Raw genomic sequence first — 115343 nt, forward strand, 5'->3', positions numbered from 1 at the left:
CCAAAATCAACAACCGTTTTACCCGTCAGATCTTGGCTTTCTAACCATTTAAGGCACAAGGCCGTTGTTGCATGTGTGCCCGTGCCAAAAGCAAGGCCAGGGTCTAGCAATACATTTACAGCATCAGGGTCAGGAATATCGCGCCAGCTTGGGCAAATCCATAGTTTTTCGCCAAATTGAATAGGGTGGAAGTTATCCATCCATTCACGTTCCCAGTCTTTATCTTCAAGTTGCTCGATTTTGTATACTAAATTGTCTTTTAGCTCATCATGGCGCTTTAATAACGCAACGACTGCGTTCATATCATGATTAGCTTCGAACAAGCCAATAACCGTGGTATCAGCCCAGAACACAACGGTGCCAATTTTAGGCTCGTAGATAGGGGTGTCTTTTGCGTCAATAAAGGTTACTGAAGCGCTACCCGCTTCCATTAATAGATCGCTTACGGCATCAGCTGTTGCAGCATTGGCATTAATACGAATTTGGATCCAAGCCATGGTTATTTCCTTCAAATAGAAAAAAGGCCGCTATAGCGGCCTTTTTAGTTTATATAGTAGCGCTAAATTATTTAGCGTCTAAAAAGCTTTTCAGTAAATCTGAGCGAGAAGGGTGGCGTAATTTACGCAGCGCTTTCGCTTCTATTTGACGAATACGTTCACGTGTTACGTCAAACTGTTTACCTACTTCTTCTAAGGTGTGGTCGGTATTCATATCAATACCAAAACGCATACGTAGTACTTTAGCTTCACGAGCTGTTAAGCCTGCAAGTACATCGTTAGTTGCGCCACGAAGAGATTCCATTGTTGCCGAATCGATTGGCGAATCAATAGTTGTATCTTCGATAAAGTCACCTAAGTGAGAATCTTCATCATCACCGATTGGTGTTTCCATTGAAATTGGCTCTTTAGCAATCTTAAGTACCTTACGGATTTTATCCTCAGGCATCATCATGCGTTCTGCTAATTCTTCTGGATTTGGCTCACGACCCATTTCTTGTAACATTTGACGAGAGATACGGTTAAGTTTATTAATCGTTTCAATCATATGTACAGGAATACGGATTGTTCTTGCTTGGTCAGCAATAGAGCGTGTGATTGCTTGACGTATCCACCACGTAGCATAAGTAGAGAACTTATAACCACGGCGATATTCAAACTTATCAACCGCTTTCATCAGACCAATGTTACCTTCTTGGATTAAATCTAAGAATTGTAAGCCACGGTTTGTGTATTTTTTAGCAATTGAGATTACAAGACGTAAGTTAGCTTCAACCATTTCTTTTTTCGCACGGCGTGCTTTCGCTTCACCTATGCTCATTCGACGGTTGATGTCTTTAATACGCTCAATGCTTAAACCTGTTGTTTGTTCAATAACAGATAATTTATTAATGCTACGAATGATTTCTGGCTTAACTTCTTCAAGTTTAGCTGAATACTTTTCGTTACCTGAAATTTCTAAATCAACCCAAGAAGCGTCAGTTTCGTTATTAGCAAAATGCTTAACGAATGTTTTCTTTGGTAATTTAGCAATTTGAACAGCTTGCTTCATGATTAGGCGTTCTTGAACACGAACACGATCCATCATTTCACGCATGTTATTTACCATGCGGTCAAACTGTTTAGGTATTAATTTAAATGTTCTGAAAAGCTCACCAATTTCAAAAATGGCTGCTTGTGATTCAGGATGCGAACGACCTTTAGCTTCAAACGTATCACGTGCTTTATTATATAAATCACGTAAATTTTCAAAATGAATACGAGCTTCTTCAGGATCTGGTCCTGTGTCTATCTCTTCTTCATCTTCATCATCGCTATCAGCATCATCTTTGTCATCTTTATCGTCGTCCTCAAGTTGCTTAGCACTTAATTCTGAACCGATGTTAGTTGCTGAAATTGGCGCTGTATCTTCATTAGGATCGATAAAGCCAACGATAATATCGCTTAAACGCATTTCTTCAGCTTCAAACTTATCCCACTGCTCTAGTAGGTAAGTGATTGCTTCAGGGTACTCTGCAACAGAAATCTGTACTTGATTAATGCCTTCTTCAATACGTTTAGCGATTACAATTTCGCCTTCACGTGTAAGAAGTTCAACAGTACCCATTTCACGCATGTACATGCGAACTGGATCCGTTGTACGGCCGATTTCTTTTTCTACAGTCGCAAGGGCTGCTGCGGCAGCTTCAGCTGCGTCTTCGTCTGTCGTTGTTTCTTGCATCATTAATTCATCAGCATCAGGCGCGTTTTCGCTAACCTTGATACCCATGTCATTAATCATGCTTATGATATCTTCTACTTGATCTGAGTCTATAATGTCTTGTGGAAGGTGATCATTTACTTCTGCAAAAGTTAAGTAGCCTTGCTCTTTACCTTTCTGAATCAGAAGTTTTAATTGTGACTGAGGAGTTGGATCCATAGAGATTGTTTCTTCCACTCTGATAAGTTGATACAACAGGCGCCATCATGTAGTTTGCATTAAAGCTAACTAGAATAATGTGACGCAGTGAATAGCACAGTATAACAGTTTAAATCAATTTTGACTAGGGTCTGTTGGTCTTTCAGGATTAAAGTTTGTTCTATCCAAGGGTGGTTTAATCGCGGCGCGAGGTTTGTAACCTAGTAGGCTAAGTAAAAACCGAGCAACAAAGAATAAACCTCCCTTGGGTCGAACCCAAAGGGCAGCGCGTGTTTGGCATTTATGCTGCGTTATCGCCTATTCATGTGGAATAACCACACTACATAGGCTCTGTCTTGTCTAAATACCAAACACACTGCTGTAAACTTAACTTCGAAAGATAAACAGACCCTAACTGTTAGTCGCTTTTAACGCTGTCATTAACAAATGACACTCAAGCCTTTCATCGCTACTAAGGCCTTGTGTCTTGTCCTTTATTAATAGGGTCTCGAGTCGATAATTTAAACACTGATCTTCAATAAACTTGAAAGTATTTTTAAAAACCGTCTCTAAACGTTCTTCATTTATCTCATGTTGCCACGTTGCAAGCTTGATTAATGGCTCGTAATCTTCAGTTCCTCGAAAAAACTCGAGCAGTTGCGCTGTGGTCACATTTTCTTTTTCTAAAGCTTGTTCTTGTAATCGTAATAACAGCCCTATGCCAGCAATGTTCATTTGTGCAAGCTCAGGTAAATACGGCACACTTTTAGCTAAATTAGGGTGCTGGATCAATATACCGATAGCTTGGCGCATAGGTGTTATTTTAAATTTACGTTCAATAGAGTGTTGCTGTTTAGGCGTTTTTAAACGGCTATTCAACTGCTCACGCGTTCTGCCAATTAAGCGTCCTAATTGTTCAAGAATGTTTTCTTGATAAAACTCACTTGGAATTTTTTCAATTAGTGGAAGTGCTGCACTAAGAAGTTTAGCTTTTCCTGAATCGAGTGTTAAATCAACTTCTTGGCTTAATTTATTAAATAATACTTTGGTAAAGTCATCTGCTTGGCTTAGGCGCAATTCGAATTGCTCCTTACCTTCTTTTTGTACAAGCGAGTCAGGGTCTTCGCCATCTGGTAAAAATGCAAATTGTAGTGCTTTACCATCGTTTAAATAAGGGAGTGCATTTTCAAGTGCCCGCCAAGCAGCATCACGGCCAGCCCTGTCGCCATCGTAACAACAGATTACTTTATCAGTAGTTCTAAATAAAGTGTGCATGTGCTCGCTTGTTGTTGCTGTCCCCAGTGATGCAACTGCATATTCAATCCCTTGTTCAGCTAAGGCAACAACATCCATATAACCTTCAACAATCATTACATGATCAAGTTTTTTATGGGCTTGCTTTGCTTCGTAAAGTCCATAAAGCTCAAAGCCTTTATGGAAAATTCGGGTTTCTGGCGAGTTTAAATATTTTGGCCCTTGGTCGGCTTGCATTACACGCCCACCAAATGCAATAACGCGTCCGCGTTTATCGCGAATAGGGAACATTAGGCGATCGCGGAAAAAATCAAATTGTCTGCCTGGTGTTTTTTCTGAAGCGAGCTTTAGCTCAACCAATTGCTCTTTTTGTTCTTTATTACGACCAAGCTGTAGGCATAGCCCATCCCATTCACTGGGAGCGTAGCCAATCATAAATTTTTTAACAGTTTCACCGCTTAAACCACGGCCTTTAACATACTCAATAACAGCAGCAGAATTACTATGGTGTTTTAATTGGTGCTGATAAAAGCGAGCAGTATGAAGCATTAAGTCGTAATCGGAGCGCTTTTGCGCAGCCGTACGCTCTGGTGCTGAGTTTGCGCCTTGTTCTCGAGGTACTTCTAAGTTAAGCATGCTAGCTATTTCTTCAATAGCATCTACAAACTCTAGCTTTTCGTACTCCATTACAAACGAAATTGCATTACCATTAGCGCCACACCCAAAGCAGTGATAAAACTGTTTGTCTTGCGATACAGTAAATGAGGGAGATTTTTCGTTATGAAATGGGCAGCAAGCTTGATAATCCTTACCTGCTTTTTTTAGACCTACTTTTGAGTCTATCAGGTCGACAATATCGGTTCTGGCAAGTAAATCGTCTATAAAGTTACGTGGGATCTTTCCGGCCATTAGTAAAATACAGTCCTGAAATAATAAGAAGAAGAACGAATATGAAATTTACTTTTTTATACTTGCTTGATGCAAAATATAGTGTGCTTTAACTTACCAAAATGACAGCGAAATAAATAGGGAAGCTATAAAAAATTTCATTTTAAAGTAACCTAATCGGTGTACTTTTTATTAAAGTTAAAAACAAAGAAACCGAGCGCTAGGCTCGGTTTACTTCAATCATACTTTAATGTATGTGGGAGTATTAGGCAGTTAATCTTTGCTTAATTAAACCAGAAATCTTACCCATATCGGCTCGACCTTCAGCTTTGCTTTTGATTATACCCATTACTTTACCCATGTCTTGCATACCTGCTGCATTAGTATCAGCAATAGCCGCGTCAATGAGAGCAATTATTTCTTCTTCACTCAATTGTTGAGGTAAAAAAGTTTCAAGCGCTACTATTTCATTGGCTTCAATATCAGCTAAATCATCACGCCCAGCATCTTTGTACTGAGTGTAAGAGTCACGACGTTGTTTAACAAGCTTCACTATAACGGAGGTAATACCTGCGTCGTCTAGCGTTATTTGCTCGTCAATTTCACGTTGCTTGATTGCAGCAAGTACCATACGAATAGGGTTAAGACGTTGCTTGTCTTTAGCTCTCATCGCATCTTTTTGCGCATCTTTTAGCGTTATTAAAAGGCTCATTTATACAAGACCTAATATATTAGTATAATTTAACGCGACGAGCGTTATCACGAGAAAGTTTTTTCATGTGACGTTTAACTGCAGCAGCTTTTTTACGCTTACGCTCAGCTGTTGGTTTTTCATAGTGCTCGCGACGACGAACTTCTGAAAGGATTCCTGCTTTTTCACATGAACGCTTGAAGCGACGAAGTGCTACGTCAAACGGTTCGTTCTCTCTTACTTTAATTACTGGCATTAAAAATTCACCTACCTAAATTATGAGCGTTGCTCAAGTTGATCAAACATTGATCAAGTGGTTCAAAAATGGTGCGGTATTGTAATCCGAAGCAACACCACATGTAAAGGACAATATTAACAGAAACGCATTACGTTAAACAGTATTAATTTGCTTGTCGCTGGTACAGTTGGCAAAGTACTTGCCCCGCCTTTTTTTCTTTAATTAACAACCAGTTGCTTGATGTTTCTAAGGCGGCTAGCTCTGCCTCTACTTCAACATAAATTAATGCGTCGTTGCTTAACCATTGGTTTTTTTCTAATAAATCGCAGGTTGTTTGCGCTAAATCTTTACGAAATGGTGGGTCAACAAATACAAGATTAAAGGCTTCGTTTGTGTTTTTTTGCTCTAAAAAGGAGAGCGAATTGGTATGTTTAACGTATGCGTTGTCGAGCTTTAAAGTGCTAATATTTTGTTCTAATTGCTTAGCAGCTAATGAGTCGAGCTCGATAAATGTAGCGCTTTTAGCAAATCGAGATAGTGCTTCAAATCCCAATCCACCAGAACCTGCAAAACAATCAAGTACATTTGCGTCACGCGTATCTTGCATTAGCCAATTAAATACAGTTTCTTTAATTCGATCGGTAGTAGGTCTCAAGCCTTCTACGTTTTTAACAGGGAGTTTACGGCCTCGAAACTGACCACTAATCACTCTAATAAAGCCATCACTGGGCTTGTTAGTAGCTTTATTTTGCGTTGTTTTTTTTCTCATTTAGCTCACTAAAAAATGGTATATGGTATCTAGCTCAGATAATATTATGGGCGATTACGTGTAGCTTCATTTTTCAACCGCATTAAAAGTGTTACTATTGAACACTTACGTTTTGAATGGTTGTATTTATTAGCAACTATTGCTGGGCATTGCCAAGCTATTTCAAATTTTAGTTTATCAGATTTTTATAAGTGGTTATTAGCAAGTATGACAAAAAAAAGTAAATTCATGTCGTGGCTCGGTTTTGGCAAGTCAGATAAAAAAGAAGCAGAGCAAAAAGCAGCAGCTGATAAACAACAAGTATTAGCGCAAGAAGAGGCGCAGAAGCTAGAGCAAGAAAAACTAGCGCAGCAAGCTGAAGCTGATCGTTTAAAAGCTGAGGCTGAAACAGAGCGCTTAGAGCAAGAGCGTATCGCTGCTGAAAAAATTGAAGCAACACGTTTAGAGCAAGAAAAACTAGCGCAAGAGCAAGCTGAAGCTGAACGGTTAAAAGCAGAGGCTGAAACAGAGCGTTTAGAACAAGAACGCCAGCGTGCTGAAAACGCGGAAAAGATTGCCATTGAGCAGGCCAATGCTGAATTGCTTGCAAAACAGCAAGCAGATGCCGAGGCGCAAAGACAAGAACATGCGCAACGTTTAGCCGATCAAGAAAAAGAGATGCGCTTAGAGCAAGAACGATTAGCGGCAGAAAAAGTAGAGGCTGAGCGACTAGAGCAAATACGCCTTGAAAAACAAGATGAGGCGATCAAAGCCGAAAAGCTTGCAATAGAGCAAGCGAATGCTGAGTTATTAGCAAAAGAACAAGCGGACGCTGAAGCTCAAAGGCAAGAGCAAGCGAAGCGCTTAGCAGAACAAGAAGCGCAGATGCTTTTAGAGCAAGAACGCATTGCGGCTGAAAAAGCAGAAAATGAGCGCTTAGAGCAAGTACGTATTGCAGCTGAAAAAGCAGAGAATGAACGTTTAGAGCAAGAACGCCTTGCAGCTGAAAAAGCAGAGAATGAACGTTTAGAGCAAGAGCGCCTTGCAGCTGAAAAAGCAGAAAATGAGCGCTTAGAGCAAGAACGCCTTGCAGCTGAAAAAGCAGAGAATGAACGTTTAGAGCAAGAACGCCTTGCAGCTGAAAAAGCAGAAAATGAGCGTTTAGAGCAAGTACGTATTGCAGCTGAAGAAGCAGAAAATGAGCGTTTAGAACAAGAACGTATCACAGCAGAACTTGCAATTGAAGAAGCTAAAAAAGCCGAAAAGCCAAAAAAAGAAGGGTTTTTCTCTCGTCTTAAAAAAGGCTTGTTAAAGACTCGCGTTAATATAGGTTCTGGTTTTGCGTCTATTTTTAGTGGAAAAAAAATAGACGACGAATTATTTGAAGATCTTGAAACTCAATTACTCACCGCCGATTTAGGCGTTGATACCACCATGAAGTTGATTGATCGTTTAACTGATGCAGCGAACCGTAAACAGTTAAAAGATGGTGATGCGCTTTATGAGTTAATGAAACAAGAAATGGCTGCGATGCTTAAAACGGCAGAACAGCCTTTAGTCATAAGCGAAGATAAAAAGCCGTTTGTTATTTTAATGGTAGGCGTAAATGGTGTTGGTAAAACAACGACTATTGGTAAAATGGCTAAGCAATTTCAAAACGAAGGTAAGTCGGTTATGCTGGCTGCTGGTGATACGTTTAGAGCGGCAGCTGTTGAGCAGCTTCAGGTTTGGGGTGAACGTAACAGCATTCCCGTTATTGCACAGCATACAGGTGCAGATAGTGCATCAGTTGTGTTTGATGCATTCCAAGCGGCTAAAGCACGTAATATAGACGTGTTAATTGCTGATACAGCTGGACGCTTGCAAAATAAAGATAACTTAATGCAAGAGCTTGAAAAGATAGCTCGTGTAATGAAAAAGATTGATCCTGATGCGCCGCACGAAGTGATGTTAACTATCGATGCAGGCACAGGGCAAAATGCAATTAGCCAAGTAAACCTGTTTAATCAATGTGTTGGTTTAACTGGTATTACGCTTTCAAAACTTGATGGAACTGCAAAGGGTGGTGTTATTTTTGCGGTTGCAGATAAGTTTAATATTCCAATTCGTTACATTGGTGTTGGTGAAGGTATTGATGATTTACGCGCTTTTAAAAGCGATGACTTTATTGATGCGTTATTTAGCCAAGATGAGGACGACGTTTAATTTACCAAAAAAGGGAGCTAGCTCCCTTTTTAATTGCGAGGAATACTAATTTCATTAGTGTGTTAATGGAGTTGGCATAATAAAAAGATGATAAATTTTCAGCAAGTAAGTAAGACCTATCCTGGAGGGCACCGCGCCCTCGAAAAAGTTAATTTTCATATTAAACCGGGTGAACTTGCCTTTTTAACTGGCCACAGTGGTGCGGGTAAAAGTACGTTGCTTAAGTTAATTAGCTTAATGGAACGTCCTTCAGCAGGTAGTGTATTTATCAACGGTGTTGATTTAAACAAAGTAAACTCGCGTCAAATTCCTTATGCTCGTCGTGATATAGGTATTATTTTTCAAAATCATAGGTTATTAGAGCGCTATACTATTTTTGATAACGTGGCATTACCTCTCATTATTGAGGGGACTCACCATAAGCAAATAGCTAAACGGGTCCATGGCGCGCTTGACAAGGTAGGCCTAATTGACAAAGTGAAATGTCATCCTTCAATGCTATCTGGAGGCGAACAACAACGTGTTGGTATTGCTAGAGCTATTGTAAACTCCCCACCAATTTTACTAGCTGATGAACCAACAGGTAATCTTGACCCAGAGCTTTCAATGGAAATACTCAAGTTGTTTGAAGACTTTAATAAACACGGTACCACTGTTCTTATCGCAACGCATGATTTGGGTTTGGTTGCACGTATGAAGTATCGTAGCTTAACCTTAAAAGATGGCCGTATGCTTCAAGACCCGCTTGCTGAGGGGGCACTATGAGTTTACTTTTTAAAGGTCGCCAAAATAGTAACGACAAGCAAAAAAAATCAGTATTAGCTGGCGGTTACTTTTTTATTATTAATATTTTTCGCCAAGGTGTGCATAGCTTAGGTGAAATGTGGCGCACGCCGCTTGCGTCTATGATGACTATCGCTGTACTTGGTTTGAGCCTAACGTTACCTGCAACACTTTACTTAGTCGTTAAAAACGTACAGCAAGTGAGTAGTGGCTTTGAAGAGGCGAGTGAAATATCGTTGTTCGTTAAAGAGAGTATGAACGAGCAAGAAACTCAAACATTAGTAAAGCGTTTAGCACTTTACCCAGAAGTGGAAAGTGTTGAGTTTATTTCAAAACAACAGGCATTAACTGAATTTAAAGATGTATCTGGCTTTGGGCAAGCTTTAGAGTACTTAGATAAAAACCCATTACCGGATGTGGTACTTGTTACTCCTACAAAACGTCACAGACACCCAAATGCCGCTAAAGTACTGCTAACTAAATTAGAAAGTGAACGTGAAGTTGATTTTGGTAAGCTCGATATAGCCTGGTTAGAGCGTTTAAATGCATTACTAGATTTACTCAAAGAAAGTGTAATAACCATTGCATTATTACTACTTACCTCAGTGACACTTATTATTGGTAACACCATTCGTTTGTCGATCATGGATAAAAAAGAAGAAATACAAGTAATGAAGCTAGTAGGCGCAACTAACACCTTTATACATGCCCCATTTTTGTGGACCGGTATTTGGTATGGTGTAATAGGTGGTTTGTTTGCCTTTATATGCGTAGGACTGATGATGTGGTGGCTTTCAAGCGCTGTGAGCAGTGTGGCGGGGGTGTATCAAACAAGTTTTTCGTTAATAGGATTATCGCTTAATGAACTCGGCTTTTTAGTGTTACTTGCAACAAGCTTAGGATTTGTAGGCTCGTACCTTTCTGTAAATCGATATATTAAAGAAATAGAACCCGATAAAGTATAAAAAACCCTGCAAACTATAAGTGAACCAACCCAGCTTGATATGCGTATCGTATCGGACTGGGTTGTACCTCCCGTTATTAAAACTGTCATGTTTGTGTACTATCCTCCCATAAAGTAATGAGTTGTAAATAAGGTGATGCGGTTAGGTTAATTGGCTGCAATCCCTCAATTCATCACTTATTCAGTCGCTTGTAGTAGACTAAACACATACTAAAAACTGCTTGATTTATACTTTTAAAAAGTTTTAAATTGGGGTTAGCACTCTTGGAGAAAGAGTGCTAAGATAGTTTCAAATGTTTATCACCGAGGTGAAAAATGAGTAAAGATTTATACGCAATGGCACTTACAGTCGGACAACAAAGCGCAAGCATGGACGGTTACCTTCAAGCGGTAAGCACTATTCCTATGCTTAAAGTTGAACAAGAGCAAGAACTTGCTAAAAGACTTCAGGAAGAAGGCGATCTTAGTGCTGCCAAGCAACTCATTATGTCGCATTTACGCTTTGTAGCACATATTGCTAAAAGCTACTCGGGATACGGCTTACCACAAGCTGACCTTATTCAAGAAGGTAATATAGGCCTGATGAAAGCGGTTAAACGTTTTGACCCTACAGTGGGTGTACGTTTAGTGTCGTTTGCAGTGCATTGGATTAAAGCCGAAATTCACGAGTTTGTTCTTAAAAACTGGCGCATAGTTAAAGTTGCAACCACTAAAGCGCAACGTAAATTGTTTTTTAATCTTCGTAAAAACAAAAAGCGTTTAGGCTGGTTCAACCAAGCTGAGGTTAGCACTGTTGCTAGCGAGTTAGGTGTGAGTGAAAAAGAAGTACGTGAAATGGAATCGCGCATGAGCGGCCAAGACATGGGCTTTGACCTAACTGGTGACGATAACGACGATGCACCAACAAGTACATACTCTCCAGTACAGTATTTAACAGATGGCGCAGCAGACTTAGCTGACGACGTTGAACAAGAGCAGTGGAAAGAGCAAGCGCATACTCGTTTATTTAGCGCACTTAAAACACTAGATGAACGTTCACAAGATATTGTTAGCGCACGTTGGTTGTCTGATGATAAAGCGACGCTTCAGGAGCTTGCACAAAAGTACAGTGTATCTGCTGAGCGTGTTCGTCAGCTTGAAAAAACAGCGATGAAAAAGTTACAAAGCGCTATGAGCTAATATTGCTCAAGCAGCAAAATTTAAAAAGCCCTGCATGAAAATGCGGGGCTTTTTGCTTTTCAGTAAGCTGGTTTAGCAAAGCGAAATCTAAAAGTACCCTATCAAGTAATACCGATACTCTGCATTATTAAATGGTTATACCAATCCGCAATAATACTTAATGATTTTACGGGGCTAAACGTGTCGCTACCTGCGTTAAAAAATTCTCATTTAGAGCAACTAAATAGCGAATTTTTTTGCCTAGCTATCAACACGTTTTTCCGCCCTCAAAATAGACCACTTAATTAAGCAAATTGGTATTAGTTTATTATTCGGATATAGCATTATTTAAAGCTTATATCACCGAGCACTCACTCTTTTTCCCTCAGCATGCGCTAACTGAATGTACTTACGTTCAACTAATTGCGAAACCGGTACGAGTTCAAAACCTTGCTTAGTTAGCTCTGGTAAGGCATGGCGTAAAAATTCGATGGTTTCAGGGTAAGGATGAGCAATTGCAATGGCAAAGCTATGGGAAATGGCTAATTGTTTTAACTCTTCAAGCCTTAGCTGCAGTTGTTCTGGTGTAGTTATGTTGTCTAAAAACACTTGGCGACTAATATTAGCAACACCCAAAAAGTTAGCGGCATTTTGTGCCTGACTCAAATCGGTTGTGCGACTATCTAAAAAATATAAATGACGCTTTTTAAGTACTTCCATTGTCCACTTCATAGCTTGGCTTTTTTGCGTAAGCGCTGAGCCCATGTGGTTATTAACGCCTTTAACTTGCGGTAAACTAGCGAGAGCGGTTCCAAGAGTTTGCTGAAGCTGCTCTTTATTCATATTTAAAGTAAGCGCACCAGGCCCTAGTTCTTTACCGTTAAGTGCTTGCATAGGTACATGAAGCAATAACTCTTTATTTGATTGACTGGCAAGTGTTGCAAAAATTTGCGAATAAGGGGTATGGGGCAAAATTGAATACGACAATTGCCCAGGTAAGGAAAGGAACTCTAAGTCCCGTTGATGATAGCCTATATCGTCTATCACTATTGCTATTTGCTTGGCGCTAATTGTTGCAGAGCTAAAACAAATAACTAATGTTAGCCATTTTATTATTTTCACGTTTATAGTTTTTATTATCTTTTTAGCTTTGTTTAACAGCTTATACAAGCTATTGCATGCTGAGTAATTGTTTGGCTTTAACCAACTGTAAATCGGTTAGATTACCAGTAAGTAATTGCGCATTATTGTTAGTGTGTTCATTTTTTATTATAACGGCTTTATTACTTTGTGAAAGGTTTGTTTGATTAACCGCCACATCTGGGGTTATTCCTATTCCATCAATCGATTTACCTAACGGTGTGAAGTATTTCGCTGTGGTGAGCTTTAATGCGGTATTGCCATCACCGAGTGGAATGAGTGATTGTACAGAGCCTTTCCCAAAAGATTGGCTGCCAACAATGGTTGCTCGTTTATTATCTTTAAGTGCTGCTGCAAGTATTTCGGCTGCAGAGGCTGAATTTTCGTTTATAAGCACAACTATGGGCGCATTTTTTAGAATATCTCCACGCTTTGCGTAAAATGCTTGGTTGGCATCGTAAAAACGTCCTTTAGTCGTCACTATAGTCCCACTTTGTAAAAATAGGTCTGATACAGCCACTGCGCTTTTTAATGTCCCCCCTGGGTTATCACGTAAATCAATTACTAAGCCTTTAAGTGGGTATCCAAAATGGCTTTGCAGGGCGGCAACTTGTAGTGCAACTTCATGTAATGTGTGGTTAGAGAAGTTATTGATAGCTATGTAGCCAGTTCCAAAATCTAAAAGTTCGCTTGTTACACTTTCGAGGTTTATTTGGCGACGTGTAACATGAAAAGTGAGTGGGTTTTTATTGTTATCGCGATTTACAATTATATCTATATTCGAAAATTCACTGTCTCTTATTAGTGTTGCTACTTCGTCGATAGTACGGTTTTGGGCTGCGTTGTTGTTTACACTTACAATAATATCGCCTGGTAAAATACCTGCCGCTTTTGCGGGCGAATTATTAACCACGTTAACAATAGTCATATTCTCGTCTATGTTCTTAACTTCTATACCAATACCTGTGTAACGACCATTTGTGTTATCAAATAATGAGGCTAATTCATACTCATTTAAGTACTTAGAATAGGAGTCGAGTTTTGAATATAAACGCTCAAACTGCTGGTTGTTATATTTAATATGGTGGCTATTTTGTAAGGTGAGATCTTCAACGTAATAGGTATGAATGTTAAAGAGTATTTCGTCTATTTGTTGTCTTTTAAGATCTTTAATTGAGCTTGCTAGTGCATTACTAGTAAAGGTAATTAGGGTTAGTAATACAAGCAAGTACAGACTTATATAAAAGTCTGCACTTTTTTTATTAACGGTATTTATTGTGTGTTTTTTAGTTGTCATCAGCTGCTCCAGGGCGGTGCAGCGATTTATCTAATTAAATACGTTTGCACCATTTTACAGGATTTACTGCGCGTCCTTTGTGGCGTATTTCAAAGTATAGACCAGAACTTGCCTGTCCGCCGCTTTGGCCTACCAAAGCGAGGGTTTCGCCTTCACGTACCATATCCCCTACATCTCTTAGTAGCGTTTGAGCGTGGCCATATAGGCTCATAAAACCTTCACCATGGTCTACAACAATTACCCACCCATAGCCTTTTAGCCAATCGGCAAATACAACTTGGCCGTTGTGCACGCTATTAATATTAGTACCTTCTTTTGCACCAATTAATACGCCTTTCCAATCAATACCACCATGCTTACGTTGGCCGAATGTGTGCTCTAACTTGCCTTTGCTCGGCCAGTCTAATTTTCCCTTGCTCTTATTTAGGCCAAGTAATTCTATTTTTTGTGTTTTTTCTTTTTCGAGCTCTTTAATCGTTGTTACTAAAGTCTGTTGGTTTTCTTTTAAATAATTTATCGAGCTTTTAGTGCTGTTGAGCTGAGCTTGTAAGTTTTTAAGATTAGCTTGGCGTTCACTTTGTGCATTAAGTAATGCAGTTTGGCGCCTTTTTTGTTCATCAAATAAAAGCTCTAGTTTTTCTTGTGTTTTAACGAGCTCTTCTTGGTTTTGTACTATTTGCTGTTGAAGAACTTTTAGATCTTCGATTTGTTCAATACGGGCTTTATTTAAGTAATTGTAATAGCTAAGTGTGCGCTCAAACTTGGCTGTGTCTTCTTGATTCAACAGCATTTTAGAGTAGTCGTCGCCACCGGCCATATAGGCACTTTTGAGTTGCGCGGCTAAAATTTTCTGAAACTGAGTGTGCTTTTTATCAAGCTCATCGGCTTTACTTTGTAACTCTTTTTGCTGTATTTTGGTCTCTTTTACGGATTGCTCTGCCATGTTAAGTGCTTTAGCATTTTTAGCTATATCGAGTTCATGGCTCTTTAGATTTTTTTGTAGCGACGCTATTTTTTTTCTTTGGGCGTTATATTCAGCTTGGCTTTGCTCAAGTGCATTTTGAACCTCTGATAAGTCTTTTTTAGTACGATCTTCATTAGCAACTGCAGATGCAGCCACTAATGAAGTTAGTATCAAACCGCACTTAATTAACCGGTTAATACGTTTATTCATGTGTTATTTCAACATCATGATAGGCGTACCAGTCATTTCTTTTGGTTGCTCCATACCCATTAAGTGAAGCATTGTTGGGGCTACATCACTTAAGGCTTTACCTTGCATTGGCTCTGCATCGCGACCTACATAAATAAAATGCACCGGTTCGCTAGTGTGGGCAGTATGTGCTTGGCCAGTTTTGAGATCAGCCATTTGCTCAGCATTACCATGATCGGCTGTAATTAGTGCTTCACCACCAAACTCTTCTAGTGCATCAACGACACGTCCGATACAGCTATCTACAGCTTCACAAGCTTTAACAGCGGCTTCAAATACACCTGAGTGACCAACCATATCGCCATTAGGGTAGTTACAAATAATAGCATCGTATTTACCGCTTTTAATTGCTTCTACTAGTTTGTCGGTTAGCATTTCTGAGTTCATTTCAGGTTGTAGGTCGTAGGTTGCTACTTGCGGCGAAGGAATTAGCTCGCGTGTTTCACCTTTAAATTCACTTTCACGTCCGCCACTAAAGAAAAACGTAACGTGTGCGTATTTTTCGGTTTCTGAAATACGAAGCTGTGTTTTATTATTTTTTTCAAACCATTCACCAAGTACGTTTATTAGTGGTGTAGGTCCAAATGCAACAGGTGCGTCTATATCGGCTGCATACTCTGTCATCATTACAAATGCGCTAAGCTCTGGCGTTCTTTTTTTAGTAAAACCATCAAATTCAGGCTCAACAAAAGCGCGGGTAATTTCGCGGGCTCTATCTGCTCTAAAGTTAGCAAAAATAACGGTGTCGCCATCGTTTATTGAAGCCGGAGTGGCACCTGTTGGCGTAATAGTCGTAGCTGCTACAAACTCGTCGTTTTCGTCGCGCTCGTACGCTGCATTAAGTGCTTCAACACCATTATCAAAGTTAAAGTCGCCTTCGGCGAGCGTCATTACGTTGTAAGCTTTTTCTACACGGTTCCAACGGTTGTCTCTGTCCATTGCGTAGTAACGGCCAATAAGTGATGCTAAACGTCCGCACTTAAGTTTACTAAATAACGCTTCAATTCGTTCTATTGATGCTTTTGCGCTACGTGGAGGTGTGTCACGGCCATCTAAAAATGCATGGAAATAGACTTCTTTAGCACCACGTTTTGCCGCCAGCTCAATACTTGCAACTATATGATCTTCATGGCTATGCACACCACCTGGGCTTAAAAGACCCATTATGTGAACCGCTTTACCAGCACTTACTGCTTTGTCTATGTTTTCAACTAAGGCTGGGGTTGAATCAAACTCGCCATCGTTAATTGCCTTGGTGATACGGGTAAAATCTTGATACACAATGCGCCCGGCACCTAAGTTTACATGGCCAACTTCTGAGTTACCCATTTGACCATCAGGAAGACCAACATCTAAACCCGAAGCAGATATTAATGTGTGTGGGCGGGTGGCCCATAAGTTGTCTAATACAGGTGTGTTAGCTGCAAGAATAGCATTACTTTGCGTATCTTCGCGGTGTCCCCAACCGTCTAAAATCATTAATACCAGTGGTTTTTTATGCTCTGTCATAATAGCTCCTGAAAATTAGTATCTGTTGATGGATACTGTGCACCTAAAAAGGTTTATTAGCGTGGTTTTAGCATACCGTGTTTTTAAGCTAGGATCAGCATTGAAAACAAGATATTAAATATTTTTACTTATACCTTATTGACTAACATGAACTCTGCTTGAGATAGATTTATTATCCAGAGTTCTGTTAACTATATATGGGGGGCTTTATCGTTTTTTAAACGTCTCTAAGTGCTCCTAAACTCGCATTTTAGGTTGGTTTGGGTATACTTGCGTGGCTAAAGTACAAAATAATTAAAACATCACGTTTTAAAACATAATTTCATAGTGGAAGTAGAATGGATCAATATATTGAATTTATTACAAATCATCCCATTTTAAGCCTTGCTTGGGTTGGTATTGTTTTCCTTATTGTTAGTGGCTGGATAAAAAGTAAGCTTTCAGCAGTTCGTCAAATAAATCCCCAGCAGCTTACGTTACTTATTAACCGTGATGACGGTCAAGTAATCGATATACGTGCGCAAAAAGAGTTTAATGCAGGGCGTATTTCTGGTGCTGAGCACTTAAGCCCAGAGAATGCGAAAAAATCTGACTTTTCAAGCCTTGAAAAGTACAAGACTAAACCCATTATAGTTGTATGTACTACAGGTATGACTGCCCAAGGTACTGCAGCCGCTATGAGTAAAGCTGGTTTTGAACGAGTTTACTTATTAGCAGGTGGCATGGGTGCGTGGCAATCTGCCAGCTTACCAACTACAACAGGTCGCTAATCAGTTTAGCTAGGCCGATAGAGGATTTATTATGAGTAATGTTGTTTTATACACCAAGGCGTATTGTCCATTTTGTCAGCGTGCTCTTTCGCTTTTAAACAGCAAAGGCGTTGAATACACAAATTATGATATTGGTGTGCAGCCTGAGCTACGCGATGAAATGATTGCCAAAGCAGGTGGTGCAAGCACAGTACCGCAAATTTTTATTAATGATGAACATATCGGTGGCTGCGACGACATGATGGCTATTGAAGCGCAAGGTAAACTTGACGCTAAGCTAAACGCTTAATTTAATTATAATAACGAACAAGTTAGGAATAACAATGAACGAAGAAAATCAAAACGTAGCAGCTGCAGAAGCTGGCGCACAATTTACTATTCAACGCATTTACATTAAAGATGTATCGTTTGAAACGCCAAACTCTCCGGCCATCTTTCAAAAAGAATGGACACCAGAAGTTAAGCTAGACCTAGATACACGCTCAAACAAGTTGGACGAAGGTGTATTTGAAGTTGTTTTAGCGCTAACTGTAACTGCATCTATTGGTGAAGAAACTGCGTTCTTATGTGAAATTCAACAGGCAGGTATTTTTACTATTGCTGAAGTTGAAGAAGTGCAACTTGCGCACATGCTAGGTGCATTTTGTCCTAACGTATTATTTCCATATGCACGTGAAGCTGTTTCAAACCTTGTTAACCGTGGTACTTTCCCACAGCTTAACCTTGCGCCAGTTAATTTTGATGCGTTATTTGCACAATACATGCAACAACGTACTGCGCAAGCTGACCAGGCTTCAGCAGACGCATAACTTATGAGTACAGCAACTACAGCTGTTACTGTATTAGGGGCGGGGTCTTACGGCACCGCCCTTGCTATTTGTTTAGCCCGAAATGGTCACCAGGTGATACTTTGGGGAAGAAATAGCGACGACGTTGCCACGCTTGCAGCTGAGCGGAAAAATCAACGTTACTTACCCGATGCTCCTTTCCCAGATACTCTTACTCTTGAAGCTAACTTACAACATGCCGTTGCTAGCAGTGCTATTGTACTTGTTGTTGTGCCAAGCCATGCTTTTGGCGACACGCTTGCGCAGATAAAACCTGCATTGCAAGACGGTGCTAAAGTAGCGTGGGCAACTAAAGGGCTTGAGCCTAATACTGGACGTTTATTACAAGAAGTTGCTTTGCAAGAATTGGGTGATGACATTCCACTTGCGGTACTTTCGGGTCCTACGTTTGCAAAAGAAATGGCGATGGGGTCGCCTACAGCTATTTCAGTGTCTTCAACGTCACCTGAATTTGCGCAGCAGCTGGCCGATTTACTTCATTGTGGTCGCTCATTCCGTGTGTATAACAATGATGACTTTATTGGTATACAGCTCGGTGGTGCGGTTAAAAATGTAATTGCAATTGGCGCCGGTATTTCGGACGGTGTAGGTTTTGGTGCTAATGCGCGTACCGCGCTCATTACCCGAGGCCTTGCAGAGCTCACTCGTTTAGGTTGCGCTCTGGGTGCTAAGCCAGAAACCTTTATGGGAATGGCAGGCCTTGGTGATTTAATACTAACCTGTACAGATAACCAATCACGTAATCGTCGGTTTGGTTTGGCGTTAGGTAAAGGCGAGAGTGTTGATGCTGCTATTGAGTCTATTGGCCAAGTAGTTGAAGGCTTTAGAAACACTAAAGAAGTGTATTTACTAGCGCAGCGTGCTGGCGTAGAAATGCCAATCACTGAGCAAATTTATAAAGTACTTTATGAAAATAAAGACATGAAAGAAGCCGCTATGGCTCTTTTAGGACGAGAACAACGCGCTGAATAAGCGCTTGAGCTAGGCCTTAACTAAAAAAACCGACATTATGTCGGTTTTTTATTGCCTAACGGATTATATTTACTGGGCGTTAGGGAAGCCCAACTGACGCCACGACTCGTAGACAAACACGGCGACTGCATTTGACAGGTTCATACTACGGCTATTTGCTTGCATAGGAATACGTACACGCTGATCGTTTGGTAATGCTTGAATCATTTCATCAGGCAGGCCGCGTGTTTCAGGACCAAATACCAAACAGTCGCCAGCTTCGTAACTTGCTTCATGATGAAATTGACTGCCTTTAGTTGTACAGGCATACACTTTTTTAGGTTTGCATTTTTCAAGGTAGTCCTCAAATGAGGCATGGCGTTGAACATGGCTAAATTCATGGTAATCAAGGCCCGCACGTTTCACGCGTTTATCGTCCCATTCAAAACCTAATGGCTCAATTAAATGTAATGCGTAGCCAGTATTGGCACATAGGCGAATAATATTACCTGTGTTAGGCGGTATTTCAGGTTGGTATAAAACAATATCCAGCATAATGAGCCTTATAAAATAATCTGTAGTTTGACGAAGGGCAGTATACACGAAACCTTTTAAAAAAATGATATACTCAACACATTCAATACAGTGATTAATGGATACACGCGTGCATAACCGTAGCTACGAATTTTGGGTTAAAACTTCCAGCATTGTTACCATGGTCATGGTTAGCTTAATGATCGGCGCAAAAACATGGGCCTGGCTGGCTTCTGGCTCGGCTTCAATGCTTGGCTCGTTAACTGATTCGTTAATGGATATTACTGCCACCGCTATGAGCTTTTTAGTGTTGGGTTACGCACTGCGCCCAGCAGATGATGACCATAGGTTTGGGCACGGAAAAGCTGAAGCACTTGCAGGACTTGGCCAAGCCGCATTTATTGCAGGCTCAGGTTGCCTACTTGCTTTTCATGGTATTGAGCGATTATTTAACCCTATACAGTTAAGCCATTCTTTATTAGGTGTGTGGGTAAGTATTTTTGCTATTGCGTGTACGCTCGTCATTGTATTTGTACAAAACAAAGTGGTTAAGTATACCGATTCAATTGCTATAAAAGCCGACTCAGTACATTACAAAGGCGATTTAATATTAAACGCTGCTGTGCTGTTAGCTATTTTGTTAGCTTATTATGGCGTGTTGTATGCAGATCCTATTTTTGCAATAGGTGTAGCGGGTTACTTGCTTTATAACAGTTGGGATATAGCTCGCGATAGTGCCGATCACTTAATGGATAAAGAACTTCCTGATGATGAAAAGCAAAGCATATTTGACATTGCCAGAGCCCATGCTGATGTGCATGGCGTGCATGATATTCGTACTCGCCAAGGCGGAAAAGTTAAGTTTATTCAAATGCACTTAGAGCTTGATGATCATTTAAGCTTGATTCGCGCGCACAATGTGGCTGATGAAGTAGAGGCAATGCTCAAAGAACGTTTTGAGTCGGAGGTAGATATACTGATCCACCTCGATCCCTTGTCAGTACTTGTTAAGCCGTCACCGACTCACAAAATTGATAAAAGTTAGTTAATAGCGGCTTTCGAATTTCGTCACGTTCAAAAAGTAGCTCGTGTTTAGCCCCTTCAAAACTCTCAATCGCTGCATGAGCATGCCTTTTTGCAAGACTGTACTGTGCTTCGTTGTTTACCACTGTATCGCTAGCTGCGCTTGCTATAAACAAAGGGATTGGTACGTTTAGGTTATCAACAGACTTTAAAAACGATATTGTAGCTGCTAGCCAGCCAAACGTAACGCCACCTAATTGTATGTTAGGTTCTAATTTATAGGTTTGCCTAAAGTAGGTGTAACGCTTCTCGCTGCTAGTAAGTACGTTTTCGGTAAATGGGATCGGGTTGTAGTTGCCTTGTCCAAATGCATAGCAAGAGTGTAAACCAAGTAAAGTGGCTAATTTAACAATAAACTTCGTTGGTATTTTTGGTACGTCTTTTGTAAAAATATCAAACATAGGAGCAGACAAAAACACGCCTTTATAGCTATTTTCAAATTTTGCTAAATAATCAATAGCAATGGCGCCACCCATTGAATGAGCCAGCATGACTTTTTTACCTTGCCAATGTTTTGAAACTATTTGCTGATCAAAGTTATTTAGGTCACTGCTGTAGTTATTATAATGTTTTACAAAGCCTTTATGTTTATTTTTAAGGTGCCTGTAAGAGCGGCCCTGACCTTGATGATCCATAATAAACACAGCAAAATTATTACAATACAGCTCCCAGAGTAGTTCTTTATATTTTTCGAGGCCTTCAATACGCCCTGTACTTACTACTATTGCGGTTGTCGCGTTTTTAGGGATTGCGTATGCGTAAAATAGCTTTCCTGATGGCGTATCTAAGTAGCTTTTAATTAAATTTTCAGTATAAAAAACATTAATGGCCTCTTGATTGCTCTCAAGCTGGGCTTCTGAACTATAAAACATGCTTTACTCTTTTATTAATGGCAAGGTTATATTAGCACACAAGCCACCTAGTTCTTTATTTGATAATACTAAACTGCCGCCATGCGCAGTAATAGCATTTTTAGCAATCGCCAGCCCTAAACCCGTGCCGCCACTTACGCGATCCCGCGCATCTGATTGCCTAAAAAAGGGCTCACAAAGCTTGCTCAGTTGGTCGTCGGGCACACCAGAGCCATCATCACATATTTCTATATAAATGGCATCTGTGTGCTTTAGAGTAATGCTAATTGTATTGTTTGCGTATTTAATAGCGTTGCGAAGTAGGTTTTCAAGCGCACTGGCAATAAGTGTTTCGTCGCAATTAATATTTACGTCTACAGCGCCCACTATATTTAGCTGCTTATTATTTTGTTTTGCTTCAAACTGCGCATCGTTAATAACGTGATCTACAATTATTTGTAATGATTGTTTTTGCAGTGAAAGCGCTTGGCTTTTTGCTTCTAAGCGAGAAACTTGCAGCACGTCGGCAATCATCTTATCAAGTTGGTTTGCTTCTTTTTCTATGCGTAATAAATACGATTGGCTAGCGTCGTTAGCTTGCATTTGTGCAAGACCGGTAGCCATTTTTAAACGCGTAAGGGGCGAGCGTAACTCATGTGATATGTCGGCTAATAAGCGTTTTTGTGAACTAATTAAAAGCTCTAACTGATTGGCCATACTGTTAAAGTCTCGCCCAAGTATTCCCAGCTCATCTTTTCGGTTTACAGAAATGTCGGCTCTTGCGCTTAGGTTGCCCGCTGATAGTTTAATAGCTGCTTTTTTAAGACTATTTATAGGGGCTATTAAGTTACGGCTAAATACAAAACTTAAAATAAGAGAGGCAACAATTGCGATGACTATTTTCATCCAATTAGGCATAAGCTTAAAGCGCATTAATAGCGGCGGTTGATGGTTAATATCTATTTCATAAAGATAAAAACTCCCTTCAGGCACGTTTATGTTAACAGGGCCGAAGGCTTGATATTTTTCAGTGAAAATAATTTGTGGTGACATATTTTGAGTAAAGTTTAATAAACTTAAGTCGATGCTCTCTGGCACCTCTTTACTGCTAAGAGAGTCTTCGCTTTGAGCTGCGCTTAAGTATAAAAGTTTACGCTTTGATAGGCGAGGGTGTACTAATACATCGCTTAGGCTGCGCTTATGTTTAATAGCAGTGCGCTCAATACTTTTGGCGGTATATATTAGGTTTTTTTTCATAGGGCCATAAAGCGGCTCGTTAGTTACCGCGTTAATAGCGGTAATGTTACTTAAAAATATAAGCGCTGCAACGGTGCCGATTATAGTTAACCAAAACCAAATAAATATTTTAAAAAACAGGTAGTGCCCAGGGTGTTTTAACCAAGCAAAGTAGTTGCTTTTATTCGCCTTGGATAAAGACATAACCCGTACCTCTCATTGTTTTAATTCGCTCACCTGGAATATGCTCTGCTATTTTTTTGCGGATATTACTTACATGCATATCGATAGAGCGATCAAAAGAAGCTAAACGCCTACCTAGTACTTCTTCACTAATTTGCTCTTTACTAACCACTTCACCTGCATTTTTACACAATAGCGTGAGTATTTCGTACTCTGTGCCAGTAAGCGTTAGTGTAGAGCTGTCTATTGAGGCTTCTCGAGCTGCAAGGTTAACAGTAATGCCATTAACGAGTAACTTACTCGTTGTAGCTACATTTAAGCTATTAATGTGCTCAATACGGCGAGTTATCGCTTTTACGCGGGCTAGTAATTCACGATGATTAAAAGGCTTTGGAATGTAATCGTCAGCGCCTAGCTCTAGACCAAAAATACGGTCAAAGTCTTCACCTTTTGCTGTAAGCATTATTACCGGTGTGAGTTTTGTTTGCCTAAGTTGTTTAAGTACTTCAAAACCATCAAGCGTTGGTAACATTACATCTAGCAATATAAGGGCGTAGTCATTTGCTTGTGCTAGTTTAAGGCCTTGTTCACCGTCGTGTACGCTTTGTATTTCAAAGCCTTGGGCAGTTAAATATTCACTTAATAGCTCACAAAGGCCAGTGTCGTCATCAATCATTAATAGTTTCATTTACAAACCCTTAGAGTTATTTATAGCGTTATTTTACCCGCTAAATAGTGCAAAGGTGAATCTTTACACAACCTTTACACTGCTTTGCGTTACTTTGCGTTGAGTTAGGTATAGTTAACTCACTGGCTTAGCAGCCACAACCAACCCAATATTAAGGTAATGATTATGACTAAATTAAACACACTTTCAAAATTAGTACTTATCTGTGGCTTAGCAACAGCAACGCTTGGTGCTGGTAGCGTGTTAGCTAAAGGCGACGGACATAAGCAAGGCCATTCTCAAGCTCGTTTTTTACTTTCTGAGCGCGGCGTTGAAAAATTAAACCTAACAGATGAGCAGCAAACTAAGCTAAAGGCTATTTTTGAAGCGCAAAAAACACAAATGAAAGCACTGCGTGGCGACGATAAAGAAGCCCGTAAAGCGATGCGTGAAGCGCACAAAGCAAAAATGGATGCATTACTTTCGGCTGCAACATTTGACGAAAATGCAGCAAAAGAGCTATTAAATGAACGTCATGAAAAGGGTGAGCAATTTGGTTTAATTAAACTAAAAACGCAGCACCAAGTAATGCAAGTGCTTAACGCTGAGCAAAAAGAGAAGTTTGCTAAAATGCAAAAGCGTATGAATAAAAAGCACCGTAAACAAAAAAGTTAATTTTACTTTTTTTGTAAATACTAAAAAACCAGCGTAATGCTGGTTTTCGTATTTAGGGCATTATGAAGATAAACTATTTAAAAAAGTCATCTTCATTTTTAGCCATCATTGCTTCAATATCTTCAATCATGTCTTGGCTAAACTCTTCAGCCGAGGTGATTGGTGCAGAAATTTTATTATTTTCAAACGACCATTCACCTAAATCAATTAGTTGGCAGCGCTTTGAGCAAAAAGGGCGAAATGGGCTTTGCTCTGACCATTCAACTTTAGTTTTACAGGTTGGGCAGTTTACAACAGTAGGCATAAATTACTCTCTACAAATTTTTGGTGCATATTACATTACTTAGATATGAGTCTCTAGCTATAAGGCTCTGAGCTTAAAGCTTAAAGCCTTATACCTTTTACTGTGGGACTTTAAAAATTGGTTACGCGGTTAATTTCACCAAGGGATGTAAGGCCATCGGCTGCTTTGCGTAAACCCGATAAACGTAAATTATTAAAACCGGCTTTAAGTGATACCTCTGCTATTTCAAGCGAATTACCACCGCGCATAATAATTTGGGCAATTTCAGGAGTAATTTGCATTACTTCGTAAATACCCACACGCCCTTTGTAACCATCAGTACAGCTATCACACCCTTTAGGCATATATAACGTCATTTCTTCAATTTGCTCGGCGCTAAATCCTTGGCGAGCTAGTTCTTCACTCGGAAGTTGTTCTGGCGTTTTACATTTAGGGCACAAGCGACGTGCTAAACGCTGGGCTATTATTAAGCTAATCGAACTTGCTACGTTATAAGCGGGTACACCCATATTTAATAAACGAGTGATTGTTTCCGGCGCTGAGTTTGTATGCAATGTTGATAAAACCAAGTGACCTGTTTGCGCCGCTTTTATTGATATTTCTGCGGTCTCTAAGTCACGTATTTCACCTACCATAACCACATCAGGATCTTGACGTAAAAATGCGCGCAGTGCGTTGGCAAAAGTCATATCGGCTTTAATATTAATTTGTACTTGGTTTACACCTTCAAGGTTAATCTCAACCGGATCTTCCGCAGTACTAATATTACGCTCAGGCTGGTTTAATATATTTAAACCTGTGTATAGCGATACTGTTTTACCAGAACCCGTTGGCCCTGTTACAAGTATCATCCCTTGAGGCTGGGCAAGCGCATCCATGTAGAGCTTTTTCTGCTCAGGCTCATAGCCTAATACATCAATGCCTAACATAGCGCTTGATGAATCAAGAATACGCATTACTATTTTTTCGCCCCACAAGGTAGGCATGGTACTTACACGAAAATCGATACTTTTGCGTTCAGTAATTTTTAGTTTAATACGACCATCTTGTGGTTTGCGTTTTTCGGCAATATCGAGTCTCGACATAACCTTAATACGCGCAGAAAGCTTGGTGGCTAATGTATTGGGTGGGCTTGCCACTTCATGCAAAATGCCATCAATACGAAAGCGAATACGGTACTTGTGCTCATACGGTTCAAAATGTAAATCAGAGGCGCCTTTTTTAATGGCATCCATTAAAATTTTGTTGATATATACGATGATAGGCGCATCATCTTTATCGTCATCTTGTGGTGCTGTATCTCTTTGGCTTTCTGAATCTAAGTCAGCAAATTCTTGAAACTCGTCATCAGTTAGATTTAAGCTGCCAGTGGCATCTAGCAACTGCTCAATTTTGTTATCGAGTTGAATATAATCAACAACAACAATTTCGCATGAAAGACCGGTACTAAACTCAAAGTTTTCGAATGCGCCGTAATCTGTTGGGTCTGATGCTGCTATATAAACTTTTCGATCTTTTTGAACAAGCGGTAAAATGTGATGTTTACGTATGAGTTTTTCTTTTACGAGATCGGCCGGGATTCTTGTAGGATCAAAGTCTTTTAAATCAAAATAAGGTACGCGAAACAAATCAATACATTGTTCAGCTAAATCTTTACTATCGATTTTTCCACATTTAGAAATAAGCTCAGCTGTTGAGGCAAATTCATTTTGTTTGTTTTTAACCGTGTCGGCATCAATGCGGCCAAGGGTTATAAATTTTCTCAATAACGGTGAGTTAATATTCATTGCGCACCTGTTTTATTCCTTCAATAGTAAGCAATTTATCAGAAAAAAGAAGGGGATTACATCACCTTTCATTCTTTGTTGTGATTTTACTAACTAAAATACGAGTTTGTGTGAGTTAGGACAGTGTTAAAGTGAGTTAGTTTTGTTGTGTAATGCATATTGTAGGTACTTTTTATGTAGATCAACAAGTTCTATATGCACTAGGTTTAAACTACGGTCGTTATTTAAAATATCATCCGCTTTTTGCTGTTTATCGGCACGTGACATTTGGGAGGCAATAATACTTTTAACTTGCTCACTACTTGTGTTGTCACGTTTTGCTGTACGCGCTATTTGCACAGAGGTTGGTACGTCAATAAGTAAGGTATGGTCGCAATATTTATCAAGGTTGTTTTCAAACAATAAAGGCGCTACTAAAACAACATAAGGGCTAGTTGCATTATTTAAATCGTTTAGTATTTTTATCCGTATAAGAGGGTGCAATAACGCATTAAGCCATTCTTTGTCATTGTTGTTAGTAAATATTTTTGCGCGCAATTGTGCTCTATTTAATGTGCCATCAGGCAATAAAATATCCTCACCAAAGCGGGCTGTAATCGCTTTTAGCCCTTTGCTATTAGGGAGTACTACTTCGCGCGCAATTATATCGGCATCAACTATTGTAATACCAAGCTCTTCAAACATATTGCTTACGGCTGTTTTACCACAGCCAATACCGCCTGTTAAACCTAATACCCAGCTGTTTACTTTAGTAATTTGCTCACTCATTTTAATAACCAATTAAATTAAAATAAGCGCCTTGAATTTGGTTGCCCCAAAGCATAGTGATCCAGCCTGCTATCGCTAAATAAGGGCCAAAAGGGATAGGGGTCGCTTTGTCTTTACCTTGTATGCTTAACAGTGCAATACCTATAATGGCACCCACTACGCTCGAAAGCAGAATAATAGTAAGTAATGACTGCCAGCCAAGCAAAGCGCCAAATACAGCAAGCAACTTAAAATCGCCATAGCCCATGCCTTCTTTACCGGTTAATAACTTAAATAACCAAAACACGCTCCATAAGCTTAAATAACCGCAAGCCGCGCCAATAATTGCATCGGTTGGTGTTATTGTGTAACCCATTACCGAGGCAATAAGTGCAAGCCATACAAGCGGAAGTGTAAGTTGATCTGGCAGTAACATGTGGTCAATATCAATAAAGGTTAGTGCTACTAAGATCCACGTTACAAAAATATATAAAAGGGCTTGCTCGGTCGCACCAAAGCTATAGGCAACAATTAAACTTAATAGGGCAGTAATTAGCTCTACAGCAGGATAACGGGCCGAAATAGGGTTACTGCAACTTGCGCATTTACCTTTGAGTGCTAACCAACTAATAATAGGAATATTCTGCCAAGGCTTAATGGCAGTTTTACATTTGGGGCAGGTAGAATTGGGTTTTAATAGGTTAAAAGGCTCGCTGATATTGGCTTGTCTAGGTTTATTAGCTGTAAGTTCATCTTCTAACAGTAATCTGCATTCACTTTGCCACTCACGTTGCATCATCAATGGTAAGCGATAAATAACCACATTTAAAAAACTACCAATACATAAACTAATTAAGCCAATTGTGGTTAAATAAAACCACAATTGGCTTTGCATTACTTCAATAATACTTTGCATTATGTTACCTGAAAACTGTTCTAAAAGATTAAGTGTCTAAAAATTAAGTGAAATTATTATCACAAAGAGAAATAAAAGAGAGTAAATGAGAAGACATTAATAGCTATACCTTAGCAAAAAGGTAAGCCTCTCTTTTATTTCCTGTAAATTGTTATTTTTGGCAATTAAATTACAGAACCTAATTGGAAAATAGGTAAATACATCGCGATAATTAAACCACCAACCAGTACACCGAGTACAGCCATAATAAGTGGCTCAAGCAAGCTTGAAAGGCCATCTACTGCATCATCAACTTCTTGCTCGTAAATAGTGGCTACTTTTGCGAGCATGCCGTCTAGCGATCCTGACTCCTCACCAATAGCCACCATTTGTATAACCATATCAGGGAATATTTTAGAGTTACGCATAGCCCAGTTCATCTGATTACCTGAGCTAACCTCGGCTTTTATGTCTAAAATGGCATAACGATAAACAGCATTACCTGAAGCGCCTGCGGCAGAATCAAGTGCATCAACCAGCGGCACACCTGCTGCAAATGTAGTCGAAAGAGTTCGTGCATAGCGAGCAACTGCTGCTTTATTTAAAATCATACCAATGACTGGTAGTTTTAATATGGCTCTATCTGTTGCATCTCTGAGCTTTAAACTTCTAAGCTTGGCTTCTTTAAACGCGTAACCAAACGCAACAATAGTAATTAGTATAATCCACCAATACGCTTGCATAAAGTTAGATATACCAATAACAAATAAAGTGAATGGAGGAAGCTCAGCACCAAAGCCTGCGAATATTTCTTGGAATTGAGGCACCACAAAAATGAGCAAAATAGATGTTACTATTAAAGCAACAACTAACACTGAAATAGGGTAAAACATCGCTTTTTTAATTTTTGATTTGAGCGCTTCAGACTTTTCTTTATATAAAGCCACGCGATCAAATATTCTATCAAGCGCACCTGATTGCTCGCCAGAGGCTACAAGGTCGCAATATAAATCATCAAAATAGCGCGGATGTTTTCTAAGAGCTAGTGATAGTGGTTGGCCCGCTTTAACTTCATCTGCAATGGTTTCCATGAGTTTACCGAGGCTCTTATTTGTTGCACCAGTACCTATCATCTCAATCGATTGTATTAAGGGGACACCGGCCATCAACATGGTAGCAATTTGACGAGTGACTAGGGATATATCTTTAGGAGTGATTTTTTGAACGCTTTGAAGACCGAATAAGGGCTTTGCTTTACGCTTTACTTTTGAAGGCGTAATACCTTGTTTTCGAAGTTGTGCTTTTACTAGTGCGATACTATTCCCGCTAAGCTCTCCTTCAAGACGTTTCCCTCTGGCGCTAACGCCTATCCACTGAAATGTACTTATGTCTTTTTTATCACTTTTTTTAGACATCGTAGAGCCTTAATTAATCGGTGTATGACTTACCTTAATGTACAACCATTAGGTAAATAATCAACTTGGAATGTAGATGGAGCATCATAAATTTGACATTGCCACACTGCACTTAATGGTTCTCTAACTAAACTGATTTTTGAGCCAGAAATATTTTTTCCATCAGCTATGTGTCCTATTATTTCATCTACTCTTAGCTCGTGGTATTTACAGGACTTGGCAGATAGAATATTTAGTTGTGTTAAGTTATCGGATGGTATTATATCTATACTCTCATTTTTTATTACTTCGAAAGCTGAGCGAGCACTCGATATTTCGGCGAAGCAGCTGGTAATAATACTTTTTGAATAAATATTTTGGTAAACCGAAAAGCTTATACTCGCTAGAATAGCGAGTATAAGTACTGAAATCATAAGTTCAACTAGAGTAAACCCATCGCTTTTCATATCGCGCTTAGCTTTGGTAGTTATAGAAGCTGGTAAAAATATAATTTAAACCAGCCGTTATGATTAATTATTCTGTGTCAGTTGAAGTTCTACAAGCCGCAGGTAGAAGGTCAGTTTCAGTTACACCTGAGCTAGTACAAGTCCAAGCCCCTGAGGTTGCATTACGCGTAAGAGTAATAATACCTGAGTCTATTGGGGCACTTCCTTGTAAAGCTGCAGAGATTGATCCTGCTGCAACTGTATGTGATTCACATGCGCTCGGTTCACCTAAACCAATATCAGTTTCTGCAGTAACTGCAGTGCCTTCTAAAGATAAAATTTCAAATTGAGTTTTACCAGGAATAATTTCTTGGTAGCAAGCTGTAGCTTGCGACTTGGCAGTGTAATCTTGATATTGTGGAAGGGCAATTGCAGCAAGAATACCGATGATTGCTACTACAATCATTAATTCAATTAGGGTGAAACCCTGTTGTTTTTGAGTCATTGTTTTCATGTTTCCTCTCCTAAAGGATAGATTTTTGTAACTTAAATCACTTAAGCGGCAAAATGCCTCACTTAATTTAACTGATTTACTTTACAGTTTTACTTAAAATTAATTTTATTACACTTTAGCTTTAGAGTATGAAACACAAAAGCCGTATGTGAATTCATTATGTTTAGTACTAACTATAAAAGTTTACTAAGAGCACTACATGTTGTAGCAATAAATAGTATAGGCATAAAGTAAGTAGTTTAGTTGCTTTAGTTTTTAATTAGTCTTTAAAAACCAAAGGTACTAGTTATTTATGACTACCTTTTAAAATAAAATAGTACCACAGAATTAGTCTACCATTTTATTTTAGTATTTAGCACGTATCTTCTTATAAAAAAGCGATTTTATTTAACAATTTGTTACAAAGTAAGCCTTTTGGGTTATTTAATGCTTTTTTACTTAACTTGTCAATCGATTAGCGGTATTAATTGGCAGTTATTGCTTTAAAATTGTTCAAAACGCATCGATAAATCGATTGATTGTAAGTTTTTTGTTAACGCCCCGCTGGATATAAAATCGACGCCCGCTTGTGAATAAGTTTTGAGCGTTTCTAGGGTCATATTGCCTGAAACCTCTAATTTTGCGCGCTTATTGGTTAAAATTACAGCTTGCTTAATTTGCTCTACGCTAAAGTTGTCTAGCATAATTATGTCGGCGCCAGCTTCAATTGCTTGCTTAAGTTCAGGGAGTGATTCTACTTCTACTTCGACAGGTTTGTTTGGGTGATTTTGTTTAGCTTGAGCTACTGCTTTGTTTATTGTGCCACAAGCCGCTATATGATTTTCTTTTATTAAAAATGCGTCAAATAAACCAATACGGTGATTTGCACCGCCGCCACATTTTACTGCGTATTTTTGAAGTGCGCGCAGGCCTGGTATGGTTTTGCGTGTATCGAGTAGTTGCGTTGTCGTGCCGCTTAGCTCTTTTACATAATGTGCTGTAGTAGTGGCTGTACCCGATAACGTTTGTACAAAGTTAAGTGCAGTACGCTCGGCAGTTAATATTGAACGCGCTGAACCAGTGGCTGTAAATAATGTGTTGTTTGCTTTAACTGCGTCGCCATCATTAATAAGTACATTAACCTTAACGCTTGGGTCTACTTGTTTAAATACTTCAAGGATGATGTCTTTTCCGCAAAAAATACAGTCTTCGCGGGTGATTACTTTGGCGCTTGCTTGCTCATTTTGGGGGATCAATTGCGCGGTAATATCGCCTTCTTGTGCTGTTTGATAATTTAAATCTTCGTCAAGTGCTAGAGTAACAAGCTGAGTAATAAGAGTGTGCGAAATAGACATGGAATGCTCATAAGCGTTAATAAATTAAGCAAATTTTACTATGTTTACAAAAGAAAGAGAAGCGATTGCCTTTTCACCAATATAAAGATAAGCGCGTATAGTAAATTAGTACCTACGTGTGGGTTTGAATTATTTGCAGGTAGGGTTTTATACCTGTTTGTTACTATCATTGTTTTAATAAATCCTTTAGCATCAGTGCTATGTATATCTTGATATTTATATAATAAACGTATCATGAAAATAGATTTAAACGGTGTGTTAAGTACTGTAGCGCAGCGGCCTTGTTCGCATTTTGATGAACGCCCTGATGAGGCTGATATTTCTTTATTGGTTATTCACAATATATCTTTGCCAGCCGGGCAGTTTGGTACCTCTTTTGTTGATGAGTTATTTATGGGTAGCATTGATTGTAATGCTCACTCGAGTTTTAGTGACTTAAAAAATTTACGTGTATCGGCCCATTGCTTTATAAAGCGTACCGGTGAGGTTATACAATACGTGCCTTTTGAAAAGCGTGCTTGGCATGCTGGCCAATCTGAGTTTGAGGGCGTATCTGCTTGTAATAACTTTAGCATTGGCATTGAGCTTGAAGGTACCGACACCACGCCATATTCTTTAGCGCAATATGAAGTATTAACTACACTTAGTAAATCTATAATACAACGCTATCCAAAAATTACTCCTTCGCGTATTGTTGGGCATTGCGATATTGCCCCGGGACGTAAAACCGATCCTGGCAGTAGCTTTAATTGGCCATTGTTTTTTAATATGCTTGAACAACTAAGTTAAGAGAGTTATTCCCATGATTTTAGTTTCTATAATAATTGCATTAATACTGGAGCGTTTAGGGGCTCGGTCTAATTACTGGCAGATAAGCTATTACACAAATGGTTATTTAAATCGCTCTAATAAGCTACTAGGTGACAAAGGCTTATTTAGTTCTGCACTGGGCTTTTTAATTTGGCTTTTACTCCCGGTAATAGCAATAGCGTTTATTTATTGCTTATCTGATTTTGTACTATGGCAGTTAGCTATTAATATTGTTGTGCTTTTGGTTTGCTTTGGTTGTGCCAAGCAGCGTGCTTTATATAAGTCTTACTTAAATGCCTTAACGCGAGATGACGGTACTGCTGCATCTTTATATGCGTTGCAAATAGGTCAAAAGCGTACTGATGATCAAGATGGTGGTGAAACCTTTGGGCAAACATTGGCATGGGTAAACTTTAGATTTTACTGTGCGGTGATTTTTTGGTTTGTTGTTTTAGGCGCGCCGGGCGCAGTTTTATATGCACTGGTACGTACTTTAGCTGATTTAGTACGAGATGATCATAAAGTAATATTTGCTAAGCGTTTTAAACTTATACATAAACTACTGTTCTGGCTTGACTGGTTACCTGCACGCATCACCAGCTTTGGTTATTTAGTAATAGGTAACTTTAATAAAGGCACAAGCTGTTGGCTACGTTACGTACTAAACTTTAAATCTCCAAATCGCGAAGTAGTAACATGTACTGCACTTGCTGCAGAGCAAGTTGAAAAGCGTTATTACGGCTGTACCTACGAAGCCACGTGTATGATTAAACTTGTTAAGCGTAATGTATTATTTTACTTAGTACTTATAGCGTTGCTTACATTATTTGGCGGGCTGTCTTAAGTTGATGCCTTTTTAATAAAGTACCTTATGCAATGTAAGGTTCTTTAATCTCTTCCTGCAGTTTTTAAGTACAACAAAATAGAGCTAATATTCTAATTCATTCTGGTCAGACCAATTGTTTTCATCCCAAATACGTTATAGCAATTTTTGCAAATTGCGCATTGTTTGATCTTCGTTCAAAATGCGTTACGCTACTTTAATTGCTCAAACTACCTGTAAATTGACAGCTAATAGTGTTTTTGATACCGTATTGAAAATTTTTGGTATGACCAATTTACCTTTTGGGTAAATCATACTACTTAAAGCCCCGTTTTATGGGCTCTTGGTATTTATACAACGCGGACGTTGATTCATGTCTTTAAAGATTAAAGCAGCAAAATTATCTGATGTTATTTTACAGCAACTTGAGAATATGATTCTTGAAGGCTCGTTAGCACCAGGTGAAAAGTTGCCACCAGAGCGTGAACTAGCAAAGCAATTTGAAGTGTCTCGCCCGTCACTGCGTGAGGCAATTCAAAAATTAGAAGCGAAAGGTTTAGTTACGCGTCGCCAAGGTGGCGGCACGTTTGTAAAAAATCAGCTCGAAGAAGGGCTTACTGATCCACTTTTTGATTTGATTAGTAAACACCCTGAGTCGCAGTTTGATTTACTTGAATTTCGTCATGCATTAGAAGGGATTGCTGCTTACTACGCAGCACTGCGCGGGACCAGCAACGATTTTAGCAAAGTAAAACAAAGCTTTGATGAAATTGCCTTAGTTAATGATGATTTACAGCAAAAAGCAAAAGCAATTAATGCATTTCACTTTAGCGTGGCAGAAGCCTCGCACAATGTGGTGTTACTGCATTTAGTTAGAGGTATGAAAGCGCTGCTTGAGCAAAATGTATTGCAAAATTTAACTGTTCTATTAAAAAAGTCAGATATTAGCAGTCAGTTAGCCCAACACAGGCGTTTATTAATGGATGCCGTTATTGACGGTAATCCAGAACAAGCCCGTTTAGCAAGTAATGCGCACTTAGCATTTATCGAAGAAGCACTACTTGAAGCAGGCAAAGAACATTCGCGAATTGAACGTAGTTTAAGACGCACTAAACAAAATTAAGTTAGTACATAACTACTTTGAACACACAAATTAAGTAGCTGTGATATTAAATTAACAATATTCGTATTTTAAACATAAGGAAACCTCCATATGTCTGAAGTCAATAAAATTGACGTAGACGCGCTAGAAACACAAGAGTGGTTACAAGCTCTTGAATCAGTTGTGCGCGAAGAAGGTGTTGAACGAGCTCAGTTTTTACTTGAGCAAGTATTAGAGCAAGCCCGTTTAGACGGCGTTGATATGCCAACGGGTATTACCACGAACTACGTTAATACTATTCCTGTAGATCAAGAGCCTGCTTACCCAGGTGATGTAAATCTTGAACGTCGTATTCGTTCAATTATACGTTGGAACGCGATTATGATCGTTCTACGTGCATCTAAAAAAGATCTCGACTTAGGCGGCCATATGGCGTCTTACCAATCATCTGCTGCATTTTATGAAGTGTGTTTTAACCACTTCTTTAAAGCACCAAATGATGTAGACGGTGGTGACTTAGTTTATTACCAAGGTCATATTTCTCCAGGTATTTACGCACGTGCATTTGTTGAAGGTCGTTTATCGGCTGCGCAACTAGATAACTTCCGCCAAGAAGTTGATGGCGAAGGCTTACCATCGTACCCACACCCTAAGTTAATGCCTGAGTTTTGGCAGTTCCCTACGGTATCAATGGGCTTAGGTCCTATTTCATCAATTTATCAAGCACGCTTCTTAAAATACTTAGATGGTCGTGGCTTAAAAGACACTAAAAACCAACGTGTATATGCGTTTTTAGGTGACGGTGAAATGGATGAGCCGGAATCACGTGGTGCTATTTCTTTCGCTGCACGTGAAAAACTAGATAACCTTTGTTATTTAATCAACTGTAACTTACAGCGTTTAGACGGCCCAGTTATGGGTAACGGTAAAATTATTCAAGAGTTAGAAGGCTTGTTTAAAGGCGCTGGCTGGAACGTAATTAAACTAGTGTGGGGCAGCGGTTGGGATATTCTGCTTGCTAAAGACACAACAGGTAAATTACTACAATTGATGAACGAAACAATTGATGGCGATTACCAAACATATAAAGCTAAAGATGGCGCATATGTGCGCGAGCATTTCTTTGGTCGCTACCCTGAAACAGCTGCCCTTGTTGCAGATATGACAGATGATGAAATTTTTGCGCTTAAGCGTGGTGGTCATGAGCCATCAAAACTATTTGCTGCATTTAAAAAAGCAGAAGAGACAAAAGGTCGTCCAACTGTAATTCTTGCTAAAACTGTAAAAGGTTACGGCATGGGTGAAGCAGCTGAAGGTAAAAACATTGCACACCAAGTGAAAAAAATGGACATGTCGCATGTTGCACATTTACGTTCACGCCTTGGTCTTGATGACTTAGTATCTGAAGAGCAATTAAAAGAATTACCATACCTAGAGCTTGAAGAAGGTTCACCTGAGTACAAGTACCTACATGCGCGTCGTGATGAGCTTAAAGGTTACACACCTAAGCGTATTCCACGTTTTAGTGAAAAACTTACGTTGCCAGAAGTAGATGCATTTAAGCCACTACTTGAAGAGCAAAAGCGTGATATATCTACTACTATGGGCTTTGTTCGTGCACTTAATATCTTATTAAAAGATAAAGGCATTGGTAAAAATATCGTACCAATTATTGCAGATGAAGCGCGTACATTTGGTATGGAAGGTTTATTCCGTCAAATCGGTATTTACAACCCGCATGGCCAAAACTACACGCCACAGGATCGTGATATTGTTTCTTACTATAAAGAAGCAACTTCAGGTCAAGTATTGCAAGAAGGTATCAATGAGTTAGGTGCTATGTCGTCATGGGTTGCTGCTGCAACATCATACAGCACTAACGATTTACCAATGATCCCATTCTACATTTACTACTCTATGTTTGGTTTCCAACGTGTTGGCGACATGGCATGGATGGCGGGCGATCAACAAGCACGTGGTTTCTTATTAGGTGCTACAGCGGGTCGTACAACGCTAAATGGTGAAGGCTTACAACACGAAGATGGTCACAGCCACATTCTTGCAAACACGGTTCCTAACTGTGTTTCTTATGACCCAACTTACGCGTTTGAAGTTGCAGTTATTGTACAAGACGGTATTCGTCGTATGTACGGTGACGACCAAGAAAATATTTACTACTACCTAACGCTTATGAACGAAAACTACCATCAGCCAGCTATGCCAGAAGGCGCTGAAGAAGGTATTCGTAAAGGTATTTACAAGCTTGAAAGTTACGAAGGTAAAAAAGCCAACGTACAGCTATTAAGCTCAGGTACTATTATGACTGAAGTGCGCAAAGCTGCTTCAATCTTAAGCGAAGAATATGGTATTGCATCAGATGTTTACTCAGTAACATCTTTCAATGAGCTAACGCGTGATGGTCAAGATGTTGAGCGTTTCAACATGCTTAATCCTGAAAGCGAGCAAAAAACAGCATTTATCACAAGCGTATTAAACGACTCTGTGACTGTTGCAGCAACGGATTACATGAAAAACTACGCAGAACAAGCGCGTTCATTCATTCCAAGCAGCAACTACAAAGTGTTAGGTACAGATGGTTACGGTCGTTCTGATAGCCGTGAAAACCTACGTCGTCACTTTGAAGTTAACGCAAGCTACGTTGTTGTTGCTACGTTATCTGAACTTGCTAAACGCGGTGAAGTTGAGAAGTCAGTAGTTGTTGAAGCACTTAAAAAGTTCAACATCGACACTAACAAACTTAACCCACTGTACGCATAAGAGGTTTGCAATGAGTATTGAAATTAAAGTACCTGATATTGGTGACGACGAAGTAGAAGTAACCGAAATATTAGTAAGCGTTGGCGATAAAGTAGATGTTGACCAATCATTACTAAATGTTGAAGGCGACAAAGCATCAATGGAAATACCTGCTTCTCAAGCGGGGACTGTAAAAGAGATTAAAGTTAACGTTGGCGACACCGTTACAACAGGCTCTTTAGTATTTTTATTTGAAGGCGAGAGTGAAGGCACTGATGAGGAAAATACATCAGCCGCTGCTCCAGCTAAATCTGAAGAGGCAGCACCAGCTGCTTCTACAGGCTCTTCAATTAAAGAAGTAACCGTACCAGATATTGGCGATGATGAAGTTGAAGTAACTGAAATCATGGTTGCTGTTGGTGACACTGTTGAAGAAGAGCAATCTATCTTAAACGTGGAAGGCGACAAGGCAGCAATGGAAGTTCCAGCTCCATTTGCCGGTACAGTTAAAGAAATTAAAGTAGCCGCTGGCGACACAGTTAAAACAGGCTCGTTAGTGTTTGTTTTTGAAGTAGCAGGAAGTGAATCTGCAGCACCGGCTAAAGAGTCGGCTCCTGTAGAAGCGCCAGCTGATAGCTCAACAGCAAGTTCAGCACCAAGCACTAAAGAAGTTAATGTACCTGATATTGGTGGCGATGAAGTTGAAGTAACTGAAATTATGGTTGCCGTTGGCGACGAAGTTTCAGAAGATCAATCAATCTTAAACGTTGAAGGCGACAAAGCTGCAATGGAAGTACCAGCTCCATTTGCAGGTACAGTTAAAGAAATTAAAGTAGCCGCTGGCGATAAAGTATCGACTGGTTCATTAATTTTTGTATTTGAAGTTGCAGGCAGTGCGCCAGCGGCATCTGCACCAGCTGAAAAATCAGCACCTGCAGCAGCGGCTAAAACTGAGTCAGCACCGGCTCAAGCAGCACCTGCAAAAGCAAGTAATGAAAGCTTCACAGAAAACAGCGCGTATGCTCATGCATCACCCGTTGTTCGCCGTTTAGCGCGTGAGTTTGGTATTAACCTAGCTAACGTTAAAGGCACTGGTCGCAAAGCCCGTATAGTTAAAGAAGACGTGCAAAACTACGTTAAAAACCTAGTTAAGCAAGTTGAATCTGGTCAATTATCTGCAGGCAGTAGCGCAGGTGGTAGTGAGCTTGGTCTTATTCCATGGCCTAAAGTAGATTTTGCTAAATTTGGCGAAATTGAAGAGAAAAAACTGTCTCGCATTCAAAAGCTATCAGGTAAAAACTTACACCGTAACTGGGTACAAATCCCACATGTTACACAGTTTGATGAAGCTGATATCACAAGTCTTGAAGTATTCCGTAAAGAGCAAAATGCACTTAGCGAGAAGAAAAAGCTTGGCGTTAAAATCACACCACTTGTGTTTGTGATGAAAGCAGCGGCTAAAGCACTTGCAGACTTCCCAACATTTAATTCTTCACTGTCTAACGACGGCGAAAGTTTAATTCTTAAGAAGTACATTAACATTGGTGTTGCTGTTGATACGCCAAATGGTTTAGTAGTGCCAGTGTTTAAAGATGTTGATAAAAAAGGCATTATTGAATTATCACGTGAACTAATGGAAGTATCTGTTAAAGCACGTGACGGTAAGCTTACATCGTCTGATATGCAAGGTGGCTGTTTTACTATCTCTAGCCTTGGCGGTATCGGCGGTACGGCATTTACGCCGATTGTTAATGCGCCAGAAGTTGCTATTTTAGGTGTATCTAAATCTGAAATGAAACCTAAATGGAATGGCAAAGAGTTTGAACCAAAACTAATGGTTCCGCTGTCTATGTCATACGACCATAGGGTTATTGACGGAGCATTAGCTGCACGCTTTACTGTGACTCTTGCAAGTTACATGAGCGATATTCGCCAGTTGGTGATGTAACCAGTTTAGTAAAATTGGTATACGCAATAAAATAAATAGAATCAAATCCCAGCCAGTTGTTTTTAGCTGGGATTTTTACCATTTGCAATGATACAATCTTTGTACGAATTGCATCACTTTGTGCGCTGCTCACTCTTTCTGCCTTGCAGAAACATGGCAGTTAAATTTTAGGGCAGTGTCCCGTTCAAACAATTAAGGTAAAAGCATGAGCAACGAATTAAAAACTCAAGTTGTTGTACTAGGCGGTGGTCCTGGTGGTTATTCTGCGGCTTTCCGTGCTGCTGACTTGGGCTTAGAAGTTACATTAGTAGAATCTCGCGAAACATTAGGTGGCGTATGTCTTAATGTTGGTTGTATTCCTTCTAAAGCACTTTTACACGTAGCTAAAGTGATTGATGACGCAGCAGAAATGTCATCTCACGGTGTTACTTTTGGCGCACCAAAAATCGATCTTGACCAAGTTCGTACTTGGAAAGATTCTGTAGTTGGCCAGTTAACTGGTGGACTAGAAGGCATGGCCAAAATGCGTAAAGTGAAAGTTGTATCTGGATACGGCAAATTCACTGGCAGCAATACTTTAGTAGTTGAAGGCGCAGACGGCGCTACAACTATCACGTTTGATAACGCGATTATTGCAGCAGGTTCTAAACCAGTTAACTTACCTTTCATCCCAGAAGATGACCGTGTAATTGATTCAACTGGTGCATTAGAACTTAAAGACGTACCAGAAAAACTACTTGTATTGGGTGGTGGTATTATCGGTCTTGAAATGGGTACGGTTTACCGTGCGCTAGGTTCTGCAATTGATGTTGTAGAATTTGCTGATCAATTAGTACCAGCCGCTGATAAAGACATTATCAAAATTTACCAAAAATACGTAAGCAAAAAATTCAACGTAATGCTTTCAACTAAAGTTGTTGGTGTTGAAGCTAAAGAAGACGGCTTATACGTAACGTTTGAAGGTAAAAACGCACCAGCAGAACCAGTACGTTACGACAAAGTACTTGTTGCAGTTGGCCGTACTCCAAACGGTAACTTACTTGATGCTGAAAAAGCAGGCGTAAACGTTGATGAGCGTGGCTTTATTAATGTTGATAAGCAATTACGTACTAACGTAAGCCATATTTTTGCAATTGGTGACTTAGTTGGGCAGCCTATGCTTGCGCATAAAGCGGTTCATGAAGGTCATGTTGCTGCAGAAGTTATTTCTGGTCAGAAGCATTTCTTCGACCCTAAATGTATTCCTTCAATTGCGTACACAGACCCAGAAATCGCTTGGGTAGGTGTTACTGAGAAAGAAGCAAAAGAGCAAGGCTTAAAAGTTGAAACTGCGGTATTCCCGTGGGCAGCATCTGGTCGTGCAATTGCATCTGCTCGTACTGAAGGTTCTACTAAACTTATCTTTGATAAAGAAAGTGGCCGTATAATCGGTGGTGCTATGATCGGTATTAACGCGGGCGAAATGCTTGGCGAAATCGGTTTAGGTATTGAAATGGGTGCTGATGGTGAAGACTTAGCGCTTACAATTCATGCTCACCCAACATTGAACGAATCAATCGGCCTTGCAGCTGAAATCTTTGAAGGTTCAATCACTGATTTACCAAACAAAAAAGCAGCTAAAAAGAAGTAATTTAACTTTTTAGTATTTGCTTGAAAAACCCAACTTCGGTTGGGTTTTTTTATGTCTATTTTTAACTTAGATAAATATAAGATTAAATAACAAGAAGTCGTTACAATGCGCGCTTAATTAATTGAAGGTAAATACAGTGAAAAACTCAGTTCTAGCATTACGCGCTCAACAAATAAGTGAATCTCGTCGAGAGTTTAATGCTCGAGGCGGTAAATTAGATCGCTGTGAACAATGCCTGATTGCTAAGCACTACTGTATTTGTAAAGGTGTTGAGCATGCAGATTGTAAGGCCGCTGTATGCTTACTGATGTATCATAATGAAAGCTTTAAACCTTCTAATACAGGGCGTTTAATTGCTGAAATAGTGCCAGATAACCACGCATTTAGATGGGATAGAACAGATCCTAACCCCGCTCTTTTAGCTTTAATAAATGATTCGCAGTATCAGCCTATGGTCGTCTTTCCCGCAGAAGATGTAGAAGAGGGCAGAGCCATTACAGAAGTGAGTATTGAATCAGGTAAAAAGCCGCTATTTATATTCTTAGATGGTACGTGGCGCGAAGCTAAAAAAATGATTCGCAAAAGCCCTTATTTAGATAACTTGCCTGTACTTTCTGTTACTGCTGATAAACTATCTGATTACCGATTACGTGTAGCCCCTCATGCACATCAACTAGGCACTGCTGAAGTGGCTATTATGGTATTAGCACTTGCGGGCGAAATGGATGCATCGACAAAATTAGAGCAGCATTTTATTAAGTTTCGTGATGCCTATTTATTGGGTAAGCGCAACAAGGGCCGACCGCTAGAAGATTAATTTTACGAAGCTAAGCAAATGCTTGCTGATTTTTTAAGTGAGCAAGTGCTTTATTTTGAATAGCTCTGAAGCCTTCTTCAGATGTTAATTGTAAAACAGTATTATACAATTGACTTATACTATTATGCACTTGAATAAACGAGATACAGTCTTCACCAATCATTTCTTTTGCTTCTTCAACTCGTTTTAAAAAGTAGCAGCTAATGTCTATTTTGCCATTAAATTGAGTCGTTGCAATTGCGTTTGCTATTCTATTAAGTTGATAACTAAACTCATCAGGTCGAGCACCTTCACCCCACTTGCTAATACGAATATCGCGTTCTAACTTAATAATTTCGTTAAGTATATTTTTAAACTCACTCATTGGCATATTTAAAAAGTTATAACCTTTGGGGTTAAATAAAGCTTTATACGGATTTTCGTTGGGAGTTTGGGCACTAAAAACACCAATTGGTTTTGCTGTACTTGCGTCTGATACTTTACATAAAAAGGCATTACTTTGAGATGTTTTAAAATTCATATCCATTGAGTATTTATGATCCTTGCGTTATTTAGTTATCGGCGCAATTAATAAAAAACTTAGCGAAATTTAAAATATAAATAAAGTATTTTAAGGTCTTAGCATTGATTGGCAGGGATGCGATATATTACTCAGTAAAAATTAGTGATAGTTGCTCAGAGCTTTACTCAACCCAAATTTTAGGCAAAGAAAAGCGCGCTCTATCTCTAGGCGCGCTTGCGGAATCTTCTAATTTTCTGCATCCTGCAATTGAACTTAATCAACTCCAATTTTCACTAATCCATGTTTATTACTATATTACTTTTTAGTTCTATGTAATGTAGACCGTCCGGGCCTGTATCCTTAAATTCCTAAACATCCTGTAGGGTAAATACTATTACCAAATCCTTAATTACACTTCCTAGTGTATCCTTGTTTTAACCAATCCCTTGTGTTGCCTTAAAGGCCTGTCCATTTATTCCTTCAACATCCTGTTGAACAACTTAGCCTTGTTGTTATCCTTTTCGCATCTTCCTGACGCTGTCCTTTTTACAACATTGCGTTGTGATACTCATCCTGAGCCTGTCCTAAAATCCGTGTTGTCCTGATAACCTAATCATTGGTTGGTTGAGTAAGCAGTCCGTTTCCTTTTACTCAATAAGCGTCATTGCTTGATTGATGCGTAAATTATAGTGCAATAGAGCAACTAAAATAGAGATAAAACTACGTTCAATTAGTGTTTTTGCAATAGTAATAAAAATAAATTTAATATAATTCATGGGTTTAACTGTTTTTAGGTTGTTTTTTATCTTGTTTTTTACTCATTAGCTGTCACATCCGTAAGACATCTCTTACACCGTATTTCCTTTTTGGGCGTTATTTACATATTTACATTTATTTAAAGTGTGCACTTTTAGAATGAGCACGGTAGAATTCGTTGATAATAACAGTTATTTAGGTGGAATAATGAAGAAAGTATTTGCACTTGTTTTAGGGGTAGTTGCATCGGCACCAGTCTTTGCAAACGATGTTGTTAACATCTACTCTTTTCGTCAACCGTTTTTAATTCAGCCAATTTTAGAAGATTTTACAAAGCAAACAGGCATAAAAACCAATGTTGTTTTTGCTAAAAAAGGGCTAATTGAGCGTGTTAAACGCGAAGGCAAGCACAGTAAAGCTGATTTAGTATTAACCTCTAACTTTAGCGCGCTTATTCAATTAGAAGATTTAAAATTAACACAAACTATAAAAAGTGACAGTGTAAATAATAATGTTCCAGCAGCCTTTCGTGACGGTGATGGCCAATGGGTTGCGCTTACTAAGCGAGTGCGTAATGTGTATTCATCAAAAGAGCGAGTTGGTGAGTTACCTAAGCTCACTTATGAAGATTTAGCAGACTCTAAATACAAAGGACAAATTTGTACGCGCTCTGGCAAACATCCATATAATTTAGGTTTAGTAGCTTCTATGATTGCACACCATGGTGAAGCGCAAACCAAAGAGTGGCTTGAAGGTGTTAAGGCTAATTTAGCACGTAAACCTCAAGGTAACGATCGTGCTCAAGTTAAAGCCGTTAAAGAAGGTTTATGTAACTTGGCATTAGGTAATAGTTACTACCTTGGTAAAATGCTAGAAGATAAAGAACAAAAAGGTTGGGCAGAGGCCGTAAATATTAACTTTCCGAATCAAACTAATCGTGGCTCACACATAAATGTTTCGGGTGCGGTTATTACCAAATATGCTAAAAACCCTGAAAATGCATTAAAGCTCATAGAATATATGACCGACAGCAAAGCACAAAACATGTATGCCTCATTAAATATGGAGTATCCAGTTAAGTCGGGTGTTGAACTATCAAGTTTGGTTGCGTCTTGGGGGAGTTTTAAAGAAGACAGCTTGCCACTTGATGAGATTAGTAAATATCGTCCGTTAGCGCTTAAGCTAATTGATGAGGTGAAGTTCGATCTTTAATGACTAATAAATTTAAGCTGTCTAAATGGCAGCTCTTTGCGTGGTCGACTGGCTTAATTCTATCGGCCCCGTTGTTTTTTCTTCTTTTTGAATCTCTACAAGGTAGCTCTGAGGTGTTTTCTCACCTGTGGGATACCGTGCTTTGGGATTACATAACCAATACCGTATTGTTAGTTTTAGGTGTTTGCGTCCTGAGCTGCGCCATAGCTTTGCCGCTTGGGTGGCTAACGGCTTACTGTAGTTTCCCGGGTAAAAAACAGTTTGAATGGGCACTTATGCTGCCCCTTGCTATGCCTACCTATATTATTGCCTATGTATACACTGATTTATTAGATTATGCGGGCCCGGTGCAAATAGCACTGAGAGAATGGTTTGGCTGGCAATCGCCTAGCGACTATTGGTTTTTTGATATACGTACACTACCCGGCGCCATCGTTATGATTGCCTTGGTGCTTTACCCGTATTTATTTTTAATTTTTAAAACGGCCCTTCGCGAGCAGTCATTCAAATTAGTACAAGCTAGTCAGTTAATGGGGTTATCTCCTTGGCAAAGCTTTTTTAAAGTCAGCTTAGTGCTCTCTCGTGGGGCAATTGTGGCGGCTCTTGCACTTATTAGTATGGAAACCATGGCCGACTTTGCAACAGTGAGTTATTTTGCCGTAAGTACATTAACGACTGCCGTATACGATACGTGGTTTGGTTATTACTCACTTACAGCGGCCGCTAAAATATCGGGTGTGATGTTACTGCTGTTATTTTTAGCATTAATGGCAGAGCGTTTTAGTCGCAGAAACCAAGCGGTATTTGAGCGACAATCAAGTGTAAATAGCGAATCGCTCTATGTATTAAAAGGAAAGTCTGCTTGGCTCGCAACGGCATTTTGTAGCTTTATTTTACTTATCGCTTTTGTAATTCCTATTGCAGTACTTATAAATTACGCCATTACCTACTTTGATAAAGCATGGGATGTAGAGTTTTTTAGTTACGCTTGGCAAAGTTTAAAAGTGGCAGGAGTTGTAAGTGTTATAACCATTACATTGAGTGTTTTTGTGGTTTTTTATCAGCGTGTTGCAAAGCAAACGTATCCGCTTATTCCTGGGCGTTTAGCAAGCACAGGCTATGCGCTGCCAGGAACTGTACTCGCTATTGCGGTTTTGTTACCTCTTACATTGTTAGAGAACACCATTAACACAGCGCTCGAGCCGTATAATTTAGATATTGGCTTACTGCTTACAGGTAGCATTCTTACTATTATTATTGCTTATATTGTTAGGTTTTACGCCATTGCACACGGAGCAATTGAGTCGAGTTTTTTACGTATTAGTCCATCACTTGATATGGCAAGCCAATCAATGGGTAAAAGCCAAGGGCAAACGCTGCGTTTAGTGCATCTACCTTTACTGCGAAGAGGGTTACTCACTGCAGCCCTATTGGTATTTATTGAATGTATGAAAGAGTTGCCAGCTGCGCTATTGCTCAGACCGTTTAATTTTGAAAGCTTAGCTACTCATGTATTTCAGTATGTGAGTGACGAGCAATTAGAGCTCGCTTCAATATCTGCATTATTTATTGTTATTGTTGGGTTTATTCCTTTGTATTTTATTAATCGTTCTATGGAGCAGCGTAGTTAAATGAGTAGTTTAATTTTACAAGGCGTGAGCTATCACTATAACGGCACAAAGGTTATTCACGATTTAGATTTAACAGTAGGTAAAGACGAAATTGTTTGCCTACTCGGGGCGAGTGGATGCGGAAAAACAACCACATTAAAAGCGATTGCAGGTTTAATTGAAGCCAAGCAAGGGTCTATTTTTATAGACGGTAAATTAGTGAGTGATGAGCAATCGTTTGTCTCACCTGAGCATCGTAACATCGGCATGATGTTTCAAGATTATGCGTTGTTTCCGCATTTAACGGTGGCAAATAATATTGCATTTGGGCTTAGTAAAATGAGTAAAGCTCAAAAGCAGCAACGCGTTGATGAAATGCTTAAGCTTGTACATTTAATTGGCTGTGCTGACAGGTTTCCACATCAGTTATCGGGTGGCCAACAGCAACGCGTCGCTATCGCTCGTGCATTAGCTTATAAACCTAGTTTATTACTCCTTGATGAGCCTTTTTCAAACATCGACACACAAGTGCGCTTTGAATTAATTGCCGATATACGTCGAATTATTAAAGCAACTCAAGTGTCTGCTGTGTTTGTTACACATTCAAAAGAAGAGGCGTTTGCCTTTTCAGATACACTTGCCATTATGCATCGCGGTAAAATTGAGCAACAAGGCACGCCCGAGCAGCTTTTTGCAGCTCCATGTTCAAAGGAGGTTGCAGAGTTTCTGGGTCAAGGCATATACTTGAGCGCAGAAGTATTAACAGCAACTGAATACAAAACACCATTTGGTTTAGTCGAATCTTATATTGAGAGTAAGCAAAACGTAAGTGCAGGGCTTATATATGTGCGCCCTCATCAAATAGAATTAGTGGCAGATAACCAAAGTGACAAACTCAGCAAGCGAGCTACAATCATAAGTCGTCGCTTTATTGGTTCGGCGTATGTTTATTCACTTGTTATTGATAAACAAGAAATTGAAGTTGCTGCACAATATGGCCAGTCATTTGAAAATAATGAGCAGGTTATAATAAAAATAAAACCTCACACGGTGAATTTTTTCGAATCGTAATTAATTTGTTATTCGCTGTGTTTTTATCTGTAAAACTAAGGAATAACAATGGCGCAAGCGCAATCAGGGATTTGTGCTGAAGCAAACTTACACGGTTTGCACTTATTTTTTAATGTGTTTGATGGTCAAGATGAATCACTTCGCGCAAAGTTAAAACAAGTAAGCGCTATTGAAGAAGAATTTAGCGATCAATTTTCAGAATCAATGCTCTCTTGTATGGTTGCTATTGGTGCGCAATATTGGCCGCATATCCTCCCTGAATACATCCCAAGCGAATTACAGAGCTTTCCTAATATAAACCATAGCGATCATCAAATGAGCGTACAACCGTGCGATTTATTTGTGCAAATTCGCTCTGACCGTGAAGACGTTAACCATTTATTTGCGCTGCAAATTTTAAAACTATTTGCCCCCGATGTTGAGCTGGTGGAGCAAATTCGTAATTTTCGCTTTTTAGATGGTCGTGATTTTAATGGTTTTATTTATGGTGGCGACACCGCACATGGAAGAAAAAAGCGCGCTACGGCTTTAATTAGTAACCCTGGCAATTTTGAAGATCAGGGGAGTTATATTCATGTACAGCGTTATAAGCATGATTTAACTATGTGGCAGCACTTATCATTGAGCGAGCAAGAACAAATAATGGGGCGTACGCGCCTTGATAACACGCTAATTACCCCCGCGATCGAAACCAGCCATGCTTCGCGAAGTGAGCTAAAAGACGAAGACGGACAACCGCTATTATTAAATCAGAGCATGCCTTATGGCGATGTGTATGAGCAGGGAATGTTATCAATTACATGCGCTTGTACGGGCACCGCATTTGAAAAAGTACTTAATAGTCGTTTAGGGGAAGGGGATTGTTACGACCACTGGCTTGATTTTACTCAAGCCGATATGGGTTCTGCTTTCTTTGCGCCTTCAGTCGGGTTTTTAAAACAAATTTAGTTTGCTATTAAACCGTATCAAATAAAATGCGAACACGTTCAAGTGTTACATCTATTTCAGATATTTTAGCAGGAGCGATAAAAATAGTATCGTCGCCTGCAATTGTTCCTAGTACGCCATCTGCTTTACCTAATGAATCTAATAAACGAGCGATAAGCTGAGCGGCGCCTGGACTGGTACGAATAATGATCATCATTTCGTTGTGCATAATGTCGATTACTAATTGGCGTAATGGGCTTTTAGCCGTAGGTACACCCATTTCAGCTGGTAAGCAGTAAACCATTTCTTGTTTGGCGTTACGTGTGCGTACAGCACCAAATTTACTTAGCATGCGCGATACTTTACTTTGGCTTATATTGTCAAAGCCTTGATCTTTTAATGCATCAACTATTTCGCCTTGAGAGCCAAAATTTTCTTCTTTTAATAGTGATTTAAATGCTTTTACTAGTGCTTCTTGTTTATCTTGTGGTTGCATAGTCTTTATTCGTTTTTGTTATTTATGCCGCAAATTCTACACAAAAATGAATAATTATGCAGCAGTTGTTTAGTTAACTTGCCAGTTTGATGCGTTAAATCACAAAAGTTTACGACTATGGTCGAAAATATACTTGAAATAGACAGGATAAATTTGTTTTTAGTCGCTAATTTCATTATCTTAAGAGCCACAAATGTTTCCTACCTCAAATTACGGAGAATTCCAATGAAAGTTGCTGTATTAGGTGCTGCAGGCGGTATCGGCCAAGCGTTGTCTTTATTATTAAAAACAGGCTTACCAGCTGGCTCTGAATTATCACTTTATGATGTTGCACCAGTAGTACCAGGTGTTGCGGTTGACCTTTCTCACATCCCAACAGATGTTAAAGTAGCAGGCTTTGGCGCAGACGAATTAAACAAAGCGCTTGAAGGCTCTGACATCGTTCTTATCCCAGCGGGTATGCCACGTAAACCAGGTATGGATCGTGCTGATTTATTTAATGTAAATGCTGGTATCATCAAAACTTTAGCAGAAGGCATTGTTGCTAGCTGTCCTAAAGCGTTAGTAGGTATTATTACTAACCCAGTAAATGGCACAGTTCCAATCGTTGCTGAAGTATTCAAAAAAGCAGGTACTTACGACGCTAAACGCGTATTCGGCATTACTACGCTTGACGTTATTCGTTCAGAAGCATTTGTTGCTGAACTTAAAGGCGTAGACGTAGCAACTGTTAAAGTACCAGTAATTGGTGGTCACTCAGGCACAACTATTCTTCCTCTACTTTCTCAAGTTAAAGGTGTTTCTTTCACTGATGAAGAAGTTGCTGCACTTACTCCACGTATCCAAAATGCGGGTACTGAAGTTGTAAATGCTAAAGCAGGCGGTGGTTCAGCTACGCTATCTATGGGTGCTGCTGCAGCTCGTTTTTGTATGTCTTTAGTTAAAGGCCTACAAGGTGAAGAAGTTGTAGATTACGCTTACGTTGCTGTTGAAAATGGCGATGCAGAGTACTTTGCACATCCAGTACGTTTAGGTAAAAACGGCGTAGAAGAAATTCTTTCTTACGGCGAACTAAGCGCATTTGAAACAAAAGCAAAAAATGACATGCTTGAAACTCTGAAAAAAGACATCAAAGAAGGTGTTGATTTCATGGCGTAATAGCCGGTTTAAGCAACAAAAAAGCCTGCATTTGCAGGCTTTTTTATTGCTCAGAATTAATGTCACACTGTGTAACTAGTTAAAACTAGTGGTCGCGGTCAACCGCAATACGGGCAAGGCTTATAAGTGCTTGCTTATAGTCAGACTCAGCTAAAAAGTCTAAACAGGCAATGGCTTTTTCGGCCTCAAGCTCTGCTTTTTGCATTGTAAACTCAAGCGCATTAGTTTGTTTTAGTGCAGTTAAAATTTCTTCTAAATGCTCCATACCATTACTGTGCTCTATTGCATCACGAATGAGCTGCGTTTGCTGCTCGCTACCATGTTGCATAGCATAAATAAGCGGAAGGGTTGGTTTGCCTTCAGCTAAATCATCGCCAATGTTTTTACCTAGCTGCTCAGCATCTGCATTGTAATCGAGTACGTCATCTACGAGTTGAAACGCAGTACCTAAATGCATACCGTATAGGTTTAGTGCATCAAGTGTCGCTTGGTCTTGCTCTGTGATAATGGCAGCAAGGCCTGTAGCTGCTTCAAATAATTTAGCTGTTTTAGAGTAAATAACCTGCATATAGCTGGCTTCAGTCGTATCTGGGTCATTGCAGTTCATCAGCTGCAATACTTCACCTTCAGCAATAATGTTTGTTGCATCGGCAAGTACTTGCATAATCTGCATTTTTCCAAGGCCAACCATAAGCTGAAATGAGCGAGTGTAAATAAAGTCACCAACCAATACGCTAGCAGCATTACCAAATTCAGCATTTGCTGTAGGCGTGCCACGTCGTAAGTTTGATTCATCTACAACATCATCATGCAATAGCGTTGCTGTATGGATAAACTCAACAATTGTTGCAAGTGTTATGTGATCTTTACCCTGATAACCGAGCGCTTTGGCTGCTAAAATAGCCAGCATTGGACGAACGCGTTTGCCGCCACTGCTAACTATATATAAACCAAGCTGATTAACTAACGCCACATCTGAGCGCATTTGCGCATGTATAAGTTGATTGACGTCATTCATATCGCTTTCGATTAACGCCTGGATAGCTTTTATATCCATTGATCTCCGAGCCAATTTTTATGTGTGAACGGCGCAGATTGTACAACAAAAAATGCACTAGCTCGATATTTTGTGACGATTGATTGAAAAAACACTATTAAAGTACTTAATTTAGACTGAATTAGCCAAGATAACTGATTAATTGATAATCAATATACAGTTTATGGTGTGCTTAGATATTGAGCTGTGAGGGTCATATTTGAGTACATTAATTTATTTCGGCTAAGAGTTAAAAAGCGCTTGGCAAAAGGGCCAATTAATATAAAATGGGGTAAATATTGAATTGCTCTCAAAGCAGCTACTTTTTATTCATTTTAATTACAAAATAGGCTTGCTAGTTATTTCGCGTTAGCGTAAACTTCGCGCCCTATCGAAGAATATTTTAGTTGCGCCGATTTGAGGGTGCACAGACGGAGTTAATTATGTACGCGGTTTTCCAAAGTGGTGGTAAACAGCATCGTGTGACTGAAGGTCAAACGATTCGTCTTGAAAAATTAGACGTTGAAACTGGTGCGGCAGTAGAATTTGATTCAGTACTTTTAGTTGCTGATGGTGAGAAAATCGAGATCGGTGTACCGTTCGTAAACGGTGGCAAGATAACAGCTGAGGTTGTTTCACATGGTCGCGGTGAGAAGATTAAGGTTGTTAAATTTAGACGCCGTAAGCATTCTCGTAAGCAAATGGGCCATCGTCAATGGTTCACTGAAGTTAAAATCACTAGCATTAGCGCTTAATTAGAGGTACTTAGAAATGGCACATAAAAAAGCAGCTGGTAGTACTCGTAACGGTCGCGATTCAGAAAGCAAACGCCTAGGTGTTAAGCGTTTTGGTGGCGAATCAGTTCTAGCGGGTAGCATCATTGTTCGTCAGCGTGGAACTCGTTTCCACCCTGGTACTAACGTAGGTATCGGTAAAGACCACACTATCTTCGCAAAAGCAGATGGTAAAGTTCAGTTTGAACAAAAAGGTCCTTTAAACCGTAAATACGTAACTATCGTAACTGAGTAATCAGTAAGGTAGTTAAAAACCCCGCCTTTGCGGGGTTTTTTGTTTTGTAGTCAGCCAATATATACCCAAGCCTGCATTTGTGCTGGCTTGGGTATATAATAGAGTTATTAAACAAGCCAATCCCTAAAGTGAGTAATCATGAAGTTTGTAGATGAAGTAGAAATTCGCGCAGAAGCTGGAGACGGTGGCAGCGGCATCGTGTCTTTCCGTCGTGAAAAATATGTTCCAGATGGTGGACCAGACGGCGGTGACGGTGGAGACGGTGGTAGTGTTTATCTACAAGCTGATGAAAACTTAAATACCTTAATTGATTATCAGTTTGAGCGCTTCCATAGAGCTGAACGTGGTACTAACGGTCGTAGCCGTAACTGTACAGGCCGAAAAGCTGATGACTTATTTGTTATGGTGCCTGTGGGCACGCGCATCATGGATGTTGATACCCAAGAGGGACTTGGCGATTTAACGCAACATGGTCAACGAATTTTGGTTGCAAAAGGTGGTTTCCACGGCTTGGGGAATGCGCGTTTTAAATCAAGTACTAACCGAGCACCTCGTCAAAAAACATTAGGCACACCAGGTGAAGTCCGTAACTTAAAATTAGAGTTACTATTATTAGCTGATGTTGGCTTACTTGGATTGCCAAATGCCGGTAAATCTACGTTTATCCGCAGTGTATCTGCAGCAAGACCAAAAGTAGCTGATTACCCATTCACGACGCTTATTCCTAATTTAGGTGTGGTACGTCCTGAAGCAAATAAATCATTTGTTATAGCCGATATTCCGGGTCTAATTGAAGGTGCATCTGATGGCGCAGGCCTAGGTATTCGCTTTTTGAAACATTTAGAGCGTTGTCGTGTGTTATTACACATCATTGATGTAATGCCGGTAGATGGTTCAAACCCTGTTGATAATGCGTTTTCGATTATTAACGAGCTGCACCAATACAGCCCTAAATTAGCTGAGAAGCCACGCTGGTTAGTATTTAATAAAATAGATTTATTACCAGAGGATGAAGCAAAAGCGTTATGCGAATCGATTGCAGAAGAGCTGGGCGAAACTGAAAATATCTATCACATTTCAGCAATTAATAAACTTAACACTCAACCATTAATCCACAACATAATGACACTACTTGATAGCATGCCTAAAGAGAAGTTTGTACAAGTGGAAGATGAAGAAGTTGAGTTTAAGTGGGATACCTATCATGAAAAAGCCACTAAAGGTAAGGGCAATGATGATGATTGGGATGACTGGGATGAAGATGATTACGACGTAGAAGTTGTCTACGAGCGTTAATTAAATAGAATTTACTAAAAAGGAGCTTATGCTCCTTTTTCTTTGTTTAAGAATAAAGTACTAGGTGTTTATTATGATAATTTCAATGATTGCAGCAATGGCAAATAACCGTGTAATTGGTCTAGATAATAAAATGCCATGGCATTTACCTGCAGATCTTCAGCATTTTAAAAAGGTCACTACGGGTAAGCCTGTGATCATGGGTCGTAAAACTTTTGAGTCTATAGGCCGTCCATTACCTGGGCGCCGTAATATTATTATTACTCGAAACAGCGAATATACTGCACAGGGTATTGAAGTAGTAAGTACGCCAGATGCCGCATTAGAACTCGTTACTACTGCTGAAGAAGTAATGATTATTGGTGGTGGTAATATCTATGAGCAATTTTTACCAAAAGCAGAACGCCTGTATCTAACTTTTATTGATTTAGATGTTAAAGGCGATACACAGTTTCCAGATTACAATAAAGTTGCTAATTGGTACGTGAAAGAAGAGCAAGAAAACCATCCGGATGACAAGAATTTATCTAGTTATAAATTCGTAACTTTATATAAAGAACGTTAACATTATTGCGTAAATTTTGATAGATTGATATAATATTCGATAGTCTATATAAGAACAAAGTATTATAAAGGGTTTGTCATGTTTAAATTACCAAAGCTAGTTGCACTTACTGCCGTTGTAGCTGTTAGTTCGTTTTCGTATACAGCACCTGTAAATGCTGAAGATCAATTAGCAGTATCTATTTGTGAATATATTGCGGCAGACGATAAAAACCGATTACGCAGCAAGCTTAAAAGCTCTCGTGTAAAAATTCGTAATATTTATGATGCAGTACAATGTAATGGTAATAACTTATTACGCCATGCTGTTGCTAGTAATGCAGTAGATACTGGTGAGTATATAGTTAAAAACTTATCAAAAAGTGCGTTAACAGATGGTGCTGACATTGCTTGGGCTGAAGGTAATTTTGCCAGCTCACCGCTTATTGCAGTAATTAAAGATCGTGCAGGTCTTTAATTATAAAAAGGTTTTGTAACGCTACCTTTAGTTAGAAATTTATTGGTCTGGGTTTGTTATTTATAGCAAACCCAGGCTTTTTTCGTTTAGCTAATGTAATCTCACCCCACAACAAAATCATTAATAAGTTCACTATTTACCTATCTATTTTATATTCCTAAAGTGTAGAGTCTTCACTTTAAAAGCAGCTTCAAATTTACTTCTTCAAAAGAGGTAACTTTATTCAGCTGGTATCTATTTTGTATCTGCTAGTTTATTTACAAACTTAATCACTAAGGACAGATATGAAAGCTGTAATTCCAGTAGCTGGCTTAGGGACGAGAATGCTCCCTATGACAAAAGCTATCCCAAAAGAAATGCTCCCAATAGTCGATAAGCCTCTAATTCAATATATTGTCAGCGAATGTGTGTCCGCTGGTATTAAAGATATTGTGTTAGTTACGCATAGCTCTAAAAATGCAATCGAAAACCACTTTGATACAAGTTATGAACTAGAAGCGACTCTTGAGAAGCGTGTTAAACGAGCTTTATTAGATGAAATTCGCTCTATTTGTCCAAATGATGTAACTATTATGAGTGTACGCCAAGGTGAAGCTAAAGGGCTTGGACATGCTATTTTATGCGCTAAACCAATAGTTGGTGATAACAACTTTGTTGTGCTCCTGCCTGATGTGATACTTGATGCCTATACTGCGGATCAAGAAACTGAAAACTTAGCGGCCATGATTAAACGCTTTAAAGAAACTCAAGCAAGCCAAATAATGCTTGAGCCGGTAGCTAAAGAAGACGTTAGTAAATATGGTATTGCTGATATAAACGGTGTTGAGTTAATGCCAGGTAAAAGTGCTGCAATTAAAGCAATGGTTGAAAAACCTGATGCAGATTTAGCGCCTTCTAATCTAGCTGTTGTAGGGCGATATGTACTGAGTAAGAATATTTGGCCTCTACTTGCAAAAACGTCTGTAGGTGCTGGCGGTGAAATACAACTTACAGATTCTATTGACGCATTAATGGCACAAGAAACCGTTGAAGCATTTCATATGAGTGGTCGCTCTCACGATTGTGGAGATAAGTTAGGCTACTTAAAAGCAATTGTTGAGTACAGTCTGCGAGATGAAAAGCTAGGTAATGATTTTTCAAGTTTTATAAATGATTTGAATTTACCTTAATACAGCGCGTATTCTTCGTTCTATGGTAGGCTGTTTTGAGCTACTAAGTTAGCCGTACTTTTTATACATAGTAGTAGGCTACGTAGTACGATTGTTACTTATTCTGTATTAATCTTTTCAAGGAATTACCATGATTGAGCAAGGCCAAGAATTACCAGCAGTGACGTTAACGCAATTAACTGACGACGGTATGCAATCTCTTACAAATAAAGAATTGTTTGAAGGTAAAAAAGTCGTGTTATTTGCAGTACCTGGTGCGTTTACTCCAACGTGTTCAAATGCCCATTTACCTGAGTTTATTACCCTTGCTGATAAAATTAAAGCAAAAGGTGTTGATGCTATTTACTGTGTATCTGTTAATGATGCATTTGTTATGAAAGCATGGGGTGATTCACAAAACGCGCAAGAAATTACAATGCTTGGGGATGGCGATGGAAGTTTCACTAAATCGTTAGGGCTTGATAAAGATACTGCTAGTTTTGGTGGTATACGTTCAACGCGTTACGCTATGATTATTGAAAATGCGCTAGTAACAGGTTTATTTGTAGAACAAGACAAAGAGTTTGTTGTAAGCCGCGCAGAATCAGTACTAGAGAAGCTATAACAGTAATAAAGTGTAGATTTTAGCTTTAACTAATCTGCTAGTTATTATTGAAAAACCGATGTTGGCAACAACATCGGTTTTTTTATTAAAGGCCCAAACTTTAAATTACGGTTGGTATTGCCCGCTAAGCGTTAAACCAGAGAAAGTGCTATAAGCGTTAACGCTTAAGTGCCAAGTACCTGCTTGTGGATTAGTAAATGTACATGTTTCTGCATTGCCATTTTTATAAGGGCGGCAATCGTATGAGCTTGCTGTTGGTTGGCTACCGTATTTTACAAATAAATCAGCATCGCCACTGCCACCCGATGTTGTTACTGTAAACGTACTCATTCCAGCTGGTACATCTAACGTGTAATGTTTCCACTGCCCAGTATTGGCTGACACATCGCTTATAGTGCCGCCGCCTGCTTGTGGAGTACCTGAACCGCCACCCGATGATGAACCACCAGTAATATTACCTACCAAGCTAACAGCTGAATACGCAGAGTAGCCGTTAAGCATTACGTGGTAAGTTCCCGCAGTAGGGTTATCAATAGAACACTCTTCGCTATTACCGCCTTTATATGGACGACAATCATAGGTAGTAGTTGTAGGTTTACTGCCTGCACGTACGTATAAATCAGCATCGCCAGTACCACCACTCATAGTGAATGTTACGTTAGTTGCACCGCTTGGTACTGTCATCGTGTAAAATGCTTGTGCATTTGCAGCCCCACTTAAACCTGTTTTAGCTTCACCATTAATAAGCTCGCTATCGCCACCTGTAGGTGGAGTAGTGCCGCCACTTGCTGCTGCAACAGCTGCGGCAGCATCAACAATACCCGTACCACAGCTAGTACATGTTGCAGGGAACGAACGGGTAGTTGATTTTAAAATACTTTCTATTTCGTCAGGCGTTGCATCTGGTTTTGCTTGCTTAATAAGTGCCGCAACACCTGCTACGTGAGGCGCAGCCATTGATGTACCTTGTGAAAAGCCATAGCTGTCGCTTGAAGGTGTAGACGAACCTGAATTGTATGTTGATAGAACGCCTTCAGAGTCGTTTGCAAAGCTTTGTGCGCCGCCTGGTGCTGCAACATCAATATTGCTACCGTAGTTTGAGTAATAAGCTCTGCCGCCATTACGGCCCACTGAGGCTACATTTACTACACCGTTACAGTTACCTGGGTTGTAGTTTGCTGAGTTATCGTTATCGTTACCTGCAGCAATAACTACCACAGTGCCGTTACTACGTGCTGTGTTAATTGCATTTTGAGTTGTAGAGCTACATGAACCGCTGCCACCTAAACTCATATTAATTACATCAGCAGGGTTTGAGTTAGCAGGAATACCTGAAACACTTCCACCAGATGCCCAAATAATACCATCTGCAATATCTGAGGTTAAACCACCACACTTACCGAGTACACGAACAGGCACTACTTTTGCGTTATAAGCTACGCCTGCAACACCTTCACCGTTATTGGTTACCGCAGCAACTGTGCCGGCTACGTGCGTGCCATGCCAGCTAGAGTTTTGTGCACCGTTAGTGCCACATTCATTCGCAGCAACTGCATCACCAGGATCGCGTGCATCGCTATCGCGACCACCACCGTCATTAGCTACCGAAAGGTTAGAGATCATATCGTAACCCGGTAAAATATTAGCGTTTAAATCAGCATGAGGGCGGTAGCCCGTATCTAGTACAGCTACAACTACACCGCTACCCGTTGCGGTATCCCATGCGGTCGGCAAGTTTAAACCACCGGCTTGCTCGTAGTAGTGCCATTGGTCATCAAAACGTGGATCGTTAGGAGTTGAAAACGGCTTTAGCATTTGATCCACTTCAATGTATTCCACATTGCCAGAATCAACCATTTCTTGCATAAACTCTTGGGCCTCAGCCGCACTTAATTTTTTATCAGCACGCATTACGTGATGATTATTAAGTGCCATTGCACGAACGTATTTTGCTTTTACTTTACCTTTTTTAAAAGCGAAGTTTTTAACAAAGCTTTGTGCGCGCTTTTTCATGCTAGCTGGGCTTGCGTCTGCAGTTGAGAGGCTCGCCATTTCGTTATTATTTTTATATTTAATAATGAACTGAGTTTCGAAACCGCCTTGGCTTTGTAGTTTAGCCGATGTTTCGGCCATTGAACTTGAAACTGATTGAGCCATGCCAGATGTTGCAGCAAAAAGCGTACTAACTGTAATTGCAATTGCGCATCTTTTAAAAGTTTTACTTGTTGTCATAATTATCCCTAGATTTTTATTTATTATTTCGTGATGTAAGATCACGATGCGGGAACAAAAGTAAACGATCTGTTAACTAGGTTAAAATATCAATTTATTATGTACCTCTTTCATTTAGTTATAACTCAGGTTTTTAGCAGTTTACTCGTTGTTTAGTATTTGTCATATAAATTAAAAATAAGTATAAAGGGTTGGTTTGTTGTGCGGGTAATTATTTCCGACTTATTACTGATGCGTTTTTGTTGTGTTATTGCTAATAATTTAAATGCTACGTTGTTAGCTATCAAACTTTGCTATAATCGGAAAAATTTTTTAGTAGGGTAAAATAATGAGTCAAGTAGATGTAATTGTGATAGGTGCGGGAGCAGCAGGATTAATGTGTGCAGCGCAAGCTGGATACCGTGGCCGAAGCGTTACAGTACTTGATATGGGCAAAAAACCAGGTCGTAAAATTTTAATAAGTGGTGGTGGGCGTTGTAATTTTACAAATGAAAACACAACCCCTGATAACTACTTATGCGCAAATGCTCATTTTGTTAAATCATGTTTAAGTCGCTATACACAGCATGACTTTATTGAGCTGGTAGACAGACATGGCTTGGCGTATCACCATAAAACACTAGGTCAGCTTTTTTGCGATAACAATGCACAAGACATTGTTGATATTTTACTGACCGAATGTGAGTGGGCCGGGGTAAATATAAAACTACGCAGTGAAGTGATCAGCGTATCAAAAACCGAAACCGGCTATAGCGTTACCACAGAGCAAGAAACCTTAAGCTGTGAGTCGTTAGTTATAGCATCAGGTGGCTTAACTATGCCAAAACTAGGGGCTACACCAATAGGTTATAAAATTGCAGAGCAGTTTGGCTTAAGCGTGTTACCAACTATGGCTGCACTTGTGCCGTTTACTTTGCATCAGCATGATAAAGAGCGTTTTGAAGGGCTCTCGGGAATTAGTATCCCTTGTGAAGTTTCAAGCGAAGACGGCACCGTATTTAAAGAAAACATCCTCTTTACTCATCGAGGGTTATCGGGCCCAGCAATATTGCAAATAAGCTCATTTTGGCGAGCAGGGCAGGCTGTAACTATAAACTTATTACCTGAAATTGATTTAAGGCAGCAACTTGCTGACTGGCGAGAAACGCAAGCCCAAAAGTCGTTAAAAAATAGCCTTGCAACTATTTTACCTAAACGCTTTATAGAAATACTGCACGAAAGCAAAGCGATACCAGATTGTAATATTAATCAGCTTACCCATGCTCAAATAAATGAGTTAGTAAATTATATTCATGCGTGGCAAATTAAACCCAATGGCACAGAAGGTTATAGAACAGCAGAAGTAACATTGGGCGGTGTAGATACCGACGAGTTGAGCTCAAAAACCTTTGAAGCTAAAAAAGCTAAAGGCCTATACTTTATAGGCGAAGTAACTGACGTAACAGGGTGGCTTGGAGGCTACAACTTCCAATATGCGTGGAGCTGTGGATTTGCTTGTGGGCAGCACGCTTAAGTTTAGGTTATAAACCCATTTAAGTAAGTTGATTGAGCGATAACGGTTGAATCGTTATCGCTAACACATACTTTATTGCGTCCATTATTTTTAGCCTTATATAGCGCTATATCAGCCCGCTCCAGTAGTTTTAGCACTGTATCGTCTTTTTGTATCGTTGCTAATCCAATACTTATAGTAAATGCTACATTTGTAACTGTGTTTTCGGCAATATACTTTCTCAGGTCATCGGCTTTTTTAGCGCTATCATTTAAAGAGGTGTTGGATAAAATAATAGTGAATTCTTCTCCGCCCCATCGCGCAATAAGTGCGTCATTTCCCATACGGCTTTTTAATATTTTTGCAAATTCAGTTAGCACGTTATCACCTACCAAATGCCCGTAGGTATCGTTTATATTTTTGAAGTGATCTATATCGCAAATAAGTAAGCAATGTGGGGTTTTAAAAACGTCATTTTTAGCAATTAACTGTGATAATTCAAAATCAAATTTTTGCCTGTTATAAAGCCCCGTTAACTTATCGGTTTCTGCTAAGTGTTGAATTTCTAAGTTACGGATAGATAATCGAGTGTATGCCGAAAACCGTGTTTTTTCGTAAAATCTAAAAATTAAAATATGAGCAAGGCTTACTTCTATAAGATTAAATAAAGAGCCTAAGCCAATTGTTACAGTTTGCTGTTGTTGTAAATACACAAGATACGCACAAATAGCAAAAGCGACTGTACTAAATAGGCTTCCCCAGTTTCTTCCAACTAAAAAAAAGCTAAAAGGCGGGATCAACGTTGCCCAAAATAAAGAATGCGCATGTCCGCCTACAGAAATCACAAACATCATTATTAAGCTAACAACCATAAGGGCAACGGCCCATGCTGCTGCATTTACGTTGGCTGTTTTATTAAACCAAGTATAGATACCTAGTGATATAGTCAGCCCTAAGGCATCAATTAAAGCAATGTCATAGCTTTCAAAGTAGAAAAGGTTGAGGAGTGTTAAAACTAAAAAATAACTCGTAGTTATTAGTAAAGAGTGGGCTATTAAACGAGTACGCCAAAAGTCCTTATGATCTTTAGGGTATTGCGGAAACTCCTTATACCAAAAACCTAGCATACCAAATAATCCTTGAGTCCATTAATTTAAAGATTATTACCTATATAAGATTTTTATTATAGCTTTTTAACTTTGATTAAAGGAGTATTGCAGGTTGGAAGTGAGTTATTGATATAAAAGCTTAACGGGTTAAACGCTAACCACGCTAAGCTTTATTATAATTCAGGTTAGAGCTGAATAGTTAACTATTTATAGCAGGGCGATAATCACTCTTAACACCTGCGTAATTAGGGCCAAATATAGAAAGTCCTTTTGGTGTTGTAAATTCAACAGGTGCTGGCAAAATAATAACGGATACAGGCATACCTATTTCATAATTTGGATTGGTGATTGGCGTACCCGCTTGTGTGTTTAGGCAACAAATTAAATCAGGGATGGTAACGTGTACTTCTTTATTTAAAAACGCAGCCATATTTTCGTTTTTAACCGTAATTTTATAACTGTTACCAGCAAACTCGCCAGTGCCAGCAAGCATAACTTCGCCTATGGTAAAGCCTTCAAGTGTTTTAAATTCAAACTCACTAACAATTCCTTCAAACGCGACAAATCCATTACCTTGCTCGGCAACTACATTAATAGTGTTTTCATTTGAGTTGTTGGCTTCACGCATGGCTCTTCCAAGCTTTAATGCTTTACTTATCGTGCCGTGAATAACCGCATCTTTCATCTGTTCAATAGGAAGAATATGATCAATGGCCGCGATGTCGTTACGGCTTATTTTGGCAAGGGCACGCACTACGGTTTCAGCGCGTAAGTCATCCATAACGTTTTCACAAATAAAGCATTCGCCAAATTCGTTTGCGGTAATAATTGGTGCTGCGGGTAAATTATTTAAATAATAGGTTGAGTGGGTAATTTCAGGAACTGCTCGTCCAGCAGGGTCGGCATCAATAATATAGCCGTCAAACATAGCCGCTAAATAAAACGATACCGCAGTGTTAGCGCCACCTAGTTCGCAACAAATCGTTCCGTAAATGGACTCTTTATTCATGTACTCAAGGGCGCGATCGTAGGCCGCTAAAATAGAATGCTTACCTGTCCGTGGGAGATTAGCGTAAGCTCGCTCTTCCGTATCTGTTAGTGGCGAGATTGCCCCTAAAATATAAGGTGTGCATACAAGTTCGCCTGCGGGTACTTCATCTGCGCTAATAAGTTTAAACGTTTTACCTAGTGCAAGGGCTTCGTCAATGTAATTTATGCCTTCACTTAGCTCACCGCCACCACCGGTACCTAAAATGGCGCAGCCGTATAAAATATCAATTAGTTGTTCACGATTAAGAATTTGCATGTGTGTATCGCTATTGGTTATCTAAAAAAGAGGCTGCCTTAAGATTGTTTAAAGCAGCTATTTGAGAGTTGAAATTAAAAGTCGTAGCTTAGCTCTACGCCGTAACTACGTGGTTTATTAGGTTGGCGCGCAAGTTCAGTAATTCCATCGCCATATAAAAATATATCTTCAATGGCACGCTCATCAGTGAGGTTGTCTACGTAAACTTGCACTGTCCATTGCTCAGATTTAATGCCAATCCCGGCATTGAGGTAGGTGTAGCGTGATGACTCTACATCTGGAATATCAATGCTGAAGGTTTTAGGCCCTTCTATTAATACCTCAGCGCGGGAAAACAGTGACCACTGGCCGTTTAATTGCGTATTATGATTGGCCGATATGCTGTAGTTGTATTCAGGGACCCAAAACTGTGCTCTGCCAGTAAGCTCAGGGCGCAGTGCAAAGCTTTTTATTTCTGAATCAATAATACCTGCGCTTAGGTTTATGCTTAAATTGCTGGTGGCTGCATAGGCCGCCTCTAGCTCTAAGCCTTTGGTTTGCACTTCATCAATTGATAGATTTTCGAGGGTGTATGTATCTACATTAAATTGCGTAAATTGAGCATCGTCTTGGTCAATAATAAACGCAGCTCCATTAAGGGTTAATTTGCTATCAAACAAAGACGTTTTAAAACCCATTTCGTAGCTATCAGATACTTCTTGATCAAAGGTACGGCTAATTCCTTCTGCAGGCTCATTAAAGCCGCCACTTCTAAATCCGTGCGAATAACCCGTATAAAGTAAAAAGTCATCCGTAACTTGGTATCCTAAAGTTACTTTTGGCTGTAGTTGGCTAAACGACTTTTTAGCGTAAGTATCTGTTTTATTAGTTGGGTCAAACGACTCGCGAGTATCGTGATCGTAACGTAGTGCACCGGTTAGCTCTAACTGCGAGGTAATATCGTAGTTAAATTGCCCCGCAAGAGCCCACGCATCACTGCTGTTATTATCGATAATAGATAAGTAAGGTTCATCGTTTGCAAAGTCTTTACGGGTGAGTATTTGTGCATCCGTAAAGTCATCATAAAAAAGTACCGCAGTGTCGCGGTCGCGCTGTTGATAAAATGCCGACACAGACCATCTAAACTCCTGATCTGACTGAGATATAAAGCGAGATTCAACAGTTAACGATTCAATGTCGTATAACCCTTCAGTTCCAAATGGGGCTCTAAACAAGCCATCTTCATCTATAAATGTTGCATCAGCTGAGTAGTCGCCATCGTAAAAATGTTCATTTTCAGAGTTGCTGTAAGCGGTAACAAATTCAAATTTACCTAAATCGTAATGTTGCGTCAGCTTAGCGCTTAGCTCATATACATCACGCTCATCTTCGTTAATAATATTTTGCGAGGTATTAATAGAGAAGTCTTCAATGGTGTCATCGTTTACGCTTTGATAGTAAGCAAAACCTGCTTCGCTTGACGTGTATTTACCTTTAAGGTTTATTGATGTGTCTTCAGTCAATTCAAATTCTAATTGCGAAAATACAGATTGTTCTTTTAATGGATCGGCTTTATCACCCGTGTAAGTATTTTTAATAAGGCCATCGGTATCTTTTATATAACCACCGGCTCTAAAATAAGCCGTGTTTTCATCATTTAACGACCCTGACACAACTGCATTTAGGTTATAAGTATTACCATTACCAATTGAGCCTTTAACTTTACCTTCAAAGTCTTCAATAGGTTTTTTTGTCGTAACAATGACCGCACCACCAATAGCGCCTCTACCGTACAGTGCGCCTTGCGCGCCACGCATAACTTCAATGCGCTCAATATCTACTAAGTCTTGGTTAATAAACTCTAAATCGGGGGCGGTTACACCATCAACAACAAACGCCAGTGGCGGATCGCCTACTTGCGGTGTAATTAACCCTCGAATAGTTATACGCGCAAGGCCGGGTCTAAAGTTATCAAGTTGCGATAGATTAGGCGTTAAATTAGCAACATCACGAAAGCTGGTAATACGAGATTTTTCAATCGTATCGGCGCTAAAGGCGGTAACAGAGTCTGGCACGTTTTGAATTGACTCAACACGTCCTCGAGAGATAACAGAAATTTTTTCGATAGTGTTGGCTGTATTATTTTGTTCTTGTGCATTAACGTGTGACAAGCACGATAAACTCACCGCCGATGCTAAAAGCGTTTTATGGAATTTTGTTCTATTGTATCTGCTCATGTTATATGTCCTAATGTCACGACTAAGGTAATGTTTTTAACGTACAAACATTGTCGCTTTTTCAGACAAAATAATATTTTGTAAAACCTCAAATGAGCACAAACATATTGTGAAAATATCTAGCAGGCGCTAAGTTTTATGTACATTTTGACAATAGGTTTACAAAATTAATTATTTTTCAATGTGAAACCAGTTATGAAAAAAACGATAAAGATAGACAGATATAACCAAAAAATATTAGCAATAGTGCATCTTACTGCCGATCTCACTAATGTAGAGTTAGCAGAGCGAGTAAACCTTTCTCCCAGCGCTTGTTTTCAACGCGTTAAAGCATTAAAAGAAGCTGGGTATTTTCGTACATTTCATGCCGATATTAATCTTGAACAAATATGTGAGCATGTGTTTGCTTATATGGAATTTACTCTTGAGGACAATAATTTAGCTGCTAGGCGTAAATTTTTAGCTGAAATACACGATATCCCTGAAATAATGGATTGCATGCAGTTAAGTGGTGATATTGATTACATTTCGTTTTGTTGTTTTGCAGATATTCAGGCGCTTAACGCAATGTGCGATAAGTTAACGGGCAGTAGTAATTATACGATTAAAAAATTAACCACACGTATCGTGCTTGAGCGAGCCAAGTTCTTTTTAGGCTACCCGCTTGAAAAGCTAAGATGGCGAGACGAAATGAAAATAGAAGAAGACGAACAAGGCGCTGATTAGCGCCTTGATTAGTTATAAGTGCTTATTAACTGGTTTTGGCTTAATTACCTTTACAAAAAAAGTATAAATAATTGCGGTTAAAATAATAGCATCAATAACGGTAATGCCACTCAATGACACGTTAAATATTGCCCCATTACACACAGCAAATGCCGCACCTACAAACCAAGCTGTAAATGCAGGTATAGAAAAGCGCGCGTTATTGGTAAGCGTACTGGCGTTGTACGCATCAGGCTTTATAAATAATGCATCAACAATAATAACGCCTGCAACGGGCACAAAAATATCTGACAAAAATGCTAAAAAGCTAATAAACATATCTAAAATATTTATAAATGCGGCGCCAATTCCTACTAGTCCTAATAAAACAATAACCCACTTTTTATGCCAATGCGGAAAAGTTGCTTCTACACTGAGTGCGGTACTGTATAAGTTTAGTGAATTTAAAATCCAACTTCCTGCAATCACAATAAAAAAAGCCGAAAATCCTAGGTTGAGCGCAAGCATTAAACTGAGTATTTCGGTTTCTTGCATGGCGGCTGCTGCAAATACAGCTACAAAAATAACGAGCAGTTCAATAATCATATAAGCAATAAAAGAGGTGTATATGCCGCCACGTTTTTGTTTAGAAAAACGGGTTATATCGGGCAAGATAATTGCGCCAATAATAACGCCACCAACAATAGCGGCTACACCATCTTCAAGTGATAAGTCTGCTGACTTTTCTAAATTAATAAAATCAATAAATGGCATGTTATCTAATGCGCCAAATAGCATCATTGCGGTCACAAAAGCTAAAATGGGGATCATAATAGAAGCCAGTACATTAATAGCTTTAAATCCGTATAATGTGGTTATGAGCATGGCGCAGCCAGCAGCTATATCAATTGGCCACTCAGGCATAATAATATTAAATTCAGCGCTCAGTAGGCGTACTACTGCATTCGAAAACAAGTCAATATTTACTCCAAACCAGCCAATTAATGACAAAGCAAAAGCTATATTTACAATGCCAGCACCTGCATTACCAAAGGCTATTTTCACTAACAGATAAGAGCTTAAGCGGCTTTTTACACCTATTGTGCCCATGGCACCGCCAATTACGGTTAAAATGATAGATCCAATGACTAACGCCCAAAGTGTATTACTCACACTTGAACTTTGATGAATTTCTAAGCCGGTTATAAACGTGGGTAATGAAAAGCTTAGCATTGCAGCAATTGCGGCAATACGTGGCCAAGCAACTTGTTCGCTTGTGCATATGGCGTGGGGATATTTCTCGTTGGGCATTACCTGTTCTCTTATTTTTATATCTTTAATATTACTATACGCTGCTGGCGTGCAAAATTTTCTATTATTGGTGTGGTATTCAAAAGATTAGGTTTAAAAAAATGGCTGTAAAAAAATATTATTTTGTTAAGTTGATAGCCCTTTTTGAGGTGAATTAAATCCAGCGCAAAAAAAACCGCCAAACTGGCGGTTAAAAGGTCTACACAACACTGTAAAAGTTATGACTACATAGTTACTTTAATAGCTCGATCACATCAAAACAGGCACCCATTGTATGGTAATCAGTTTTACCTATTGGGCTTTTCATCGTGTCTATTTTTTTATTGTCAGCGGTTAAAATTCTAAACCAGGCTCCGTATTTATGATCAACTAAATGCTGCCACGAATACTGCCAAATTTTGTCATACCATTGCTGATATTTTTCATCCCCTGTTGCTTGATAAAGATACGCTGCACAACACAGAGTTTCGGCTTGCACCCAAAAGTACTTATCGTCATCGTAAATAGTTTTATCAGGAGCAAAGCCGTAGCAAATACCGCCGTGTTTTTTATCCCATGCTACATTTATTGAGTTATCAAATAAGGCTTGAGCGCGTTCAATAAGCCATTTTTGTGGCTTATGCTTATTTAAAAACATAAGCAGTTTTGACCACTCTGTTTGATGGCCAGGTTGAAAGCCCCACGGACGAAATAAATTTTTAGGATCGTCTTTGTTGTACTCTAAATCGACCTGCCAATTTATATCGTAATGCTCCCAGATTAATCCGCCCATTAAATTAGCTTGGCGGTTAACCATGTTGTCGGCAAGTGTGAGCGCACGGTTTAAAAATATTTCGTCTTTTGTGGCTTCATAGGCGGCAATAAGTGCTTCACAAGTATGCATGTTGGCATTTTGGCCGCGGTATGAATCACATTTTGTGAAGTCGCTGTTATGTTGATCTTTATATAAACCGGCTTTTGCATCCCAAAAATGTGTTTCCATTGTTTGAAATGTATCGTTTAGGTATTCGCGCGCCTCTATAACACCTGCGCGATATGCCCAGCTGTACGCTAAAATAACAAATGCAAAGCCATAGCAATGATTGGTGTTATCAAGCACGGTGGCTTGGCCGTTTTCAACTTTTAATAACCAGTTGTAGCCACCTGTTTGCTCAACAAGGTGATGCTTACGAATAAACTCAATCCCCGATTTAACACGGTTTAGGTACTTTTCGTCATTAAAGGTTTGGTACGCACGCGCATAGTTAAATACAAAGCGAGTAGAGCTTACTAAGTGGCGCGTGTGTTTATCAAACACCTCACCGTTATCAGAAAAGTTTTGGTAAAAACCACCGTGTTCATCGTCAATATTTGGCTCATAAAACGCTAGTGTGTCGCTAATGTGCTGCGTTAAAAATTCACGGCTTTTAAAGTTATCTGGTGTGCTTTTCATAGTTCGCTCCTAAAATCGTGTAGAGACTTTTGGTTAGGTAGGGAGTTAAATGCCCCTTTGTAAGATGCGGCATGGGCACCACATAATGAAGCAAATTCAAAAATAGTTGTTAGTATTTCAGGCGTGTTGCAAAGCTCGCTAAAAGAGCTGGGTGTCAGGTTTTGTAAGCCTAGTTGATACAGCAATCCACCTACAAACGCATCTCCTGCAGCGGTGGCATCAACCATAGTAACCTTTTTAGGGTGAAGCGTTTGCTTGGCATTTTTTGTATACCAATGCATAGGGTTGCCTGCATCGGTAACTACAAATAGCTCACAACCGTTATTAAGTGTTTGGGCAATAAACTCATCGCTCGATTGCTCACCCGCTAAGTATTCAAGCTCTTCTTTTGAGGCTTTAATAATTGAGCAGTCTTTTAATAACGGTAAAATATGCTCGCGAGGGTTGGCATCGCTTGGCCATAAATTGAGGCGCAAGTTAATATCAAAGCTCACAATTGAGTTATTTTGTTTTGCAAATTTAACACCGTAAGCGGTGGTGTTTCTGATGTTTTTGTCGGTTAATGTGTTTGAACAAATATGAAAAATATCGCATTGCTCAAACCATTCGCGACTAAAGTCATCGTTACTAAAGTGCAAATCGGCGGTGTTATCACGGTAAAACTCAAACGTGCGATCGCCATCGTTATCGAGTGATACAAACGCGAGAGCTGTTTTTGCTTGGTTGGTAAAACGCATAAAGTCGGTTTTTACACCTTGCTCTTTTAATGCATTATGTAAAAAGTCGCCAAAGCTATCAGTGCTTAGCATTCCTGCAAAGTAGGCATTACCGCCTAGCTTTGCAATGGCAACGCTTACGTTTGCAGGCGCACCGCCTGCAAACTTTGTAAACGCTTCGTGTTCGTTGCTGTTTTGGCTCAATTTATTTGAAAGTAAATCAACCAGTACTTCACCAAAGCATATTGTGTGTTTCATGATCTTGCCTTAGTTATTAGTCAAGTAGCCAATGTAATGCTATTGCAGCCGTCCACGAGAAATCTTTACCACCACAGCCTGCACCTGTTTCTGGGTTAAAATATTCGTAGTAGCCAGACTTAACAACTAAGTTGCGAGTGTCATCTTGAATTTTGTCAGCCGTTGTTGCAAAGCCTGCTTCTTTAAGGCCTATGGCTATCATCCAGTTGATGTGTAACCAAATCGGGCCACGCCAGTAGCGTTGTGGCTCGTATTTTTCCTCTTTAGGGTGAGTAGATGCCACACTAAACTGGCTCGACTCAATAAAATCTTCGGTGGCTGTATTAATTATTTTAGTTTGCTCATCGTTTGTTAAACCTGCATATACAGTTAATAGCGCGGCTGATGTTTTAACTTTAGCCAAGCTGTTAGTTAATACATCTCTGCAATAAAAGTACTGGCTTTGCTCACACCATAAAGTGTTTATGGCTTGCTCTGTTATTTGTAAGCGCTGTGCTAAGTAATCAGTGCGAGCATCGTTTAAGCCAAGTTGTTCACCCATTTTGAGTAAATCTTTGGTTGCACGGTGTAAAATAGCAATAATACCTAGGTCATTCATTTTGTACGGACAGGTTTCGTAAATTACTTTACTGTCAAAGTTGTTACGTTTAAAAAAGTCTACAAGGTATAAAAAGCGGTCGTACTCACTTTTATGTGGGCGCTGAGAAGAATCTACATGACTTGTATCGCGGCGCGTATATTCCCAATCCACACATGGCACAGCATGAAGTGCGTCATCCCACGATGGGCTGTTATCCATGCCCGATTCCCACGGGTGGTAGGTTACTACTAAGCCTGTTTTTTCAGGATCTCGGTCGTTGTACCACCATAAATGATAATCAACTACTTGTGAAAATAACGCTTTAACTTTTTGTTCTGCAAGTTCTTTATCTTTAGCGCTGGCAAGCATTTCTTTCATTACGGTGGCGACTACTGGCGGCTGTGAAATAGACGTACTTTTAATTTTTTTATCCGAACCCCATACGTCAGGGCCAGGAAAATAAGTATCAGAATCTTTATGAAACAAGATGTGCGGCACCATGCCATCATCCCATTGGCCTGAAAATAACACATCAATTTCTTGCCATGCGCGGCTTTCGTCTGATTTCATCCAGCCTAGCGCTGTAATGGCTGAATCCCAGTTCCACTGAAACGGGTATAGGCCATGTGTTGGTACTGTATAGCCACCTAAGTCGTTTGCTATAAGTGTTTTAGTAGCAAGGTCTGCAAGCGATGAAGCCGTTGCTGAGTCAATTTTACCGCTGTTTATAGTAGTCATATTGGGTGCTCTTTGTGTGTTATTTCCGATTTGGATAATATTAAAGCACTCATTATGGGTTGTAAATGTTTTTTTTCTGTGCTTAAATCCTGTTCGAAGTAACAAAAAACTAACATGTTTACTTGATTATTTCGGCTTTGCTTAGCCACACTCTAAGTAAATACACACAGACAACTAGCACAATTGGAGAATACCCGTGAATAAAACAACGATCGCCTCTATTGTATCTTTATGCCTTGCACAGGGCGCTTATGCAGCAGAAGAAGCTGCACCAGATACAGCAAAAAAAGCTAATAACGTTGAGCGTATTATCGTCTCTGGTACCAGTAAAGGGCGTGTTATTTCAGACACTCCACAATCAGTAACATCTATTAGTGAAGACGAGCTGGTAAAGCTGTCTTCAAGTAGCCAAGCGGATGTGCTTCGCTATATTCCGGGTATTAAAGTAGAAGGCGGTGGCGGTGAAGTCGCTACTAACCTACAAGTAAGAGGCTTACCTTCATCGGGTCAGTTTCAGTTTACGCCACTGTCGTACGACGGTTCACCTAGTTTGAGTGTTTTTGGTTTAAACTCATCGGCGTTTGATGTGTATTACCGTAATGATTTGGGTATTGAGCGCGTAGAGTTTGTGCGTGGTGGTGTATCTAATTTATTTGGCCAAGGTTCTGTGGCCGGCATTATTAACTATATTTCTAAAACGGGCAGTGATGATCCGCAAAGTACCGTACAAATGGAGCTTTCTGACCAAGGGCGTACTCGCTTAGATTTTGCAACGAGCGGTCCGCTTAACGAAGATGGCTTATATTATGCGCTTTCTGGCTTTTACCGTTACGACGAGGGCCCTTTAGATACAGGCCTTGAGACTAAAGGTACACAGTTGCGTGGTAATATTCGTAAAGAATTTGATGATGGCTCTGGCTCATTTACTGTTTACGGACAGTACATTGACGACCAAGCTCAGTTTTACTTACCTATTCCACTTGATGGCGACAGCCGCGAGCGCTTAATTGGTAACGATGGTCGTGAAGTCGAATCACTGCAAACGGCGCAAGTATCTAACTTAACGTACGATACAGCAAATGGTCGTTATGAATCGCCAATCAGTGATGGTGTAGTTACTAAAGGTGGTTCTATTTCAGTGGTGTTTGAAAAAGAACTCGCTAACGATTTTGCCATTAATATGCGCAGTAAATACGCTAAATACCAACACGAATTTAATTTATTTTTAGACGGCGACGGTATTATTAATGTACCTGAAAGCCAAGACGACTTTTTAGCTAACAGAGGGCTAGGTGATGCAAGCGGTGCTGAGTTTTCTTATGTTAATTCAGGTGTCGCACTTGCAAGCGATGACTTACTATTTGCTAACCGTATTTTAGACCGCGACCGCCCAGCTGAAGATTTTTCTGCAGAATTTAATATTATCAAAAGTATTTTTGTAGGTGATTTTAGCCACGATATTACAGTCGGTACATTTTTCTCGCACAGTGAAGCCGACGACGATAACGTTATTACAACTTACTTAGGTGAGTTTAATAACAACCCTCGCTTAATCGACTTAACGTATACCGATGTTAATGGCGATGAGGTTCAGTACACTCAAAATGGTATTAGTGGCCCAGGTATTTCTTATACTAACCAAACCATTAGCGCTACCCGCAGAGCATTGTACGTAGCGGATCAAATGGAAAGCGACGATTGGATTTTTGACTTTGGTGTTCGCTACGAAGAAATTGAAGGAAAAATTAGTCGCGAAGGCAGCCAAGTAGTTCAGATTTCTGATGACCCAACGCTTGCACCTAACTTACAAGTTAACACTACAGGCAGTGGTGTAATGACTTACGGCGAAGTCGACACGTCTGAATTTGCTGTATCAGGGGCGGCGTTATATCGCTTAACTGATAATTTAAATGTATATGCCAATGCATCTCGCGGGTTTTTCTTCCCAGAAATTAGAGGTATTCAGTTTAATGATTTAGGCGAGCCTGCCAGCTACGAAGCTGAAATTGTTGAGCAAGGCGAGCTAGGTGTTAAGTTTTTTGATAACGACTTTAGCGGCAGCATTGCGTTATTTAGAACTGACTTAAAAGACAGACGCAGCGTAGACTTTGTAAATGATGGTAATGGGGGCGTATTAGAGCTGCCAGTTATGCAATCAACTAAAGCAACGGGTGTTGAGCTTACCGGTCGTTACGATATTACCGATGAGTGGGCTGTTGATGCCAACATGACCTATACCGATCACGAATTTACTGAATTTGACTCAGACCCTTCTATTATTGGTAACGAATTACGTCGTAAACCAAAAATATTATTTAACTCATCTATTAGCTACACCGCAGATAACTGGGATGCATCGATTTACCATAACTTTACCGGTAAAAACTTTGCAAATGACTCAAACTCGGTAGAACTTGATTCATTCCACTTATTTAGATTTGATGCAGGCTATAACTGGCAAGTTGCACCAGAGCAAACAGTACGCTTAAGCGTTGGGGTATTTAACCTGTTTGATTCTGACGGTGTTACTGAAGGTTCGCCTCGTCTAGGTAACAGCCAAACGGCAGATAACCCATACTTTGTAGGTCGCCCAATTCTCCCACGACGCGTTACTTTAAGAGTTAAATACGACTTTTAAATAAATGCTTTATGCCTATTAACTCACTTTGGGGTTAATAGGTTTTTTGCATTGTGATGCATTTTTCAGCTAAGTTAGCTACAGGTTTATCTTTTTGACTAGGCTCGTTTATTCAAAAAGGTAAGGGCAGGTAGCCGTTTGGTATTTTAATTTTGAAAAGGCGCAGTGTTTTCATATTGTGAATACGCGAATAAATTATGAATATATTAGATTTTTCAATAGTTGCTCTTTATCTTGGTGCCTTATTGGTAATGGGATTTATGCTACGCGAACAAACCAATAAAAGTGATTACTTTTTAGGGGGTAAAAGCTTAGGTTGGAAACCTTTGGCTTTGTCGGTAATGGCCACTCAGCTTTCGGCTATTAGCTTTATTTCGGCTCCTGCATTTGTTGGTTTGCGTGAAGGCGGTGGTATGCAATGGCTCTCGTATGAGTTGGGTGTTCCGCTGGCGATGATTTTAATTTTAGCGACTATTTTACCCAAGCTTTATAAAAGCGGCATTGTCAGTATTTACGATTATTTAGAAGTGCGCTTTGGCCGCTCAACCCGTGTGCTTATTAGTGTGGTGTTTCAATTTAGCCGTGCGTTTGCCACCGGCATTATGATTTACGCGGTATCGCTTATTTTACAAGGCACCATGGGAATAGAAGCATGGCAAGCTATTGTACTAACGGGGGTTATAACCGTTTTATATTCACTGCAAGGTGGGATGAAAGCTGTAGTGTACGGTGATGCAATTCAAATGATCATCATTGTACTGGGTACTATTGCTTGTATTGGCTTTGGACTATATCACTTAGGTGGGGTTGATACCTTTATTGCCAATGTTGATTCGAGCCGATTAGAAGCGATTAAGTTTGATTCATTTGGTTTTAGTGGTGATGGCTTTGGCTTTTTACCGATGATTTTTGGTGGTGTGGTACTTTACGCTTCTTACTATGGGTGTGACCAAACACAAGCGCAACGTGCGCTCAGTGCAAAAGATCCTAAAAACCTACGCTACATGATTTTAGCAAATGGTGTAGTGCGTTTTCCTATTACTATTTTATATTGTGTGTCGGGTTTAGTTGTTGGCACTCTGGCAATGAGTAACCCTGAATTTTTAGCAAAAATTCCAGCAGATAACCCTGATTGGATGATGCCTATATTTATTTTAGATTACCTACCGCATGGCTTAATTGGTTTGTTAGTTGTCGCTATTTTGTCGGCAGCGATGTCGTCACTTAGCTCTGCAATTAATTCACTTTCGGCGGTAAGTATTGAAGATTACAGCCGTATATCTAATAGAGAGCTAGACCAACCATCTTACTTAAAGTTAGCTAAATACTTAGGTTTAGCATGGGGCGCAATTACCTTAGTACTATCACTTTTTGCCGGTGACATAGCGCCGACCATTATTGAAGCTATTAACAAAGTCGGCTCGTTATTTTATGGCCCAATACTGGCGGTATTTTTAGTTGCTGTATTAAGTAAACGCAGTGCTGCATTGCATGCCAATATTGGCTTAATTAGCGGTGTATTAATTAATTTGTTGGTGTCGGTATTTGCGCCAGATGTTTTTTGGTTTTGGTGGAATTTTATCGGTTTTGTAAGCGCTGCGGTGATTATTTATGTTACGAGTCGTTTAATTCCAAGAGAGGTAAACGAAGTCACAAAAGTACAAAATGCCGAGACCGTATCAAACTCAATTTTAACTGGCAAAGATATCGTTATGCTACTTAGCATGTTTGTTGTGATGATATTAATTTGTTTAGCTATTCCTTCAATTTTTTCGTGAGCTGTGACTAATGGATTCTAAAAAGTCGTTTTTAATTGATTTATTTACCACTGCGGTAAATGCCTGTAAACCAAGTGCTTGCATGAGTAAGTATTTAGAAAATATAGATGCAAGCAAAGGTTTGTGTGTAGTAGGGGCGGGTAAAGCCGCCGCTGAAATGGCCGCCGAAGTTAATCGCTTTTATGGTGATAAATGTTTTGGCGCAGTGGTAACGCGTTATGGCTACGAAAGTAGCGGTGATACTGGGCGAATTAAAGTGCTTAGTGCAAACCACCCAACACCAGACGATAACAGCTTAGCTGCTGGCAAAGAGTTATTGGAGCTTGTAAGAAATAATCCGGCTGATATTCCTATTTTGTTTATTATTTCGGGGGGCGGTTCGTCGTTGATGTGCCTACCTGTTGATGATGTGCCTTTTTCACAAAAGCAAAAGCTTAATCAGTTTTTACTTAGAAGTGGTGCAAGCGTTGATGAAATAAATGTAGTGCGTAAGCAGTTGTCACTTGTTAAAGGCGGTAAGTTAGCGCAGGCCGCTAAGTCGAATTACGTTACGCTCATTATTTCAGATGTAGTAGGGGACAAACCAAGTGATATAGCATCAGGCCCTACCATTAGCGATGGCAGTACTAAAGCCGATGCACTGGCTATTTTACAAAAGTACAATTGGCCGGTAATTGCAGAGGTTGAAGCGCATTTATTAAAACCAGAGCAAGAACGAGTTGCTGACACCGTGGGTGAGTACTTTATTGTTGCAAATGCACAGCATGCTATTGATAGCGCAATAGGTGTTGCACAGCACGAAGGCTGGGAAACCCAGGTACTAGGGTATGATATTCAAGGCGAGGCTAAAGAGGTTGCAAAGCAACATGCGGCTATCGCTCTTGATCAAAAATCCCAAGGCAAGCGCGTTATGTTGTTCTCTGGTGGCGAGCTTACCGTAACCGTTGCTGATATTTATGGAGATGGCGGGCCCAATCAAGAATACTTAATGGCGTTGGCTGAGGCACTTAATGGCGAAGCGGGTATTTACGCACTTGCTTGTGATACCGATGGTGTAGATGGTAGTAAAGATGTAGCGGGTGCGTATATAAATAACAGTACGATTGCTCGCGCACAAGATGCTGGCGAAAACTTACATGCACAGTTAGAAGGTCATAATAGCCATCAGTTTTTTAAAGCTATTGATGATTTAATTATTACTGGGCCAACTAACACAAATGTGAACGATTTTAGAGTGATAGTGATTGAGTAGGCGCAGTTTGCCCACTTGTTCTTTATAATGGTTTCACGTAATCTTGTGCTCCAATTTTGTTAGGGTTAATACCTATGTTTTCGTTAAACAACAGTAACTTATTACGCTCTGGTTTTGAGCTTGGAAAAGGCGAAAAGCTATTTCAAGATATTGAGCGCGATATTATAAAAGTGGTGTTTTGGGAAAAGTGCGTAACTCAAAGTCATATTGTGAGCGCAACTCGTATTCCACAGCAAACTGTGTCGCGTTTACTTAAGTCGTTAACCCAACACGGTGTAATTGTACAAACTGATACGCTAATTCCTAATAAAAAAGGCAAACCTGGATTTGGCATTGCCCTTAATCCCGATTACGGATTTACCTTTGGCTTAGCTATTTTGCTTGATGCTATTTCGCTTGCCGTAATGGATTTTACGGGAAAGGTGGTTTATACCCATATGCAGCTAATGTCGGATATGAGCATTAATAATGTGCTTAAATGTGCACAAAAGCTGGTAGAAGATATAAGCGCTGAGCGTGACATTCCAAGTGAAAAAGTACTGGGAATGGGTGTGGGTATCTCTGGCTTTTTTAGCTCAATGGATGGGAAAATGAATACCCACCATATGCTAGAAGAGTGGTCGCAGGTTGATATTATCGATATTGTGTCGCAGCATTTTCAACTCCCTACTTGGGTTGTTAACGATGCTACAGGCGCAGCCGCAGGTGAGGGTGTTGCTGGTATTGGACGCGAGTATAAAAACTTTGTTTATATGTTTGTGTCGGCCGCATTTGGTGGCGGTATTGTAAATAATGGCGACGTACTGCGCGGTACATACGGAAACGCAGGTGAGCTTGGCGACATGCTACCGCCTAAATTATATGCCCACCCCAATCTTGAATTACTAAAACGTATTTTGAAAAAAAATGGCGTAGCGGTTACTTCTATTTACGACCTGCATGACAACTTTGACCCCGATTGGCCTGGCGTTGAAGAGTGGCTGTTTAAAGTTCAAGACTCATTTGATTTAGTGGCAACCTGTTGCTCGGCATTATTAGATGCTGAAGCGATTATTATTGGTGGCCATATTCCAAAAGAGTTGGCTGAAAAAGTTATTGCACGAACTGAGGTTTATGCACAATTTAGACGTGGCGCTAAACGCCCTATGCCAAAGCTGGTGGTATCTAATATTGATAATTTTCCGGTATCAATTGGCGCAGCCACATTGCCATTTAGAGAGTTGTGTTTGTAGCTTAATACCAATCCGCAATAATACTTAATCATTTTGCGGGGCTAAACGTGTCGCTACCTGCGTTAAAAAATTCTCATTTACGACTGCATGGATGCAGAAGGTAGAGCAATGCAGGAGCAATTGCCGAGAACAACTAAATATCGAATTTTTTGCCTAGCTATCAACACGTTTTTCCAGCCTCAAAATAGCTTATTTAATTAAGCGAATTGGTATAAGAAATACACATTTTAAAAACAAAAAAGCCGATATTGTTTTATGCAATACCGGCTTTTTTGTGTGGGTTATTTACTCTTCAACGAATGCCTCGCCTTGTGTCATCCATTTTGCGGCTGGTTTCCCTTTTAAGTAATGATCAAAGTACTGCATCATACGCACTGAAAAATCGACCTGATTAGGAAACTTTTTCAAATGATGCGGTTCACCTTCGTATTGTAAAAAAGTTGCATCTTTACCTGCGCGACGAAGCGCTAAGTAGTACTGCACGCCTTCGTGCCAAGGCACTGCATCGTCTTTATCGCCAAACATAATTAAAATAGGGGTATTTACTTTATCTGCAAAAAACACCGGTGAGTTTTCTATGTACAGATCTGGTGCTTCAAATAAGTTTTTACCTATACGGCTTTGCCCTGTTTCGTATTGAAACTGACGAGCAAGACCCGATTTTAAACGTATGCCACTGTAAGCACTTGTCATGTTTGATACTGGCGCGCCAGATACAACCGCTTTAAACATATCTGTTTGGGTTATCATAAACGCACTTTGATAGCCTGCCCAAGAGTGACCTTGTAAGCCTATTTTATCTGGGTCGGCTATGCCTAAATCTATTAATTTTTGGGTGGCGTTTATCATGGTTTGCGTTGACGATTTACCCGGGTGACCTATTTCAAAACGAATGTCAGGTAAAAATACCGCATAACCGTTTGAGGTAAACATAGGGAAATTAGGGCGATGGTTTAATTCCATTTTTGGAAAATCAAACATACGCTGGCTCATGTAACGGTAAAAATACACAACCACAGGTACTTTATCGCCTTTTTTATATCCCGCTGGTTTTATTAGTACACCTTGTAAATCTTCACCGTCAAAGCCTTTATAGCTTATCAGCTCTGGCTTTTCGCCCCAGGCAAAATTACTAATTTGTGGGTTTAGCGTGGTCACTTGTTTTGGTGAACTAAAGCTAAAATCTGTTTGGTAGTAATCAGGAAATTGGCTATAAGTTTGCGAAGTAAATAAGTACTTGTCAGCCTTTTTGGCTTTTTTAACCATATCAAAGCGTTTATTACCGCTAAGCACCTTAGTTAGTGTGTTAGTGGTTAAGTCGAGCTTTGCAACTTCACTTTGTTTAGTTTGTAAGTTAATAGCAGAGACAAGTAATGTATCGCCTTTTTTAAAGCCCACTTGGGTTTTATCAAGCTTAATAGCACGGTACTGCGTATTGCTTTGCTTACCATTAGTTAGGCGTTTAGCTTGCTTAGTTTTTACATCAAACGCCCAAATATCGTATTTACTATAAGCAAGCACTTGGCTGCTATCGGTCATCCAACCTGCAAAACCATAACCAGGTTGAGTAGATGGGTAGTCGTGTTTATCATCAGCAAAGGTTGCCTGAATCGCTTTTGTAAGCGGTGTTACTTTATTATTTTTTAAATCTTTTAACTGTATTTGGCTATCGCTAAAATAAGCTGCAAACTCACCATTAGGGGCAAGGCTCGGTCTAAACGGGTAGTTACTTATAATTGGAGTTTGTTTACCGGTATTTATATTTACTGCAAAGTAATCAGCAAAAAAACCGCCGTACATAATTTTTTTTAGGTAGGGGATGTTAGATGAGCCAAGTAAAGATATATCTCGCTGAGGGTTTAGTGCAACCTCAGGCATGTTTGGTGTACTAAGTTGCGCAACTTTTTGCGAGTTAACGTGATACACCGCACTGTAATGGCGATTTTTATTAACTTCGTTCCATTGTTGCTCTTCACGTGGTTTTATTTGCGCATCGTTGTTGTGCCATACATTAAGACCTTTATGCTCACGTATGGTATCAAAGTCGTACAGTGAGGCTTCGTCGGTATATTCTTTAGTTTTTACTTTAGCTGCTAATTTAGGATGGTTTTCAAAATATAAGCGCTCGCCATTTTCTGACCATTCAAGGGTGGCTGTTTTCCCTAACGTCCATGCTTTATTAGGTGAATCTATAGTTGAGAGCTTCTCGTTTTTATATAGCTGTAAAGTGTAGCTTCGGCGGCGCGTGTCATCATTTACATAGTTACCCAATGTAAACGCTGCAATATTGTCAGTGGGGTGCCACGCTATTTTATTTGCGATTACGCCCGGTTCATCAATTAATACGCTGCTATTAAAGTCACTGAGCTCAATTAACGCTATTTGGTTGTTATTACCATCGCTGTAACTTTGACTCACTAATAGCTGGCTGTTAGCTGAGTTAATAGCGTAGCTAAATACGTTTTCTATTGTATGGGTGCGTTTATCAGATAAGTTTACGATAACAAGCGCATAGCTCTTATCTTTTTTATCGGGCGTGATAGCGTTGTCTTCTTCGTTTTTAGTGCTATCGGTTTTATCTTCTACTTTTTCGTCATCGTCTTTTTTATTTAAACGATAAGCAAGCCACATACCGTCATCAGATAACGTGTAATCTTTTACATCAGCAAAGCTTTGTTGGGCACCTGATTGTGTGTTTACGAGTACCAGATTGTTTTTAAGTGTGTCTTTTTTTTTGGTTGTTTCTTTTTCAAGTAAGGTAGGTACTTGTGTAAAAGCGACCCAGTTAGCGGCTTTATTAATATGAGGCTTAGTGCCGCGTTCTACTTCTGCGATGAGTGTATTGCTTTGTAGTGAGTAAACTTGACCAGTTGCATTTCCACGATACGGCGTTGCACTAAAAGTGAGTACTTGACCATTGTCAGATAGTTGTGTGCTTTTAGCTGATTTAAAACTAAATACGTCTTTAAATTGTAGCGATTCTTTGGCGTGTATGCCGGTGCTAGTAAAGCTGACAACGAGTGCCGTGCTTAATAAGGTGAGTTTTGTTTTCATTATTGATTCTCGTATTATGACATTGTTTCATTGTAACGAGTTTGGTTCATAATTCGAGCGGATCAGATAAATGGCAGCTACATACGACAAAACGACCCGCAGGTCGTTTTTTAGTATTTAATTTATTAATTGAGCAGTAATTACAACCAAATTTTTTGTAGCTCAAGCCATTGTTTTTCAAATTGAACACTTGGCTTTGCTTTAAAGTCGCTACGTACAAACTGGTTCATTTTGCCTTCAACGTAGGCAAGTAAAAAGTTTGCAAGTGTAAGCTCATCACTTTGAAAGTTTTTACCTTCACGTAATTTGCGCTCACGAAGCACTTGTTTAAACTGAGTTTCTAGTTTTTCAAACAAGGTTTGTACACGTTCGCGTAAACGTTCCTGCTCACCTTGCAGAGCATCGCCCGTTAAAATACGAGTAATACCTGGGTTTTTTTCAGCAAAGGTTAAAAGTAATAATAGAATGTTATAAATGCGCGTTTGGCTTTCTTTTTCGTTTTCAATAATAATATTTATACGAGATAAAAGGGTATCTTCAATAAACTCAATTAAGCCCTCAAACATACGCGCTTTGCTCGGAAAATGACGGTATAGCGCGGCTTCAGACACACCCACCTCAGCAGCCAGTTTTGCTGTGGTGATGCGTTGTCCTAAATTAGTTTCTAACATTTGTGCGAGTGCTTGCAGTATTTGCTCTTTGCGATTACTTCTTTTTGTCGCAGGCATGAACATTCCTTTTTATTAGTTATTCTTAGTGGCGCAGTTAAGAACCCTAGTCATTTTTTGTTCAAATGATTGGCGTATGTTAATGTTTTATTCAGTTTGTTTCCAGCCTTTTTATAGATGTTTAGCCAGCTGTTCGATCACCTTGCGAGCTATTTCTACTTTACTTGTTGTTGGTAATTCTAGTTGTTCATTGTGCCAGTACAGTGTTAAAGCATTATGATCGGAATTAAACCCTAAGCCACTTTTTGATACGTCATTAGCGCAAATCATATCTAGATTTTTATTTTGTAGTTTACCTTTAGCATAGCTTTCTACATTTTGAGTTTCGGCGGCAAATCCAACCGTATAGGGGCGGTTTTGTGTAAGGTTTGCAATAGCCGCAATTACGTCAGGGTTTTTAGTTAACGTAAGGGTGAGTTCGTCGCCTTGCTTTTTCATTTTTTGAGTCGCAATGTTTGCAGCTCGATAATCCGCAACAGCAGCGCAACCTATAAAAGCATCAGATTGTGGTGCATAGGTAAGTGACTCAGTTAATAGCTCCTCAGCGCTTTCTATATTGATAAGGTTTACGCCAGTAGGGGCTTTTATAGTGACAGGACCCGAAATTAAATTAACCTTAGCACCGAATTGCAAAGCGGCTTCTGCTAGTGCATAACCCATTTTTCCAGAGCTGTGATTTGATATAAAACGTACCGGATCGAGAGGCTCTCGCGTTGGGCCTGCCGTTATTGTAATTGTTTTTCCTGCAAGTAATTGCGGGTGCTCTTTTGCTGTACATAGTGCAACTAGCTCATGTGGCTCTAACATTCGCCCAGCGCCGATATCGCCACAGGCTTGCTCACCTTTACCTGGGCCCCAAATAAGTACGTTACGTGCTTTTAATGTGGCTAAATTTGCTTGTGTAGCTGCGTGTGCATACATTTGCTGGTTCATGGCTGGTGCTACAGCTACTTTTGCAGGCGTTGCTAGCAGTAACGTCGTTAGTAGGTCGTCAGCAATGCCGGCTGCCATTTTTGCAATAATATTGCAGGTAGCTGGGGCAACTAAAATTAAGTCAGCCCATTTTGCAAATTCAATATGCCCCATTGAAGCTTCAGCAGAAGGGTCTAGTAATGAGTCAGAGACTGTTTCTCCACTAACGGCTTGCATGGTCAGTGGTGTAATAAAGTGTTTAGCTGATTCAGTCATAACTACTTTTACTTCACAACCAGCGTCTTTTAATCGCCTAACGAGTTCTGCGCATTTATAAGCTGCAATACCGCCGGTAATACCTAGTACAATTTTTTTGTTTGTTAAGTTAGTCATGAATGTTCATCAGTTTTTATTAAATATTGGGCTTAAAATAACAAATCTTTACCCGTACAGCGAAGTTTTTTAATTCGAAATAACAGGCTAAATTTTAAATTTGCATTACATTTATAAGACACTTTCGCCTCTCAAGGATGAACAATGCAACTTACTTCACTTCCAAACTCACTTCGACCTCGTGAAAAACTCATCGCGAAAGGAGCTAAAGCGCTTACTGATGCTGAGCTCCTTGCCATATTTTTACGAACGGGGTTACCAGGAATGAATGTAATTGAGTTGGCTCAGCATCTATTAAATGAAAATAAAACCCTACATAATTTGTTTAATGCCAGTATTGAGGAGTTTTGCTCTCAAAAGGGGTTAGGGACCGCTAAGTATGTGCAGCTACAAGCTGTATTAGAGCTAAGCCAACGTTATATGCAGGAACGTTGCCAACGAGATGCAGTGTTTAATTCGCCAAACTCAGTTTATGACTATCTAACAATTCAAATGCGAGGCTTGCAACAAGAAGTATTTATGGTGTTATACCTAGATAGCCAAAATAGATTAGTAAAAGACGAAATACTTTTTTATGGCACAATTAATTCTGCCAGTGTGTATCCGCGTGAAGTGGTAAAGGCTGCCCTTAAAAATAATGCAGCCGCTGTTATTTTTGCGCATAATCACCCAAGTGGTATTGCAGAACCGAGCCAAGCAGACAAACTTATTACGAATAAATTGCAGCAAGCACTGCAATTGGTCGACATAAGTGTGCTCGATCACATCATTGTTGGTGGAGAAACCTGTGTTTCGTTTGCCGAGCGAGGCCTGATTTAGCTTTGTTAGACACATAAGTGTGTTAAAAATGAGCTGTTTAACGTGTTTTGGCAAATTAGTTTAATTTAAATGCAGTTTTTACTTTCCCTAAGGGCATTCGATCTTTATAATTAGCCGCTATCAAATTTACATATATGAGCTGATTGGATAGATCAGTGTTTGATCTTTGCCTGTAAAAGCTGTATAAAGAGCGCCCTTCGATTTATCTCTAGGGCGGAAATACACGGCCTTAGATTAAATTAAGCTCGAGCGAAGTTATTGGAGATATATAGACATGTCTAAAGTATGTCAAGTTACAGGTAAGCGTCCAGCGGTTGGTAATCACCGTTCACACGCGAGAAACGCGACTAGACGTCGTTTCCTACCTAACCTACAAACACACCGTTTTTGGGTTGAAAGTGAAAAACGTTTTGTAACATTACGCACTACTACTAAAGGTATGCGTATTATCGATAAAAAAGGCATCGACACGGTTCTTACAGAAATCCGTGCTCGCGGCGTTAAAGTTTAAGGATCTGAATCATGCGCGATAAAATCCGTTTAGTTTCAACTGCCGGTACTGGTTTTTTCTACACTACTGACAAAAACAAACGTAACATGCCTGAGAAGATGGAAATCAAAAAGTTTGATCCAAAGATTCGTAAACATGTTCTTTTTAAAGAAGCTAAAATTAAGTAATTTTAGTTCTTCTTTTAGAATTTAAAAACCCAGCTTAGGCTGGGTTTTTTGTTTTTAAACTATGATTAGTGAATTGACATAAAAAAACCTCGTTGGCATAACCAACAAGGCTTTTAAATCAAAAAACGTTATACCAATAGCATTAAATTAGTGATTTATTATAGCGCTGAGAAAATAGCTCAATAACAAGGCGAAAATTATGACATATAGTTGTTCTATATGAATCATTTTTAACGCAGTGAGTAAGCTATTTAATGCGATAAAATAATCATGTTTTTAATAAAATTGGTATCATTAGATTTTTGTGAATGCATCTTGTAGTGGTGGTACTACTTGCTTTTTACGGCTCAGTACACCATCTAACCATACTTTATCATTCTCTGGTTTTACACCGTAAGCCTGCTCAACTAAGTTTGCATCGTCAGATACAATTAGCATTTCTGAGCCTTCTTTCATTATATCGGTAAGCAGTAAAAATACAGAGTGGCGGTTGCCCTCAACTTTTAGCTTAGCAATATCGGCTGCAAGGTCTGCTTTAATATCGTCAAAAACAGCAAGGTCGATTACTTCTAGCTGGCCAATGCCTACTAGGTTACCGTTCATGTTGAAATCTTTAAAGTCACGCATTACTAAATCACGCGCTGGTGTGTCTTCTACCGCAGATTTAACGCGGAACATATCCATACCAAGTTCTTTAAAGTCTTCGATGCCTGCAATTTCAGCAAGCGCTTCAACACATTTAATATCGGCTGTGGTACATGTTGGCGATTTAAATATAACTGTATCGCTTAAAATTGCACACATCATGATACCAGCGATGTCTTTAGGGATTTCTACGTTGTAGAAGTCATACATCATTTTAATAATGGTGTTTGAACAACCAACAGGACGAATCCAACATTCAAGCGGAGTCGATGATGTTAAGTCACCTAATTTATGGTGATCTACCACACCAACAACGCGAGCTTGGTCGATATCATCAGGTGCTTGTGTTTTTTCTGTGTGATCTACAATATACACATCTTCACCAGCGTAGCTTAACTTAAGCTCTGGTGCTTCAAAACCAAATCTATCAAGAATAAATTGAGTTTCAGGTGAAACTTCACCAAGACGAGTTGGAATTGCTGGCTCATCAATTTGGTTTTTTAAATAAGCCAGTGCAATTGCACCACAAATAGAATCTGAATCTGGGATTTTATGGCCCACTACATACATAGACATTGACGGAACTCCTTTAAATTTGTCGATATTCTAACAAAGTCTGCGGCCTTTAACATATAGACAGCGCAATTAAGTTTTAGTTACACTTTAAAATCTTGAATTTACTAGGTGTATTTATATGCGACTGGGCCGTAAAGGTTGGAACAACGTTATAATATTTTCGATGTTGATTATGATCTTCTTTTTAAATGGCTGGCATAAGCAATTTTTAGGAGGTGAGGATAAACCAGCGTTACAAGCTGTACTCCCCCAGCAAAGTTTTGTACTCACACTGCAATTTGTTGATCAAAAAATTGAGCGCATAGGAACAAGTTGGCGTACAACACCACTACAAAAAGATATACCGCTCGTGTGGAAAGCGTCTGAGCAGCAGCTTAGTGATTTAGTTAACCAATGGCAAAGCGCGGCGTTAATGGGGGTTAATGAGTCTGTTGTTTTTAACCCTAATGCGCCTTTATACGTTGCTACATTTGAGTTAGCTGGCGAAAGTATGCCGTGGGTTTATTTGCTCTACAAAGGCGATGGTCAATATTATTTACTCGAAAAGAGAAGCCAGCGAATACTCGCACTCGATTTAAAAACTGCTCAGCAGTTATTCCCTAGTTTTGATTTTTCACAAAGTGAGTCTAATTAATGCCTGAATTACCAGAGGTAGAAGTGAGCCGAATGGGCATCACTCCCCACGTACAAAACCAAGTTGTCACAAAGGTAAATATTTACAATGCCAGTATGCGCTGGCCAGTGCCAGATGACGTGTATCAACTTGAAGGGCTAATTGTTACAAGTATTGAACGACGAGCTAAATATTTACTTTTACATTGTGAGCTTGGGAGCACTATTTTACATTTGGGTATGTCAGGTAATTTGCGTGTAGTAGATAAAAGTGAGCCGCTTAAAAAGCATGACCATGTAGAGTTTATTTTTGGCAACGGTAAAGCGCTGCGCTTAAACGACCCTCGTCGTTTTGGTTGTTGCTTATGGCAAGAGCCCGGTGAAGTGCATAAGCTACTCTCTAAGCTAGGTCCTGAGCCGCTTACAGATGATTTTTTTGCTAAACGCGTGTACGAACAATCGCGCAATAAAAAAGTACCGGTAAAGCAGTTTATTATGGATAACGCAGTGGTTGTTGGTGTTGGTAATATTTACGCGAATGAATCATTATTTAAAGCGGGTATACATCCAAAGCGAGAAGCCGGAAAAGTATCGCTCAAACGTTATCAAGCACTTATCCCTATTATAAAAGACACACTTGCAGCGGCTATTACACAAGGTGGTACAACGCTTAAAGACTTTGCACAAAGTGATGGTAAGCCTGGGTATTTTGCTCAAGAGTTATTAGTATATGGGCGCAAAGGCAAGCCATGTATGACGTGCGAAAACGAATTAGAAGAAATTAGATTAGGGCAACGCAGTACTATTTTTTGCTCAAATTGCCAAAAGTAGTTATTTGAATTTTACCGACTCTAAATTTAATGAGATTTAAGGGCCAGCTTTAAAAGCGGGCCCTTTATTTTAAAGCTCGAACGGTGCTACACCGACAGCTTTCATTTTATATCCTACCTGCGCGATTTCGCCCGACCATGTTTCTGTACTTATTATTCCGGTTACCACGATTGCGTCGTACAGACTATCTATAGGCACACCACCTTTAATCGTTACATGAACTATTTGATTTGGCGGTGGTGGTGGTACGTGTATACAGGCGCCAAAATAAGGCACAAGTAAAAACTCAGTAATGACTTCGCTATCGCCCTCAAGTGGCACAACAAAACCTGGCAAACTTACCGATTGACCATCAAGCGCTTTTACCACTGGAGCATCTAAATCGGGTTGCACCCAGTTTTGATCGCTGCCTTCGTGATTAGCTTGTGCTTGAGTGTCTATTTGCATATGACCTTTGGGAATTAAGTCTTCCCAAAAAATTTCTTTTGGTGGATTGGCACAGCTCGCTACGCTTATAAATAATAAGCTAATAGCAGCAATGTATTGAAAAGCTGTTTTAAAAAATGTCATAAAATACCTAAAAATTATGCTTTTATACTCATGCCATCGCTGAGTGAATAAAAATAAGCGCGAGTAGCGGGTATTAAGCCAATAACAAAACCTGCGGCCATAATAACCCCGATTAAGCCCAGTTCATAGTAAGAGAGCATTGTGATATTTACGCTTATACCGGCATGGCTTTGTAAGTAACCGCCGGCTGAAAAAATAACTAAATAGTAAAGCGCACTACCCACTAGGCAACCAAGTAAAGTTGTCAGTAATGATTCAATACTTATAAGTGTAAATAAATGCCAAGGGCGAGCGCCTACTGAGCGCAATATAGCAAGTTCGCGACGTCGCTGGCTCAGATTTGCAAGCAATGTCGTTAACATGCCAAGTAGGCTAACTAACACGACAACAGCTGAGAATAGTAATAGTATTTTTTCTACTATGGCGAGCATTTCCCATAACTCTTTAAGTGTTACGGTTGGCATAATGCCAAGCAGGGCTTCTGGCTTATATTGATTTATATTGCGCCTAATTTGTAATGTGTACAAAGGCGAATTAAATCCCATTAAAAATGCTGTAATTTGCTTAGGGTGACCAACTAGGTTGTTATCTTCGTCATGCTCATGCTCATGCTCATGCTCATGCTCATGCTCAAGGCTCGCTTTACCGCCGTGAATTAAATCGATTGCAGCCAAAGGAATATGCAGCGTTTTATCAACTGGCGTGCCTGTTGGGTTTAAAATGCCGACGACTTTAAATGGGTTGTCGTCATGATGATGAAAACTCGTGTTCCCCATGCCGTGCGATATAACAATAGAGTCGTTAAGTTTATAACCTAGTTTATTTGCAACTTCGCTACCTAGCACCACTTCGTTAATTGCGGCAAAAGGGTGGCCTTTGTTAAAGGTTAAATTTTGTTTTTTTGCAAAGCGATAATGGCTAAAGTAATCAAGTGTTGTGCCTAGTACCGCTTGGCCTTTATGGCTGTCGCCTAGGCTTATAGGTATGCTCCATTTTACGCCTCGCTGACTTGTTATGTATTGATAACTTTTCCAACTTACGCCGTTATTAGTATGGCCAATTCTAAATACTGACGAAAGAAGCAACTGTATATCGCCGGTACGCGCACCAACAATTAAATCAGTGCCCGAAATAGTATTACTAAAACTACTTTTAGCATCAATTCGTACACGTTCAATACTCAAAAGTAGCATTACACTAATTGCGATAGTAAATAATGTAAGCAGTACACTTGCGCGGCGATTTAATAAGCTTTTGTAAGCAAGTTTAGCGATGATCATACCTGCCCCTGCAAATTTATAAGGTCAATGGAGCGGTTAAATAAAGGCTTTAGTGTTTCATCGTGGCTCACAAATACCAACGTACTATTAGATAACTTTGCCTGCTCAAACAGTAGCTTTATAAAGCTTTCACGGTTATTTGTATCGAGTGCAGATGTGGGCTCATCAGCAATTATTAATTCAGGGCTGCCTATAAATGCGCGAGCGGCAGCAACGCGCTGTTGCTGTCCAATACTCAATGTCGCTACATCTTTATGGTGATACTGGGCAGTAAGGCCTAAAGCATTTAATAACCGTATCGCTTCTTTTTGTAAGGCAGAGTTTTTATTTGATGATTTCTTTAATATTTTTTGTTTTCGGCTTTTTGAAAACTCACACCCAAGCGTTATATTTTCAATAGGAGTTAAATAAGGAAGCAGGTTAAAGTTTTGAAAAATGTAGCCAATGTGATCCGCTCTAAAAACATCACGGGTGGTATTGCTTAATGTAGTTAGGTTTTGGTTTAAAATTGATACCTCACCGCTAGTGACTGTATTAATGCCAGCAAGAATCGCTAATAAGGTCGATTTACCTGAGCCACTAGGACCGTGTAAAAAAATATGCTCACCTTTTTCTATAACTAACTCTTTTATGTTGAGCGTGGGTGAGCTATCGCTTTTATGCCACTTAAAAGTTACGTTTTTGAGGTTTATCATTATCAGATTACCAACCCCAGTAGTTTAGATCTTTACGCATTTTTAGCTGTCTTATTATATTTAATGGCTTGGGTTTTAGTTTTTCGTTACTTTGTAAAAATTCATTAGCTGCATTTAATACGCGTTGGCTAGATTGGCCATCGGTATACGGATGAAGTTCCTGGCAATAGCTTTCAATATTTTGCATTAAATCACTAGGTTTAGTAAGCGCGTGTTCAATCGCTGCTTCTACTTCATCAGCGTCGGTAATATCAAGTAAATGAGGAAGTGGTTTTTGATTACAAAACGTGACTACCGGTTTACGTAGTAGTAAAAACATTAAAAGAACTGACGATGTATCGCACAGCATAACATCAGCAGCTTGCAGTAACGGTAAAACGTTATCGGTTTCAATAAATGTTAGATTTTCGTTATTCAGCGCTTTATATTTATTAACCCATTCGGCAGGCATTTTAGGATGAAACTGCATCAAAATACGCCACTTACCTTGTTCACTAAAATGTTTTATTTGCTCATATAATTTAGGAGCAAGTGATAGCTTTCGTGAGAAAGTAGAGCATATAAGTAAAGTAGGGCGAGGGTCGTCGCTTACATAAGGATTATTTGAAGTATTACTAAAAAGTGGATCGAGTGTTGGCCAGCCAGTTTCAGTTACTTTAAAGAAACCATGCTGCTTAGCTAGCTCTTTAAATCGGGTTGTTGTATTTGGGCCTTGCGTACAATATAAATCGTAACAACCACGAATAGTAAAATGACCACGATTACCTTCAGAGCTGCGCTTTTCAGAATTAAAACCATGAAATACAGCTACTTTTTTACCTGGAATAAAGCTAGGTACTATATTACCCGGTATAAATGTAATGTTTGGAGCCCAGCTTTTTACATCTTTTATGGTATGTAAACGTGGCTCGTCTGTGGTTAAAAAATCGGGGTTTACTTCGCTACCCGCTAAAAACCAGCGTACTTCACCACCATGTGCCAATATTTGCGCCTGCAAAGGTCTCAAGATAGCGTATGAATAATTCTGAGAAATATACATTAAGTATTTTTTATTTTTAGTGGCAGTTAAGTAGTTCAAGCTATCTCCTCAGGCTGGTTAGCACATTAAGTTTACCCCATTGCGACTTGCTTATAAATATATGCCTTTATTTGTTTTAAGCATCCGATTGAGCTTTGAGGTTGGCTAGATTATTATACAGCCCATATAACCCCATACCATACTTTGCTCAAAGAGCATCCCTAACCCCGGAGATAGCATGACTAGCTATAAAGTTTTAGACGTAAACGATGATTTACCCATTCGTACCAAAGGTGAAGTACACAGCGGTAAAGTTCGTTCAGTTTATTGGTTAACTGATGAAGACAGCGCTCGATTAATTAAAGATAAAGGCTATCAAGTACCAACAGGTACTGAGCTTGCGATTATGGTTATTTCAGACCGAATTTCTGCATTTGATTGCATTTGGCAAGGCGAAAACGGTTTAAATGGCGTACCAGGTAAAGGTATAGCGCTAAACTCAGTGGCAGCCCATTGGTTTAAGTTATTTGATAAAGCGGGTCTTGCGGGCAATCATATTGTAGATATTCCGCATCCGTATGTGTGGATTGTACGCAAAGCCAGTACAGTAAAGGTGGAGGCAATTGCTCGCCAATATATTACGGGTAGCATGTGGCGCGATTACGCTAAAGGCATACGTAACTTTTGTGGTATTGAATTACCAGAGGGTTTAAAAGCGAACCAAAAGCTTGATAACGTTTTAATTACGCCATCAACAAAAGGTATTATTGAAGGCGTTGCTGATATTCCGCCAGTTGATGATGTAAATATTACTCGCGCTAACATTACTAATAACTTAGATGTATTTAACTTTAAATCGGCAGATGATGTAACCAAATACGAAAAACTGTTAGTTGAAGGTTTTAAATTAATTAGTGATGAACTAGCGAAGCTTGACCAAATTTTTGTAGATACTAAATTTGAGTTTGGTTATGTAGAGGATTTAAATGGCGCGCAACAGCTTATATATATTGATGAAGTAGGCACGCCTGATTCGTCACGTATTTGGGATGAAGCTGCTTACAAAGACGGTAAAATTGTTGAAAATTCTAAAGAAGGCTTTCGTCAATTACTGATTAATAACGTGCCAGAGAGCGACGTATTATTAAATAAAGATCGCATGAGTGAGCGTGAGCAGTTAGCTAAAGATTATATTTTACCAGAATCAGTAATGCTTGAAGTGTCAAATACCTATGTTGGCATAGCGAGTAAAATTGTTGGCAGAGATATCGTGATCCCTGAAGATCCTCGCCAAGAAGTTATTACTATTTTAGATAACGATTACGGATTAATTGTTAAATAACAGCACTTAAGTGCTAATAAAGCCAGTAACTAAATCTTTATTTTTAGTTACTGGGCTATAATTCTTGCAATTAGTGCTCGTCTCTAATTAACTTAACCTAACATTAATGTTTAGGTATTGTTATGTTTGAACGGGCATTGCAAAAGTTTGCTAAAAGTCATTACTTTTTAGCTATAGGTTTGTTTTTTAGTCAGTTTGCTTTAAGTGCAAATATTGAACTAGTAATAGAAGATCAACACGGCCAAAAGTTATCAGGTGCTGTGGTTGAGCTAAATATTGCTGGTAAACAAGCCACACCATCAAATTTGCCCATTGCTATAATGGATCAAGTCCATAAGCAGTTTTTACCCGAATTATTAGTTGTACAACAGGGTCAAAAAGTTAACTTTCCTAACAGCGATAATATTCGCCATCATGTTTATTCTTTTTCACAAGCTAAGCCTTTTCAACTAAGATTATATTCAGGCCAACCAAAAGAGCCCATTACGTTTGAGCAACAAGGGGTTGTTGTTTTGGGGTGTAATATACATGACTCTATGGTTGGCTATATTTATGTAGCTAACAGCGAATTCGTATATAAAACAGATAAAAAAGGCTATGTAAGTTTGCCTATTAATACACTGCCTGCACAAGTGAGTGTATGGCATCCATTACAAACAGCACCATTGGAGAATAAAAAAATGATAACAATTAATTCTCAAAAACAGTTACAGATAACAGTAAACACATCAACTCCAGCACCTAGAAATACCTTTGGTAGTAAGTTTAAGGCTGGTAATGACTAATAGTTTACGAAATCGCATAACCATTTTATGTGTTGGCTTAGTGTTATTAACCACTATGGTCAGTTTGTTTAGTTTTTGGTGGTCTACAAGTAAGTTTCAAGAAGAAAAAGTAAATCAAGATATTACCGTAGCGCAAAATGTTTATAAGCAATATTTAAAGTCAAAAGAAAGCCTACTGTTAACCGCTGCAAAAGTACTCACCTCCGATTTTGGTTTTAAGCAAGCTGTAGCAACGCGAGATGCAGGTACAATCAGCAGCGTGTTGTTTAATCACAGTCAGCGTATTGATGCCGAATTAATGTTGTTACTTGATTTATCGGGTAAGCTAATTTCCGCTAATACTGATGAAGACGTTTTTGCACACAACTTAAAGCCCTTGATGGAAGAGCTTTTAAGTGCGCCAGAAGAGTCTAGCTTTGTGGTGCTTAATAACGAACTGTATCAAATTATTTTATTACCTGTAAAAGCGCCACGTACAGTAGCCTATAGTTTGGTGGGCTTTAAAATTGACGACAATGTAGCCCATGAACTAAAAAGCTTAACAGGCATGGATGTAAGTTTTATAGGCAGTGCTGACGATATTGTTATTAGCTCATTAGCTAACCGCCCTGAGCAATTTGAACCTGTTAGCTATTTTAGTACCGTAACCACATCGCGGTTTTTTGGTGAGTATTTAGTGTATCGTAACCGAGATATAGATTTACCATCGTTGTTGACCCATCCCATAATTATTTTACTGAGTGCCGATTTAACACAAAGTTATAGTGACTTCGAAAAACTGCTTTTTACACTCATTATTTTAGCTATTTTAACTATGTTGGTGGGTGTTATTACAAGCAGCATATTTGCAAATAATTTAACTACGCCACTTACTCAATTAGCTGTAATAGCAAGGCAATTTGCACAAGGTAATTATGCATTTGAATTCAAAGGGCGAAGGCAAAGTACCGAAATAGACACGCTAGTCGCAGCGTTTGATAGCATGGGTAATGATATTAATCAGCGCGAGCAACAAATTAGCTTTCAAGCTAGGCACGACTCCCTAACAGGCTTTTATAACCGCTCAGCAATGCTTGAGGTGCTTGATGATGAGTTAGATTCATCAGCCGAGTACACGCTCGTTGCAATAGACATAAAAGGTCTTCGCCACATAAACGATAAGCTCGGTCCGCGCATTGGTGATGACTGCCTAAAGGCCGTTGCTTGCAGAATAAGTGAGTTTTCGGATGAGTTAGGGGGCTTTCATGCCCGTATTGGCGGCGATGAGTTTTTAACTGTATTTCCGACTGCTGCAGCGCGTGAACACAAAAGCGGTATTGTTGGATTAATGGCACAATTACAAGCGTGCTACACCATTCAAAAACTAAAAATTAATTTACGCTTTAGTGCAGGCATTGTGCAGTATCCTACACAAGGTATTGCAAGTGATGACTTAATGCGCCGTGTGCTAATTGCAGTTGAAAGTGCTGCAAACAAACAAGAGAGCATACATTACTATCAAAATGGCGAAGACGAAGCGCACTTAGATCGCTTAATAATGCTTGATGAATTAAAGCAGGCTATTAGTGATGACGATGGTCAATTGTTTATGACTTATCAGCCAAAATTACATTTAAAATCGCAAAAAATAGATAAAGTTGAGTCGCTTATTCGCTGGCAGCGAAAAGATGGTAGCTGGGTCAATCCTGAACTGTTTATCGACTTAGCTGAGCAGTCGGGGCTTATTGTTGAACTTACTGGGTGGGTTGTTAATACGGTTGTAGCACAAGTAGCTGATTGGCAGTCTAAAAATATAAACTTACAGGCTGCAATAAATGTATCTGCGCAAGATATAGCATTTCCAGGCTTTCATGCAGCATTAGTTCGTACGCTTAAAAAGTACAAAGTAGATTCTAAGCTGATCACTATTGAGCTTACTGAGCGCGATATGATCGAAAACGAAGAAAAAGGTATTAAAGCGCTCGAAAACCTAAAGGCAATTGGCGTTAAAATATCATTAGATGATTATGGTGTAGGGCAAACATCACTTGGTAGATTAAAAATGCTGCCTATTGATGAGCTTAAGCTAGATAAGTGCTTTATCCTAAAACTTGATGAATCGCAAAAAGATCAATTTATAGTGCAATCATCAATTACGTTGGGACATCAGCTAGGGTTCTCGGTTGTAGCTGAAGGGGTTGAAACGCTTGGCTCATTAAATTTACTTAGAGGCATGCAGTGCGACCATGCACAAGGCTATTACTTAAGTAGGCCTTTAAAAGCAGAGCTATTAGAAGAATGGCTGGAGGAATACTATGCAAAAAATTAAATACTTATTAGCAAGTTTGTTTTTAATAGTTAGTGTGCCGAGCATTGCAAGCAATGGAAAACTGCTAGCTACGCCGGGAGTTTCTCAAATTGAAGGCAGTGGCGGCGGGGGGATTGTACCGTGGGCACAACTTGCTGGGTACGCAAGTGATGATGAATTCTCGGTAAATGGCTTTTGTAGCCGCGCAGATGTAACCGACTACACACTTGACGTATGTGGTGCACAACTTAATTTATTTAATCGTGTTGAGCTTAGTTATGCCCAACAGCGCTTTGATGTACCAGCACTTGATGCTGAAATAGAGCAATCAATTACAGGTGCTAAAATACGTTTGTATGGCGATATTGTTTACAGTGATTGGCCACAACTTAGCTTAGGGATTCAGCATAAATCACTGGATGATGGCAGTATTGCAACACTTGTAGGTGCAGAAGATACCAGCGGCACTGACTACTACCTCGCTGCTAGTAAATTACATTTAGGGGCTATTGCTGGCTATAACTGGTTTTGGAACGTAACTACACGATACAGCGAAGCTAATCAACTTGGTTTACTTGGTTACGGTGGAGAAAATACTAGCGGAAAAGTATTATTTGAAGGCAGCACAGCACTATTTTTTAGTCGCGAAATAGCCGTAGGTGTTGAGTATCGTCAAAAATCAAATAACTTAAACTTAGGCGAACAAGATTGGAAAGACTTATTTGTAGCGTGGATGCCTAACAAGCATGTGAGTGTGACAGCGGCTTACCTTGATTTAGGAAGCATTGCAGGGGCTGACGATCAAACAGGTTGGTATTTATCGGTAACAGGGTATTGGTAATGAAAAGCGTTGGTATTTTTTTGATTTTTTTAGGGTTGCTTAGTGGGTGTGCAAATTCTACTAAGCTCTCACTTTATCAAAAGCTGGATGGTAAAGCGGGGATAGGCAGAATTGTTGATAGCTTTATCTATCAAATAGGCAATGACGAGCAGATAATTCATTACTTTGAACACAGTAATATAGCGCATTTCCGCCAAGGATTTATTAATCATGTGTGCATGTTAGTAGAGGGCCCGTGTACATACGATGGCGACTCTATGGTGGCAATTCATACTGGTATGCATATTACAGAGAAAGATTTTAATCATGTTGTTGATTTGCTTATAAATGCAATGAATGAGCAAGATGTTAGCCATAGCTTACAAAACGATATTCTTTCTAGAATGGCGCCACTTCGTGATGAAATTATAAAAATGTAACTATAAAGCTTTCAAAGTAATTATTAAGTAAAGGGAACCTTGCTTTGATTGCATTGTCCACATAGAATTATTTCATAAAAACAACAATTGGCAAATATAGCTTGTATGGCTTATCTATTTATTTCTCGCAAAAATGTACACGCAAAATACTATAAAAAAATAATCAAAAGATTGTCGATGAATTGCCAATTACACATCATGGGAGCGCCTAAGCTTTCTGCTGTGAAATATTTAAAAGATGCGTTCCAAGTTAATTTTACTGGTGTAGTAAACTCTCAACTAAAACGTAAAAGAGCACGTAATACAACTTGGAATAATTCTATCATTACTGCGGTTTATAGTGCTGGTTTAGTTTTATTTGAACGATTACGATACGCTAAGTATTTAGCCTTATTAACCGAGACTAATCCTGAATGCATTGTTATTTGGAACGGCAATAAACTTCCAAATACAACCGTTGCTATGGCTGCAAAAGCATTAGGTGTAAAGCAGTTTTATTATGAAAATGGTTTACTACCCGGTACAAGCAGTTTAGACCCTAATGGTATAAACTATAATGCGTCGTTAAGCCGTGACCCTTCTTTTTACCTAAATTTTGACCCACAAAATAAGTTAAACTTTTCTGCGCCGGATTTGATTCCAAGAGCTGATCATAAAAAACGCTGTGAATTTGAGTGCGCCGATGTGCCAGAACGCTATATATTTGCGCCTTTTCAAGTACCTCATGATACTCAATTAGCTAGCTTTTCTCCGTGGATAAACTCTATGGACATGTTTTACGACGAGGTGATTAAAGCTGTCAAAAGCTTAAATGATCCAAGTTTAAAAGTGGTTTTTAAAGAGCATCCGTCGTGGCATAAGCATTACGCTCATCTTTATGAAAAAGATCCGATTGCAATCTTTGCTAATGGAAATCAAACGAGTGATTTGATTAAGTGCGCAGAAGCCGTATTAACGATTAATTCAACGGTCGGCTTAGAAGCATTACTGCTAAATAAACGAGTTTTAACTCTTGGACAAGCCTGTTACAACATTGAGGGTTTGGTAAAGCATGCGAGCACTGCAGAGCAGCTTGCAGCAAATCTGAACGAAGTAATGCAGGGCTGGCAACCAAATACATTATTAAAGGATAAGTTTTTTAGCTTTATTGAACATGTATATTGTATTCCTGGCGTTTGGAAACACACTGAAGATAAACACATTAAAGCGATTGAAGCGCGTTTTACGGGTAATGACGAGTTTGCTAAATATCATGGTGATAAGGAATCGTAGTGAAAAACCTAATTAGCTGTCAGCAATTACACGAGCAACTCCACAACCCTGCATTAGTGATATTTGATGCAGGTATGCTGCGCCCAGGTGTTTTGGGTACTTATTCGCCGCAAGCAATGCTGCCCAACGCTAAACGTTTTGACATAAAAATCGAGTTGGCCGATAGATCAAATTCCTTACCAAGTACGGTATGCAGCGAGCAGCAGTTTACCCACGTGATGCAAAATGCAGGTGTAAATAACGATTCGTTTATAGTTGTATATGAAGATGGCGGTTTATTTAGCGCAGCAAGGGCGTGGTGGATGTTTAAAGCTATGGGGCATCACAACGTAAAAGTACTCAGTGGTGGCCTTAAAAAGTGGTTAGAGAGCAGTTACGCCACACAGCAAGGTTATAGCAAATCGTTAGGTAAAGGTGATTTTACGGCAAGCTATAATTCTGAGTATTTTATCAATAGCCAACAAGTGGTTGACGCAATCGATGAGCCCAGCACTGTATTGCTAGATGCACGTGCTTATAAGCGTTTTACAGGCGAAGAAAGTGAACCCCGAAAAGGCATGCGTAGCGGGCATATCCCAAATAGTCGCTCGTTGCCTTTTATGGATTTACTTAATAAAGGTGAAGCTAAACCACTTGCCGAAATTAAAGCGATATTTAGTGACGTGGTTGATGATACGCAGCAGTTACAGTTTAGCTGTGGCTCAGGTATTACAGCCTGTGTTTTAGCGTTATTTGCTACTGAATGTGGTTACAGTAATTTAAGCGTTTATGATGGCTCGTGGAGTGAGTGGGGTGCAAGTGATTCATTACCCATCGCCACGGGAGAAAAATAGATGTGTTGGATATGTAAAGCTTGCTCACGTTAAAGCCGCAGCGCCTCTAAACCTCTTTGTGAATAACAGTATTTAAAAATATTACTCACAAGGAGAAGTGAAAGAGAAGAAAATGAGAAGGTAAAAACCAGTGCTTGCTCGTATTTGAATACTATTTTTATACAATCGCTTACTCTAAAAGCGCAGCGTCTCTAAATCTCTTTGTGAATAACAGTATTTAAAAATATTACTCACAAGGAGAAGTGAAAGAGAAGAAAATAAGAAGGTAAAAACCAGTGCTTACTCGTATTTGTATTAAATAGCTTTTACTTTCTAAAACCATAAGGGCAGTTTTTACAACCATTTTTGCAGCACGAACCACGCTTTAAAAAAAACCACTTACTAAATATCATGTAACCACTTTGCATGGTGTAGTCGAGCCCTTCAATTAAATTGTCGTTACCTCTATATTGCTTTGCAAAGTCTATTTGGGTTTTAATAGGTTGTGTATAAACACCCTCTAAAAAAGTATTTATTTTATTAAGCGTGCACTTGCGGCATAAACAACTTGTTGCTGTGATATCAAGCGGTAAAATAGCCGGCAGCTCATTGCACCAACACGCTGATATATCGTCTACATTACACGTTAAAGTACTGTGGCATTGAGTGCAGTTAAGTTCAGTCATTATAATTCTTTTTAGTAACAGTGAGCCAAGAATAACAAATATTATGAATACACAAAAAGCATTAGCTGAATTTATTACACTTGGTGAGCAAAGGGACGAAGCTATATCGGTTATCGTTTCAAGCCCTGCTGATAGCAATAAAACTCATTATACTCTCTCAACCGAGGTTTTAATTGATGTGCTTAAACGCTGTTTAAGTAACGAAATAGACTTAGATGATTTAGAGCTTTGGGCAAACGTAATTGAATCGCGAGATGATATTGATTGTACTGAGCACGAAGGTTTTATTTATGCGCTCAGTAATAGCGAGCAAATGGGAGAGCTTAATCATCAAAAGCTTGCTCAAATAGTTGCCTTAGTAAAAGTTTGATTTGTTTAAAAGCGAGGTGTAAAACCTCACCTACAAAATACACCAAACCGTAGGTGCGAATTTATTTCGCGCTCATGTAACGTGGCTTTGGTGTTTAAAAAGCGAGGTATAAAACCTCACCTACAACATGGGGCATAGACCTGTAAGTGCGAATTTATTTCGCGCTCATGTAACGTGGCTTTGGTATTTAAAAAGCGAGGTGTAAAACCTCACCTAAAAAAAACCGCACTTCAATTGAATGCGGTTTTTTAAATTGAGAACAACCGTTTTAAGCGATTATTTATGATATCCCAAGCACGTTTCTACTTCGTTTTTAGAACCTAAAATAACAGCTACTCGCTGGTGGATTGCATCAGGCTGAATATCCATAATACGCTCAGTACCGGTGGAAGCGATACCGCCAGCTTGCTCTACTAACATAGCCATTGGATTTGCTTCGTAAAGTAGGCGTAATTTATTTGGCTTTTTAGGATCTTTAGTGTCTGTAGGGTAAGTAAACAAACCACCACGGCTAAGCACGCGATGTACATCGCCCACCATTGCTGCAATCCAGCGCATATTAAAGTTTTTAGCGCGCGGGCCTGTATCGCCTGCTAGCAAATCATTGATGTAGTTTTGCATAGCTGGCTGCCAATGGCGTTGGTTAGACGTATTAATGGCAAATTCGTTTGTATCAGCAGGGATTTCGGCAAAATCTTGTGTAAGTAAAAAGCTGCCTTGTGTTTTATCAAGGGTAAACATGCGCGTGCCTTTACCTGTAGTCAGCGCAAGCATTGTTGATGGCCCGTAAAGTACGTAACCTGCTGCAACTTGTTTGTGGCCTGGCTGCATAAATATGCTTTGATCAGCAGCGTCAGAGCCTTCAGGCGCTTCCATAATAGAAAATATAGTACCCACAAGTGAGTTAATATCCGTATTTGACGAGCCATCGAGTGGATCAAATGCCACTATAAATTTAGCGTCTGGGTTACCTGCTACTGTGTAGTCTTCTTCTTCAGAGGCGATTGCTTTAACCGTACCTGATTCCAGTAAAATATCTTTTAACAGCTGATTAGATAATACATCGAGCTTTTTTTGAGTTTCACCTTGAATGTTTTCATCAAGGGTTGAGCCTAATACGCCAGAAAGCGCGCCTTGACCAACGCGAAACGAAATTTCTTTACATGCCGCTAAAACTGTTCGAATTAATGATAAAAGTTCTCTTGAACAACCATCTTCAAGTAATACTGGAGGGAGTCTACGCATTCTATTTTCCTGATAACGTGTTAAAACCAATCATAATGTGAGAGAGATTAGCTTAGAGCGCTGAAATTCGTCTTAAATAACTGTATTGTTTAAATAGCACCCTATAATGGGACCACCTAATCGTACTTAAAACACAAATAACAAAGATAAGATTATGAAAAAAATACCACTACTAAGTTACATATTCTTTACTGTGCTGTGCTCTATCATAACTCAAGCGCACGCAGCAATTAAGTCAATTGATGAATTTACTACGCAAATGAATCATTTTCCGGGCTATTATTCGTTTTTTTACGATACCCAAAACGGAAAAGTATATTTAAAAGTTGATAAGTTTGAACAACAATTTTTACTGCAGCAAAGCTTGCCTTACGGTATTGGCTCTAACGACATAGGCCTTGATAGAGGTCAGCTTGGTAATACTCACCTTGTGCAGTTTGAGCGTTTTGGCGACAAAGTAATGCTACGCGCTGTAAATACTTACTATCGTGCTAACACAAGTAACAAGGCTGAACAGCAAAGTATCAAAGAGGCGTTTGCATCAAGTATACTTGCTGGTTTTAAAGTAGTCGCAGAGGATAAAGCCACAGCACTTATTGATTATACGCCTTATTTATTAAGTGATGTACATGGCGTAAGTCGCAAGCTTGCTGCACGTAAGCAAGGCAACTTTAGCCTTGATGAATCACGTAGTGCCGTTTATATGAATCGCTCAAAAGCATTTGTAAAAAACACCGAGCTTGAAGCTGTACTTACATTTAAAGGCACAAAACCAGGTGAATTTGTTCGCCAAGTAAGTGCCGACCCTTATGCGCTTACTGTTCATATGCATCATTCACTTATTCAATTACCAGATGATAACTACACACCTCGTAAGTTTAATCCGCAATCAGGTTTTTGGAGTATAGAACATAAAGATTACGCAGCGCCGCTTGGTGAGTCTATGTATGTGCGTTATATACCACGTCATCGTCTAACTAAAAAGGACTCAAGCTTACCTATTAGTGAGCCTGTTAAACCAATCGTTTATTACCTTGATCCTGGCGTTCCAGAGCCCGTTAAAAGCGCTTTGCTTGAAGGTGGAAAATGGTGGAACGACGCATTTACGGCTGCAGGATATAAAAATGCATTTATAGTAAAAGTGCTGCCAAGTAGTGCCGACCCTATGGATATTCGTTACAACGTCATTCAATGGGTACACCGTGCAACGCGTGGTTGGTCATACGGAAGTTCTGTAATCGACCCACGTACAGGTGAAATACTTAAAGGGCATGTAACACTTGGCTCATTGCGTGTTCGCCAAGATATTTTAATAGCTGAAGCACTCGCTGCTCCTTATTTAAAAGGCAATGAAGTTGCTAAAAACTTGCAAGCAATGGCGCTTGATCGTATTCGCCAATTAAGTGCGCATGAAATTGGTCACACGTTAGGTATTGCTCATAACTTTGCGGCATCGGTAGGTGATAGAGCTTCTGTAATGGATTACCCACATCCGCTACTTAGTTTTAATGAACAAGGTAAGCTTGATGTAACGCGCGGGTATGCAACAGGCATGGGCGTATGGGATACCCAAGTAATTAAATATGGCTATAGCGATTTTACTAACCAAGATGAAAGCGCAGAACTCGCTGCTATTTTAAAGGAGAGCAAAGCCAAAGGCCTTGAGTTTATATCAGATAGCGACGCTCGTGCTAAAGGTGGCGCACATCCAACCGCTCATTTATGGGATAACGGCACTAATCCTTCGCAGGAGCTTTTACGAGTACTCGACGTACGTAAAAAAGCGCTTTCGCAGTTTGGTATTAATAATATTAAAACGGGCGATTCATTATCGCAATTAGAGGAAAAACTAGTTCCGCTTTATCTGTTTCACCGTTTTCAGGTTGAGGCTGCGGTGAAGCTTATAGCCGGTGTTGATTACGAATACGAAACACGCAGTGACTCACCCGTAAAAGGTGCGCAAGTGGTTGATAAAAAAATGCAACAAGAAGCGGTAAACGCTATTTTTGCAACGCTTAAGCCAAGTAACTTGTTACTTCCTGAATCGGTACTATCACTTATTCCACCAAAAGCATACGGCGAGTCTAAGTCGCGCGAGAGCATAGTGGGGCGCACAGGGTTAACGCTCGATGCAATGGCATTACCCGAGGTTGCAGTGCAGCACAGCTTGTCGCTTTTATTAAACGCACAACGTTTAAACCGCCTAGCGCAGCAGCAAGCACGTAGTAATGACTTTTATAGTTTAGATGAGTTACTTGAGGAGCTATATGGCCAAGTGTTTAACGCGTCATCACCTAATACAATGACAGGTAAAATAACTCAGCGCGTGCAATTTTTAACTGCAAAAGCCATGGCTGATTTAGTAGCAAGCGATAGTGCAAGCCCTGAAGTGCAAGCGCAGTTACGTTACTACTTAGTTAAATTGAGTGAAGACTTTAACCAAAACTCAATGCTGAGCCATACAAGTACTGGCGAGAGTGCGTTTAAGCAATATTTAGCTGAGCAAGTAAATCAGTTTTTAATTAAAGGGCAATGGCCAAACAACTTTAAAGTGCTGCCAATCCCACCGGGCTCACCAATTTAGAATAAAAAGTAGAAGCGCTTATTTTAAATCAATCATTTAATCAATCATAAAGCAAAACACCGAGTATATTTATACTCGGTGTTATTTTATTCTAAAAACGAATACGTACTCTAAGACTTTATTTGCACTAAATCGTAATCGGCCATACCAGGTACTATTGCCTGTAAGCGAGATTCGGTTACATCGAGTGCATTTAAACATTCGCAATACTCAGAAGCCTTAAGCTCTAATTGATGTGCCTTTTTTTGTAGCGATTTATCAATTTCTCTTGAGATAATATCCATGCGTTGCCCCATGTCGTTAATGCGATCTTCTATATTACCTTCACGCGATTTAAACGCATCTCCAAGTGATACCAAAATAGCACCTAACGATCCATGCACAGCAGAGTGAATTTGCTGGCTGATCTCTTTAGTAAAAAAATCATCTATTTGCGAAAGTGATTGAGGGGCTATAAAAAAGAAGTCATCTCCGCGCTTAAACTTATCCATTAGCGCGCGCTCTACATACTGCAATTGTGTTTTAAGTACTTCAGGTTCTTTGTCTGACATACCTTCAACTACGTGTTCAATAGCGCTTAAACCTAAGTTAACACCATCGGTAGCAAGGTTTACTAATTCGGGGACTGTGTGGCGAATACCATTACTAAACTGTTCGAGTACTTTGCTTTCGTCATCGCTTAAATCAACCCAATAACCGCGAATAAACAGTTGGTTATTGTTATTAATTTGGACACGAGTTTGGCCTTTATCTAATATGCGAATTGCATCGTCAGTAATAATTAAACCATGACGTAATTCAACATCGCATTGGGCTTGAGCAAAGACACTAGTGCTTGAGAGCGCCATGGATAACGCCAATATCGAACGAGATAGAAACGCCATAAACACCTCAAAAAGACTAAAATGGAAGGCGAGTAGGTTAACAAAAAAACAACTTTATGCAAGGGAAAATAAACCTATCAACTATCTCACAGAATAGTTGTATAGAGTGCAGCTTGAGTTTTTAGATACGGTTATGTTGGGCAAAATCAACAGTCCAACAAAGGGCTTAATATATAGCTAGAGAGGGTAGAATTGGCTCATAGTAAAATAAGAGCACGTGGTTTTTAAATGAAGTTTAAAAAGATATAGCTATTTATATCAATTAAGCTTAATTGCCGACTCTAAATTTACTCTGGAGTCGGCTCAAAAACTAAATATTTAGTGTGAAACCACTATTAAGCGAATTGCATCAAGTTGTAACTGCGTTTTTTCAATATACGTAGTTAGGTCGTTACGTTGCTTATCGTAGAAGGTAATTTCTTCTTGGCGAATATTCGGATTAATTTGCTTAAGGGCAACAAGTCGCTCTTGCTCTTCACTGAGTGACGTTTGCATTTTAGCAAGTGACGCTGCGCGAATAACTTCAAGTTTTTCTTGTGCCATATCTTTAGCGGTAGTGATCATCGGGTGAACAGCGCTTTGCAATGCACCGGCAAGCTTACTTGCTGTTTGGCGGCCAACGGCTGATAACTGTTGATTAAAGCCTTCAAATGCCACGTTTTCACCTAGGTTATTACCTGCTTTATCGAGCAATATACGAATTGGTGTAGGCGGTAAAAAGCGACCAACTTGTAATACTTTTGGTGCCATTGCTTCTGCAACAAAAATAAGCTCAACAAAAAAGGTACCAGGCGGTAACTTTTTATTTTTAAGTAAAGCCACCGATGCGCTACCAAAGTCGTCGTCACAAATCATATCCATGGTGCCTTGCACCATAGGGTGATCCCAGCTGATAAAGTGTACATCTTCTTGCGAAAGTGCAGTGTCGCGATCAAAGGTAACCGTCATGCCGTCTTCTTTAAGCGATGGGAACGATGCATTTAACATATGTTCCGTTGGCTTTAAGATAATGGTGTTTTCGCCTTTATCTTCTTGGCTTACGCCAAATGTGTCAAACACGTTGATCATGTAGCTTGGCAATTCAAACTGGTTATCGAGTTTTTCGATATCAGTTACAAGCGAGTCGGCAGCACCTTGACCCGATGAATGTAGCTCTAGTAAACGATCTCGTCCGCTTTCCATTTTTTTACGCAGTACCGCATTTTGTTGTGCTACTTGCTCAAGTAATGGATCGAGTTCGTCTTCATCGCAGTTATGCGCAGAAATATATTCAAGTAGGTCATCACGGAATTCTTTATAAAGCATTTGCCCAGTTGTTGATGTAGATTCGAATGCATCTAGACCTTCGTTATACCAACGTAGCAGTACTTCTTGAGCGGTGTTTTCAAAATATGGCACATGAATGTTCACATCTTGTGTTTGGCCTATACGGTCTAATCGACCAATACGTTGTTCGAGCAAATCTGGGTTCAGTGGTAAATCAAACAACACTAAGTGATGCGAGAACTGGAAGTTACGACCTTCTGAGCCAATTTCTGAACACAGTAATATTTGTGCATTATCGTACTCGTCTGCAAAAAATGCAGCAGCGCGGTCACGCTCAATAATAGACATACCTTCGTGGAATACCGACGCTTTAATTGCTTCACGTTCACGCAGTATTTGCTCAAGGCTGATAGCTGTTTCAGCTTTAGCACATATAAGCAGTACTTTTTCGCGCTTAAGTGTTTTAAGGGTGTCGATTAACCAATCTACGCGTGGATCGAATAAACCCCAGCTTGCGCTTTCGCCTTCAAATTCTTGAAATATTTTTTCAGGAAAAAGAGCACGGTGTGCACTTAGTTCAGGGTTTTGAATGCCGCCCATGTTACCAAGAACCGACATAGCCGTTTTATACTGCTTTGGCAGTGCCATAGGGTAGGCATGTAATTTACGGCTTGGGTAGCCATCAATGCCGCTGCGGCTATTTCTGAATAATATACGACCTGTGCCATGGCGATCGAGTAGCATGTTAAGTATTTCTTTACGTGCTGGTAAATCACCTTGCTGTGCTTTTTCAAGAATATCAGTAATATCGGTTTCTTTTAATAGCTCAATTAGTGTGGCTTTGGCTGCGTCGTCCAGAGCTTGCTCTTGCAGTAATTGATTTGCCGCTTGCGCTACGTCTTTATAATTTGCTTCTTCTTCTTTAAACACGTCGTAGTCGTAAAAACGATCCGGATCGAGTAATTGTAAACGCGCAAAGTGACTGCTGTGACCAAGTTGATCAGGCGTTGCTGTAAGCAAAATAAGGCCCGGAATATCTTGGCTAAGCTCTGCCATACGTTGGTACTCTGAGCTTGGTTTGCCGTTATTTATACTTAGGTGGTGGGCTTCATCTATTACTAAAAGGTCCCAATCAGCAAGCGTTGCTTGTTCAAACCAACGTTTTTTCTTGGTTAAAAACTCAAGGCTGGTAAGTACTAGTTGCTCTGTATCAAATACGTTTGGAGAATCTGCAAACGCTTCGTCGCAGCGCTCTTCATCAAAAATAGAAAAACGTAAGTTAAAGCGGCGTAGCATTTCTACTAACCATTGGTGCTGTAAGTTTTCAGGCACCACAATCAGTACGCGACTCGCACGGCCACTAATAATTTGTTGATGTAGTATCATGCCCGCTTCAATTGTTTTACCAAGGCCTACTTCATCTGATAAAAGTACGCGTGGGGCAAAACGTTTACCCACTTCTTGGGCAATATAAAGCTGGTGCGGAATAAGATTAGCACGCTGACCAATTAAGCCTTTAATAGGCGATTGTTCACGTTCAAATTTATGTAACCACGTTTGGTAGCGAAGTGTGTAGCGATCAAAACGATCGACTTGGCCTGCAAATAAACGATCTTGTGGTTTATTAAACTTAATAAAATGATCTAAAAAGGTCTCTTTTAACTTGGCCGTTTCGCCATTATCAACACGGGTGCCGTGATAACAAAGTAACTCGCCTTGTACTTCAATAGACTCTACTTCTAATTCCCATTCTTCAACGCTTTTGATCACATCGCCAGGATTAAATGCCACACGGGTAACAGGTGCCTCTGCACTAGAATAAACACGGTTTTCACCACTGGCAGGAAATAATATGCTGACCTGACGGCCTTCAATGGCAACAACGGTGCCTAATCCTAAATCTGACTCTGTATCACTGATCCAACGCTGACCTAAGGAAAAATTCATGTATGTCTCGTCTATGATGAAAAAGGCGGCTATGTTACCTGTAAGCTAACACCACTGCAAGGCGCTATTTGGCTCACTTTTAATTAATTTTGTAAGTGTTAATTATTACTATTAAAACAGCTTGTTTATGACTCTTTTTTAGGTAAATCAAAACTAATTACAGTTTGTAATAAAACGGACTTTTATGACAAATAGACTAAACTTACATTATGCCTTAGCAATTAAGTATTGCAGGTTTAAGTTTTGCCCGTTTTACTTAGTTATTTTGGTATAGCATAAAAATCATAAAACGTAAGGAAAGTGCTATGGAAAAAGCTTCGAACCTTGAAAGTAAAATGTATGTGCTAGATACCAACGTACTACTTCACGAACCACTCGCTTATTTGTCTTTTCAAGAGCATGACGTTGTAATTCCGATGACGGTGCTTGAAGAACTTGACCATATAAAAGACAGAAAACACGACGTAAGCCGTGATGCGCGCGTCGCTATTCGTGGATTAGATGAAGTTCTTAAAAATGCAACGCCTGAGCAAATGCTACAAGGCGTGGCGCTGCCGAGTAACAAAAAGGCAAAAGCGAGCTCTGCCGGTACCCTCATTATTGTAAACGACCATTTATTTGCCGACTCCATTTCTGGTTTGCCTGGTAACGAAAACGACCATCGTATTATCAATTGCGCCGTGTACTTACAAAAGCAGCACAGTGATTCAAAAGTAATACTTGTCACAAAAGACATAAACATGCGTTTAAAAGCCAAAGGCGCCGGGCTTAAATATGTTGAGGATTACCGTACCGACCAACTTATTGATGATATAAGCTTGCTCACTAGTGGTTATAAAAAAATTGAAGGTGATTTTTGGGACCATGTAGGGGAGTGTAATACGCAGCAGCACGGACGCGATACGTTTCATCATGTGCCTAAAAACTTAATACCTGATGTATTTTGTAATGAATATTTACTTGATGGAGGGGATCAGTTTGCGGCGCGCGTTAAATCGTACGATGACGAGCACATAACGCTAAAAGATATTGGTGTTGAGCGTTTAATGCATCAACAAGCATGGGGCGTTAAGCCCAAAAATATTTATCAAGGGATGGCATTAGATGCATTACAGGATACAGGTATTGAACTTGTTATTTTAACAGGACCAGCAGGGTGTGGTAAAACCTTGTTAGCACTTGCCAGCGCCCTTGAAATGGTCATCGAAAAAGGTATTTACGATAAAGTAATAGTTACCCGTAATACGCCAGAAATAGCAGAGTCTATTGGGTTTCTACCAGGCACGGAGGAGGAAAAAATGGCGCCATGGCTTGCAGCTATCACTGATACGCTGGAGGTATTGCACAAAGGCGACGAAAACCCAATATCGAGTCGAAATTACATAATGGAGAAGGCTAATGTACAGTTTAAATCGGTTAACTTTATGCGCGGGCGTAGCATTCAAAATGCGGTGGTAATTTTAGATGAGAGCCAAAATTTAACGGCATCTCAGCTTAAGACGATTATTACTCGCTGCGGCGAAGGTACTAAATTAATTTGTACAGGTAACTTGGCGCAAATTGATAGTAACTATTTAACGCCAGTAACATCGGGCTTGACGTACATAGTAGAGCGCTTTAAAAACTTTGAAGGCAGCGCAACAATAAACCTCAACGGTGTTGTGCGTAGTCGCTTAGCGTCATTTGCAGAAGAAAATTTATAACTTGCGCTTAACAAATTGGCTCGATAGTCTATCGATTGATTTTCGAGCCAAATGGCAGGCAGTACATTGAATTTTTTACCTCTGAAGCATTATTATCGTTCATTATTTATTGCGCTGTTAGTGCCATTGATTGTCGCTTTTTTACTGTGCTTGCACTTATATAATATAAAGCTTGAGCGGACGGTTGAAAAACGCCAAGCTGATTTTACAAATGTTTCAGCGCAAGTTACCCACGGCATGGACTCGGTGAGTAATCTACTTACCACCATGTTTAACTTATACGAGCAAGCGACTTATCCCAAAATAAACCAAGATTTGCTCGAAGGCATAAATCAATATGATGGTTACTATTATCGTCATTTTATTGATCAAAGTACGGAAATTGTAGGTAAAGGTGAGTTTGCGTTATCTGCTAAGGCATTAATGCAGTGGCAGCAGGCTATTACATTAGGGCCTTCGTTTAATACAACGCTTGCGTTAATGCAGTCGTTATCTGCTGTAGCGTATGTTGATGATAATGGTTTTGCTTATGTAAGCAGGCACAACAAAAGCCAAAGTTTAATGCTTACTGAAATTTTAAATGGAAAATTTAAGCCAAAATTTGCGCAAAACAAACTTACTTCAAGCCCTATTGTTAAAGTGAATGACAATTCGTATTTTGCTATTGGTCGACAACGAAGCACTGGCTCAGCCGATTACATTATTTTAATTTATGATGTTCAAGCAATTTCTGGATGGTTAAAAAAGGTGTCACCGAACAGTGGTGAATACGTTTTTATGAACCAATCGCATCAAATTATCGCCAGCTCTAAACAGATAATAGAGCAAGCGACTGCGTTAAAAGATTATTGGCCAGACTTGGCCAATCATCAGAGTCAAAAAACAGTATTAACTAGTGATAGTAATTACTTTATGCAGCCTATGGATGAGTTACCTATTCACGCAGCATTTTACGAGCACAAACCCCAATTAATAAGCTCAATTAAGTATGAGATATTACTAGAGTTTACTTTTTTAACGCTATTTTTAAGTATTATGTTTGGCGTGTTTTTTTGGTTAAGTCAGCGCATTTTTATAAAGCCGATGACTCACTTAATGTCATACCTTGAGAGTAACGGTACACAACAAGAAGAGCAGCTAAATTACAAAGTACCACTGAGCTGGCAACCTTGGTTTTCTAAAGTGAAGCGTGTATTTACTAAAAACAAACAGTTAGTTGATTCATTACAAAGTGCAAACAAAGCTCTGGATGACCAAGTTCAGCTGCAATCAGAAAAGCTAAGCCGCAGTTACGAAGCAAAAGAGCGCCACTTAGCTTTGCTCAACACTATGCTAAACAGTGTGCCAGACCTTATTTACTTTAAAAATATTGATGGTTCATTCTTAGGATGCAATAAAGCATTTGAGGCGTATATTGGTAAAGATCAAACTGCATTAGTTGGTAAATATGTAGATGATTTAGGTGACAATGATCAGCAAATAAATGCGCTTGAAAAACAAGTATTACAAAACAGAAATAGTGTTGAACAGCGAATAGAAACCGATACAAAATCGTATCAACTTACTATTGCACCTTTTTATAACGAGCACCAACACCTGTTAGGAACCATGGGTATTGGCCGCGATATTACTGAACAGCAACAAACATTATTGGCCTTAAAATCATCTGAATCTAAATTTAGAAGTGCCATTGAATTTGCGGCTAACTGCGTGGTTTTACTCTCGCTTGAACACACAATATTACAAGTTAATAAAGCAGCAAGAAAGCAGTTTTCTGATCAGCCAGTACTAGTTGGGGAGCAGTTGAAAGCATTATTTGATGACTCCCAATGGCAGCAAATAAAAAGCACATTAGCGCAATTGCTAGATGACAAAAAACGCGTATACCATTTAACGCTTGCTCAAGGGGGTTTAACAAGCTGGTTGCAACTAAGTGTATCGCTTGTCTGGGATGAAAACCGCGATCCAGCTTATTATGTTATACACATTCAGGATGTAAGTGCCTTAACTAAATCAAAACTAGATGCTGAACGAGCAACCCTAGCTAAAAGCCGCTTTATAGCCAATTTAAGTCATGAAATACGTACCCCTTTGAACGCTGTTTTAGGGTTGCTTGATATGTTAATTGAGCAAGGCTTAACGCAAAAGCAATTACAACAAACGGATCAAGCTAAGCATGCAGCACAAAGCTTGTTATTAATGCTTAATAGAATGCTTGATTTTGCACGTATTGAAGGTTCGCAAACCGATTTAAAACAAGCATCTTTTAGCATGGTTGAGCTGGTAGATATTTGTGAAAGCTTAACGGCTCCATTGTGCGAAGGAAAAGGTATTGAGTTTTTTATTGATATTGACCCGCTAATAGCACCTGATTTGATATGCGACAGTATACGTTTGCAGCAAATATTAGGTAACTTATTAACTAATGCCGTTAAGTTTACAAAAACAGGTTCCATTACTTTAAAAATGGAACTTATTGAAAGCGATAGCCTAGAGCAACAGCATATTTGCTTTAAAGTAATTGATACTGGCATGGGTATAGATGAAGCCGATCAAAGTCGCTTATTCGACGCTTTTACTCAAGGTGATGAATCTTCAACCCGCATACACCAAGGGGTTGGGCTAGGTTTAGCTATTGTTAAACATGCAGTGTCGTTAATGGGTGGGGAGATTGCTTTAAAGAGTAAAAAAGGCCACGGCAGCGAATTTTATTTTAGTATTAGCTTTTTAGTTGATACCACTAAAAACACAGTGTTACCGACTAATACATTGGCTATTTTATCTGATCAAAGTAAAGAGCTTAAGCAGGTGACAAATGCATATAACGAACTTGCTAATATTAATTTAGATGAAGTACTAAAATACCCAATTAAGCTCTCTAATACTCAAAAAATAATAATTGATGCAGCTGACTTACCTGCACTTTTAAATGTTGAAGCGATTAATGATTCGTTATCAGCTAAAGAAACATCGGTAATTATTATTAATCATCAGCACACACTTAATTTACCGACAAGCGAGCACTTAGCTGCGCATCACGTTAAAGCATCGGCATTAGGGCAAAGGCTATTTAGTTTGAACTCTCAGCAAAAGCCTATAGTTAATACAAGTGCCGCAGTACACAGTGCAACTGAAAGTAAAGCTGATATATCGGGTCTACTTGTATTAGCAATTGATGATAATCAGCTTAACCTAGAAATAATTAGCAGTGTTCTTCGCCAAGCAAACGTAAATGTTGTCACGGCTTTAAGCGCATCAATTGGTATGGAATTATTGCAAGTTTTAAAGCCTGACTTAATATTGATGGATGTGCAAATGCCGAAAATAGATGGCTGTCAAGCAACCGCTTTGATTCGTCAACAGTTTGACGCAAAGCAACTGCCTATTTTTGCTTTAACGGCTCATTGTGAACCTGCTGATGTAGAACGTTCTTTAAAGTGCGGCATGAATAAACATTTAACTAAACCGGTTGTTGCTAAAGTACTTATTGATGCAATTGCTGATTTAAACTTAGTTAAACCAAGCTTTTTTGAAAAATCATTTGCTTTAACGCAGTTTAGTATGGATGAAAAACTACTTAATACGATGATTGATAAATTTGCTAGCTTGTGTAAAACCCAGCTATCGCAACTAGAAGAAACAACCAATAAGGATGATTTGGTACGTTTAGTGCATAGTATCAAGGGTGTAGCTGGTAATTTAGGTTTTAGACGATTATCACATTGTGCTTTATTGTGTGAAAGAACGCTTAAAACAACTAATAAGCCTATTGAAATAACACTACAAGAGCTTATCATACAGCTAGAACAGGTAATTGTTTTTATAAAAGGGCTAGGGGTTAGGGATGTCGAAAAGAGCTAAAGTACTTATTGTGGATGATGATCCAATCAACAGATTAGTACTTGAAAAAACACTTAAAGCAGAACACGACGTGTTCTTAGTTGAAAGTGGTGAAAAAGCACTGACCTTTGTAAAAACAGCGCAAGTTGATTTAATAATCCTTGATGTAATTATGCCTGGAATTGACGGCTATCAAGTACTTGTGGAGCTTAAAGAAAACCCAATAACTCAGTCTATTCCTATTATATTTATATCAGCCAATCGTAGCCATGATGATGAAGCAAAGGGCTTAGAGCTCGGTGCAATGGACTACATAACCAAGCCATTTAGTCCTTCTATTGTTCGCGTTAGAGTGCGCAACCAACTCCTCATAAAGCAAAAAAATGATTTGCTAGAAATGCTAGCTTCGATAGATGGCTTAACTGAAATACCAAATAGACGCTACCTTGATGAAAACTTATCTCGAGAATGGCGCCGCAGCAAGCGAAGTGGAACACCGCTATCGGTGTTACTTATGGATATAGACCACTTTAAACGTTACAACGATTGCTACGGACACCGTGCTGGCGATGAGTGTTTAAAGAATGTTGCGCAAGCACTTGCGGCTCAATGTGAACGTGGCAGTGACTTTATTGCTCGTTATGGCGGAGAAGAATTTGCTGCTGTGCTACCAGGAATTGATAGGCATGAAGCAATGGAGTTTGCTAATAAATTACGCAATGCTGTAAATGCTTTGAATATAGAACACAAAGCTTCATTAAATGCAGACCACATCACTATAAGTATAGGTATTGCCACTACACAAAGTGGTAAAGTGTATGCTGAGCAAGCATTATTAGAAGAGGCCGATTTAGGCTTATATGCCGCTAAAGATGCAGGGCGAGATAGAATAGTCGCACGCTAAAAACTTAATATACAAAAACGCCAATATTTATATATTGGCGTTTTTGTATCAAACATTTTTTATTGGTTACTGCGTGATCATACCTAAAGCGGTGTCACCAATGCCCACTAACTTATCATTTTTAAATACAAGTGGCGTACATTCATCTTTTGTTGTTTTTGAATCTGAATGCTTGCTATGCGTTACATAAAAAAGTACTTGGTATACATCATCATCTTTTTTTAATAGCTCAGTGAAATTAGGCGTTTTTAATTGCGTTAAAACAGACTGATAGCTGCTATCCATTTTTAGCTCTGATATAACTTCACGATTATTTTTATGCTGTGCTTGCCAGCTTGATGAGTTTTTCCCTGCCCAATGAGTCTCAGCTTCGCCATCTGACACGGCAATAACACAGCCTGTTAAAAATGGAGCGATTAAAGCGGCTGCTAAAAGTGATTTTTTCATTTTTATTTACCTTAATAAGATTTTTAATTGGTTATTAACTGTATTAAAGCAAAGAGTAGACCATATTTATAAACTGTTATTAATCAGTTTGTTAAGTGAGTTAAGCTGTTTTTATCTAATAAAATATTAAATATATTAGTAAAAACAGCCATTTTTTAGCTTATTTGATTACTACAATAAAATGATTAAACCAAGCGGTTGCGTGATTCACCTTTAGTAAATGCCGCAATATTTAAACTTACTTCATTAATTAAACGCACAATAGATTCAGTACTTGCCCATGCAATATGTGGAGTAAGTAATAAGTTATTGCCTGTGTAATTAGCAAGTGGATTTGAAGCTTCAGCAGGTTCTTTAGTTAGTACATCAACACCGGCTCCAGCAATTAGATTTTGCTCAAGCGCTGTTGCTAAGTCGGCTTCGTTAATAATACCACCACGTGCTGTATTAATAATTATAGCGCTTGGCTTCATCATTTTAAGCTCATTAAGTGCAATTAAATCACGTGTTTCATCTGTAAGCGGGCAGTGTACGCTGATTATATCGGCTGTTTTAATGACGTCTTCAAAAGGCGTACGACTATCACGACATTTAACCCCTTTGCGCTCTGCAACAATAACATTAGCGCCAAATGCCTCAGCCACTTTAGCAACGCCTTTGCCTAGTGTACCGCCGCCTATAATGGCAAATGTTTTACCTTGTAAGTCGTTAAAGCTGTAATCGAGTATGCAAAACATTTCACTTTTTTGCCATGCACCTTGCTGACAATCTGCCTGATAGCGGTGGGTGTTACCCAGTAAGTTAGTAATTAAAGAAAATGTATGTTGAACAACTGAAGGGGTTGAGTAGCCCGCTACATTAGTTACGGCAATACCAAATTCTTTAGCGGCTTCTAAATCAACATTATTAGTACCAGTTGCACTTACGCAAATTAATTTCAGCTGTGTTAGCTGACTAATCGTATCGCGATTCAAAACTGCTTTATTAGTGATTAATACATCAGCGCCTTGGCAATGCTCAATAACTTGCTCTGGGCTGGTAAGTTCATAAGTCGTTAATTTACCAAGTTGTTCTATACACGAAAGAGATGTTTTAGCTAACGTTGCGTTATCAAGAATAGTAATGTTCATTATGAGCCCTAAAATAAGTGGATCTGAAAGAGTTAAAATCGTAAAAAAGAGGCTTACGATCCATCAAAAATCTAAAATATGGGCTTAAGGTACTACGAAAGAAAGGCTTTGTTAATGGTATTACTACCAAATGATTAGAGGGCTATGTAGTAGTGGTCTGCCCACTAACAGATTGAGAACATGGTATTTTGCTAGACTGATCAGTTTTTTTGCACTTATAAGCAAGCCTATGGTCATAGAAGGTAATTAAACTCGGCTTTAAAGCAAGTTGCTAAAATAAAAAATCGTTTTTTTGGTTATTTCGCATTTTAGATTGGCTGAGTTATAATCGGATATAGACATAAACGGTGCGCTTTAGCGTGCCGTTTTTTAACATTGTAGATGTAGTAATGAGTGAATTAGAAGATAAATACGCAGATATACGCCCATACAACGACGACGAAGTTGCGGCATCGCTTACACGTTTGATTAACGATGATGCGTTTATTGATGTAATAGCAAAGTATAATTTACCGCGCTTTTTATCGGCAGTGCCTTTTATTGCACGTCCAATGGTAAGAAATCAGTTACGCAAAAAATGGGGCAAAGTAAGCACCGTTGAAGATGTGCAAAATGAAGTGGCGCAATACTTAGATAAACTAGTGAAGCGCACCACATCAAAAGTTACCTTTTCTGGGCTAGAGCAGTTAGACGCTAATCAGGCCTATTTATTTATTTCAAACCACAGAGACATAGTGCTTGATCCTGCATTAGTTAATTGGGGTTTATATCAGCATAAAATGAAAACAGTGCGTATTGCTATTGGCGATAATTTATTGCAAATACCTTACATTACTGAGCTTATGCGTTTAAATAAAAGTTTTATTGTTAAGCGCTCTGCTAAAGCACCAAAAGAAATGTTAAAAGCATTAACCCAGTTATCGTCATATATCTATGACTCTTTAATCGGTGGAAATTCTATTTGGATTGCACAAAAAGAAGGGCGTGCAAAAGACGGTTTTGATCAAACAGATCCTGCCCTTTTAAAAATGTTGCAATTAAATGGACGTAAACAAAAGAAAGAATTTGGCGATTATATTAAAGAGTTAAAAATAGTGCCTGTTTCTATTTCTTATCAATATGAACCGTGTGCAATTGCTAAGGCTAAAGAGCTTTATCATAAACAGCATCATGGTGAATATATTAAGTCAGCGGGTGAAGATATTGCCAGTATTGTTGAAGGCTTTAGTTCGGCTAAAGGGCATGTGCATTTAGCATTTGGACAGCCAATCGAATCTAAATGTGATAGTGCTGAAGAG

The 115343-nt window shown here is 39.5% G+C and carries 101 protein-coding genes (2 of these 101 cut by a window edge); 53 read left to right on the top strand and 48 right to left on the bottom strand.

Features of this window, described 5'->3' with window-relative positions; all coding sequences use genetic code 11:
- The 6 genes from prmA to rsmD all read right to left on the bottom strand — a co-directional run.
- Nucleotides 1-497, bottom strand: the 5' portion of a protein-coding gene (prmA, locus tag QMA08_RS11915) for a 50S ribosomal protein L11 methyltransferase (RefSeq protein WP_002957801.1). Its footprint begins 385 nt before the window's first position; only the first 497 of its 882 coding nucleotides appear in the window; the start codon lies at nucleotides 495-497; its stop codon lies off the left edge, out of view.
- Nucleotides 498-564: 67 nt separating this feature from the next.
- Complete coding sequence (gene rpoD, locus QMA08_RS11920) at nucleotides 565-2415, bottom strand: RNA polymerase sigma factor RpoD (protein ID WP_002957800.1); 1851 nt, start codon at nucleotides 2413-2415, stop codon at nucleotides 565-567.
- Between the two features lie 390 nt (nucleotides 2416-2805).
- A complete protein-coding gene (dnaG, locus tag QMA08_RS11925; protein ID WP_165744708.1) occupies nucleotides 2806-4557 on the bottom strand; it encodes a DNA primase in 1752 nt (583 codons plus the stop codon).
- A gap of 244 nt (nucleotides 4558-4801) precedes the next feature.
- Entirely contained in the window at nucleotides 4802-5248 is a 447-nt protein-coding gene (locus tag QMA08_RS11930; protein WP_007376027.1) for a GatB/YqeY domain-containing protein, read from the bottom strand.
- Between the two features lie 19 nt (nucleotides 5249-5267).
- Nucleotides 5268-5483, bottom strand: coding sequence for a 30S ribosomal protein S21 (gene rpsU, locus QMA08_RS11935; RefSeq protein WP_002957797.1), 216 nt, complete (start codon nucleotides 5481-5483; stop codon nucleotides 5268-5270).
- Between the two features lie 145 nt (nucleotides 5484-5628).
- Nucleotides 5629-6234, bottom strand: a complete 606-nt coding sequence (gene rsmD, locus QMA08_RS11940) for a 16S rRNA (guanine(966)-N(2))-methyltransferase RsmD (RefSeq protein WP_197120809.1) — start codon at nucleotides 6232-6234, stop codon at nucleotides 5629-5631.
- A 207-nt stretch (nucleotides 6235-6441) separates the two neighbouring features.
- On the opposite strand from rsmD, the gene ftsY reads away from it, so the two are divergent.
- From ftsY to rpoH, 4 genes are all read left to right on the top strand, one after another.
- Nucleotides 6442-8418, top strand: coding sequence for a signal recognition particle-docking protein FtsY (ftsY, locus tag QMA08_RS11945; protein ID WP_290174577.1), 1977 nt, complete (start codon nucleotides 6442-6444; stop codon nucleotides 8416-8418).
- 87 nt (nucleotides 8419-8505) lie between these two features.
- On the top strand, nucleotides 8506-9183 hold the full coding sequence (gene ftsE / locus QMA08_RS11950) for a cell division ATP-binding protein FtsE (protein WP_002957793.1): 678 nt from the start codon (nucleotides 8506-8508) through the stop codon (nucleotides 9181-9183).
- Complete coding sequence (gene ftsX / locus QMA08_RS11955; RefSeq protein ID WP_002957792.1) at nucleotides 9180-10166, top strand: permease-like cell division protein FtsX; 987 nt, start codon at nucleotides 9180-9182, stop codon at nucleotides 10164-10166. Before ftsE ends, ftsX begins: the two co-directional genes overlap by 4 nt.
- A 314-nt stretch (nucleotides 10167-10480) precedes the next feature.
- Nucleotides 10481-11344 carry an RNA polymerase sigma factor RpoH gene (gene rpoH / locus QMA08_RS11960; RefSeq protein ID WP_002957791.1) on the top strand — a complete coding sequence of 288 codons (864 nt, stop codon included), beginning with the start codon at nucleotides 10481-10483 and terminating at the stop codon, nucleotides 11342-11344.
- Between the two features lie 339 nt (nucleotides 11345-11683).
- Here rpoH and QMA08_RS11965 read toward each other — a convergent pair whose 3' ends face one another.
- From QMA08_RS11965 to gpmM, 4 genes are read right to left on the bottom strand one after another with little or no spacing between them, the layout of a single operon-like run.
- Nucleotides 11684-12445 carry a divergent polysaccharide deacetylase family protein gene (locus tag QMA08_RS11965; RefSeq protein ID WP_193225566.1) on the bottom strand — a complete coding sequence of 254 codons (762 nt, stop codon included), beginning with the start codon at nucleotides 12443-12445 and terminating at the stop codon, nucleotides 11684-11686.
- Nucleotides 12446-12494: 49 nt separating this feature from the next.
- Nucleotides 12495-13760 carry a S41 family peptidase gene (locus QMA08_RS11970; protein WP_138489706.1) on the bottom strand — a complete coding sequence of 422 codons (1266 nt, stop codon included), beginning with the start codon at nucleotides 13758-13760 and terminating at the stop codon, nucleotides 12495-12497.
- A gap of 34 nt (nucleotides 13761-13794) precedes the next feature.
- The gene (locus QMA08_RS11975; RefSeq protein ID WP_290174578.1) at nucleotides 13795-14934 is read right to left on the bottom strand and encodes a peptidoglycan DD-metalloendopeptidase family protein; all 1140 of its coding nucleotides are present in this window, start codon (nucleotides 14932-14934) and stop codon (nucleotides 13795-13797) included.
- Nucleotides 14935-14937: 3 nt separating this feature from the next.
- Complete coding sequence (gene gpmM / locus QMA08_RS11980) at nucleotides 14938-16482, bottom strand: 2,3-bisphosphoglycerate-independent phosphoglycerate mutase (RefSeq protein WP_002957786.1); 1545 nt, start codon at nucleotides 16480-16482, stop codon at nucleotides 14938-14940.
- Nucleotides 16483-16820: 338 nt separating this feature from the next.
- Between gpmM and QMA08_RS11985 the strand changes: the two genes are divergently transcribed.
- From QMA08_RS11985 to gpsA, 4 genes are read left to right on the top strand one after another with little or no spacing between them, the layout of a single operon-like run.
- The gene (locus QMA08_RS11985; protein ID WP_002957784.1) at nucleotides 16821-17252 is read left to right on the top strand and encodes a rhodanese-like domain-containing protein; all 432 of its coding nucleotides are present in this window, start codon (nucleotides 16821-16823) and stop codon (nucleotides 17250-17252) included.
- Between the two features lie 31 nt (nucleotides 17253-17283).
- Nucleotides 17284-17541: a glutaredoxin 3 gene (grxC, locus tag QMA08_RS11990; RefSeq protein ID WP_002957783.1), complete on the top strand. Its 258-nt coding sequence runs from the start codon at nucleotides 17284-17286 to the stop codon at nucleotides 17539-17541.
- Nucleotides 17542-17575: 34 nt separating this feature from the next.
- Nucleotides 17576-18061 (top strand): protein-export chaperone SecB, encoded by a 486-nt coding sequence (gene secB / locus QMA08_RS11995; RefSeq protein WP_290174579.1) that lies wholly within the window; start codon nucleotides 17576-17578, stop codon nucleotides 18059-18061.
- 3 nt (nucleotides 18062-18064) lie between these two features.
- The gene (gene gpsA / locus QMA08_RS12000) at nucleotides 18065-19072 is read left to right on the top strand and encodes an NAD(P)H-dependent glycerol-3-phosphate dehydrogenase (protein WP_290174580.1); all 1008 of its coding nucleotides are present in this window, start codon (nucleotides 18065-18067) and stop codon (nucleotides 19070-19072) included.
- 69 nt (nucleotides 19073-19141) lie between these two features.
- Here gpsA and trmL read toward each other — a convergent pair whose 3' ends face one another.
- Complete coding sequence (trmL, locus tag QMA08_RS12005; RefSeq protein ID WP_002957780.1) at nucleotides 19142-19606, bottom strand: tRNA (uridine(34)/cytosine(34)/5-carboxymethylaminomethyluridine(34)-2'-O)-methyltransferase TrmL; 465 nt, start codon at nucleotides 19604-19606, stop codon at nucleotides 19142-19144.
- Nucleotides 19607-19715: 109 nt separating this feature from the next.
- Between trmL and QMA08_RS12010 the strand changes: the two genes are divergently transcribed.
- Nucleotides 19716-20630 carry a cation diffusion facilitator family transporter gene (locus QMA08_RS12010; RefSeq protein WP_029753364.1) on the top strand — a complete coding sequence of 305 codons (915 nt, stop codon included), beginning with the start codon at nucleotides 19716-19718 and terminating at the stop codon, nucleotides 20628-20630.
- On the opposite strand, the gene QMA08_RS12015 is transcribed toward QMA08_RS12010, so the two are convergent.
- From QMA08_RS12015 to QMA08_RS12025, 3 genes are read right to left on the bottom strand one after another with little or no spacing between them, the layout of a single operon-like run.
- Nucleotides 20593-21540 (bottom strand): alpha/beta fold hydrolase, encoded by a 948-nt coding sequence (locus QMA08_RS12015; protein ID WP_002957778.1) that lies wholly within the window; start codon nucleotides 21538-21540, stop codon nucleotides 20593-20595. The two genes, QMA08_RS12010 and QMA08_RS12015, sit on opposite strands and share 38 nt — an antisense overlap.
- 3 nt (nucleotides 21541-21543) lie before the next feature.
- Nucleotides 21544-22959, bottom strand: coding sequence for an ATP-binding protein (locus QMA08_RS12020; RefSeq protein WP_290174581.1), 1416 nt, complete (start codon nucleotides 22957-22959; stop codon nucleotides 21544-21546).
- Nucleotides 22937-23626, bottom strand: a complete 690-nt coding sequence (locus QMA08_RS12025) for a response regulator (protein WP_138489703.1) — start codon at nucleotides 23624-23626, stop codon at nucleotides 22937-22939. Before QMA08_RS12025 ends, QMA08_RS12020 begins: the two co-directional genes overlap by 23 nt.
- Before the next feature lie 165 nt (nucleotides 23627-23791).
- Here QMA08_RS12025 and QMA08_RS12030 point away from each other — a divergent pair, with 165 nt between their 5' ends.
- A complete protein-coding gene (locus QMA08_RS12030) occupies nucleotides 23792-24280 on the top strand; it encodes a Spy/CpxP family protein refolding chaperone (protein WP_039488264.1) in 489 nt (162 codons plus the stop codon).
- A gap of 73 nt (nucleotides 24281-24353) precedes the next feature.
- Here QMA08_RS12030 and yacG read toward each other — a convergent pair whose 3' ends face one another.
- The 8 genes from yacG to nadC form a co-directional block, all read right to left on the bottom strand.
- The gene (gene yacG / locus QMA08_RS12035; protein ID WP_002957774.1) at nucleotides 24354-24584 is read right to left on the bottom strand and encodes a DNA gyrase inhibitor YacG; all 231 of its coding nucleotides are present in this window, start codon (nucleotides 24582-24584) and stop codon (nucleotides 24354-24356) included.
- Between the two features lie 110 nt (nucleotides 24585-24694).
- Nucleotides 24695-26371 carry a type IV-A pilus assembly ATPase PilB gene (pilB, locus tag QMA08_RS12040; protein ID WP_002957773.1) on the bottom strand — a complete coding sequence of 559 codons (1677 nt, stop codon included), beginning with the start codon at nucleotides 26369-26371 and terminating at the stop codon, nucleotides 24695-24697.
- Between the two features lie 126 nt (nucleotides 26372-26497).
- Nucleotides 26498-27139 carry a dephospho-CoA kinase gene (coaE, locus tag QMA08_RS12045; RefSeq protein ID WP_290174582.1) on the bottom strand — a complete coding sequence of 214 codons (642 nt, stop codon included), beginning with the start codon at nucleotides 27137-27139 and terminating at the stop codon, nucleotides 26498-26500.
- Nucleotide 27140: 1 nt separating this feature from the next.
- Nucleotides 27141-28034: an A24 family peptidase gene (locus tag QMA08_RS12050; RefSeq protein ID WP_290174583.1), complete on the bottom strand. Its 894-nt coding sequence runs from the start codon at nucleotides 28032-28034 to the stop codon at nucleotides 27141-27143.
- A 164-nt stretch (nucleotides 28035-28198) separates the two neighbouring features.
- Nucleotides 28199-29428 (bottom strand): type II secretion system F family protein, encoded by a 1230-nt coding sequence (locus QMA08_RS12055; protein WP_290174584.1) that lies wholly within the window; start codon nucleotides 29426-29428, stop codon nucleotides 28199-28201.
- A gap of 29 nt (nucleotides 29429-29457) precedes the next feature.
- Nucleotides 29458-29874, bottom strand: a complete 417-nt coding sequence (locus QMA08_RS12060) for a prepilin-type N-terminal cleavage/methylation domain-containing protein (RefSeq protein ID WP_290174585.1) — start codon at nucleotides 29872-29874, stop codon at nucleotides 29458-29460.
- Between the two features lie 67 nt (nucleotides 29875-29941).
- Nucleotides 29942-30367 (bottom strand): pilin, encoded by a 426-nt coding sequence (locus tag QMA08_RS12065; RefSeq protein WP_290174586.1) that lies wholly within the window; start codon nucleotides 30365-30367, stop codon nucleotides 29942-29944.
- A 482-nt stretch (nucleotides 30368-30849) separates the two neighbouring features.
- Nucleotides 30850-31701, bottom strand: a complete 852-nt coding sequence (gene nadC / locus QMA08_RS12070; RefSeq protein ID WP_290174587.1) for a carboxylating nicotinate-nucleotide diphosphorylase — start codon at nucleotides 31699-31701, stop codon at nucleotides 30850-30852.
- Between the two features lie 234 nt (nucleotides 31702-31935).
- Between nadC and ampD the strand changes: the two genes are divergently transcribed.
- The 7 genes from ampD to QMA08_RS12105 all read left to right on the top strand — a co-directional run bounded on the left by ampD (nucleotide 31936) and on the right by QMA08_RS12105 (nucleotide 41588).
- Nucleotides 31936-32490: a 1,6-anhydro-N-acetylmuramyl-L-alanine amidase AmpD gene (ampD, locus tag QMA08_RS12075; RefSeq protein WP_138489697.1), complete on the top strand. Its 555-nt coding sequence runs from the start codon at nucleotides 31936-31938 to the stop codon at nucleotides 32488-32490.
- 13 nt (nucleotides 32491-32503) lie between these two features.
- On the top strand, nucleotides 32504-33355 hold the full coding sequence (gene ampE, locus QMA08_RS12080) for a beta-lactamase regulator AmpE (RefSeq protein ID WP_290174588.1): 852 nt from the start codon (nucleotides 32504-32506) through the stop codon (nucleotides 33353-33355).
- Nucleotides 33356-33707: 352 nt separating this feature from the next.
- Nucleotides 33708-34457, top strand: coding sequence for a pyruvate dehydrogenase complex transcriptional repressor PdhR (gene pdhR, locus QMA08_RS12085; protein WP_002957764.1), 750 nt, complete (start codon nucleotides 33708-33710; stop codon nucleotides 34455-34457).
- A gap of 90 nt (nucleotides 34458-34547) precedes the next feature.
- Nucleotides 34548-37214 carry a pyruvate dehydrogenase (acetyl-transferring), homodimeric type gene (aceE, locus tag QMA08_RS12090; RefSeq protein ID WP_002957763.1) on the top strand — a complete coding sequence of 889 codons (2667 nt, stop codon included), beginning with the start codon at nucleotides 34548-34550 and terminating at the stop codon, nucleotides 37212-37214.
- 10 nt (nucleotides 37215-37224) lie between these two features.
- Complete coding sequence (gene aceF / locus QMA08_RS12095) at nucleotides 37225-39141, top strand: pyruvate dehydrogenase complex dihydrolipoyllysine-residue acetyltransferase (RefSeq protein WP_002957762.1); 1917 nt, start codon at nucleotides 37225-37227, stop codon at nucleotides 39139-39141.
- A 205-nt stretch (nucleotides 39142-39346) separates the two neighbouring features.
- Nucleotides 39347-40771, top strand: a complete 1425-nt coding sequence (gene lpdA / locus QMA08_RS12100) for a dihydrolipoyl dehydrogenase (protein ID WP_002957761.1) — start codon at nucleotides 39347-39349, stop codon at nucleotides 40769-40771.
- A gap of 136 nt (nucleotides 40772-40907) precedes the next feature.
- Nucleotides 40908-41588, top strand: a complete 681-nt coding sequence (locus QMA08_RS12105; protein ID WP_138489694.1) for a tRNA-uridine aminocarboxypropyltransferase — start codon at nucleotides 40908-40910, stop codon at nucleotides 41586-41588.
- 10 nt (nucleotides 41589-41598) lie between these two features.
- Here QMA08_RS12105 and QMA08_RS12110 read toward each other — a convergent pair whose 3' ends face one another.
- Nucleotides 41599-42114, bottom strand: a complete 516-nt coding sequence (locus tag QMA08_RS12110) for a hypothetical protein (protein WP_290174589.1) — start codon at nucleotides 42112-42114, stop codon at nucleotides 41599-41601.
- Between the two features lie 623 nt (nucleotides 42115-42737).
- Nucleotides 42738-42866, bottom strand: a complete 129-nt coding sequence (locus QMA08_RS12115; RefSeq protein ID WP_290174590.1) for a hypothetical protein — start codon at nucleotides 42864-42866, stop codon at nucleotides 42738-42740.
- 187 nt (nucleotides 42867-43053) lie between these two features.
- Between QMA08_RS12115 and QMA08_RS12120 the strand changes: the two genes are divergently transcribed.
- The 4 genes from QMA08_RS12120 to QMA08_RS12135 are packed head-to-tail and all read left to right on the top strand — an operon-like array spanning nucleotide 43054 to nucleotide 47687.
- Nucleotides 43054-44058 carry a Fe(3+) ABC transporter substrate-binding protein gene (locus tag QMA08_RS12120; protein WP_039488277.1) on the top strand — a complete coding sequence of 335 codons (1005 nt, stop codon included), beginning with the start codon at nucleotides 43054-43056 and terminating at the stop codon, nucleotides 44056-44058.
- On the top strand, nucleotides 44058-45689 hold the full coding sequence (locus tag QMA08_RS12125; RefSeq protein WP_149603256.1) for an iron ABC transporter permease: 1632 nt from the start codon (nucleotides 44058-44060) through the stop codon (nucleotides 45687-45689). Before QMA08_RS12120 ends, QMA08_RS12125 begins: the two co-directional genes overlap by 1 nt.
- Nucleotides 45690-46739 (top strand): ABC transporter ATP-binding protein, encoded by a 1050-nt coding sequence (locus tag QMA08_RS12130; RefSeq protein ID WP_290174591.1) that lies wholly within the window; start codon nucleotides 45690-45692, stop codon nucleotides 46737-46739. It begins immediately after the preceding gene.
- Nucleotides 46740-46787: 48 nt separating this feature from the next.
- Complete coding sequence (locus tag QMA08_RS12135; RefSeq protein ID WP_010553339.1) at nucleotides 46788-47687, top strand: Dyp-type peroxidase; 900 nt, start codon at nucleotides 46788-46790, stop codon at nucleotides 47685-47687.
- Nucleotides 47688-47694: 7 nt separating this feature from the next.
- Here the strand turns inward: QMA08_RS12135 and argR are convergent, their stop codons facing one another.
- The gene (argR, locus tag QMA08_RS12140) at nucleotides 47695-48162 is read right to left on the bottom strand and encodes a transcriptional regulator ArgR (RefSeq protein WP_002957753.1); all 468 of its coding nucleotides are present in this window, start codon (nucleotides 48160-48162) and stop codon (nucleotides 47695-47697) included.
- A 225-nt stretch (nucleotides 48163-48387) separates the two neighbouring features.
- Between argR and mdh the strand changes: the two genes are divergently transcribed.
- Nucleotides 48388-49320 (top strand): malate dehydrogenase, encoded by a 933-nt coding sequence (gene mdh / locus QMA08_RS12145; RefSeq protein WP_290174592.1) that lies wholly within the window; start codon nucleotides 48388-48390, stop codon nucleotides 49318-49320.
- Nucleotides 49321-49405: 85 nt separating this feature from the next.
- On the opposite strand, the gene ispB is transcribed toward mdh, so the two are convergent.
- Nucleotides 49406-50377: an octaprenyl diphosphate synthase gene (gene ispB, locus QMA08_RS12150; RefSeq protein WP_024596483.1), complete on the bottom strand. Its 972-nt coding sequence runs from the start codon at nucleotides 50375-50377 to the stop codon at nucleotides 49406-49408.
- A gap of 422 nt (nucleotides 50378-50799) precedes the next feature.
- Between ispB and rplU the strand changes: the two genes are divergently transcribed.
- From rplU to QMA08_RS12185, 7 genes are all read left to right on the top strand, one after another.
- A complete protein-coding gene (gene rplU, locus QMA08_RS12155; protein WP_002957748.1) occupies nucleotides 50800-51111 on the top strand; it encodes a 50S ribosomal protein L21 in 312 nt (103 codons plus the stop codon).
- A 16-nt stretch (nucleotides 51112-51127) separates the two neighbouring features.
- Complete coding sequence (rpmA, locus tag QMA08_RS12160) at nucleotides 51128-51385, top strand: 50S ribosomal protein L27 (RefSeq protein WP_002957747.1); 258 nt, start codon at nucleotides 51128-51130, stop codon at nucleotides 51383-51385.
- 138 nt (nucleotides 51386-51523) lie between these two features.
- Nucleotides 51524-52681, top strand: coding sequence for an Obg family GTPase CgtA (gene cgtA, locus QMA08_RS12165; protein WP_002957746.1), 1158 nt, complete (start codon nucleotides 51524-51526; stop codon nucleotides 52679-52681).
- 73 nt (nucleotides 52682-52754) lie between these two features.
- Nucleotides 52755-53246, top strand: coding sequence for a type 3 dihydrofolate reductase (gene folA / locus QMA08_RS12170; protein WP_290174593.1), 492 nt, complete (start codon nucleotides 52755-52757; stop codon nucleotides 53244-53246).
- A gap of 78 nt (nucleotides 53247-53324) precedes the next feature.
- On the top strand, nucleotides 53325-53702 hold the full coding sequence (locus QMA08_RS12175) for a DUF3718 domain-containing protein (RefSeq protein WP_002957744.1): 378 nt from the start codon (nucleotides 53325-53327) through the stop codon (nucleotides 53700-53702).
- A gap of 284 nt (nucleotides 53703-53986) precedes the next feature.
- On the top strand, nucleotides 53987-54871 hold the full coding sequence (gene galU / locus QMA08_RS12180) for a UTP--glucose-1-phosphate uridylyltransferase GalU (protein ID WP_024594811.1): 885 nt from the start codon (nucleotides 53987-53989) through the stop codon (nucleotides 54869-54871).
- A gap of 130 nt (nucleotides 54872-55001) precedes the next feature.
- Nucleotides 55002-55475: a peroxiredoxin gene (locus tag QMA08_RS12185; RefSeq protein ID WP_024594812.1), complete on the top strand. Its 474-nt coding sequence runs from the start codon at nucleotides 55002-55004 to the stop codon at nucleotides 55473-55475.
- Between the two features lie 105 nt (nucleotides 55476-55580).
- Here the strand turns inward: QMA08_RS12185 and QMA08_RS12190 are convergent, their stop codons facing one another.
- Nucleotides 55581-57707 carry a S8 family peptidase gene (locus QMA08_RS12190; protein ID WP_290174594.1) on the bottom strand — a complete coding sequence of 709 codons (2127 nt, stop codon included), beginning with the start codon at nucleotides 57705-57707 and terminating at the stop codon, nucleotides 55581-55583.
- 328 nt (nucleotides 57708-58035) lie between these two features.
- Between QMA08_RS12190 and QMA08_RS12195 the strand changes: the two genes are divergently transcribed.
- A complete protein-coding gene (locus QMA08_RS12195; RefSeq protein ID WP_290174595.1) occupies nucleotides 58036-59220 on the top strand; it encodes an NAD(P)/FAD-dependent oxidoreductase in 1185 nt (394 codons plus the stop codon).
- Between the two features lie 2 nt (nucleotides 59221-59222).
- On the opposite strand, the gene QMA08_RS12200 is transcribed toward QMA08_RS12195, so the two are convergent.
- From QMA08_RS12200 to QMA08_RS12210, 3 genes are all read right to left on the bottom strand, one after another.
- Complete coding sequence (locus QMA08_RS12200) at nucleotides 59223-60326, bottom strand: GGDEF domain-containing protein (RefSeq protein WP_290174596.1); 1104 nt, start codon at nucleotides 60324-60326, stop codon at nucleotides 59223-59225.
- A 181-nt stretch (nucleotides 60327-60507) separates the two neighbouring features.
- Entirely contained in the window at nucleotides 60508-61614 is a 1107-nt protein-coding gene (locus QMA08_RS12205) for a DUF917 domain-containing protein (protein ID WP_290174597.1), read from the bottom strand.
- A gap of 74 nt (nucleotides 61615-61688) precedes the next feature.
- The gene (locus QMA08_RS12210; protein WP_290174598.1) at nucleotides 61689-63830 is read right to left on the bottom strand and encodes a TonB-dependent receptor; all 2142 of its coding nucleotides are present in this window, start codon (nucleotides 63828-63830) and stop codon (nucleotides 61689-61691) included.
- Nucleotides 63831-64025: 195 nt separating this feature from the next.
- Here QMA08_RS12210 and QMA08_RS12215 point away from each other — a divergent pair, with 195 nt between their 5' ends.
- Nucleotides 64026-64556: an Lrp/AsnC family transcriptional regulator gene (locus QMA08_RS12215; protein WP_002957736.1), complete on the top strand. Its 531-nt coding sequence runs from the start codon at nucleotides 64026-64028 to the stop codon at nucleotides 64554-64556.
- 12 nt (nucleotides 64557-64568) lie between these two features.
- On the opposite strand, the gene QMA08_RS12220 is transcribed toward QMA08_RS12215, so the two are convergent.
- The 4 genes from QMA08_RS12220 to QMA08_RS12235 form a co-directional block, all read right to left on the bottom strand.
- Nucleotides 64569-65846, bottom strand: coding sequence for a cytosine permease (locus QMA08_RS12220; RefSeq protein ID WP_290174599.1), 1278 nt, complete (start codon nucleotides 65844-65846; stop codon nucleotides 64569-64571).
- A gap of 232 nt (nucleotides 65847-66078) precedes the next feature.
- Nucleotides 66079-67278: an AGE family epimerase/isomerase gene (locus QMA08_RS12225; protein ID WP_290174600.1), complete on the bottom strand. Its 1200-nt coding sequence runs from the start codon at nucleotides 67276-67278 to the stop codon at nucleotides 66079-66081.
- Nucleotides 67275-68252 carry a carbohydrate kinase gene (locus tag QMA08_RS12230; RefSeq protein WP_039488284.1) on the bottom strand — a complete coding sequence of 326 codons (978 nt, stop codon included), beginning with the start codon at nucleotides 68250-68252 and terminating at the stop codon, nucleotides 67275-67277. Before QMA08_RS12230 ends, QMA08_RS12225 begins: the two co-directional genes overlap by 4 nt.
- Nucleotides 68253-68268: 16 nt before the next feature.
- Nucleotides 68269-69570 carry a trehalase family glycosidase gene (locus tag QMA08_RS12235; RefSeq protein WP_290174601.1) on the bottom strand — a complete coding sequence of 434 codons (1302 nt, stop codon included), beginning with the start codon at nucleotides 69568-69570 and terminating at the stop codon, nucleotides 68269-68271.
- Nucleotides 69571-69766: 196 nt separating this feature from the next.
- Between QMA08_RS12235 and QMA08_RS12240 the strand changes: the two genes are divergently transcribed.
- From QMA08_RS12240 to QMA08_RS12255, 4 genes are all read left to right on the top strand, one after another.
- Entirely contained in the window at nucleotides 69767-72208 is a 2442-nt protein-coding gene (locus tag QMA08_RS12240) for a TonB-dependent receptor (RefSeq protein ID WP_002957731.1), read from the top strand.
- A 197-nt stretch (nucleotides 72209-72405) separates the two neighbouring features.
- A complete protein-coding gene (locus tag QMA08_RS12245; protein ID WP_290174602.1) occupies nucleotides 72406-73986 on the top strand; it encodes a sodium:solute symporter in 1581 nt (526 codons plus the stop codon).
- Between the two features lie 10 nt (nucleotides 73987-73996).
- Nucleotides 73997-75238, top strand: a complete 1242-nt coding sequence (locus QMA08_RS12250) for a DUF4147 domain-containing protein (RefSeq protein WP_290174603.1) — start codon at nucleotides 73997-73999, stop codon at nucleotides 75236-75238.
- 74 nt (nucleotides 75239-75312) lie between these two features.
- The gene (locus tag QMA08_RS12255) at nucleotides 75313-76470 is read left to right on the top strand and encodes an ROK family transcriptional regulator (protein WP_002957728.1); all 1158 of its coding nucleotides are present in this window, start codon (nucleotides 75313-75315) and stop codon (nucleotides 76468-76470) included.
- 285 nt (nucleotides 76471-76755) lie between these two features.
- Here the strand turns inward: QMA08_RS12255 and QMA08_RS12260 are convergent, their stop codons facing one another.
- The 3 genes from QMA08_RS12260 to coaBC form a co-directional block, all read right to left on the bottom strand.
- Nucleotides 76756-79524, bottom strand: a complete 2769-nt coding sequence (locus QMA08_RS12260; RefSeq protein WP_290174604.1) for a prolyl oligopeptidase family serine peptidase — start codon at nucleotides 79522-79524, stop codon at nucleotides 76756-76758.
- Between the two features lie 140 nt (nucleotides 79525-79664).
- Nucleotides 79665-80252 (bottom strand): nucleoid occlusion factor SlmA, encoded by a 588-nt coding sequence (slmA, locus tag QMA08_RS12265; protein WP_004335558.1) that lies wholly within the window; start codon nucleotides 80250-80252, stop codon nucleotides 79665-79667.
- Nucleotides 80253-80363: 111 nt separating this feature from the next.
- On the bottom strand, nucleotides 80364-81557 hold the full coding sequence (coaBC, locus tag QMA08_RS12270) for a bifunctional phosphopantothenoylcysteine decarboxylase/phosphopantothenate--cysteine ligase CoaBC (protein ID WP_290174605.1): 1194 nt from the start codon (nucleotides 81555-81557) through the stop codon (nucleotides 80364-80366).
- Between the two features lie 144 nt (nucleotides 81558-81701).
- On the opposite strand from coaBC, the gene radC reads away from it, so the two are divergent.
- The 3 genes from radC (at nucleotide 81702) to rpmG (ending at nucleotide 83054) form a co-directional block, all read left to right on the top strand.
- Nucleotides 81702-82376 carry a DNA repair protein RadC gene (gene radC, locus QMA08_RS12275; RefSeq protein ID WP_007581936.1) on the top strand — a complete coding sequence of 225 codons (675 nt, stop codon included), beginning with the start codon at nucleotides 81702-81704 and terminating at the stop codon, nucleotides 82374-82376.
- A 274-nt stretch (nucleotides 82377-82650) separates the two neighbouring features.
- On the top strand, nucleotides 82651-82887 hold the full coding sequence (rpmB, locus tag QMA08_RS12280) for a 50S ribosomal protein L28 (RefSeq protein WP_004335549.1): 237 nt from the start codon (nucleotides 82651-82653) through the stop codon (nucleotides 82885-82887).
- Between the two features lie 11 nt (nucleotides 82888-82898).
- Nucleotides 82899-83054 carry a 50S ribosomal protein L33 gene (rpmG, locus tag QMA08_RS12285; protein ID WP_004335545.1) on the top strand — a complete coding sequence of 52 codons (156 nt, stop codon included), beginning with the start codon at nucleotides 82899-82901 and terminating at the stop codon, nucleotides 83052-83054.
- A 294-nt stretch (nucleotides 83055-83348) separates the two neighbouring features.
- Here rpmG and QMA08_RS12290 read toward each other — a convergent pair whose 3' ends face one another.
- A complete protein-coding gene (locus tag QMA08_RS12290; RefSeq protein WP_004335532.1) occupies nucleotides 83349-84275 on the bottom strand; it encodes a manganese-dependent inorganic pyrophosphatase in 927 nt (308 codons plus the stop codon).
- Nucleotides 84276-84393: 118 nt separating this feature from the next.
- Here QMA08_RS12290 and QMA08_RS12295 point away from each other — a divergent pair, with 118 nt between their 5' ends.
- Together QMA08_RS12295 and mutM are read left to right on the top strand one after the other, a co-directional pair.
- Nucleotides 84394-84909 carry a hypothetical protein gene (locus tag QMA08_RS12295; RefSeq protein WP_004335529.1) on the top strand — a complete coding sequence of 172 codons (516 nt, stop codon included), beginning with the start codon at nucleotides 84394-84396 and terminating at the stop codon, nucleotides 84907-84909.
- On the top strand, nucleotides 84909-85718 hold the full coding sequence (mutM, locus tag QMA08_RS12300; RefSeq protein WP_004335526.1) for a bifunctional DNA-formamidopyrimidine glycosylase/DNA-(apurinic or apyrimidinic site) lyase: 810 nt from the start codon (nucleotides 84909-84911) through the stop codon (nucleotides 85716-85718). Before QMA08_RS12295 ends, mutM begins: the two co-directional genes overlap by 1 nt.
- A gap of 69 nt (nucleotides 85719-85787) precedes the next feature.
- Here the strand turns inward: mutM and QMA08_RS12305 are convergent, their stop codons facing one another.
- The 4 genes from QMA08_RS12305 to QMA08_RS12320 are packed head-to-tail and all read right to left on the bottom strand — an operon-like array spanning nucleotide 85788 to nucleotide 89341.
- Complete coding sequence (locus QMA08_RS12305) at nucleotides 85788-86288, bottom strand: DUF3299 domain-containing protein (protein ID WP_039488291.1); 501 nt, start codon at nucleotides 86286-86288, stop codon at nucleotides 85788-85790.
- A 14-nt stretch (nucleotides 86289-86302) separates the two neighbouring features.
- Nucleotides 86303-87568 carry an ABC transporter permease gene (locus QMA08_RS12310; RefSeq protein WP_290174606.1) on the bottom strand — a complete coding sequence of 422 codons (1266 nt, stop codon included), beginning with the start codon at nucleotides 87566-87568 and terminating at the stop codon, nucleotides 86303-86305.
- Nucleotides 87565-88263, bottom strand: a complete 699-nt coding sequence (locus QMA08_RS12315) for an ABC transporter ATP-binding protein (RefSeq protein ID WP_290174607.1) — start codon at nucleotides 88261-88263, stop codon at nucleotides 87565-87567. Before QMA08_RS12315 ends, QMA08_RS12310 begins: the two co-directional genes overlap by 4 nt.
- A 7-nt stretch (nucleotides 88264-88270) precedes the next feature.
- Nucleotides 88271-89341: a CDP-glycerol glycerophosphotransferase family protein gene (locus QMA08_RS12320; protein WP_290174608.1), complete on the bottom strand. Its 1071-nt coding sequence runs from the start codon at nucleotides 89339-89341 to the stop codon at nucleotides 88271-88273.
- 178 nt (nucleotides 89342-89519) lie between these two features.
- On the opposite strand from QMA08_RS12320, the gene QMA08_RS12325 reads away from it, so the two are divergent.
- The 7 genes from QMA08_RS12325 (at nucleotide 89520) to QMA08_RS12355 (ending at nucleotide 97060) form a co-directional block, all read left to right on the top strand.
- Entirely contained in the window at nucleotides 89520-90623 is a 1104-nt protein-coding gene (locus QMA08_RS12325; RefSeq protein ID WP_004335513.1) for a phosphoribosylaminoimidazolesuccinocarboxamide synthase, read from the top strand.
- A 122-nt stretch (nucleotides 90624-90745) separates the two neighbouring features.
- On the top strand, nucleotides 90746-91408 hold the full coding sequence (locus QMA08_RS12330) for a methylamine utilization protein (protein WP_200219529.1): 663 nt from the start codon (nucleotides 90746-90748) through the stop codon (nucleotides 91406-91408).
- Complete coding sequence (locus QMA08_RS12335; RefSeq protein WP_200219528.1) at nucleotides 91401-93716, top strand: EAL domain-containing protein; 2316 nt, start codon at nucleotides 91401-91403, stop codon at nucleotides 93714-93716. Before QMA08_RS12330 ends, QMA08_RS12335 begins: the two co-directional genes overlap by 8 nt.
- Entirely contained in the window at nucleotides 93703-94536 is an 834-nt protein-coding gene (locus QMA08_RS12340) for a DUF3034 family protein (protein ID WP_290174609.1), read from the top strand. The genes QMA08_RS12335 and QMA08_RS12340 overlap by 14 nt, the downstream gene beginning before the upstream one ends.
- Nucleotides 94536-94955, top strand: coding sequence for a group 1 truncated hemoglobin (locus QMA08_RS12345; RefSeq protein ID WP_200219526.1), 420 nt, complete (start codon nucleotides 94536-94538; stop codon nucleotides 94953-94955). Before QMA08_RS12340 ends, QMA08_RS12345 begins: the two co-directional genes overlap by 1 nt.
- A gap of 177 nt (nucleotides 94956-95132) precedes the next feature.
- Nucleotides 95133-96227 carry a capsular biosynthesis protein gene (locus tag QMA08_RS12350; protein ID WP_234047860.1) on the top strand — a complete coding sequence of 365 codons (1095 nt, stop codon included), beginning with the start codon at nucleotides 95133-95135 and terminating at the stop codon, nucleotides 96225-96227.
- Nucleotides 96227-97060 carry a sulfurtransferase gene (locus tag QMA08_RS12355; RefSeq protein ID WP_200219524.1) on the top strand — a complete coding sequence of 278 codons (834 nt, stop codon included), beginning with the start codon at nucleotides 96227-96229 and terminating at the stop codon, nucleotides 97058-97060. Before QMA08_RS12350 ends, QMA08_RS12355 begins: the two co-directional genes overlap by 1 nt.
- 305 nt (nucleotides 97061-97365) lie before the next feature.
- On the opposite strand, the gene QMA08_RS12360 is transcribed toward QMA08_RS12355, so the two are convergent.
- Entirely contained in the window at nucleotides 97366-97725 is a 360-nt protein-coding gene (locus QMA08_RS12360; RefSeq protein ID WP_004335496.1) for a DUF5522 domain-containing protein, read from the bottom strand.
- 43 nt (nucleotides 97726-97768) lie between these two features.
- On the opposite strand from QMA08_RS12360, the gene QMA08_RS12365 reads away from it, so the two are divergent.
- Nucleotides 97769-98095: a hypothetical protein gene (locus tag QMA08_RS12365; RefSeq protein WP_290174610.1), complete on the top strand. Its 327-nt coding sequence runs from the start codon at nucleotides 97769-97771 to the stop codon at nucleotides 98093-98095.
- Between the two features lie 276 nt (nucleotides 98096-98371).
- Here the strand turns inward: QMA08_RS12365 and QMA08_RS12370 are convergent, their stop codons facing one another.
- On the bottom strand, nucleotides 98372-99340 hold the full coding sequence (locus tag QMA08_RS12370) for a class 1 fructose-bisphosphatase (protein ID WP_154903726.1): 969 nt from the start codon (nucleotides 99338-99340) through the stop codon (nucleotides 98372-98374).
- Between the two features lie 154 nt (nucleotides 99341-99494).
- Between QMA08_RS12370 and QMA08_RS12375 the strand changes: the two genes are divergently transcribed.
- Entirely contained in the window at nucleotides 99495-101924 is a 2430-nt protein-coding gene (locus QMA08_RS12375) for a zinc-dependent metalloprotease (RefSeq protein WP_200219523.1), read from the top strand.
- Between the two features lie 110 nt (nucleotides 101925-102034).
- Here the strand turns inward: QMA08_RS12375 and QMA08_RS12380 are convergent, their stop codons facing one another.
- Entirely contained in the window at nucleotides 102035-102808 is a 774-nt protein-coding gene (locus tag QMA08_RS12380; RefSeq protein WP_024595182.1) for a YggN family protein, read from the bottom strand.
- A 318-nt stretch (nucleotides 102809-103126) separates the two neighbouring features.
- Nucleotides 103127-106021 (bottom strand): RNA polymerase-associated protein RapA, encoded by a 2895-nt coding sequence (rapA, locus tag QMA08_RS12385; RefSeq protein ID WP_024595181.1) that lies wholly within the window; start codon nucleotides 106019-106021, stop codon nucleotides 103127-103129.
- Between the two features lie 305 nt (nucleotides 106022-106326).
- On the opposite strand from rapA, the gene QMA08_RS12390 reads away from it, so the two are divergent.
- From QMA08_RS12390 to QMA08_RS12400, 3 genes are read left to right on the top strand one after another with little or no spacing between them, the layout of a single operon-like run.
- Entirely contained in the window at nucleotides 106327-107724 is a 1398-nt protein-coding gene (locus QMA08_RS12390; protein ID WP_290174611.1) for a PhoH family protein, read from the top strand.
- Between the two features lie 51 nt (nucleotides 107725-107775).
- Nucleotides 107776-111585 (top strand): ATP-binding protein, encoded by a 3810-nt coding sequence (locus QMA08_RS12395; protein WP_290174612.1) that lies wholly within the window; start codon nucleotides 107776-107778, stop codon nucleotides 111583-111585.
- Complete coding sequence (locus tag QMA08_RS12400; protein ID WP_039488304.1) at nucleotides 111569-112468, top strand: diguanylate cyclase; 900 nt, start codon at nucleotides 111569-111571, stop codon at nucleotides 112466-112468. The genes QMA08_RS12395 and QMA08_RS12400 overlap by 17 nt, the downstream gene beginning before the upstream one ends.
- A 66-nt stretch (nucleotides 112469-112534) precedes the next feature.
- On the opposite strand, the gene QMA08_RS12405 is transcribed toward QMA08_RS12400, so the two are convergent.
- Both QMA08_RS12405 and QMA08_RS12410 read right to left on the bottom strand, forming a co-directional pair.
- Entirely contained in the window at nucleotides 112535-112915 is a 381-nt protein-coding gene (locus tag QMA08_RS12405) for a DUF3192 domain-containing protein (protein WP_024596200.1), read from the bottom strand.
- A 185-nt stretch (nucleotides 112916-113100) separates the two neighbouring features.
- Nucleotides 113101-114045: a D-2-hydroxyacid dehydrogenase gene (locus QMA08_RS12410; RefSeq protein WP_290174613.1), complete on the bottom strand. Its 945-nt coding sequence runs from the start codon at nucleotides 114043-114045 to the stop codon at nucleotides 113101-113103.
- Nucleotides 114046-114434: 389 nt separating this feature from the next.
- Here QMA08_RS12410 and QMA08_RS12415 point away from each other — a divergent pair, with 389 nt between their 5' ends.
- A protein-coding gene (locus tag QMA08_RS12415; RefSeq protein ID WP_138490038.1) for a 1-acyl-sn-glycerol-3-phosphate acyltransferase crosses the window boundary here: on the top strand, nucleotides 114435-115343 show its 5' portion. The gene runs 225 nt beyond the window's last position; the window shows 909 of its 1134 coding nt (coding positions 1-909); it begins with the start codon at nucleotides 114435-114437; its stop codon lies off the right edge, out of view.

This window comes from Pseudoalteromonas sp. APC 3355 (genome assembly GCF_030407615.1).
Taxonomy (GTDB): Bacteria; Pseudomonadota; Gammaproteobacteria; order Enterobacterales; family Alteromonadaceae; genus Pseudoalteromonas; species Pseudoalteromonas distincta.

Excerpts from the sequence above, each read along its gene's own strand:
- rpoD (WP_002957800.1), bottom strand. The coding sequence starts at position 2,415 with ATGGATCCAACTCCTCAGTCACAATTAAAACTTCTGATTCAGAAAGGT.
- dnaG (WP_165744708.1), bottom strand. The coding sequence starts at position 4,557 with ATGGCCGGAAAGATCCCACGTAACTTTATAGACGATTTACTTGCCAGA.
- QMA08_RS11930 (WP_007376027.1), bottom strand. The coding sequence starts at position 5,248 with ATGAGCCTTTTAATAACGCTAAAAGATGCGCAAAAAGATGCGATGAGA.
- rpsU (WP_002957797.1), bottom strand. The coding sequence starts at position 5,483 with ATGCCAGTAATTAAAGTAAGAGAGAACGAACCGTTTGACGTAGCACTT.
- rsmD (WP_197120809.1), bottom strand. The coding sequence starts at position 6,234 with ATGAGAAAAAAAACAACGCAAAATAAAGCTACTAACAAGCCCAGTGAT.
- ftsY (WP_290174577.1), top strand. The coding sequence starts at position 6,442 with ATGACAAAAAAAAGTAAATTCATGTCGTGGCTCGGTTTTGGCAAGTCA.
- ftsE (WP_002957793.1), top strand. The coding sequence starts at position 8,506 with ATGATAAATTTTCAGCAAGTAAGTAAGACCTATCCTGGAGGGCACCGC.
- ftsX (WP_002957792.1), top strand. The coding sequence starts at position 9,180 with ATGAGTTTACTTTTTAAAGGTCGCCAAAATAGTAACGACAAGCAAAAA.
- rpoH (WP_002957791.1), top strand. The coding sequence starts at position 10,481 with ATGAGTAAAGATTTATACGCAATGGCACTTACAGTCGGACAACAAAGC.
- QMA08_RS11970 (WP_138489706.1), bottom strand. The coding sequence starts at position 13,760 with ATGACAACTAAAAAACACACAATAAATACCGTTAATAAAAAAAGTGCA.
- QMA08_RS11975 (WP_290174578.1), bottom strand. The coding sequence starts at position 14,934 with ATGAATAAACGTATTAACCGGTTAATTAAGTGCGGTTTGATACTAACT.
- gpmM (WP_002957786.1), bottom strand. The coding sequence starts at position 16,482 with ATGACAGAGCATAAAAAACCACTGGTATTAATGATTTTAGACGGTTGG.
- QMA08_RS11985 (WP_002957784.1), top strand. The coding sequence starts at position 16,821 with ATGGATCAATATATTGAATTTATTACAAATCATCCCATTTTAAGCCTT.
- grxC (WP_002957783.1), top strand. The coding sequence starts at position 17,284 with ATGAGTAATGTTGTTTTATACACCAAGGCGTATTGTCCATTTTGTCAG.
- secB (WP_290174579.1), top strand. The coding sequence starts at position 17,576 with ATGAACGAAGAAAATCAAAACGTAGCAGCTGCAGAAGCTGGCGCACAA.
- gpsA (WP_290174580.1), top strand. The coding sequence starts at position 18,065 with ATGAGTACAGCAACTACAGCTGTTACTGTATTAGGGGCGGGGTCTTAC.
- trmL (WP_002957780.1), bottom strand. The coding sequence starts at position 19,606 with ATGCTGGATATTGTTTTATACCAACCTGAAATACCGCCTAACACAGGT.
- QMA08_RS12015 (WP_002957778.1), bottom strand. The coding sequence starts at position 21,540 with ATGTTTTATAGTTCAGAAGCCCAGCTTGAGAGCAATCAAGAGGCCATT.
- QMA08_RS12020 (WP_290174581.1), bottom strand. The coding sequence starts at position 22,959 with ATGTCTTTATCCAAGGCGAATAAAAGCAACTACTTTGCTTGGTTAAAA.
- QMA08_RS12025 (WP_138489703.1), bottom strand. The coding sequence starts at position 23,626 with ATGAAACTATTAATGATTGATGACGACACTGGCCTTTGTGAGCTATTA.
- QMA08_RS12030 (WP_039488264.1), top strand. The coding sequence starts at position 23,792 with ATGACTAAATTAAACACACTTTCAAAATTAGTACTTATCTGTGGCTTA.
- yacG (WP_002957774.1), bottom strand. The coding sequence starts at position 24,584 with ATGCCTACTGTTGTAAACTGCCCAACCTGTAAAACTAAAGTTGAATGG.
- pilB (WP_002957773.1), bottom strand. The coding sequence starts at position 26,371 with ATGAATATTAACTCACCGTTATTGAGAAAATTTATAACCCTTGGCCGC.
- coaE (WP_290174582.1), bottom strand. The coding sequence starts at position 27,139 with ATGAGTGAGCAAATTACTAAAGTAAACAGCTGGGTATTAGGTTTAACA.
- QMA08_RS12050 (WP_290174583.1), bottom strand. The coding sequence starts at position 28,034 with ATGCAAAGTATTATTGAAGTAATGCAAAGCCAATTGTGGTTTTATTTA.
- QMA08_RS12055 (WP_290174584.1), bottom strand. The coding sequence starts at position 29,428 with ATGTCTAAAAAAAGTGATAAAAAAGACATAAGTACATTTCAGTGGATA.
- QMA08_RS12060 (WP_290174585.1), bottom strand. The coding sequence starts at position 29,874 with ATGAAAAGCGATGGGTTTACTCTAGTTGAACTTATGATTTCAGTACTT.
- QMA08_RS12065 (WP_290174586.1), bottom strand. The coding sequence starts at position 30,367 with ATGAAAACAATGACTCAAAAACAACAGGGTTTCACCCTAATTGAATTA.
- nadC (WP_290174587.1), bottom strand. The coding sequence starts at position 31,701 with ATGTCTATTTCGCACACTCTTATTACTCAGCTTGTTACTCTAGCACTT.
- ampD (WP_138489697.1), top strand. The coding sequence starts at position 31,936 with ATGAAAATAGATTTAAACGGTGTGTTAAGTACTGTAGCGCAGCGGCCT.
- ampE (WP_290174588.1), top strand. The coding sequence starts at position 32,504 with ATGATTTTAGTTTCTATAATAATTGCATTAATACTGGAGCGTTTAGGG.
- pdhR (WP_002957764.1), top strand. The coding sequence starts at position 33,708 with ATGTCTTTAAAGATTAAAGCAGCAAAATTATCTGATGTTATTTTACAG.
- aceE (WP_002957763.1), top strand. The coding sequence starts at position 34,548 with ATGTCTGAAGTCAATAAAATTGACGTAGACGCGCTAGAAACACAAGAG.
- aceF (WP_002957762.1), top strand. The coding sequence starts at position 37,225 with ATGAGTATTGAAATTAAAGTACCTGATATTGGTGACGACGAAGTAGAA.
- lpdA (WP_002957761.1), top strand. The coding sequence starts at position 39,347 with ATGAGCAACGAATTAAAAACTCAAGTTGTTGTACTAGGCGGTGGTCCT.
- QMA08_RS12110 (WP_290174589.1), bottom strand. The coding sequence starts at position 42,114 with ATGGATATGAATTTTAAAACATCTCAAAGTAATGCCTTTTTATGTAAA.
- QMA08_RS12115 (WP_290174590.1), bottom strand. The coding sequence starts at position 42,866 with ATGAATTATATTAAATTTATTTTTATTACTATTGCAAAAACACTAATT.
- QMA08_RS12120 (WP_039488277.1), top strand. The coding sequence starts at position 43,054 with ATGAAGAAAGTATTTGCACTTGTTTTAGGGGTAGTTGCATCGGCACCA.
- QMA08_RS12125 (WP_149603256.1), top strand. The coding sequence starts at position 44,058 with ATGACTAATAAATTTAAGCTGTCTAAATGGCAGCTCTTTGCGTGGTCG.
- QMA08_RS12130 (WP_290174591.1), top strand. The coding sequence starts at position 45,690 with ATGAGTAGTTTAATTTTACAAGGCGTGAGCTATCACTATAACGGCACA.
- QMA08_RS12135 (WP_010553339.1), top strand. The coding sequence starts at position 46,788 with ATGGCGCAAGCGCAATCAGGGATTTGTGCTGAAGCAAACTTACACGGT.
- argR (WP_002957753.1), bottom strand. The coding sequence starts at position 48,162 with ATGCAACCACAAGATAAACAAGAAGCACTAGTAAAAGCATTTAAATCA.
- mdh (WP_290174592.1), top strand. The coding sequence starts at position 48,388 with ATGAAAGTTGCTGTATTAGGTGCTGCAGGCGGTATCGGCCAAGCGTTG.
- ispB (WP_024596483.1), bottom strand. The coding sequence starts at position 50,377 with ATGGATATAAAAGCTATCCAGGCGTTAATCGAAAGCGATATGAATGAC.
- rplU (WP_002957748.1), top strand. The coding sequence starts at position 50,800 with ATGTACGCGGTTTTCCAAAGTGGTGGTAAACAGCATCGTGTGACTGAA.
- rpmA (WP_002957747.1), top strand. The coding sequence starts at position 51,128 with ATGGCACATAAAAAAGCAGCTGGTAGTACTCGTAACGGTCGCGATTCA.
- cgtA (WP_002957746.1), top strand. The coding sequence starts at position 51,524 with ATGAAGTTTGTAGATGAAGTAGAAATTCGCGCAGAAGCTGGAGACGGT.
- folA (WP_290174593.1), top strand. The coding sequence starts at position 52,755 with ATGATAATTTCAATGATTGCAGCAATGGCAAATAACCGTGTAATTGGT.
- QMA08_RS12175 (WP_002957744.1), top strand. The coding sequence starts at position 53,325 with ATGTTTAAATTACCAAAGCTAGTTGCACTTACTGCCGTTGTAGCTGTT.
- galU (WP_024594811.1), top strand. The coding sequence starts at position 53,987 with ATGAAAGCTGTAATTCCAGTAGCTGGCTTAGGGACGAGAATGCTCCCT.
- QMA08_RS12185 (WP_024594812.1), top strand. The coding sequence starts at position 55,002 with ATGATTGAGCAAGGCCAAGAATTACCAGCAGTGACGTTAACGCAATTA.
- QMA08_RS12190 (WP_290174594.1), bottom strand. The coding sequence starts at position 57,707 with ATGACAACAAGTAAAACTTTTAAAAGATGCGCAATTGCAATTACAGTT.
- QMA08_RS12195 (WP_290174595.1), top strand. The coding sequence starts at position 58,036 with ATGAGTCAAGTAGATGTAATTGTGATAGGTGCGGGAGCAGCAGGATTA.
- QMA08_RS12200 (WP_290174596.1), bottom strand. The coding sequence starts at position 60,326 with ATGCTAGGTTTTTGGTATAAGGAGTTTCCGCAATACCCTAAAGATCAT.
- QMA08_RS12205 (WP_290174597.1), bottom strand. The coding sequence starts at position 61,614 with ATGCAAATTCTTAATCGTGAACAACTAATTGATATTTTATACGGCTGC.
- QMA08_RS12210 (WP_290174598.1), bottom strand. The coding sequence starts at position 63,830 with ATGAGCAGATACAATAGAACAAAATTCCATAAAACGCTTTTAGCATCG.
- QMA08_RS12215 (WP_002957736.1), top strand. The coding sequence starts at position 64,026 with ATGAAAAAAACGATAAAGATAGACAGATATAACCAAAAAATATTAGCA.
- QMA08_RS12220 (WP_290174599.1), bottom strand. The coding sequence starts at position 65,846 with ATGCCCAACGAGAAATATCCCCACGCCATATGCACAAGCGAACAAGTT.
- QMA08_RS12225 (WP_290174600.1), bottom strand. The coding sequence starts at position 67,278 with ATGAAAAGCACACCAGATAACTTTAAAAGCCGTGAATTTTTAACGCAG.
- QMA08_RS12230 (WP_039488284.1), bottom strand. The coding sequence starts at position 68,252 with ATGAAACACACAATATGCTTTGGTGAAGTACTGGTTGATTTACTTTCA.
- QMA08_RS12235 (WP_290174601.1), bottom strand. The coding sequence starts at position 69,570 with ATGACTACTATAAACAGCGGTAAAATTGACTCAGCAACGGCTTCATCG.
- QMA08_RS12245 (WP_290174602.1), top strand. The coding sequence starts at position 72,406 with ATGAATATATTAGATTTTTCAATAGTTGCTCTTTATCTTGGTGCCTTA.
- QMA08_RS12250 (WP_290174603.1), top strand. The coding sequence starts at position 73,997 with ATGGATTCTAAAAAGTCGTTTTTAATTGATTTATTTACCACTGCGGTA.
- QMA08_RS12255 (WP_002957728.1), top strand. The coding sequence starts at position 75,313 with ATGTTTTCGTTAAACAACAGTAACTTATTACGCTCTGGTTTTGAGCTT.
- QMA08_RS12260 (WP_290174604.1), bottom strand. The coding sequence starts at position 79,524 with ATGAAAACAAAACTCACCTTATTAAGCACGGCACTCGTTGTCAGCTTT.
- slmA (WP_004335558.1), bottom strand. The coding sequence starts at position 80,252 with ATGCCTGCGACAAAAAGAAGTAATCGCAAAGAGCAAATACTGCAAGCA.
- coaBC (WP_290174605.1), bottom strand. The coding sequence starts at position 81,557 with ATGACTAACTTAACAAACAAAAAAATTGTACTAGGTATTACCGGCGGT.
- radC (WP_007581936.1), top strand. The coding sequence starts at position 81,702 with ATGCAACTTACTTCACTTCCAAACTCACTTCGACCTCGTGAAAAACTC.
- rpmB (WP_004335549.1), top strand. The coding sequence starts at position 82,651 with ATGTCTAAAGTATGTCAAGTTACAGGTAAGCGTCCAGCGGTTGGTAAT.
- rpmG (WP_004335545.1), top strand. The coding sequence starts at position 82,899 with ATGCGCGATAAAATCCGTTTAGTTTCAACTGCCGGTACTGGTTTTTTC.
- QMA08_RS12290 (WP_004335532.1), bottom strand. The coding sequence starts at position 84,275 with ATGTCTATGTATGTAGTGGGCCATAAAATCCCAGATTCAGATTCTATT.
- QMA08_RS12295 (WP_004335529.1), top strand. The coding sequence starts at position 84,394 with ATGCGACTGGGCCGTAAAGGTTGGAACAACGTTATAATATTTTCGATG.
- mutM (WP_004335526.1), top strand. The coding sequence starts at position 84,909 with ATGCCTGAATTACCAGAGGTAGAAGTGAGCCGAATGGGCATCACTCCC.
- QMA08_RS12305 (WP_039488291.1), bottom strand. The coding sequence starts at position 86,288 with ATGACATTTTTTAAAACAGCTTTTCAATACATTGCTGCTATTAGCTTA.
- QMA08_RS12310 (WP_290174606.1), bottom strand. The coding sequence starts at position 87,568 with ATGATCATCGCTAAACTTGCTTACAAAAGCTTATTAAATCGCCGCGCA.
- QMA08_RS12315 (WP_290174607.1), bottom strand. The coding sequence starts at position 88,263 with ATGATAAACCTCAAAAACGTAACTTTTAAGTGGCATAAAAGCGATAGC.
- QMA08_RS12325 (WP_004335513.1), top strand. The coding sequence starts at position 89,520 with ATGACTAGCTATAAAGTTTTAGACGTAAACGATGATTTACCCATTCGT.
- QMA08_RS12330 (WP_200219529.1), top strand. The coding sequence starts at position 90,746 with ATGTTTGAACGGGCATTGCAAAAGTTTGCTAAAAGTCATTACTTTTTA.
- QMA08_RS12335 (WP_200219528.1), top strand. The coding sequence starts at position 91,401 with ATGACTAATAGTTTACGAAATCGCATAACCATTTTATGTGTTGGCTTA.
- QMA08_RS12340 (WP_290174609.1), top strand. The coding sequence starts at position 93,703 with ATGCAAAAAATTAAATACTTATTAGCAAGTTTGTTTTTAATAGTTAGT.
- QMA08_RS12345 (WP_200219526.1), top strand. The coding sequence starts at position 94,536 with ATGAAAAGCGTTGGTATTTTTTTGATTTTTTTAGGGTTGCTTAGTGGG.
- QMA08_RS12350 (WP_234047860.1), top strand. The coding sequence starts at position 95,133 with ATGAATTGCCAATTACACATCATGGGAGCGCCTAAGCTTTCTGCTGTG.
- QMA08_RS12360 (WP_004335496.1), bottom strand. The coding sequence starts at position 97,725 with ATGACTGAACTTAACTGCACTCAATGCCACAGTACTTTAACGTGTAAT.
- QMA08_RS12365 (WP_290174610.1), top strand. The coding sequence starts at position 97,769 with ATGAATACACAAAAAGCATTAGCTGAATTTATTACACTTGGTGAGCAA.
- QMA08_RS12370 (WP_154903726.1), bottom strand. The coding sequence starts at position 99,340 with ATGCGTAGACTCCCTCCAGTATTACTTGAAGATGGTTGTTCAAGAGAA.
- QMA08_RS12375 (WP_200219523.1), top strand. The coding sequence starts at position 99,495 with ATGAAAAAAATACCACTACTAAGTTACATATTCTTTACTGTGCTGTGC.
- QMA08_RS12380 (WP_024595182.1), bottom strand. The coding sequence starts at position 102,808 with ATGGCGTTTCTATCTCGTTCGATATTGGCGTTATCCATGGCGCTCTCA.
- rapA (WP_024595181.1), bottom strand. The coding sequence starts at position 106,021 with ATGAATTTTTCCTTAGGTCAGCGTTGGATCAGTGATACAGAGTCAGAT.
- QMA08_RS12390 (WP_290174611.1), top strand. The coding sequence starts at position 106,327 with ATGGAAAAAGCTTCGAACCTTGAAAGTAAAATGTATGTGCTAGATACC.
- QMA08_RS12395 (WP_290174612.1), top strand. The coding sequence starts at position 107,776 with ATGGCAGGCAGTACATTGAATTTTTTACCTCTGAAGCATTATTATCGT.
- QMA08_RS12400 (WP_039488304.1), top strand. The coding sequence starts at position 111,569 with ATGTCGAAAAGAGCTAAAGTACTTATTGTGGATGATGATCCAATCAAC.
- QMA08_RS12405 (WP_024596200.1), bottom strand. The coding sequence starts at position 112,915 with ATGAAAAAATCACTTTTAGCAGCCGCTTTAATCGCTCCATTTTTAACA.
- QMA08_RS12410 (WP_290174613.1), bottom strand. The coding sequence starts at position 114,045 with ATGAACATTACTATTCTTGATAACGCAACGTTAGCTAAAACATCTCTT.